The organism is Schaalia turicensis (assembly GCF_019380255.1).
Classification (GTDB): domain Bacteria; phylum Actinomycetota; class Actinomycetes; order Actinomycetales; family Actinomycetaceae; genus Pauljensenia; species Pauljensenia turicensis_A.
On the sequence record NZ_CP048928.1, the window covers coordinates 346030 to 461372 of the forward strand.

86 protein-coding genes, 1 tRNA gene, 1 other RNA gene, 1 pseudogene and 1 CRISPR repeat array (2 of these 90 only partly in view) are annotated in these 115343 nt (G+C 57.8%); of the genes and pseudogenes, 48 read left to right on the forward strand and 41 right to left on the reverse strand.

Translation table 11 applies throughout. The features are described from left to right. From G5S47_RS01540 to G5S47_RS01575, 8 genes and pseudogenes are all read right to left on the reverse strand, one after another. Positions 1-730 carry the 5' portion of a MalY/PatB family protein gene (locus G5S47_RS01540; protein ID WP_219585657.1) on the reverse strand. Its footprint begins 458 nt before the window's first position, so the window shows 730 of its 1188 coding nt (coding positions 1-730); its start codon is at positions 728-730; the stop codon falls past the left edge of the window. After that, positions 730-1398, reverse strand: a complete 669-nt coding sequence (locus G5S47_RS01545; RefSeq protein WP_219585658.1) for a helix-turn-helix transcriptional regulator — start codon at positions 1396-1398, stop codon at positions 730-732. The genes G5S47_RS01540 and G5S47_RS01545 overlap by 1 nt, the downstream gene beginning before the upstream one ends. 186 nt (positions 1399-1584) lie before the next feature. Then, positions 1585-1924, reverse strand: a pseudogene (locus G5S47_RS01550) (DEAD/DEAH box helicase); the annotation flags it as partial. A 149-nt stretch (positions 1925-2073) separates the two neighbouring features. After that, complete coding sequence (locus G5S47_RS01555) at positions 2074-3921, reverse strand: alpha/beta hydrolase (RefSeq protein WP_006680872.1); 1848 nt, start codon at positions 3919-3921, stop codon at positions 2074-2076. Positions 3922-3938: 17 nt separating this feature from the next. Continuing rightward, entirely contained in the window at positions 3939-4832 is an 894-nt protein-coding gene (locus G5S47_RS01560) for an SMP-30/gluconolactonase/LRE family protein (protein WP_219585659.1), read from the reverse strand. 41 nt (positions 4833-4873) lie between these two features. Beyond that, positions 4874-5758, reverse strand: coding sequence for an NAD(P)-dependent oxidoreductase (locus G5S47_RS01565; protein ID WP_219585660.1), 885 nt, complete (start codon positions 5756-5758; stop codon positions 4874-4876). A gap of 67 nt (positions 5759-5825) precedes the next feature. Then, complete coding sequence (locus G5S47_RS01570) at positions 5826-7265, reverse strand: four-carbon acid sugar kinase family protein (RefSeq protein ID WP_219585661.1); 1440 nt, start codon at positions 7263-7265, stop codon at positions 5826-5828. A gap of 128 nt (positions 7266-7393) precedes the next feature. Then, on the reverse strand, positions 7394-8089 hold the full coding sequence (locus G5S47_RS01575) for a FadR/GntR family transcriptional regulator (protein WP_219585662.1): 696 nt from the start codon (positions 8087-8089) through the stop codon (positions 7394-7396). Positions 8090-8326: 237 nt separating this feature from the next. Between G5S47_RS01575 and G5S47_RS01580 the strand changes: the two genes are divergently transcribed. Next, positions 8327-13096 (forward strand): InlB B-repeat-containing protein, encoded by a 4770-nt coding sequence (locus G5S47_RS01580; RefSeq protein ID WP_257878480.1) that lies wholly within the window; start codon positions 8327-8329, stop codon positions 13094-13096. Between the two features lie 269 nt (positions 13097-13365). On the opposite strand, the gene G5S47_RS01585 is transcribed toward G5S47_RS01580, so the two are convergent. From G5S47_RS01585 to G5S47_RS01610, 6 genes are read right to left on the reverse strand one after another with little or no spacing between them, the layout of a single operon-like run. Beyond that, positions 13366-16434 (reverse strand): choice-of-anchor M domain-containing protein, encoded by a 3069-nt coding sequence (locus tag G5S47_RS01585; protein WP_219585663.1) that lies wholly within the window; start codon positions 16432-16434, stop codon positions 13366-13368. Continuing rightward, positions 16431-17309 (reverse strand): anchored repeat-type ABC transporter permease subunit, encoded by an 879-nt coding sequence (locus G5S47_RS01590; RefSeq protein ID WP_103631551.1) that lies wholly within the window; start codon positions 17307-17309, stop codon positions 16431-16433. Before G5S47_RS01590 ends, G5S47_RS01585 begins: the two co-directional genes overlap by 4 nt. Then, entirely contained in the window at positions 17306-18028 is a 723-nt protein-coding gene (locus tag G5S47_RS01595) for a metal ABC transporter ATP-binding protein (RefSeq protein WP_103631552.1), read from the reverse strand. Before G5S47_RS01595 ends, G5S47_RS01590 begins: the two co-directional genes overlap by 4 nt. Next, positions 18025-19020 (reverse strand): choice-of-anchor M domain-containing protein, encoded by a 996-nt coding sequence (locus tag G5S47_RS01600; RefSeq protein ID WP_103631554.1) that lies wholly within the window; start codon positions 19018-19020, stop codon positions 18025-18027. The genes G5S47_RS01595 and G5S47_RS01600 overlap by 4 nt, the downstream gene beginning before the upstream one ends. After that, positions 19017-20666: an anchored repeat ABC transporter, substrate-binding protein gene (locus G5S47_RS01605; protein WP_103631556.1), complete on the reverse strand. Its 1650-nt coding sequence runs from the start codon at positions 20664-20666 to the stop codon at positions 19017-19019. The genes G5S47_RS01600 and G5S47_RS01605 overlap by 4 nt, the downstream gene beginning before the upstream one ends. After that, complete coding sequence (locus tag G5S47_RS01610) at positions 20663-22303, reverse strand: choice-of-anchor M domain-containing protein (RefSeq protein ID WP_219585664.1); 1641 nt, start codon at positions 22301-22303, stop codon at positions 20663-20665. The genes G5S47_RS01605 and G5S47_RS01610 overlap by 4 nt, the downstream gene beginning before the upstream one ends. Positions 22304-22742: 439 nt before the next feature. Between G5S47_RS01610 and G5S47_RS01615 the strand changes: the two genes are divergently transcribed. The 11 genes from G5S47_RS01615 to G5S47_RS01665 all read left to right on the forward strand — a co-directional run bounded on the left by G5S47_RS01615 (position 22743) and on the right by G5S47_RS01665 (position 40661). Continuing rightward, the gene (locus G5S47_RS01615) at positions 22743-24074 is read left to right on the forward strand and encodes a galactose-binding domain-containing protein (protein WP_219585665.1); all 1332 of its coding nucleotides are present in this window, start codon (positions 22743-22745) and stop codon (positions 24072-24074) included. Between the two features lie 453 nt (positions 24075-24527). Further along, a complete protein-coding gene (locus G5S47_RS01620) occupies positions 24528-28187 on the forward strand; it encodes an efflux RND transporter permease subunit (RefSeq protein WP_219585666.1) in 3660 nt (1219 codons plus the stop codon). A 152-nt stretch (positions 28188-28339) separates the two neighbouring features. Next, positions 28340-30181 carry a cation:proton antiporter gene (locus tag G5S47_RS01625; RefSeq protein ID WP_179370220.1) on the forward strand — a complete coding sequence of 614 codons (1842 nt, stop codon included), beginning with the start codon at positions 28340-28342 and terminating at the stop codon, positions 30179-30181. A gap of 250 nt (positions 30182-30431) precedes the next feature. After that, the gene (locus G5S47_RS01630; RefSeq protein WP_219585667.1) at positions 30432-31094 is read left to right on the forward strand and encodes a DJ-1/PfpI family protein; all 663 of its coding nucleotides are present in this window, start codon (positions 30432-30434) and stop codon (positions 31092-31094) included. Position 31095: 1 nt separating this feature from the next. Next, on the forward strand, positions 31096-32535 hold the full coding sequence (locus tag G5S47_RS01635) for an alpha-amylase (protein ID WP_219585668.1): 1440 nt from the start codon (positions 31096-31098) through the stop codon (positions 32533-32535). Position 32536: 1 nt separating this feature from the next. Next, a complete protein-coding gene (locus tag G5S47_RS01640; protein ID WP_103632350.1) occupies positions 32537-33445 on the forward strand; it encodes a TatD family hydrolase in 909 nt (302 codons plus the stop codon). A gap of 217 nt (positions 33446-33662) precedes the next feature. Continuing rightward, positions 33663-34787 (forward strand): resuscitation-promoting factor, encoded by a 1125-nt coding sequence (locus G5S47_RS01645; protein ID WP_219585669.1) that lies wholly within the window; start codon positions 33663-33665, stop codon positions 34785-34787. 245 nt (positions 34788-35032) lie between these two features. After that, the gene (locus G5S47_RS01650; protein WP_219585670.1) at positions 35033-36448 is read left to right on the forward strand and encodes an aggregation-promoting factor C-terminal-like domain-containing protein; all 1416 of its coding nucleotides are present in this window, start codon (positions 35033-35035) and stop codon (positions 36446-36448) included. A 105-nt stretch (positions 36449-36553) separates the two neighbouring features. After that, a complete protein-coding gene (gene rsmA / locus G5S47_RS01655; protein ID WP_219585671.1) occupies positions 36554-37645 on the forward strand; it encodes a 16S rRNA (adenine(1518)-N(6)/adenine(1519)-N(6))-dimethyltransferase RsmA in 1092 nt (363 codons plus the stop codon). Then, the gene (locus G5S47_RS01660; protein WP_006680893.1) at positions 37638-38618 is read left to right on the forward strand and encodes a 4-(cytidine 5'-diphospho)-2-C-methyl-D-erythritol kinase; all 981 of its coding nucleotides are present in this window, start codon (positions 37638-37640) and stop codon (positions 38616-38618) included. Before rsmA ends, G5S47_RS01660 begins: the two co-directional genes overlap by 8 nt. Continuing rightward, on the forward strand, positions 38619-40661 hold the full coding sequence (locus G5S47_RS01665; RefSeq protein ID WP_219585672.1) for an ABC-F family ATP-binding cassette domain-containing protein: 2043 nt from the start codon (positions 38619-38621) through the stop codon (positions 40659-40661). Here the strand turns inward: G5S47_RS01665 and G5S47_RS01670 are convergent. Genes G5S47_RS01670 through G5S47_RS01680 form a run of 3 tightly spaced genes read right to left on the reverse strand, consistent with a single transcriptional unit; the run spans position 40636 to position 42118 of the window. Further along, the gene (locus G5S47_RS01670) at positions 40636-40956 is read right to left on the reverse strand and encodes a DUF4298 domain-containing protein (protein ID WP_219585673.1); all 321 of its coding nucleotides are present in this window, start codon (positions 40954-40956) and stop codon (positions 40636-40638) included. The two genes, G5S47_RS01665 and G5S47_RS01670, sit on opposite strands and share 26 nt — an antisense overlap. Further along, the gene (locus G5S47_RS01675; RefSeq protein ID WP_219585674.1) at positions 40953-41486 is read right to left on the reverse strand and encodes a MarR family winged helix-turn-helix transcriptional regulator; all 534 of its coding nucleotides are present in this window, start codon (positions 41484-41486) and stop codon (positions 40953-40955) included. Before G5S47_RS01675 ends, G5S47_RS01670 begins: the two co-directional genes overlap by 4 nt. Then, complete coding sequence (locus G5S47_RS01680) at positions 41483-42118, reverse strand: TetR/AcrR family transcriptional regulator (protein ID WP_040318374.1); 636 nt, start codon at positions 42116-42118, stop codon at positions 41483-41485. The genes G5S47_RS01675 and G5S47_RS01680 overlap by 4 nt, the downstream gene beginning before the upstream one ends. A 122-nt stretch (positions 42119-42240) precedes the next feature. Between G5S47_RS01680 and G5S47_RS01685 the strand changes: the two genes are divergently transcribed. The 4 genes from G5S47_RS01685 (at position 42241) to G5S47_RS01700 (ending at position 45155) form a co-directional block, all read left to right on the forward strand. Then, a tRNA-Gln gene (locus G5S47_RS01685) sits at positions 42241-42311 on the forward strand. Between the two features lie 39 nt (positions 42312-42350). Further along, a complete protein-coding gene (locus G5S47_RS01690; RefSeq protein WP_006680898.1) occupies positions 42351-43391 on the forward strand; it encodes a bifunctional UDP-N-acetylglucosamine diphosphorylase/glucosamine-1-phosphate N-acetyltransferase GlmU in 1041 nt (346 codons plus the stop codon). A gap of 37 nt (positions 43392-43428) precedes the next feature. Then, positions 43429-44400: a ribose-phosphate diphosphokinase gene (locus G5S47_RS01695; protein ID WP_006680899.1), complete on the forward strand. Its 972-nt coding sequence runs from the start codon at positions 43429-43431 to the stop codon at positions 44398-44400. 164 nt (positions 44401-44564) lie between these two features. Beyond that, positions 44565-45155 (forward strand): 50S ribosomal protein L25/general stress protein Ctc, encoded by a 591-nt coding sequence (locus tag G5S47_RS01700; RefSeq protein WP_103632358.1) that lies wholly within the window; start codon positions 44565-44567, stop codon positions 45153-45155. Between the two features lie 450 nt (positions 45156-45605). Here the strand turns inward: G5S47_RS01700 and G5S47_RS01705 are convergent, their stop codons facing one another. Continuing rightward, positions 45606-47708, reverse strand: coding sequence for an LPXTG cell wall anchor domain-containing protein (locus tag G5S47_RS01705; RefSeq protein ID WP_219585675.1), 2103 nt, complete (start codon positions 47706-47708; stop codon positions 45606-45608). A 180-nt stretch (positions 47709-47888) separates the two neighbouring features. Between G5S47_RS01705 and G5S47_RS01710 the strand changes: the two genes are divergently transcribed. From G5S47_RS01710 to G5S47_RS01725, 4 genes are all read left to right on the forward strand, one after another. After that, a complete protein-coding gene (locus G5S47_RS01710) occupies positions 47889-48473 on the forward strand; it encodes a hypothetical protein (RefSeq protein ID WP_141089620.1) in 585 nt (194 codons plus the stop codon). A 317-nt stretch (positions 48474-48790) separates the two neighbouring features. Further along, positions 48791-49921, forward strand: a complete 1131-nt coding sequence (dapE, locus tag G5S47_RS01715) for a succinyl-diaminopimelate desuccinylase (RefSeq protein WP_103632362.1) — start codon at positions 48791-48793, stop codon at positions 49919-49921. Between the two features lie 46 nt (positions 49922-49967). After that, positions 49968-50696, forward strand: coding sequence for an LOG family protein (locus G5S47_RS01720; RefSeq protein ID WP_103632363.1), 729 nt, complete (start codon positions 49968-49970; stop codon positions 50694-50696). A gap of 99 nt (positions 50697-50795) precedes the next feature. After that, the gene (locus tag G5S47_RS01725; protein ID WP_006680905.1) at positions 50796-50960 is read left to right on the forward strand and encodes a DUF3117 domain-containing protein; all 165 of its coding nucleotides are present in this window, start codon (positions 50796-50798) and stop codon (positions 50958-50960) included. Positions 50961-51025: 65 nt separating this feature from the next. Here the strand turns inward: G5S47_RS01725 and G5S47_RS01730 are convergent, their stop codons facing one another. From G5S47_RS01730 to G5S47_RS01745, 4 genes are all read right to left on the reverse strand, one after another. Continuing rightward, complete coding sequence (locus G5S47_RS01730; RefSeq protein ID WP_103632364.1) at positions 51026-51655, reverse strand: O-methyltransferase; 630 nt, start codon at positions 51653-51655, stop codon at positions 51026-51028. A gap of 189 nt (positions 51656-51844) precedes the next feature. Beyond that, positions 51845-52975 carry an Mrp/NBP35 family ATP-binding protein gene (locus G5S47_RS01735; protein WP_103632365.1) on the reverse strand — a complete coding sequence of 377 codons (1131 nt, stop codon included), beginning with the start codon at positions 52973-52975 and terminating at the stop codon, positions 51845-51847. A gap of 233 nt (positions 52976-53208) precedes the next feature. After that, entirely contained in the window at positions 53209-53787 is a 579-nt protein-coding gene (locus G5S47_RS01740) for a DUF1003 domain-containing protein (RefSeq protein WP_103632366.1), read from the reverse strand. Then, complete coding sequence (locus G5S47_RS01745) at positions 53780-55069, reverse strand: magnesium transporter MgtE N-terminal domain-containing protein (protein WP_040318376.1); 1290 nt, start codon at positions 55067-55069, stop codon at positions 53780-53782. The genes G5S47_RS01740 and G5S47_RS01745 overlap by 8 nt, the downstream gene beginning before the upstream one ends. Positions 55070-55164: 95 nt before the next feature. Here G5S47_RS01745 and G5S47_RS01750 point away from each other — a divergent pair, with 95 nt between their 5' ends. Further along, positions 55165-55944 (forward strand): YflT domain-containing protein, encoded by a 780-nt coding sequence (locus tag G5S47_RS01750; protein ID WP_006680910.1) that lies wholly within the window; start codon positions 55165-55167, stop codon positions 55942-55944. An 86-nt stretch (positions 55945-56030) separates the two neighbouring features. On the opposite strand, the gene G5S47_RS01755 is transcribed toward G5S47_RS01750, so the two are convergent. After that, positions 56031-57839, reverse strand: a complete 1809-nt coding sequence (locus G5S47_RS01755; RefSeq protein WP_219585676.1) for a hypothetical protein — start codon at positions 57837-57839, stop codon at positions 56031-56033. A gap of 193 nt (positions 57840-58032) precedes the next feature. Then, positions 58033-59580, reverse strand: a complete 1548-nt coding sequence (locus G5S47_RS01760) for an aminopeptidase P family protein (protein WP_373273795.1) — start codon at positions 59578-59580, stop codon at positions 58033-58035. 47 nt (positions 59581-59627) lie between these two features. On the opposite strand from G5S47_RS01760, the gene G5S47_RS01765 reads away from it, so the two are divergent. The 6 genes from G5S47_RS01765 (at position 59628) to G5S47_RS01790 (ending at position 66060) form a co-directional block, all read left to right on the forward strand. Beyond that, positions 59628-60473 (forward strand): PHP domain-containing protein, encoded by an 846-nt coding sequence (locus tag G5S47_RS01765; protein WP_219585678.1) that lies wholly within the window; start codon positions 59628-59630, stop codon positions 60471-60473. Continuing rightward, complete coding sequence (locus tag G5S47_RS01770; protein ID WP_219585679.1) at positions 60470-61105, forward strand: MarC family protein; 636 nt, start codon at positions 60470-60472, stop codon at positions 61103-61105. The genes G5S47_RS01765 and G5S47_RS01770 overlap by 4 nt, the downstream gene beginning before the upstream one ends. A 258-nt stretch (positions 61106-61363) precedes the next feature. After that, positions 61364-63730 carry a glycogen/starch/alpha-glucan phosphorylase gene (locus tag G5S47_RS01775; RefSeq protein ID WP_219585680.1) on the forward strand — a complete coding sequence of 789 codons (2367 nt, stop codon included), beginning with the start codon at positions 61364-61366 and terminating at the stop codon, positions 63728-63730. Positions 63731-64154: 424 nt separating this feature from the next. Further along, positions 64155-64544 (forward strand): GntR family transcriptional regulator, encoded by a 390-nt coding sequence (locus G5S47_RS01780; protein WP_103632370.1) that lies wholly within the window; start codon positions 64155-64157, stop codon positions 64542-64544. Then, entirely contained in the window at positions 64541-65248 is a 708-nt protein-coding gene (locus tag G5S47_RS01785) for an ABC transporter ATP-binding protein (protein ID WP_006680917.1), read from the forward strand. Before G5S47_RS01780 ends, G5S47_RS01785 begins: the two co-directional genes overlap by 4 nt. Beyond that, positions 65248-66060 carry a hypothetical protein gene (locus tag G5S47_RS01790; protein ID WP_219585681.1) on the forward strand — a complete coding sequence of 271 codons (813 nt, stop codon included), beginning with the start codon at positions 65248-65250 and terminating at the stop codon, positions 66058-66060. Before G5S47_RS01785 ends, G5S47_RS01790 begins: the two co-directional genes overlap by 1 nt. Positions 66061-66210: 150 nt before the next feature. Beyond that, positions 66211-67848: a CRISPR direct-repeat array (repeat unit 36 nt; unit sequence GCTGGGAATCAGTTACCAGAACTCTTGATATTCTTT). Positions 67849-67897: 49 nt separating this feature from the next. Here the strand turns inward: G5S47_RS01790 and cas2 are convergent. The 4 genes from cas2 to G5S47_RS01810 all read right to left on the reverse strand — a co-directional run bounded on the left by cas2 (position 67898) and on the right by G5S47_RS01810 (position 74544). Continuing rightward, positions 67898-68218 carry a CRISPR-associated endonuclease Cas2 gene (gene cas2 / locus G5S47_RS01795; protein ID WP_103632373.1) on the reverse strand — a complete coding sequence of 107 codons (321 nt, stop codon included), beginning with the start codon at positions 68216-68218 and terminating at the stop codon, positions 67898-67900. Continuing rightward, complete coding sequence (gene cas1, locus G5S47_RS01800; protein WP_103632374.1) at positions 68211-69134, reverse strand: type II CRISPR-associated endonuclease Cas1; 924 nt, start codon at positions 69132-69134, stop codon at positions 68211-68213. The genes cas2 and cas1 overlap by 8 nt, the downstream gene beginning before the upstream one ends. A gap of 2 nt (positions 69135-69136) precedes the next feature. Beyond that, entirely contained in the window at positions 69137-72439 is a 3303-nt protein-coding gene (gene cas9 / locus G5S47_RS01805) for a type II CRISPR RNA-guided endonuclease Cas9 (RefSeq protein ID WP_103632375.1), read from the reverse strand. A 260-nt stretch (positions 72440-72699) separates the two neighbouring features. After that, positions 72700-74544 (reverse strand): DEAD/DEAH box helicase, encoded by a 1845-nt coding sequence (locus G5S47_RS01810; protein ID WP_219585682.1) that lies wholly within the window; start codon positions 74542-74544, stop codon positions 72700-72702. 251 nt (positions 74545-74795) lie between these two features. Between G5S47_RS01810 and G5S47_RS01815 the strand changes: the two genes are divergently transcribed. Continuing rightward, positions 74796-75425, forward strand: coding sequence for a ferritin-like fold-containing protein (locus tag G5S47_RS01815; RefSeq protein ID WP_006680923.1), 630 nt, complete (start codon positions 74796-74798; stop codon positions 75423-75425). 80 nt (positions 75426-75505) lie between these two features. Here G5S47_RS01815 and G5S47_RS01820 read toward each other — a convergent pair whose 3' ends face one another. Then, positions 75506-75727, reverse strand: a complete 222-nt coding sequence (locus G5S47_RS01820; protein WP_006680924.1) for a DUF3107 domain-containing protein — start codon at positions 75725-75727, stop codon at positions 75506-75508. Positions 75728-75821: 94 nt separating this feature from the next. On the opposite strand from G5S47_RS01820, the gene G5S47_RS01825 reads away from it, so the two are divergent. Both G5S47_RS01825 and G5S47_RS01830 read left to right on the forward strand, forming a co-directional pair. Continuing rightward, a complete protein-coding gene (locus G5S47_RS01825) occupies positions 75822-78971 on the forward strand; it encodes a PD-(D/E)XK nuclease family protein (RefSeq protein ID WP_219585683.1) in 3150 nt (1049 codons plus the stop codon). 3 nt (positions 78972-78974) lie between these two features. Beyond that, positions 78975-82442: an ATP-dependent helicase gene (locus G5S47_RS01830; RefSeq protein WP_219585684.1), complete on the forward strand. Its 3468-nt coding sequence runs from the start codon at positions 78975-78977 to the stop codon at positions 82440-82442. A 110-nt stretch (positions 82443-82552) separates the two neighbouring features. Here G5S47_RS01830 and G5S47_RS01835 read toward each other — a convergent pair whose 3' ends face one another. Further along, the gene (locus G5S47_RS01835; protein ID WP_257878504.1) at positions 82553-84142 is read right to left on the reverse strand and encodes a phosphotransferase; all 1590 of its coding nucleotides are present in this window, start codon (positions 84140-84142) and stop codon (positions 82553-82555) included. Between the two features lie 220 nt (positions 84143-84362). Here G5S47_RS01835 and gdhA point away from each other — a divergent pair, with 220 nt between their 5' ends. From gdhA to G5S47_RS01875, 8 genes are all read left to right on the forward strand, one after another. After that, positions 84363-85724 (forward strand): NADP-specific glutamate dehydrogenase, encoded by a 1362-nt coding sequence (gene gdhA, locus G5S47_RS01840; protein WP_219585686.1) that lies wholly within the window; start codon positions 84363-84365, stop codon positions 85722-85724. A 125-nt stretch (positions 85725-85849) separates the two neighbouring features. After that, a complete protein-coding gene (prfB, locus tag G5S47_RS01845) occupies positions 85850-86974 on the forward strand; it encodes a peptide chain release factor 2 (RefSeq protein WP_103632381.1) in 1125 nt (374 codons plus the stop codon). A 274-nt stretch (positions 86975-87248) separates the two neighbouring features. After that, positions 87249-87938 (forward strand): cell division ATP-binding protein FtsE, encoded by a 690-nt coding sequence (gene ftsE, locus G5S47_RS01850; RefSeq protein WP_006680930.1) that lies wholly within the window; start codon positions 87249-87251, stop codon positions 87936-87938. 2 nt (positions 87939-87940) lie between these two features. Next, the gene (gene ftsX / locus G5S47_RS01855; protein WP_219585687.1) at positions 87941-88855 is read left to right on the forward strand and encodes a permease-like cell division protein FtsX; all 915 of its coding nucleotides are present in this window, start codon (positions 87941-87943) and stop codon (positions 88853-88855) included. Positions 88856-88857: 2 nt separating this feature from the next. Further along, positions 88858-90126, forward strand: a complete 1269-nt coding sequence (locus G5S47_RS01860; protein ID WP_219585688.1) for a peptidoglycan DD-metalloendopeptidase family protein — start codon at positions 88858-88860, stop codon at positions 90124-90126. 187 nt (positions 90127-90313) lie between these two features. Beyond that, positions 90314-90844 (forward strand): SsrA-binding protein SmpB, encoded by a 531-nt coding sequence (smpB, locus tag G5S47_RS01865; protein ID WP_006680933.1) that lies wholly within the window; start codon positions 90314-90316, stop codon positions 90842-90844. Between the two features lie 214 nt (positions 90845-91058). Then, positions 91059-91435, forward strand: a transfer-messenger RNA (tmRNA) gene (gene ssrA / locus G5S47_RS01870). Between the two features lie 122 nt (positions 91436-91557). Next, positions 91558-91971 (forward strand): hypothetical protein, encoded by a 414-nt coding sequence (locus G5S47_RS01875; RefSeq protein WP_219585689.1) that lies wholly within the window; start codon positions 91558-91560, stop codon positions 91969-91971. 262 nt (positions 91972-92233) lie between these two features. On the opposite strand, the gene G5S47_RS01880 is transcribed toward G5S47_RS01875, so the two are convergent. From G5S47_RS01880 to G5S47_RS01905, 6 genes are all read right to left on the reverse strand, one after another. After that, positions 92234-92536, reverse strand: coding sequence for a hypothetical protein (locus G5S47_RS01880; protein ID WP_219585690.1), 303 nt, complete (start codon positions 92534-92536; stop codon positions 92234-92236). 912 nt (positions 92537-93448) lie between these two features. Next, on the reverse strand, positions 93449-94264 hold the full coding sequence (locus G5S47_RS01885; protein ID WP_219585691.1) for a bifunctional DNA primase/polymerase: 816 nt from the start codon (positions 94262-94264) through the stop codon (positions 93449-93451). Then, complete coding sequence (locus G5S47_RS01890; RefSeq protein WP_219585692.1) at positions 94261-94536, reverse strand: hypothetical protein; 276 nt, start codon at positions 94534-94536, stop codon at positions 94261-94263. Before G5S47_RS01890 ends, G5S47_RS01885 begins: the two co-directional genes overlap by 4 nt. Positions 94537-94538: 2 nt before the next feature. After that, on the reverse strand, positions 94539-94769 hold the full coding sequence (locus tag G5S47_RS01895) for a helix-turn-helix domain-containing protein (RefSeq protein WP_103632388.1): 231 nt from the start codon (positions 94767-94769) through the stop codon (positions 94539-94541). 167 nt (positions 94770-94936) lie between these two features. Beyond that, positions 94937-95854, reverse strand: coding sequence for a hypothetical protein (locus G5S47_RS01900; protein WP_219585693.1), 918 nt, complete (start codon positions 95852-95854; stop codon positions 94937-94939). After that, entirely contained in the window at positions 95851-97101 is a 1251-nt protein-coding gene (locus G5S47_RS01905; protein ID WP_219585694.1) for a tyrosine-type recombinase/integrase, read from the reverse strand. Before G5S47_RS01905 ends, G5S47_RS01900 begins: the two co-directional genes overlap by 4 nt. 934 nt (positions 97102-98035) lie before the next feature. Here G5S47_RS01905 and G5S47_RS01910 point away from each other — a divergent pair. Further along, positions 98036-101602 (forward strand): InlB B-repeat-containing protein, encoded by a 3567-nt coding sequence (locus tag G5S47_RS01910; protein ID WP_219585695.1) that lies wholly within the window; start codon positions 98036-98038, stop codon positions 101600-101602. A gap of 542 nt (positions 101603-102144) precedes the next feature. Here the strand turns inward: G5S47_RS01910 and G5S47_RS01915 are convergent. Then, positions 102145-102969, reverse strand: coding sequence for a YwiC-like family protein (locus G5S47_RS01915; RefSeq protein ID WP_219585696.1), 825 nt, complete (start codon positions 102967-102969; stop codon positions 102145-102147). 192 nt (positions 102970-103161) lie between these two features. On the opposite strand from G5S47_RS01915, the gene G5S47_RS01920 reads away from it, so the two are divergent. After that, positions 103162-104142 (forward strand): bile acid:sodium symporter family protein, encoded by a 981-nt coding sequence (locus G5S47_RS01920; protein ID WP_219810904.1) that lies wholly within the window; start codon positions 103162-103164, stop codon positions 104140-104142. A gap of 333 nt (positions 104143-104475) precedes the next feature. Here the strand turns inward: G5S47_RS01920 and G5S47_RS01925 are convergent, their stop codons facing one another. Further along, on the reverse strand, positions 104476-106440 hold the full coding sequence (locus tag G5S47_RS01925) for a solute carrier family 23 protein (RefSeq protein WP_219585697.1): 1965 nt from the start codon (positions 106438-106440) through the stop codon (positions 104476-104478). 461 nt (positions 106441-106901) lie between these two features. Between G5S47_RS01925 and G5S47_RS01930 the strand changes: the two genes are divergently transcribed. The 3 genes from G5S47_RS01930 (at position 106902) to G5S47_RS01940 (ending at position 109522) form a co-directional block, all read left to right on the forward strand. Beyond that, on the forward strand, positions 106902-107183 hold the full coding sequence (locus tag G5S47_RS01930; RefSeq protein ID WP_006681852.1) for an HU family DNA-binding protein: 282 nt from the start codon (positions 106902-106904) through the stop codon (positions 107181-107183). Positions 107184-107378: 195 nt separating this feature from the next. Next, complete coding sequence (locus G5S47_RS01935; RefSeq protein ID WP_040318748.1) at positions 107379-107711, forward strand: DUF3039 domain-containing protein; 333 nt, start codon at positions 107379-107381, stop codon at positions 107709-107711. A gap of 59 nt (positions 107712-107770) precedes the next feature. After that, on the forward strand, positions 107771-109522 hold the full coding sequence (locus G5S47_RS01940) for a DEAD/DEAH box helicase (protein WP_257878505.1): 1752 nt from the start codon (positions 107771-107773) through the stop codon (positions 109520-109522). 90 nt (positions 109523-109612) lie between these two features. Here G5S47_RS01940 and G5S47_RS01945 read toward each other — a convergent pair whose 3' ends face one another. Next, the gene (locus tag G5S47_RS01945; protein ID WP_179370261.1) at positions 109613-110953 is read right to left on the reverse strand and encodes a nicotinate phosphoribosyltransferase; all 1341 of its coding nucleotides are present in this window, start codon (positions 110951-110953) and stop codon (positions 109613-109615) included. A gap of 81 nt (positions 110954-111034) precedes the next feature. On the opposite strand from G5S47_RS01945, the gene clpS reads away from it, so the two are divergent. Genes clpS through G5S47_RS01965 form a run of 4 tightly spaced genes read left to right on the forward strand, consistent with a single transcriptional unit; the run spans position 111035 to position 113543 of the window. Beyond that, the gene (clpS, locus tag G5S47_RS01950; protein WP_219585699.1) at positions 111035-111322 is read left to right on the forward strand and encodes an ATP-dependent Clp protease adapter ClpS; all 288 of its coding nucleotides are present in this window, start codon (positions 111035-111037) and stop codon (positions 111320-111322) included. Beyond that, a complete protein-coding gene (locus tag G5S47_RS01955; protein ID WP_006681847.1) occupies positions 111319-111894 on the forward strand; it encodes a DUF2017 family protein in 576 nt (191 codons plus the stop codon). Before clpS ends, G5S47_RS01955 begins: the two co-directional genes overlap by 4 nt. 9 nt (positions 111895-111903) lie before the next feature. After that, complete coding sequence (murI, locus tag G5S47_RS01960; protein ID WP_006681846.1) at positions 111904-112740, forward strand: glutamate racemase; 837 nt, start codon at positions 111904-111906, stop codon at positions 112738-112740. Then, positions 112737-113543, forward strand: a complete 807-nt coding sequence (locus G5S47_RS01965; protein WP_219585700.1) for an MBL fold metallo-hydrolase — start codon at positions 112737-112739, stop codon at positions 113541-113543. Before murI ends, G5S47_RS01965 begins: the two co-directional genes overlap by 4 nt. 18 nt (positions 113544-113561) lie before the next feature. Here the strand turns inward: G5S47_RS01965 and G5S47_RS01970 are convergent, their stop codons facing one another. Further along, positions 113562-114494, reverse strand: a complete 933-nt coding sequence (locus G5S47_RS01970) for a LysR family transcriptional regulator (protein ID WP_219585701.1) — start codon at positions 114492-114494, stop codon at positions 113562-113564. Between the two features lie 140 nt (positions 114495-114634). On the opposite strand from G5S47_RS01970, the gene G5S47_RS01975 reads away from it, so the two are divergent. Beyond that, a complete protein-coding gene (locus G5S47_RS01975) occupies positions 114635-114763 on the forward strand; it encodes a hypothetical protein (protein ID WP_006681843.1) in 129 nt (42 codons plus the stop codon). Between the two features lie 123 nt (positions 114764-114886). On the opposite strand, the gene rdgB is transcribed toward G5S47_RS01975, so the two are convergent. Continuing rightward, positions 114887-115343, reverse strand: the 3' portion of a protein-coding gene (gene rdgB / locus G5S47_RS01980; RefSeq protein WP_219585702.1) for an RdgB/HAM1 family non-canonical purine NTP pyrophosphatase. Its footprint extends 167 nt past the window's final position; the window shows 457 of its 624 coding nt (coding positions 168-624); its start codon lies beyond the right edge, outside the window; its stop codon occupies positions 114887-114889.

The following is a 115343-nucleotide window of genomic DNA, read 5'->3' on the forward strand; positions in this document are numbered from 1 at the left end:
AGGTCTTGCCGGGAGAGGCGCAGTGGACGATCCGTCCGCTCATCCACAGGTCCTTCGCGACGCTGGCGAGGGCCGAATAGCGCTGCCCGCCGGGGCGCTCGAAGTCGCAGTGAATGTCGTCGGAGAGGACGAGGGCGCGGCATTCGCGCAGCAGCTCGGCGAGTCGGCACTGCTCATCGACGCTCCAGATCCTGCCCGTCGGATTGTGGGGGTTCGTCCACAGCAACAGGTCCGCGTCGGCGAGCGCCTCCTCGAGGGCCTCCCAGTCGATCGAGGCGGAGGCCGCGGTGTCGCGCATGGGCACGCGGACGAGATCGGTGCCTGCGCGTTCGCACACCTCGAGGAGGGGCGAGTAGGCCGGATCGAGCGTGACGACGCGGACCGGTCGATCGTCTCGCGGCAGGACGTGATCGACGAGGGCCGCGACGCACTGGACGACTCGGGGGAAGAAGTGGACGTCCTCGACCTCGCAGGACCATCCGTGGCGGCGGGTCATCCACGCGGTCGCGGCCTCGGCGAAGTCGTCGAAGACCTCGGTGTAGCCGTAGGCGCCGAGGGCGGCGGCGTCGGCGATCGCCTCTCGGACCTCGGGGCAGGAGACGAACTCCATGTCCGCGACGGACAGGGCGATCGCGTTCTCGCCGAGGTCCTTGGCGAGCAGATCCCATTTCGCCGAATGCGTGCCCCAGCGCGACAGGTGCCGGCTGAAGTCCTCGTCAGTAGCGGTCATCATTCCCCCTCGGTCTCGTTAAGGTAGTTGTAAATGGAGAATCGCGTGCAGTGGAGGGCTTCGGCGGCCATTTCCGCTGCATCCCGCAGGAGGAAGAAGCCCCTCGCTTTGAGGAGTCGGACGACCTCGACCTTGTGTTCCTTTCTCATCTCGTCGACGGGAACCCCCGACTCTGCAACGGCTCGTGAGAGGAGGAGCGTCGCGAGTTCGTCGACGTCTCTAACGAAGACTTCGGTCGTCGCCTGCTCCTCTTCGGCGGAAGTTGGGAGCGAGAGGCCCGCGAGCGCGCCCGTGAGGGAATGAAGGATCTCCCAGCTGGAGATGTCGCGGTTGATGCACAGGGCGGCGACGGGCTGGTTGGTCGAGTCGCGGATGATGGCGGTTGTTGAGAGAAGCTCCTTACCGCTCGGAGACGTTGTCCGGTATCCGATGCTGGTGCGCAGATTTCCGGAGGCGACGGCGTCAAGGAGCTTGTCGGTCGCCGGATCGCCGATCGATCGACCGGTGACATCGCCGCCAATCGCGACGATTGAATTCGGGAGCCGAGTGAGATCGTGAACGATGATCTCGGCGGGTCCGACAAGTGTTGCTTTCATTGGTTCAACCAGCTGTTGAAGGGTGGAGATAATCTGATCGTGCTCGTTTAGCTTCGACGGTGAAGCAGTCATGCAGAACCTCCGGCTTTGACGCTTTAATCGTTTATCTTAGTGACTCAATAGGTTCGCGTCAACAAACTGTTGAAAAAATTGTGTCTGCGCTTCGTCGCCCAGCCCTCTTATTGCCTTGTCACCTCCCCGGTTTTATGCGGTGTGCAGACAGGAAGGGGTGTAATTCTGCGCAAAAACTTGACAGCGGGGCAGGGTGAGCGCCTGGATCGGGAAAGGATGGATGATCCCCTTGTCCTCGAGGGCGTCGACGATCGGGTCGGTGACGCCGAAGTCGGTGAAGGTCTTGTGCTCGAGGTCCTCGTCGCCCGAATCGGTGATGTCCGGAGCGGCCTCCGGCTCGACGGCGACGGGGATGATGTCGCCGAGTCGGACGACTCTGGCGGAGTACTCGACGGGCACCGCTGTGGGGGTCGTCTCGATGGCCTGGTCCTTCTCGGGCGCGGCCGCGTTCTCGTGAGTCGTGTCGGTCACGATCCGCCTTGTTTCCCGGGACTCCCGGTCTCTGCCGGGATGGGTGGCAGCCGATCGCGCATGTCGAGGCGCGGAGCGCGCGCGGATAGTGTTCGAGCGACCGATCAGCCGTGGTCGCCTCCGATTGTACGGGGGGGCGACCACGGCTGACCGTGAAGGTATGGTCAATCACTCATCAGGTGAGCGACGACCCCTGACGCGGGGTCAGAAGACGCCGACCTGGCCGCCGACCATCATCCATGTGAACAGGGCGGCGCCGACGGTGCTGGCGACCCAGATCGAGCGCGTTCGCACCTGCAACCAGACGTTGAGGGCGACGAGCGCCGTGAACTGGGGGATGATGACGTCGAGCATCATCATCCATCGTCCGCCGAACGTCGGCAGGCCGATGACGTCCATTCCCGGACCGATCCCGAGGTAGCCGGGCACGAAGTGGAACAGCCAGAGCAGGCACAGGCCGAGAATCGCGCTCACCCACGCGAAACCGAATCGCTTCGCCCAGAGGAGGCTGAGCCGTTCGCCCTCGCGCGCCGGAATTCGGGACACGGTGTTGAGGGAGAGGCCGTTGACCACGAAGAAGAACGACCAGATGATGAAGAAGTAGGGGAGGAGGACCAGAGCGCGTTCAGGGGTGAGCGGCTTGAGCATCGGCCACAGCACTCGGAACTCCGGTCCCCTGAAGAAGGCGCTCATCGCGACGACGACGGCCGGCCATGCGACGAGGACGAGGGAGAGGAGAAGGGCCGTGCCGATTCCGCGCGCGCGATCGGTCTTGGGGACGACTCCGAGCTCGGACCATGTCGTCGTCCTGCCCACGCCTAGGCGCTTCCAGACGAGCACGACGACGAGCGTGAGGACGGTGGTGACGACGAGCCACGTCGCGATGCCGTTGCCCATCTGAAGCGGGAGGAAGGGGATCGCTGCGGAAACGGGGTCCTTCCCTCCGCCCTTCTGCGTGCACAGGGGATAGAGGATGATCGTGGTGACGATTCCGAGTACGGCGGAGACGACGAGACCCCGGCGGCCGCTTCCGGCGTAGGAACCCTCGGAGGCGCGGAGCCCGGCGAAGGCCGGAAGGCGCAGGAGCAGGCCGAGGAGGGGGATGAGTGAGGCGACGAGGGAGAAGAGGGCGATTGCCCCGCCGATCTCCTTCCACTGGTAGACATGAGAATCCGAGGGGATCCAATGCTCGTCCTGCGCGCCGTCGCGCAGAGCCGTGTTGAACCAATCGACGACCGCGGTGTTCGACGCCCCCGAGGTCATGACGCCCAAGTGGGTTCCCGAGACGAGTTCGGCGCGTCGCGCGCTGCCGTCGGAGAAGTCCCCGTACGTGTGGTTCCACTCGAGGACGTCGGAGTCGCCCAGCCCGAAGGCTTCGAGTCGTGCGGGGTGGGTGGTGAGGGAGGAAACGGGGAAGGTCTTCTCCCGGTAGGGGCCGATCTCCTCGTTGTCCCCCTGAACGAGCAGGTAGTTGCGGACCTCGTGAATATCGGGGTCGCCACCGTTGCCGGACAGTGCGACGACTGCGCGCACGTCCTCGTCGGACTTGGCGAGTTTGACCGCGTAGATCGATCCGGTGGAGTGACCGTAGGTTCCGATCATGGTCGGATCGACGAAGGGGAGGGATTTGAGGTGGGTGAGGCCGTAGGCCGCTCCGGACATGATCTCCGGGTCGACGCCGTGCTGGGTGGAGTACCCATGGCCGAACTGGTCGATGCTGAGGACGACGAAACCACGCCGCGCCAATTCGATGGTCCCGAAGGTGGTCGTCGCCTCCTTGTCCGATTGGTAGCCGTGAAGGGCGAGGAGTCCGGGTGCCGGGTTCTCCTTGGTCACCCAGGTCGGTCGGTAGATCTTCGCGGTCATGGGAACGTTCGATTCGGTCATGAATTCGACGGTCCGAACGTCGACGCGCCCGAATCCCCGGTCGGCTTCGACGCAGAGGAATGCTCCTGAGATCGAGAGGACGAGGAGGAGGGCCAGGGCGGTCCAGAGGCTTCTCGGCGAGGCGCCTCGAATGGTCGCGGTATCGGGTGAGGTCGTGGTGGGCATGGTCGTCTCCTTCCGTCTCATGCTCTGCTCGAAGGGCGTCGGCAGTCGCGGGTCGATGTGGGGATCCGGTAGATGGAAGTGGAGGCCGCGATGTAGAGGTCGGTGCCGCTCTCGCCGCCGAAGCAGAGATTCCCGACCTTCTCGGGAACCGGGATTCTGCCGATCTCGCGACCGTCCGGGGCGAAGACGACGACCCCGTCGAGACAGGAGGACCAGACGTTGCCGTGTTCGTCGACCTTGATCCCGTCGGGGACTCCGGGGTTGACCTCGACGAAATCCTCGCCCGCCTTCACCCGCCAGTCGTCGATGAGGTATCGGCGGATGTGATGGCGGCCCATCGCCCCTTCGCGATTGAGTGCGGCGGAGTCGGCGACGTAGAGGATCGTCTCGTCGGGGGAGAACGCGAGCCCGTTGGGCTCGACGAGGTCGGTGATGGCGACTGTGAGTCGTCCCTCGGGCGTGATGCGGAAGACCCAATGATCGCAGTACTCGCGGCTACCGGGGTGGCCCTCCTCGGGGTAGATGATCCCGTAGGCGGGGTCGGTGAACCAGATGGAGCCGTCGGAGGAGACGACGACGTCGTTCGGGGCGTTGAATCTCGCGTCGTGCCAGTGGTCGACGATGGTGCTGATCTCCCCGTTCCGATCGCGTTCGAGACGCCGTCCTCCGTGGGAGCACTGGATGACCGAGCCGTCGAGATCGATGGTCCGCCCGTTGACGTGGTCGGGGCGCTCGAGGTGGATGGTTGCTTCGCCGCTCGCGGGATCGAAGTCCCACACGCGGTCGCCGATGACGTCGGAGAAGCGGAGTCTATCCGCTCCGGGGACCCAGCAGGGGCCTTCGAGCCAGCGCCCCCCAGTGAAGACGCGATCGAGTCCCGTAGGATCCGGGATGAGTTCGTGGAATTGCATGCTGTTCTCCTTGTGCTCGCCACATCGTCGTGGTGAGCGGTTCATGAATGCGGGGCGATGATTCGGATGAGCGTGGAATCATCCTCGGCGCCACGCCCCTGCGCATTGCCGAGGATGTAGAGCTGTTCGGCGGCGGCGGCCACGGGAACGGCGATGCCCGCGCGCTTCGCGGCGGAGGTGACGATGCCCATGTCCTTGACGAAGATATCGAGTCGCGAGCACACCTCGGGATCGGCGCCCTCCCAGGCTTCGATCGCGCGGGGCCCACGGTTGCCGAGCATGAAGGACTGGGCGGCGCCGGCCATGAGCGCGTCGAGGACCATCCTCTGATCGAGCCCGAGCTTCCCCGCGAGGGCGAGCGCCTCTCCGGCGGCGGCGATGTGGACGCCGCACAGGAGCTGGTTGACGGTCTTCATCGACTGCCCCTTGCCCGGGGCGTCGCCGACGAGGACGAGGGTTCCGGCCATCTCGTCGAGGACGGGTCTCGCGACTTCCCAGACCTCGGGGGTCGCGCCGCAGGTGACGAGGAGGTCGCCCTCCCCGGCGCGGACGGGGCCACCGGAGACGGGTGCGTCGACGAGGCCGATGCCCGTTTCGGCGAGGCGCGCGGCCTCGGCCTCGACGGCCTCGGCGCCGACGGTGGAGGTGAGGATGATCGCGGCTCCGGGTTCGAGGACCGGGACGACGCCGGAGGGCCCGTGGAGGACCTCCTCGAGCTGGGCGGCGTTGCGCACGGCGATGAGGACGAAGTCCGCGCCGGAGGCGGCCACGGGGGCGGAGTCGGCGACGGCGACGCCGTGCTCGGTGGCGAGGGTGCGGCGCTCCTCGAAGGGGTCGAATCCGGTGACCTCGAAGGTCTTGGCGAGATGGGAGGCCATGGGCAGTCCCATCGCTCCGAGACCGAGGACGGCGATTCGCTTCGACATGGGTGTTCTCTCCTTGAAGGTGGAGGCCGCGGACCTCGTCGTCCACGGCCGGACGGGGATGAAGGTGCTACTTCTCGAGCTTCTCGACGACATCCGCGAGGGATTCGTCGGTGCCGACGTTGCCCGCGAAGACGATGTAGGGGACGCCCGCGGCGATCCCGTCGACGGAGGACCAGAGGGAGACGATGCCGGGGAGCATCGGTCCGATGACTCGGGCGCGCCGGATCTCGAGGCCCTTCGAGGCGACGTCGGAGGAGGTGATCCCGCCCTTCGCGACGACGAATCGGGGAGTGACCCGCTCGACGACGCCGTGGACGACGGCGACGATCGCCGCGGAGATCGAGCGCGCCTGGGCGAGGGCGGTGTTCGCATCGAATCCGGAGAGCATCGCGCGCGAGGTGCGCAGGATGATCGTGTTCGTCTCGAGAGCGTCGGTGGCCTTCTCCACGAGCTCGCGGATGTGCTCCTCCGCGCGGTCGCCGGTGATGATCCGCGCCGAATCGAGGACGAGCACCTCGGCCTTGGACCTCGCGGTGAGCCGGTCGAGCTGGCGGGCGGTGACGCCGACGTGCGAGCCGACGACGACGAGGCCACCGGCGCTCGGGATCCTACCGGAGCGCGACTGCGCGATCTCCTCGGAGGTGAGCGGCTCGTGGGCGATCTGCCCGATGCGCTCGCGGACGAAGGGCGGGCCGACGCGGTAGACGAAGCGCGAGCCGGCCTCCTCGGCGCGGATGAGGGCGAGGGCGAGGGCTCGCAGGTCCGAGGCCTCGACGACGTCGACCGCGATGGGCTGCGAATCCCGGGCGCTCCTCAGGATCTCGACCGTCCGATCGAGGTCGGTGCGCAGGGTCTCGATGTCGATGAGGAGGACCCGCCCGGCCGGGGTGCGGCCGCCTGTCTTCTCCTCCACCCAGTCCGCGATCATCGAATGGGCGTACCCGAAGGTGTTGTCCTTCGCGAACTCGGACTCGGCGGCGGGGACGTAGCCCGCTTCGGCGGATCCGGCGTAGTGGATCCCGCGCAGGGTGATCCTCCCGGCCTCGGGGAAGGCGGGGACGAGGACGACCCCGTCGACTCCGCGTTCGCCGTTCTCCTCGAGGGCGGCGGCGATCGTGTCGGGCTCGAGGGGGAAGTGGCCACGGAGCGTCGAGTCGGAGCGGGAGACGAAATCGACCTCGACGCCGAGGCGTTTCGCCGAGGCGAGGGCGGAGGCGACGACCTCGCGATTGACGCGCTCCGCGTCGGCGGGGGCGAGGGAGCGCGAGTTCGTCATCACGTAGACGGCGGGGGAGCCCGTCGCGAGGGCCCAGTCGAAGTCGGCCTCCTCCCATGCGGTGAGGACGGGCAGATCCGCGACGGACTGGGTGCCCGTCGGGTCGTCGTCGAGGACGACGAGGACGGGGCGCCGGGCGGCGGAGGCGCGGGCGGCGTCGACGTCGGCGGGGGAGACGGGGGCGTGCGGGGGGAGCCCTGCGACGAGTTCGTCGCGACTGATGAGCGGCATGACACTCCTTCGGGATTCGGGCCCTCTCATCCGAGCACCATTGCTCAGACCTCTGAGGACTGGTGTCACTATACGCTGCGCATCGGCGTGCGCGCAAGTAATCCTCTGAGGACTTGCGGATTCCGTTCCTACTCGGTCGTGTTCGCGAGAAGATCGAGCCGCGTCTGCGTCATGTGCGAGCGCATCGCGTCCTTCGCCGCCTCCTCGTCTTTCGAACGGATCGCGTCGAGGATCGCCCGGTGGTGGGCTTGGGCCCGCCTGCGCACTTCGGGCTGCGAGGCCGTGACGAAGCGGGACTCGTGAAGTGCCTGGGTGAGGGGGGCGAGCACGACCGGCATGAAGGGATTCGCGCTCGCCAGGAGGATGCGCCTGTGGAAATCGAGGTCCGCCTCGACGTTCGCCTCGACGTCCCCGGCCGCCGCGGCCTCGTCGATGCGCTCGAGCAGGGACTCGAGGGCCTCGAGGTCCTCGTCTGTGCGGTTGCGCGCGGCGAGACCTGCGGCCCCGACCTCGATCATCCGTCGCAGTTCGACGAGTCGGAGTCCGGCGTCGCGCGGCGAGGACTCGCGCATCGTCAGTGCGATGACCGTCGACAGATCGGTCCACCGGGTCCGCGGCGCGAGGAAAGTGCCGCGTCCCTGCTGCACCTCGAGGACCCCCCGATCCTTGAGGACCTTCACGGCCTCGCGGACGGTGAGGCGGGAGACGTCGAGCTCCTTCGCCAGGTCGACCTCGCCGGGCAGGGCGTCGCCCTCGCGGTACGCGCCCTCGACGATCCTGTCGATCACGGTGTCGACGACCTGTTCGACCAAGTCCTTGCGCATGCCCCCTCCTTCGCTCATTAGGATTCTCCCATAGATGAGGAGGGGCCTCTAGATGAGGAGCGGCCTCTGAGCCTTCTGGGGCGAACGTCCGCCCCGCCCTCGCCGATCGCCCGACGAATTGAGGTGTCAGGGCGAGCTGGCACTCTTACCCGCCTTGAAAGGTTGTAAGACAGTGTTTTAATGGTGTTAAAATAATTAATAGTCAGAAATACCAATATTTGCCTTTAAAAATAAATTATGGCATCAGAGACGGAAAGTCCCCCCATGAAAGTTTCGTTCAAGCAAACCCTGTCTCTACTACTGGCGGTGGCATTGATACTTCCGGCGGCAGTGATATTTTCCCGGCTGCTGACAGCTGACGCTGCGGAAACCAGCAAATACCAAAATTCCATGGAACTGGAACCGGTGAAGCTTCCTGCTGACACAACGACGGAAAAGTTCGTCAAGAATCCGGAGCAGCCAGATATCTACACCCTCCGTAGCGATTATCGGGTTGAGAGAGATGGAGACTATGCCATCAACTACCAGCCCTATGTGGCGACCGTAGGGGCAGGTGCTACTCAAGGCGAAAAAGACAAGGTAAATAAGACTATTAACCTCCCGGATTTCCTGGGTTACGATAAGCCTCAAGGTAATTTCCCTATCGGCTACGACACGGTGGTTAAAGAAGCTAAAACTGGCGAACAGAGTGGCGATGATGAATACGGAAAGACCTATCAGAAAACTCGATCCTTTGACTACCCGGCTGTAAAAAATAGCGTCAAGATCAAGCATGTTTTCCAAGACATCAATGATTTTGACAAATATGGTAAAAAACCCGGGGAAACAGAAATAACTGAAACTACTGAGGAAGGTAGCGTCGGTTCCGATCTAGAAGTTAAGCCTTTAGATGAAGCTCAAATAGCGGGTTTTATTCCAGAGGCTGATTCTATTACGGTGCAGGTTCCCCAAGACACTACGAATTTTTCAGTGGAATACCGTTACAACCGTAACCACTATGACGTCACTTTCGACACCGATGGGGGTGCGGAACTTCCTTCCCGCACTCTGTACTACGGGCAGGTCATCCCCACTCTCGAGAAAAAAGATATTCCCGAAAAAGTGGGAGCTACCTTCCAAGGTTGGAAGCCTTCGATTGACCTAAAAGATGAATCTGGCGAGAAGACGTTTAAGGCCGGCGAAGTTATTAAAGACAGCGGCGGTAATGCGATTAAAGATCTCAATGCTAATCTGATTATTCCGGCTGAAAACGTCAAGTTCACTGCAGTTTGGAAAGATAACGAGAAGGCAGACTATGTAATCCAATTTTGGACGGAAAAGGCCGACTACCCCGAGGGGGCTTCTCTTTTAGAAAAGTACGACTTCGTGGGTACCCATGTGTATAAGGATCAGGCCACCGGTACTCGTCCAGACCTTGAAAATGAGACGGTAAAAGGGGTGGAGTTTCCAGATCTAGATCAGACGCGGTTAGATAAAATATGGAACAACCAAAGATTTTACCGCAATGCCTTCCTTTACCTTAATAAATTTTATAAATACAATAAAGATTTAACCGATAAAGAAAACGCTGATCCAAATAGCCCAGACGTAGTAAAGGCGGTTTCTTCCACCGGCAAAACCATTTATAACATCTATTATGATCGCCAGGTGTATGACCTTTACTTTACGAAGTCGAATGCTAAGACGGGTGATGCAGCTGAGTCGACCTTCTATCCGGAAATTTGGAGACACGGCGAAAAGTTAGGCGAGCCAGGAAACCCCTACCACTTTAAGGCCCGGTTTAACCAGTTGATGACAGAGTGGCCAGATGACGCTCAGGAAACCAAGGGGTTTTCCGAGGGTAAGCAAAGTTTTGGCTGGGGACCAAACTACGTTATTCCAAATTGGCAATACCGCGATACTCCTCCCTACCGGCTCTCGGCTGAAGAGTTTCTCGATATGGCAGTCTACGAGAGACTGGGTGGTTACACTAACGAGATTGATGCCGGAAATGGCGTCACTCTGAAGGTCAACTGGCTTGCTAACCCGAAAACTTTCACTACTCTTTCCTTTGGTATCGAACAACGGGGTGGTTCCAAAGAATCAGGCCGGTCAATACCTCACCACATGGACTTTTGGATGGATGGGTTTGAGTCCGGAGAGACCATCGTTGACTACAATCTCTACCGAACCAAAGCGGATACCGACAGTTCAGCCTATCTTCACCCGTACCCAACGGTGCAGGGTTTTACCCCTTACGGCCTAAACGAACCCTCCCAGAAGCTTACCGAGGATGAGCTTGCCGCTATGAACGATGAGCGGGAAGACAAAACTCCCCTTCCTGACGAAACGGTAATAGACCCCTATGGCAACGAAAAAACCAAGGGCGACATGCAGTTTATGAAAACGTTCTTTAACCGTGCTGATGAATTCGGGGACGTTGCCGATGGCAGCGATGCATTTGATACAAATGGCTATATTCGCTTCCAGTACCACCGGAATAAGTACAAGTTGCGGTTCAACAATGACCCCGCAAACCCCAAGGACGACAGCGAGTACGACGAGACCAATCAGACAGACGTCTTCTACCAAAAACCCTTAAAGGATTTAGACCTAGATAACCCGCAGACCTTAATTGATCTAGAGCTGACGGATCTGGTGGAAAAAGATGACGAGGGAAATGATCGGATTAAGAGGCCTAAGGGCCTCGCACCCCAAATGGTATTTAAGGGTTGGGCGCTAGACCCGGCCGGGCAGAAACTGGTTTGGGAAAACAAGGAAACTATGCCTGTGCACAACCTGGTGCTCTACGCCAAATGGGGGGAACCAGACTATAAGTGGAAGGTAACCTTCGATCCCAATGGGGGCAAGCTAGATCCCATTGAGGAGAAGAATGTTACCACCGCCCCTAAGACCATTAAGGAAGGCGATGTCTCTGACCAAAAAGAAGTCACCTACGCGAAAAAGGGTGAAAACGAAGGGGATAAGCAAGTCTTTACTGTAGTGCAGCGGCAAAAACTGGTAGAACCGAATAAACCAACCCGAAAAGGCTATAGCTTCATGGGTTGGGAGGTGCTGCGCTATCAGAAGGATGCCAATACCGGCGAATACACCGACAAAGTGGATACTTCTTATCGGGACACCTATAAAGTTCCGGAACTTTACTCCTACGGTAACGACGTAGTCAATCCCATTTACCTGAAAGCCATTTGGGTAAAAAATGATATGCAGGATGTAAAGGTTTTCCACCACTTCTTGGATAGTGATCTCGCAATTGATAAGACCGTGACGGATAATCCGGCTACAGAAACTAAAGGAAACCAGCGTGCCGAAAAATACGTGGCCGCCATTGGTTCTAAGCAAGATGCCAAATGGATTTTGGCTTCCGATGAAGAATTGCGGAACACCGAAGACGAAGAAACTAAAAAACTCTATGAGGGTTATCAAAAGCTGGCTGGCGAGCATCGGGCAACGAAAGATAACACCTATTTCCAGACGCTTAGGGTAGAACCGAAACAGATTCTAGAAGACGGGAAATTAGTTGATAATCCGAAAGCCAAGGACAATGAGTTCCACTTCTTCTATCGCCCCTTCCACACCCGTGATTACAAGGTTAACTATGTGGACCAAAGAGCTAAGGCAGAGCTGGAGAAAGCCGCTACCGATGCGGAAAAGAAAAACATTATAGAGAAGTACCGTATTCTAGACCAGGAAACAGTGACTAGCCTCTGTCGACATTACGATGCCAGAAACTACAAGCCGATAAACGGCTGGAGGCTGACTTCAGATCCGCAGCAGCAGCTTTTCTACGATGTAGACGAAAAGACTAATGAATTCAAAGGAATCAACGGTACCGGTTCCGATGAGATTACCTTCTACTATCAGGATGTCAGGGTTATTGAGGTGCCCTCAAATAGTCCTACTCCTCCAGACGGGTACGTCCGAGTAACCTTTAAGGCCGGTGAGGGCGGCTCCTTCGGTGCCGACACAGATGGGAACCCCATCAAAGAAATTAATTACGATGTACTGAAGGGTCTTAAGTCTGATCTGCTTCCAGTTCCCCAAGAATTGGAGAACGAAAAAAAGCCGGACGAGAACAAGCACTATATCACGCCGGAAGAAGGCAAGAGCTTTAAAGAGTGGGATAAGGAACCACTTTTATCGCCGGGCACGGAGATAAACGAAAACCATACCTTTACCGCACAGTTTGATTGGTCAGATCTGATGACTAAAGGGGTGGCGACTACCGAGTCCTTTAAGGCATCCGATGACACCTGGATCAATAATTTTGTGCCCACTCTGGATGAGCTGAGGGCAGCTATTCAGCTGCAGAGTAAAGACAAAACCAAGATAACGAAACTGCCTGATGACGCGACGGTAGAGTTCGTAGATGAAAACGGTACCCCTGTAGCCACCCAGAATGATCTTTACACGCTGGTAAAAGAAGAACCGGATTCAAACGAACTTGTTCGTACCGTGAAACTCAAAGCGAAAGTTAAGTTTGCGGGTCGAGAAAAGATTGAAGAGATCGAGCTGCCGATAAGGGTTTATAAGAACCGGTACGATGCGCCCCCTACGGGACCCATGCCAGACTTCTTGAAGCAGGCAACCGATCCTCATGGAGATTTGGCGAAACTCTTGGATGGAAAAACCTATGTAAAGGTGACGGTGGAGCCCTCCAGTCGACTGGACAAGCTGCCTCCTCAGAGCTATTGGGTTAACCCCAAGGCTTGGGTAGAGATTCCCGAGATTGCAGTCAGCGATAAAGATAAGGCCGCAACCGGGTTGAAGCATTGGTCAGCTGATAAAGCTGCCCAAAATGAGGGGCAAGCTAAACTGGGAGTTTATGACTTCACGAAACGGCATAAGTTCAGTGAGGACACGGAGATCACCCCGGTATTTGCAGAAAAAGTGGTGCCCTCCGTACCAGTAACCGGAGCTAATGTGCTGGTTTATCTCTATGCGGCAGCCTTGTTTACTGTAGCTGGCATTGCGCTGGTGATCAGCAGGACCAGGAGGAAAGCGTAGCGGACATAACCCGCGGGGCTGCTGAAGCTTTGGTGGAGGCTTTGCCAGCGCCAAAGTCAGACTCAAAGTCGAAGTTAGCGCCAGCGTCAAGTTCGCCAGTGGCTCGTTCGGATGAAGAAGTAGGCGGAGGCGCAAGCGAAGAAGTAGACGACGAAGCGGCGGCTCGAACCGGGAAGGTCCGAGCCGCCGCTCGGCGCTCACATTTCACTCAGTCACGGGGCTGGGTAGCTGATCCGGTCACGGGCTGGGTAGCTGATCCGGGAGACGTGTCAGCGAACTCTACGTGCGCAACCGTTTACGCGCCTGCGCAGGAGAAGTGCCCAGGCGCCCGCCCCGACGAGTCCGCTACCAGCGATCCCTACGAGGATCCACTGCCACCAGTTCGAGCCGCTCCCGTACGAGGCGGAACCGCGCTCAGGATTGAGCAGGGCGCTCACTGGGGTGGTGGGCTTGGTGAGTGCCCGCGTCGTGGACGCTCCTGACTGTGAGGAGTCCGCGAAGTCCAGACCTGCGACGCCGCTCGACTGGGATTCGTCGGCGCTGGAAGCGTCCGATGCGTCGGAGTCGGAGCTCGTTGACTCCGCGCCAGTCGCTGAGTTCGACGACAGTAGTGAGCCGGACACGGTTGACCCACCGGTTACCGGGGTTCCGGTCTGCCCGGCACCCTCGGCGAGGCGCGCGGCGGCCGCGGTCGGGTTCTCGATCGGCGAGGCCGGGGCGCTCGCACTTGCTGAGGGGGAGCCCGTGGACGGTGATCCGGTTGACGGGGAGGTGCCCGGAGCGGGCGTGGGCTGGACGGGCCGTTGCGCACCGTTGTTCGGGTTCGTCCAGTTCCTGTGGGACTCGGCGTTGAGCTTCGCGACGAGTTCGTCGATGGGAAGGGCGTCGCCGGGCTCCGGGTTCGGTGCGGGCGAGGGATTCGGCTCAGGCGAGGGGTTCGGCTCAGCGCCCTTCTTGATGGCGTCGTCGCCGACGAGGAAGATCGCATGGAGCGTCTTCTCGATGGTGGAGCCGTCAGCGAGGTGCGCGGTGTAGACAAAGTCGGTCGAGTAGCGCCCGGGCTTCGTGAAGTAGAAGGCCTGGTGGTCGTGTGATCCAAAGAGGTAGTGGAGGACCATGTCGGGCTTCGTCGAGTCGAGTCGGGGCGTGAATCCCTCGAAGAGGGAGGAGACACCGGTGACGAGGCGACCTGGGCCGGTGAAGTTCCTCATCGCGACCTCGACGCCCTTGCTTGAGAGCTGCGAGTAGTCGACCCGCTGGGTTGAGAAGCCGACCCAGGGGATGCCCTCGAGCTGGGTCTCGGGCAGACTCCACACACCTTCGGGCGCCGCAGCGGCGAGTTCGCTGTAGCCCTTCGCGCCGGCGGGGATCTTCGCGTGCGTCGAGTCGGGGACGGCGTAGGCGAAGGTTCCGGAGGTGCGGTGGACGGGATGGCGCGGGTCGGCGGTGTCGTCGACGAAGACCTCCGCCTTCCCGTCCCTCAGGGACATCGCCTGATCCATGTGACCTTCGGTGATGATGTGGATCGCCGAATCGCCGGGATGGGAAGGGGTGGACGGGTTGGCAGGATCAGGTATCGAGGGATTGTCGGGCTGAACGCCACCGCTCGGTGGCGCATCGGCATCCGGATTCGCAGGGTTTGGAGAGGGTGAGGGCGCCTCGCCGTTGTTCTCCGCGGTGATCGCGCGCAGCGCCGAGATCGCGGCGTCGCCGACGACGAAGTGAGCGGAGCGGGACTTGTAGGAGAAGTTCCCGTCCTTGTCGCGCGTCTCGATGTTGAAACCGACGGTGTAGACGCCTGGCTTCGTGAAGACGTGGGCGAGGGGAACTGCGGCTGCATCGACGGTGAAGCCGCGGTTGGGGTCGCGCGTCGTATCGAGGGTGACGTTCATCGCCCCGTCGGTGACGGTCCCCGCGATGTAGCGGCCGCCCTTGGGGCCGTCGAAGGTGTCGACGGAGTAAACGGCTGGCCCGGAGCGCAGATCGGCGGGCATTTGGGTGAAGTCGAATCCGAGCGATCCGTGCTCACCGGAGGTAGGCAGGACCCAGCGGTCGCCGTCGGCGGTCGTCTGTTTGAGTGAGTCGGGGATTTCGAGGATCGGTTCCCCGGGGATCGACTTGTCGTTCGCGTTCACCTCGAGGGTCACCCGCTTGATCGGCACGCCAGCCCGCACATCATCTTTGAAGGTCCCCTTGTAGACGTAGTGGGAGGGGGAGGAGGGTGAGGATGGAGCCTTCGCAGTAGAGCCGAAGAGCGCTTCGATCTGCTTGCGGGCCTCGGCCTGGGTGAAGGGAGGCTCGGGCTCGGCGGGCGTCTCCTCGGTGGAGAGTTCGCCGGAAGCGATCATCTTCTCCTTCACCTGCTCGGTAGTCGTTCCGATCGGAGTGAGGGAGGTTGTGGTGCCTTCGGGCAGACCGACCTCGTCATCGGAGCCGACGAGCCACGTGATGGTCGAGGGCAAGGAATTAACGGCTCTCTGGGTCAAGGTGGACGTGTAGGAGGCAACCATGTCCAGCCGGTAGACGCCCGCTTTCGAGAAGGTCCAGTTCCAGTGGCCGTGGGAGCCAGCCTGGAGGGAGAGCGGCGCGAGCGAGGGGTCGGAAGAGAGCCCTCGACTCAGGGAGTTCGTGCCGACGGTGCGCCACACCTCGACGGCTCCGGGCCCGGAGGAATTCGCGATCGAGAGCTTCACCTCGTCAAGAAGGATCCCCTCGGGCTGGGCGACCTCGTGCGCCGTGTCGAAGGCGCCGATGCCAGCCCAGACGGGACGCCAGTTGTCGATCTGCTCCTGGGGGGCACGCCAGACAATGTCGCCGGGCTTGCCAATGAAGTTGAAGAGGCCACCCGAGGGGACGACCATGCGTGAGACTTCCTGGGAGTCGGAGGTACGCGCGTCGGGGGCGAGTCGGACGCAGACGGAGTTTGGGTCCTTGACGACTTTGCGCCCATCGACAACAGTAACGGTGAAGGTGTCGTCGACACGGGTGACGTAGGCGGCGTCAACATGCGCGTGGTGGAGGAGCTTGCGGCCAGCGCACACGTGGGGAACGCGGCCGTCGGGCCCAGGGGTCGCCTCCGGGTCGGCGCCGGGCGAGCCCGCAGGAACCGTGAGGTCGGCGGGCACGAGGTCCCCGTAGCCAGCCTCTCCGGGCAGGTGCTCGGGATCGTCGGGCGCTCCGGGGGACGAGGGTGCGGCCTCAGCGTTGGTCGAGCCGGAGGCGTACTCCGTGGGAGAGGTCGTTTCTGACGGGACTGCGTGCGCCACGGGTGCGGTGAGTATCGGCGCGGCGAGCAGGGCGGCCGCGGTGAGGAGGCCGGTGAACGGCAGGGGCCTCATGCGAGTGTCCTTTCTGTGGTCTGCGCCACCGGTCGGGCGCGAAGGAGGAGTCCGCGCCCGGGCGAGAGGAGCTGAGCGAGGACGAAGAAGAGGGTCGCGACGAGGACGATCGCCGCGCCCGAGGGGATGTTGAGCGACCAGGAGGCCCAGATGCCGAGGAAGGCAGAGACGGCACCGATGACCGGGCCGATGAGCATCATGGGGATGACGCGGTCGGTGAGGAGTCGCGCGGTCGCCGCGGGAGCGATGAGAAGCGAGAGGACGAGGACGTTCCCAATCGTCTGGATGGAGACGACGACGGCAGTAGCGATGGCGAGGTGGAGAAGCAAATCGATGCGCCCAACGTGCAGGCCCGCCGAGATCGCGAAATCGCGGTCGACACTTACGAGAACGATCCGGTCGTGGAAGAGCGCGAGGGCGATGCCGATTGCGGCGCACGCCCCGAGGGAGATGAGGACATCGGTGTTCGTCACGCCGGTGAGCGACCCGAAGAGGAGCGACTCAAGGGATCCCGTGTAGCCAGGCGTTCGTGCGACGACGACGAGGCCAAGGGCGAAAGCGGCGGCGAAGAAGACGCCGATGACGGAGTCTTCGCCGACCCGGCGGTTCTGGGAGAAGACGGAGATGAGGATCGCGACGAGGATCCCGGCTGCGGCTCCTCCCAGGAGGATCGACCCCTGGAGCGCGAAGGCGATCGCGATTCCGGGGAATACGGCGTGTGAGAGCGCATCGCCGACGAAGGAGAGTCCGCGCAGGACGACGTGCGCACCGACGAGGCCGCAGACGAGTGAGGAGAGGACAGCGATGAGGAGCGCCCTCGGGAGGAAAGCGAGCGAGGGGTTTGCGAGGTCGGAGAGGAAGTCGAGGAGGCTCATCGGCGCACCATCCCGAGGGAGCGGAGGAGTGCGGAGTCCTTAGAGACGTGGAAGGTCTCCATCCACGGCTCCGGCGAGCAGAGGGTGGAGGGCTCGCCCTCGGCCCTCACAGTCCCGTTGAGCATGACGAGTCGGTGGCAGATATCGACGGCCTGCCCGAGGTCGTGCGTTGACATGAGGATTCCGACTCCTGAACGGGCGAGGTCAACGAAGAGGCGAGATAGCGCGTCCTGATTCGGGTGATCAAGCCCGGTGAAGGGCTCATCGAGGAGGAGCAGACGCGGCGAGGTAACGAGCGCCCGGGCGACGAGGATCCTCTGCTTCTGACCGCCCGAGGTCTCGTTGATCGTCCGGTTGCGGAACGCGTACATGCCGACTGCGTCGAGAGCCCGGTAGACGGCCTCAAGGCGCGTCGCACCTCGAGGCGCGCGACGCTGACCGGTGAAGGCGGTCGCGACGAGCTGGGCGGCGCTCATCGGATAGTTCCAGTCGAGATCCTGGCGCTGCGGGACGTAGCCGATGACCGAGCCGCTCGCCTCGATGCTCCCGCGGTAGGGGATGAGTCCCATGATCGCGCGCATGAGCGTCGTCTTGCCAGCCCCGTTCGGCCCGATGAGGCCGACAAGCTCGCCCTCGTCGACTCGAAGGGACACATCCTCAAGGATCGTCCGCCCGCCAAGGTCGACGCGCAGGCTGGACACCTCCAGTGCGCGACTCATCGCTGAGACCCCCGGTCGTCGGCATCATCGGATGCTTCCGGCTTCGGCTCGACGGAGCCGGAAGTCCCATCCTCGACGATCCTCTCAGCGACCCGCTCGCGCTCGTGGCTGCGGCGACGGGCGACGAGGACGAGAGCGACAAGGACGAGGGTTGTGGCGCCGAGCCCCGCGGCGATCCACAGCGGGAGAACGGTCGAGCGGTCGACGGCCGACGGCGAGTCAACGGGAGCGGGCGACTCAGGGGCGTTCGAGACGCTCCACTGGGCTTCGAGTGCCTTCTGCGCGTCGGCGGCGTCCCCGACGGCAAAGCGGAGGACGCGAGTGTCCTCGACAGTGGTGCCGTCGGTGAGCTGGGCCTGGATGCTGAGGCGGATAAGGTGGATCCCCGGTTGCGTGAAAACCCAGTTCGCGTGGGTGTGCGTGTTTGCGTCAACGTGGATCGGCTGCGAGTTCGGCTTCGTCGAGTTCCACAGCTGCTGGGGGCCGGAGAAGTTTCCGGCCTGGACGAAGGCGTGGAAGTCCCCCTCGCCCTCGTGTCCCTCGAAGACGAGGGTCGCGCCCTGGGCGAGTCTGCCGACGACCTCGGGGTCCTGGGTGTTCCAGCCGAGCCACACGACGTTGGCGATCTCAGACTGGGGGACGGCCCAGACCGGGCCGTTCGCCGAGATAAAGGAGTACTGGTCGTCGGCGGGGAGTTCGAGTTTCGCGGCGTCGGAGACTCGTAGGACGACGTCGTCAAGGTGGCGCCAGGTCGGCGTCTGAGCGGAGTCGTCGCGGGCGAGGAAGGTCCACGTGCCGTCGAGGAACTTCGGTCCGAGGTCGACGTGCCCGGCGGAGATCTCGACAGGCGTGCCTTCGGGGGCGACGGTCTCGTTCGAGTCGACAACCTGGGTGAGGGCGGGGTCCTGCGTCGTCGTGTCTGTGGCGACTGAGGCGGGGGCCAGGGCGATGAGAGCCGCGGTGGCGAGCGCGAGTGCGTGCGTGAGTTTCACTGGTCTCCTCGGGTGGGATTCGGGATGGATGCCTCCGACTCGAAGGGCCAGGCGGGTAGCGAGGCGGGGTCGAGGCAGGACTTGATCGAGCGCGTGTTGAACACCATGAGGTCGAGGTAAGTGGGGACCTCGTCGGTGAGCGTGTCGGAGTGGAGCGAGCAGACGGACTTACCGGTCGTGTGCGCGAGTGCGACGAGCTCGCCGAGGTGGGAGCGGGAGATCGGTTCGAGGAAGACTCCGGCGGCTGGCGTCTGCTCGAGGACACGCGTGAGGTTAGCGAGTTGGAGGGCCGAGGGCTCGAGGGACGGGTTCGGCGCGACAAACCCGCCGATCCGCAGCCCGTAGGCCTTCGCGTAGTAGCCGAAGGAGTCGTGCGCGGTCACGAGGGTACGGCTCTTCTCAGGGATAGTGGCGACGACTTCGCGGATCCACCGGTTGAGGGCCTCAAGTTCGGCGTCGCGGGCGACAGCGTTCGCCCGATACTCGGCCGCGCGCGAGGGATCGAGGGCGGCGAGGCGGTCAGCGATGAGGTCAGTGTAGGCGATGGCGTTCTTCGCATCGTGCCACATGTGCGGGTCGATCTCACCGTGGACGTGGGTTCCGATAACGGCCTGGGCGAGGATGCGGGCGGAGGTGCCTGGTTCGGCGAGGAAGCGCCACCGATTGTCGGGGATCGTGGTCGTCGTCGTGTCCGGGACGGCGATGACGATCCGGTCGGGGTCGAGGTCGCCTGCGGGGGCGTCTGCGCGCAGGGTCATCGAGCCCTCAAGCTTCGCTGTGAGATCGGCGTGCCCGGAGTCGAGGACGCTCCGCCCGGTGGAGTGCGGGTCGACGCCGACGGCGAAGACGAGGGTCTTCTCACCGAGCGGAGTGTCGCCCGTCGGCGAGTGGAGCGTCGCCCGCAGAGAGAGCGAGTAGACGCCGGGCTCGGTGAAACCCCACGACATGTGGGTGTGAGCGTTGGTCGGGAGTTCGACGCGGTCGTTCGAGTTGATCCCATCCTTCGAGGCGATCCACGGGCGCGGTTCGCCGAAGGTGCCGGTCGTGAAGGCGGCGAGGTCGCCGGGGCCGGTCGCCGAGACTGCTTCGAAGGAGACGGTTGAGTCGGTTGAGGCGCGTCCGTCGACGCGCAGCCCGAGCCAGATCGTCGCGAGAGAGAGGTCCTCGACGAGGGGAATCGGACGTGCGCCGAAGGGGACGGACTCTTCGCCGAGGGCGACGTGCTGGGCGCCCTTTGGGAGGTTCGCGTCGATGGAGGAGGTGAGTGCGCTCTGCTCGAGGAGCAGTCCGTTGGAGAAAGCGATGTCGGCGTGCGCGATGTCGCGGAGGGCCGCCATCGAGGGCTCGAAGGAGTGCGGATCAACGCTTGCGGGGACGAGCGTCGCGATGCGCGCTCGCGGGGCGACCGCGCGCACGAGGTCGGCGATGATCGGCGTCGTCGCAACGATCCGAGGCTGCGACCCGTCATCGGCCACATCAGCACTGCCAGGTGCAGCGGACTCTGATCGTGCGCCGGGAGGCTCCTCGGCAGAGACTCCGTCGTCCGCGAGGACGGGGGCACATGCGCCGAGGAGCAGCGAAGGAGCGCCGATGAGGAGGGAGAGCACGAGGGCACCCCCAGCGCGACGCGCTCGGGTGCGCCTCACCTTCTTGCCCACCGTCGTGCGGCGAGCCCAGCGAGGGCGAGGAGCGAGGCGAGGACGACCGGGGTGGCGGAGCGTGCGCCGGTCGATGCGAGACCGCCGGGAAGGGCTGAGCCGTCGACGATCTTACCCTCGGCGCGCAGACGATCGATCGTCGCCTGGTCGAGTTCGCAGGGGTGCCCGTCGGCGGTGCGGCCGACGTAGACGGTCGTCGAGCCTGAGCTGCTGCCGCCGAACCAGCGGGCGCCGACGAGCGAACCGAAGTTGCCGGACTCGAAGACGGCGAGTGAACCGGGGCCGGAGACACCGTTGAGCGTCCAGGTGACATCGCCGGTCGTGCGGGCGAGGAGGCTGGGGTGCATCGTGTTTGCGCCGAGCCACGGGACGGAGGGGACCTGGCTTGAGGAGATCATCCAGATCCTCTGACCTTGCTTCGCGATGAACTCGATACCGGCGGGTGCAGTCGTCTCGGCTGCGGAGCCAAGCCCGAAAACGAGGGAGGAGGGAGCGACCCAGCGCGCGGGCTGCGAGCGGTCGTCTTTGACGAGCATGGAGATCGACGAGGGGCTGGCACTCGTCCCGATGTCGAAGTGGCCGGAGTCGGCGTTTCCGGCACCGCCGACGTTGAAGGAGAGGATGCCGGAGGTCGAGACGCGGGCACCGGACTTCAGGGTCGCGGTCTGGGTGATCGAGACTTTGTAGAGGCCGGGGGCGGTGAAAACCCAGTTCGGGTGGACGTGGGTGTTCGCTCGTATCGTGTGGGATCCGCCGACTGCGGTGCTGCTCCCGTTCGAGGTGACGGGGGTGGGGAGGCACTGCTCGGCGGCTGGCTGTACGGGCGCTTGGGGGGCGGTGGACTGAGGCGCTGGCGCTGGCGCTGGCGCGGGGGTCGGGGTCGATCCGGTGCCGGGCGTCGACGGCTCGACGGGAGCCGACGCTCCGGGGGTGGCCTGCGCGATCGCGGTGGCGCCCACGGCGAAGGTGTAGGAGGCTCGGTCAGAGACGAGGTGCCCGCTGGGGGTGTCGACCTCGCCGTGGAGAGTGAGGGAGTAGGTGCCCGCGTCTGTGAAGAGCCAGTTCGCGTGCTCGTGGGCGGGCGCGTTCTGGAGGATCGAGCGCCCGGGAGTGGCCTCGAGGGAGCCCTGCTCGAAGATCGGGGAGGTCGCGCCGAATGCGGCCGAGCGCCAGAGGAAGATGCGACCAGGCCCAGAGACCTCGTCGATGACGAGGCGGATCGCGGTTGGGCGCAGAGGGGCGATGGCGTTCGAGTCCCAACCGGGCCACAGGAGAGCGGGATCCTCGGACTGGGGGAGTGCATAGCCGGCGGTTCCAACGCCCTCGATCTTTTTGGTCGCGCTCGTTTTCGCGGCGTCGGTGACACCGAGGATGAGCTTTGCGGGGTTGTGGTAGGTCGGTGCGCCCGGAGTGGTGACGTCCTCCTTGGCGACGAGGGAGATCGTCGGCCCGTTGGGGACGAGGGCGAAGACGTCGGCGTGCCCGTGGGTGAGGAGCGCTTTCGTCGTTGATTCTCCGCCCTGCGGGTCGGGCGCGGCGATCGTCGGCGTAGCAAAGAACGCGAGGGTGAGGAGCGCGGTGAACAGGGCGAGGAGGGGATGAATCCCGCGGCGGGTGGCGCGCATGATGAACCTTCTAGCGATAATGAGAACGACTTGCATTATCGTACGGGGTTGTCTGCGAACCGCGCAACCTCGAGTGTGAGGCCCGGATCACGCTCGCTGCGTGTAAGGATGTGAGAAGAGTAATTGATGCCGCCGAGGGGATAGAGGTGGGCCTACACCCACCATTGCATCTGTGAACAACAACGACGCGATGCCTTAGTTGGCTGGATGTACTTTCGCAATCATCGCAGACTCCACTCAGGCCTGCGACAACAAACCGCCCATCACACAATGAATCAACCACCTCGAACAGTGCACCTAGGGGCAAGTTGTGAGTAACATGTGATTCTTCTTTCAAACAATGTAATAATCGATCGATAACCACTATCGTAGGAGCGCCTCAATAAGGATCGGCCGACGACAGAGTTCATTGGCGAGAAGCATTTCGAAAGGTAAGAAGGTGAACTTCACGAGAACTATTTTGGGTGGGGCGACGGTTGCAGCACTCGCGCTCGCGGGCGCAGTATCCCCGACCCTCGCGGCTCCAGAGAATCTTGCGCTCGGCAAGACAGCGACGCAGGTTTCGACCGGTTGGTACGCCCCCGCCTCGCGCGCCAATGACGGTATAACCGATGGAGTCTTCGACAATGGTTCCGTCTCGCACACTAACTATGCGACCAACCCGTGGTGGCAGGTTGACCTCGGCGAAGAGTTCGCGCTCTCGAACGTCAACGTCTGGAATCGCTCGGACCGCGACCCCTGCCAAAAGGGGGCCTGCTATGAGAGCCTGAAGGACTTCTGGGTCGTCGCCTCCCGCGAGGAGCTACCGTCCAACTTTGATCCGAACGGCCCGCTTGCCGATGGCGTGAAGGCACTCAAGGTCAACGGCGTTGGTGGCTTCCCGTCGAGCGTCGATTTCGGCGGCTTCCAGGCGCGTCATGTGCGCGTTATCCTGCCGGGTCCCTATACCCAGCTTGCGCTCGCAGAGGTCGAGGTCTTCGGTGAAAAGATCGTTAACGGAGAAGCACCGCACATCTCGCCAATTTCGATCGAGTCGGACGACATGGATAAGGTCGAGATAGCGGGAGACGATCAGTTCCGCACCATCACCGCACCCGAGGGGACGACCCTCAACCTTGCGGCCGATGTGACGGGCGATCCCGCCCCGGATCTGCAGTGGCAGATCAAGGAGAAGGGCTTGGACCAGTGGGTTAACCTCGATGGCGACACTGGCCGGGCCACGTCGATCAAGGTCACTCCCAGCACCGACGGTGCCCAGATCCGCCTGCTCGCGGAGAACTCCGCCGGAACCGTCGAGTCCGGGATCGTCGAGCTCAAGCTGAAGGCCGCAGAGCCCGCCCCGAACCCCGGGCCAAACCCGAACCCCGGGCCAACCATTACCCTCGAGAAGAGCACCGCGAAGATCGGCGAGAGCATCGAGATCGTAGGAACGGGCTTCACTGCCGGTCACGAGATCAGCGCGGTTCTCCACTCCGATCCGATCACGATTGGTACCGCACTCGCGGACGAGCGCGGAGTCGTGCGCTTCTCGTACACGATTCCCGCGACGACGCCGATCGGATCCCATGAGATCATTCTCACCGATGCGGCGACCGGGGTCAGCGTCAAGGTGCCTTTCCTCATCGAGGCCGCAACGACCAAGGAGGCCGCAACGGCCAAGAGCCGCGGGCTTGCCAAGACCGGCGCCGATGTGGCGGGTCTTATGGCTCTCGCCGCGCTCTTTGCCGCGACTGGAGCCGTTGTTTCGACGCGCGCCAAGCGCAGGAGCTGAGCGAGTAGTCGCAGAAAACGGCGTGAGCGGGTCGCCCCTCGGGGCGACCCGCTTCGTCATGCGCGGAGCATTGACAGATTTGTGAGTGTTTGGCGGTGCAGAACAGAGCATTGTGACCCGCCAAAGGTCGAGAAAGCCGCCACACGCGTGTTGGAGGCGGAGGCCGCCACTCACTGTACTGTTCGGGGAGGTTGGTTTGTGTGATGGGTGGGAGGTTCTCGCAGGTTGAGTGGGTGTGTGGTGATTGTGGAAGTGGATTCAGGTGGCCACAGCATCGCGCCGCGGTTGTCCTGAGGCGAGGTGTAGCATCGGGCGTAGGCTCAGCCCGTCAACCGAGCCCTCACCTGCACGGATTCGCTAGCGTGTCGCACACGCCACCAGGTACCGTGAAAAAATCCGCATGTAATGGAGCAAACGGAGTCGTCAGTGCTGACCGCAAGTGCCAATTTCTTGGTGAGGTTCCGCCATCTGATCTTTGTCATCATGGTGGTGGCGACCGGTGTGTGCGCTGTCTTGGCTCCCAGGGTTGGCGTTATCAATGACATGGTGGAGTTCCTGCCCGCGACCTCCCAGATGCGTGCAGGCACCGACATCATGGAGGTTGAGTTCCCCGGCTCCATGGACACGTCGTCGACGCGCGTCATGTTCACCGGCCTGACAGCTTCCGAAGAAGAGTCGACTTTGGCGAAGCTTCAGGCGATCCCGAATGTTGATTCGGTGGGGTACGAGGCTCGGACTGAGGATTCAGACGGGATTTATCACCAGGGTGATCACACTCTGTTCATTGTTGAGTCCAAGCATGCTTATGGGTCGGCAGAAGACGCGGCGATCCAGCAGGCACTCACCGATCAATTCGCGATCAAGGGTGCGTTGATTGAGTCGGATAACCCGTCACCGACCTCAGAGCTTCCATTGTGGATCGTGATGGTTGCTGTTGTTTTGCTTGCACTGATCCTGTTTGCGATGTGCGCGTCCTGGCTTGAGCCGATTCTGTTCTTGGTCACGATAGGTATGGCCGTTGTCCTGAATTTGGGGACGAACCTGATTCAGGGGTCGATCGCAGATGTGACTTTCACGATCGGAGCGATCCTTCAGCTGGTCTTGTCCATGGATTATTCGATCATCCTGATGAATCGCTACCGCCAGGAGAAGACGCCTGATGGGTCGCGCCCAGAGGCGATGGTGCGCGCAATTCGGGGGGCTTTTTCGTCGATCGTTTCTTCGTCGATGACCACGGTTGTTGGCCTGCTGATGCTCTGTTTCATGTCTTTGCTGATCGGCATGGATTTGGGTATTGCTTTGGCCAAGGGTGTGTTCTTGTCGATGGTGAGCGTGTTTACGATTCTGCCGACGCTGATCCTGTGGTGCGATAGGGCGATTGAGAAGACCGCGAAGCCTTATCTTCGGGCAAACTTTCATCCTCTTGCACGGTTCGAATATAAAGCTCGTATTCCGATCCTCGTCGCCTTCATTGCTTTATTCGCTGGCGGTGGCGTGATGGCTGGAGGCGCGCCGGTTGCGTACACGCTGGCGAAGGCGGATCCGATTGCGGATGTTTTCGAGAAGGAAAACTCGATTGTTCTTCTGTATCGCAATGGCGATGATGCGATTGCGGGCCAGCTAGCTGAGCGTATTTCCGATACTGATGGGGTTCGCTCTGTCATGTCTCAACCGACGACGATCGGACGCCAGCGTTTTGTCGACGATATGTCTGTTGCCCTGAGCGAAATGGGGAGTGAGGACCTGAGTTTCGACTCGGACATGCTGTCTCTGGTCTACTTCTTAGCGCATGACGGCCAGGCAACTGAGCGTATGAGTCTGCCGGCGTTCATTTCTTTCATTCGCAATAATCGGCTGATCGTGTCACGCACGGATGAAGACACGTTGAATTCGCTGGCGCAGCTGGAGCCCTATCTTGACCGTGATGCTCTGCTGGGGGTGCGAGGCCCCGCAGATTTGGCGAACTTCCTGGGGATGAGCGAATCCGAGGCGCGCGGAATCTACCTGTATCACGCGATCTCGAACCCAAATATTTCGGCCGATTCGATGACGCTTGGCCAGTTCGCTGACTTCATCGTCAACGACGTGCCGAACACTCAATACGCGCCCATGGTCAGTGGTGATGCGCGGGCTCAAGCGGAAAACCTGCAACGTTTCACCGATGCTCAGGCGATGACCACTCCGATTTCTTTCAAACAGATGGCGAATCTGCTGGGGGTTGATTCGTCGCAGGTGCGCCTGCTCTACGCGAAGAAGAAAGCTGAAACGGGGGAGTACGCGAACGATTCGCGAACACTGAGGGCTTATGTTGAAGCGCTCAACGCGGTTGCAACAAACGAACCGCAGGTCAGTGCCCAAATGGGGGAGAGGTCAGCGCAGCTGGCAAGCCTGATGGCATTGACTGATACCACAACGCTCGCTACACCGATGGATGCGCAGGGGCTGGCTCAGTTCCTGTCAATGGAGCCCGAACAAGTGGGGCAGATCCTTGCGATGCGCGCCACGCTTTCGGGGCACGACCCTGCAACCGCGACTACGGCCAGCCCGTGGGAGATGATCGATTTCCTGAACACGCAGGTCCAGGCGGGAGAAGCATCTCCGCTGGCGGGCTCTCTGACCGACGACCAAAAAGCGGGCATCGAGCAGATGTATCAGATCGCTTCCCTTGCCGTGTCCGGTCAGCAGATCCCACTGTCAACGTTCGCGTCCATCGTGTCGATGAACTCGGCTCAGCTTCAGGTGATCATTGCGATTGCGGACTCGCCCGCCCATGCGACCGACTGGCTCTACACTCCGCAGACGATTGCCTCTGACTTGGCGAATGACTCGTCTCTGTCAGAACAACAGCAAGCCGAGGTCTCCACCTTGCATTCGATCATCGATGCTTCGGTTGCGGGCACCTACTTTACGCCCAGGCAATTGGCGAGTTTCCTTGGCATGGACGCCAACCAAGTTCGTCAGCTTTCCCTGCTCCGCACCTCGATGTACGGCGATACGAGTTCGTGGAATATGAGCGCCTATGACGCCGTGAGCTTCATCCTCGACACGATGGCGTACGACCCTCAAACGTCCGGGAATTTCAGTGAAAGCCAGGTGAGCCAGCTGAGTGCCCTGCGTCAGGTCATGCGCGCTGTCGTTGATGACAGTCAGCTGAACCCAACTGAGATGACAAGCCTGCTGGGACAGCTTTCGGCGCTGACCGCTTCAAGTCGCTCGCTCGATACGAATCACGTCGCGCTTGCCTACCTGATTCACGGCGCGCAAACGGCAACAGATCGGGGTGAAACCGCTGGTCAGACACTATCGATCGCGCAATTGGTGGACACGCTGAATACGCAGATTTTGGATGATGCGCGCTTTTCTTCGTTCATCGACGACAAGATGCGCACGGCAATCACCGACGCATCACACCAGATCCGACAGGCCAGAATTCAACTGGTCGGGGACACCTGGTCACGGATGGTCATCACTACGACCCTGCCTGAAGAATCCGATGCGACCGAAGCGTTGATCGGCCAACTGGAATCGGCGTGCGCGGAGGATCTGGGCGGGAACTGCTACCTGGTCGGCAACTCGGTGTTGGTGCACGAGCTCAAGTCGTCTTTCGATTCGGAAATGAGTCTGATCCAGTGGCTAACTGCTGGCTCAATCTTCCTTGTCGTCGCGCTGACCTTCCTGTCGCTGTCGGTTCCGTTGCTACTGGTTCTGCTGGTTCAGTGCGGCGTTTTCCTGACGATCGCCACGATCGGACTGCAGGGATACGACAATTACTATTTGGCCCAGCTGATGGTGCAGTGCATTTTGATGGGTGCGACGATCGACTACGGCATCCTGCTGACAAGCCAGTATCGCGAGGGTCGGAAAGAACTTGATATCCGGCATGCACTGGCTCGCGCATACGACAATTCGATGCACACGATCGCAACGTCCGGGTCAATCATGATCCTCGTGACCGGCATTCTTGGCTTCCTATTTGAGAACCCGACGATCGCGCAGATCTGTCGCACCATTTCGATCGGCGCATTGTGTGCGTCCGCGCTGATTATCTTTGTCCTGCCGGCGTTACTTGCTTTGGGGGATAGGTTCTTCGCAGGTCGTGAGCGTCTGCGCTGATAAATATCGCGCTGATGCCCGTGTGCGCTGATAATCCTCGTACTAACGATCATCTGCACTCGCAGTCATATGCTCTGAAAAGTGCCTGCGCTCAGAACCACCGGCGCTGAGACTGGCGAGAAAACCCGCGACCCCTTCAATAAAATGCGGGTATGAACACCCTGCTGATTGCCGTTGTCGCGTTGATCGCTATCGCTTTTGCTGCGCAGGTGTCGCAGAAAATCGGCGTGGCCTCACCGCTGATTCTGCTTGCACTGGGCATCGCAATCGGCTTTCTACCATGGGTTGATCCGATCGAGTTGGAACCCGATCTGATCCTCGAAGTCATCTTGCCCCCGCTCCTGTTCGCGGCCGGAGTGTCGATGCCAATCATGGATTTTCGGCGCGAACTGAGAATGGTCGCAGCCCTTGCGATCGGCTTGGTGATCATCAGCGCTCTGGTCGTCGGTTGTGTCTTGAACTGGCTGGTCCCAGCTATTTCGCTCCCGTGGGCAATCACGCTGGGCGCGGTGCTCTCGCCGACTGACGCGGTTGCCGTGTCGATTGTGAAGAAACAGGGTGTCGCTCCACGCATCATCACCATCTTGGAGGGCGAGGGCCTGTTTAATGACGCGACGGCCCTTGTCCTGGTGTCGTCGGCAACGTCGGCTGCACTTCTGGGTGACGCCGATGCCCTCAATCCCGCGCACCTGCTGAGCGATTTTGTTATCGCGCTACTGACCGCCGTTGCTGTTGGCTGGGTGGTAGGCGAAGTTGGTAGCCGCATGCGTTCAAAGATTAAACAGCCCGCAGCAGACACCGTTTTTTCGTTTGCGATGCCGTTCATTGCCTCGATCCCCGCTGAACACTTGGGTGGTTCAGGCTTGGTCGCGGCCGTCGTTGCAGGTTTGATCGTTTCCTACAATCGCAACGTGCGCATGCCTGCTCTGAACAGGCGGTTTTCCCAGCAGAACTGGCACACGGTGGAATTGGTCTTGGAAGGCTTCGTCTTCCTGATTATGGGGATCCAAGCTTTCGGCATCTTCGAGAAAGTTGAGGAAGGCCAGATCGGCGTTGGATATGCCCTGCTCCTCGCCCTGCTTCTTGGCCTCATCGCGGTTGGTGTTCGCGTCCTCTTCCTCGCGCCCCTCTTGGCGTTCTTGAACCACAGTCAATCGCATGCTCGCGCGCGAATGGAACGTGACGAAGAACGTCTGCGTCTGCATGAAGAGCGCCTGGCGCACGCGAGTGATGTCGATCCTGAGCTTCTTGAAGCCCGAAACATGAGCCCCGAGCAATGGAATGCGGCTGTTGAACGGTGGCACCGCAGGGTTGAACGTGGCTGGCGCCAGCAGAGGCGTCGCGGAAACGACTTGGAATACTTCAACGCCCAGCCCTTGGGCGTGCGCGAAGGGTCGATTCTGGTGTGGGCAGGCATGCGAGGTGCCGTCACGCTTGCGGCCGCCCAGACCCTGCCTTTCGCGACCCCGATGCGTAACGTCCTCCTGCTGATCGCACTGGTCGTAGCCGGCGGTTCGCTGGCATTGCAGGGCTTGACTCTGTCGTGGGTGATCCGTTTGGTGAAGCCTCAGATGGCTACAGATACAGTGAATGAAGAAGAACGCGAGCACCTTCTTCACCTCATGCATTCCTCGCTTAAAGAGACTGCTCTGGCCGAGGCCCTGCATCCTTCCGCTCTTAAGACACCCATGCCTTTCGGTGGGGTGATCGGAGCAACCAGCGTCCAAGCGAGCGTCGCAAAGGGGACATCAGAAACTGCCTCCACTAGTGAAAGTGATGGGCGTGACCCGGTGCCCGTAAACCCCATTCCGGACAAGACGCCCGAGCAAGGTGCCCTCACCATCGAACAAATGCGAGTCCTTGCCCTCGAAGCGATCCGCGAACAGCGTCAGGCTCTGCTCGAAGCACGTAATGAAGGCGTGTTCTCATCCGCCGCCCTCGAAACGGCAATGGAGCGCCTGGACCAAGAAGAAATCATGCTCAACATCGGTTGATCCTGTCGATCATGCGCAACTTCCCGTGAGTGCGGCGATGATCCTGATCACTATCTCCGTCGGCCCGACGGTGGTCGTCGGCATCGTCCCATCGCGTAAACCATGCGTGAAGATCCCGTCGAGGCTCTGCGAAGCAAGTCATGTGGCGCGTAGACGCGGGGCAGTAGGTAGGTAGTTTCACGCTTGCTGTCAGTGAATTCGTCCATGGTCAGCGCGATACTTGAAGGCAGAAAGCTATTAGGAGGTCCTCATGCCAACCCCGACCACTGTCACAACCGACGCGTCCGTCGGCGTCCTCATCGCGCCCGGACTAGAGGAAGTGGAAGCGCTCGCGGTCGTCGACTGCCTGTATCGGGCGGGCGTGCGCGCTGACCTGATTGCCGTTCCGGCATCAGACAGTCAGGCCGTAGAAGAACCTCGTTCCAATCCTTTTGCTAGCGCGCCGTCGTTGCTGTTGCCTACCCGTTCCCTGTCCGTCACGTCGTCGCACGGCATCACATTGGTGTGTGACCTGCATCTTGATGACGCGGACCTGTCTGAATACACCGTGCTGTTCCTGCCCGGAGGCATGCCGGGCACCGTGAACCTTGAAGAAAACATGAAGATTCAGGCAGAGATTGCTCGTCGCATCGCCTTCGGCAAGCCTGTCGCTGCGATCTGCGCGGCTCCTTCGATCTTGGCTCACGCTGGATTCCTCGGCGGGCGAAACGCGACGGCGAACCCGGGCTTTATGAAGGATCTCGAAGTGGGCGGGGCGCACGCTCTGACCGATTCGGTTGTCGTGGACGACAACGTGTTCACGTCGCGCGGAATGGGGACGGCTATCCAGCTTGGTCTGAGCCTCGTGAACCATCTGCTGGGCGAAGAGGCTGCCAAGGCGGTTGAAATCGCGATCGTGAAACAGGACGACTGACATGAACGGCACTTTGTTGCAGGGTTTTTCGTGGTACGTGCCCAATGACGGCTCGCTTTGGCGTTCGATTGCTGATCAGGCGCAGCACCTGTCTGACCTGGGAGTCAGCGCCGTGTGGTTGCCTCCAGCATATAAGGGGCAGGCGGGCATTGATGACGTCGGATACGGCGTGTATGACCTGTGGGATCTGGGGGAGTTTGACCAGAAGGGCGCTGTTCGCACGAAGTATGGGACGCGCGAAGAATATGTGGGGACTATCCAGGCCTTGCATGATTACGGGATCCACGTGCTTGCAGACACGGTTCTCAACCACAAGATGGGTGCAGACGCGTCAGAAACGGTGACCGCAACCCCGATTGATCAGCAGAATCGCACCATTGAAGTCGGCAACCCTGAACAGATCCAGGTCTGGACGCGATTCACGTTCCCAGGTCGTGCTGGCACGTACTCGGATTTTGAATGGGACTGGACGTGTTTTCACGGGACTGACTGGGATGAAGCGACTGGGCGCAAGGGGCTCTGGCTGTTCGAGGGTAAAAAGTGGAACGAAAACGTCGATGACGAGTTCGGTAACTTTGACTACCTGATGGGCGCTGACGTCCACTTGACCGATCCCAAAGTCATGGATCACCTGGTCGAATGGGGAGCCTGGTATCTCGAAACAACGGGGGTTGACGGCCTGCGCATGGATGCGTTGAAACACATGGGACGCGACTTTACGATGGCATGGCTCGACCGCATGCGTGATGTTTCTGGCAAGGAACTCTTCACGGTCGGCGAATACTGGAGCGCTGACCTTGGTGAACTGCGGTCATTCATCGGTGATGATCGCCGACTGAGCCTGTTTGATGTCCCGCTTCACTTCAACTTCCACCACGCGTCGCGCGCCAACGGTACCTTCGACATGAGCGGAATCTTCAACGGCACGCTGGTGGACGCGGACCCCACGATGGCAGTCACATTTGTGGAGAATCACGATACTCAGGATGGTCAATCGCTGGCGTCGCCGGTCGATAGTTGGTTCAAGCCCGCAGCCTATGCGCTGATTCTTCTTCGCGAGGCCGGCTACCCCTGTGTATTCCACGCCGACCTATTCGGGGCTGAAGGTGAGCATCCTATTGCTCCGGTTGAAGGACTAGAAACCCTGATGAAGATGCGTAAGACGCGCGCGTACGGTGTCCAGTGGGATGCGTTCGACGATTCTCACGTGGTCGGTTGGGCGAGGCAAGGGCAGATGGATGACGCTAGTGACGGTGTTGCTGTTGTTATTTCCGATTCTGGTGAAAGCGCAAAGACTCTGAATGTGGGTGCTCATCATGCCGGTCAGATCTGGGAGTGCGTGATCGGCGGATGTGAACCCATCCAGATCGGTGACGATGGTTCTGCTTTGTTCCCGGTTCCAGATTCCGGATTGTCCGTCTATTCTCCGAAGGGGGTTTGACGTGGGTAAACGACGTCCTCGCACATGGCCAGAGGTCCCGGCTCCGCTGGCGGAGCCGGTCATGGATAATCACACGCACCTTCCCGTCCATGAGGGCGAAATTCCGAAAGCTGACGGTGTGAAGCTGTCCCTTGAAGAACAGATTGAGCGTGCTCGATCGGTGAATATCACCCGCCAGGTCTCCTCTGCCTGCGAGCTCCCTGACTTCGATCCGATGATTCAGATCGCTCGATCCTTCCAAGGTGTCCAGGTTTCGCTGGCGATCCACCCCAACGAAGCCGCTCTTCACGCTGGAGTCCAGGTCCCGTCACCCGACGGCTTAATCCCGACTCAACGCGATCATCACATTCCCCTTGACGAAGCGCTGTCAGAAGTTGAACGACGTTTAAGTGATCCGACGGTCGTCGCCGTCGGAGAGAGCGGGTTGGACTACTTCCGTACCGCAGACGAAGGTAAGCAAGCGCAAAAAGAATCGTTTGCCGCCCACATTCAGATGGCTGAGCGAGCCGGCCTGCCCCTGCAGATTCACGATCGTGACGCTCACGATGACACGGTTTCCGTCCTTGATGACGTGGCGCGCGCAGATCAGCTGATTGTCTTTCACTGCTTCTCCGGAGATGGGCAACTGGCAGACATCCTGGCAAAGAATGGCTGGTATGCATCGTTCGCGGGCCCCATTTCGTATCCCGCCAATGATCACCTTCGCCAGGGACTTCTCCGGATGCCCCGCGAACTTGTTCTTGTCGAAACGGACGCTCCCTACCTGACACCCGTCCCACATCGTGGTTCGCCAAACTCTTCGTACGTGATGGCTCACACCGTCCGATTTATCGCGGATCTTTGGGAAGCCAGTGAAGAAGAGGCCTGCCGTCGATTGATGGAAAACTCGCTCAGAGTCTACGGAAAGTAGGGGGTGGGTACGCCTTTTTGGCGGTTGAGAACGCGCTAGCTTCGTCCCATGAGGCATCAAGATCGGTGATGAACCTCGTTAATTTGTTTCGTGAAGATAGACACGAACTGACGCACGCAGATAACAAAACGGTTACGGTAAGTGTGTTAGTCCGTTATCGGCTCACACGATGCACGCATCGAGTCACCCGAGCGGAACCTTCAAAGTCTGGAGCCGCGTGAACATTTCACACCCGAGTAAACGAACCGTCATCACTGGCGCGTCCGCGCTTGCCCTTGCAATGGTGGGAATCGCCGCGGGCGGAGTTGCCTCTGCTCATCATCAGGTCACCCTCGAACTCGACGGTGTCTCACTGCCGGTCGAAGGTTTCTACACCACTGTTGACGATGTTCTTGAATCCGCAGGTGTGAATATTGGCGAGCACGACCTTGTTGCTCCCGCAACCTCAACTCGCGTCCACGACGGCGACATGATCGTAGTCCGCATGGCCTCCGCATACGCGGTGAACATTGACGGTGAAGACCTGACTGCATGGTCAACCGCCGACAGCATCGACGGCGTCTTGGACTCCATCAACAGCGAGTCCACGATTACGTTGGCTGCGGATCGTTCCAAACTGCGTTCTGAAATGCCCGTTGTTACCGACGGTACGCCGATCATCCTTGACGTTGATGGCACACAAACCGAAATCACCGCGTCCGGTAAGGGAGCTGACAAGGTTCTCGCAGATGCTGGTGTCAGGCTCGGTGAATTTGATCGTTTCTCTTACATCTTCAGCGAAGGTAAGACCACGTTGAAGGTCACCCGAGTGAGCCGAGAAACCGTCACCGAAACCGAGGCGGTTGCTTACTCGACCCAAGAGCGTGAAGACGACACCCTCTACCAGGGCGAAACCTCGGTCGTTCAGGCCGGTGTGAACGGCTCTATCACCCGCAAGCTGTTCCGCGAAACAGTCGACGGGCAGGTCACCGTGAACCGTGTGATCTCTGAAACCAAGACCGAGGCAACCAGCGAGATCGTTGCCAAGGGAACCAAGGAGCGCACCGCTTCAACCGCTGCCGCTTCTGCCGGCGCTGGAAGCGCATACTCACTGTCTGCTGATTCTTCTGGTGTTTGGGCAGCCCTTGCGCAGTGTGAGTCGGGCGGTAACCCGGCAACGAACACGGGCAACGGATACTACGGTCTCTACCAGTTCACCTTGTCGACCTGGCGGTCAGTTGGTGGTACGGGGCTTCCGTCCAACGCGTCCGCTGAAGAACAAACTGCCCGAGCTCAAGTGCTGCAGGCGCGTGCAGGCTGGGGTCAGTGGCCGTCGTGCACTCGAGCAATGGGGCTGTACTGACAGGTAACGGGCCTGTACTGACCGGTAATTGGGTCTGAACTGACAGATTCTGCCTGAGTGACAACAGAATCCACGTTGCTGGGTGACGTTGATTCTCAACACGCCGCGGGTGAGCGTTGACTTTCTTAAAATAAGTGGGGTGTAAAGGATCACCTTGCACCTGTTCACCTGTGCAGTGCCCCTGGAATCACGTACCGTGGACACCGGTGAACTACTCACATTCCACTCAAGGAGCTACCGACCCTGTGATTTCACGTTCGATGCTTTCTGAAACCGTCCTGCACCCCACCCGTGCTTTCCTGGGCGGATTAAACCCAACGCGCAAAACAGTCGTTGCCACCGCATGGTTGGCGTCTGCGACGATGGCGGTTGTTGCTGGAGGCGGAATGATGTCGTCTCGCGCCGAGCTGACGCTCGAAGTCGATGGGGTTTCTCAGCCGATTACGACGTGGGGTGGAAGCGTCTCGTCGGTTCTGGCGCGCGCGGGTGTCGCGGTTGGCGAACACGATCTGATCCAGCCGTCGTTGAACACGGTTGCTCCCGATGGGGGAACGATCATCGTGCGTACCGCGAAGGAATACAAGCTGACCGTTGATGGGACGCCGACGACGATTTGGTCGACCGCTTCCTCCGCTCAGGCTCTTCTTGTCAGTTCATCATCCCTTGGTAGCGATGTTGCCGTTGCGGTGGATCGTAGGTCTGTCAGGAAAGACGTGACGAAGATTGTTGAGCGTTCGCAGAACATCACGGTTCAGGCTGACGGTCAGCAGACTACGGTTCAGGTCTCTCCTGAACAGCGTCCCGATGACATCGTCGCGCAGGCTGGAGTCCAGTTGACTCCCAATGACCGCCTGAACGTGAGTGTCCGGCCTGATCGCTCGATGAAAATTAACGTGGACCGCGTGACTCGCGGATACGTTGATGTGGATATCCCCGTTGAATTCAGCGAAACCACCCAAGAGTCTGCGGACCTGTTCAAGGGTGAATCGAAGATTACCCAAGCGGGTGTTCAAGGCGTTGCTGCTCAGAAGCAATGGCAGGAAAGAGTAAACGGCAGGCCCGTTTTTTTCGCCGTGATCAGTGAATCGGTGACAACCGCTCCCACCGCGCAGGTCAGGTCGAATGGTACAAAGGAAGCGACTCCTCAGGCGCTTGCTATCGCCGGAATCGACCCGAAGGCCACGTTGGAGACAACCGTGGACAGTGCGGGCAACTCGGTCACCGCATACACGGCAAAGCTTGGAACGATCTCTACCGAAGACGAAGTGAACGCTGTTATTGCATCGATTGAAAGCGCGACGGATCGTGCGAAGGCTCGCGCTGCGTCCGTGTACGGTGCCAGCGTCGCTTCCTATGCTGCTGGCGATCCGCGTGGCATTGCCCAGGAACTGGTGGTCAGTTTTGGCTGGGACATCAGTGAATTCCAGTGCCTTGACAAGTTGTGGACTCGCGAATCTCATTGGAACCCCAGAGCAGAGAACGTGAGCTCAGGTGCCTACGGTATCCCGCAGTCGCTTCCCGGCTCGAAGATGGCGTCCGAGGGTGACGACTGGCGAACCAACCCAGAAACCCAGATCAAGTGGGGTCTGAAGTATATCAAGGGTCGCTACCAGAGCCCGTGTGGTGCATGGGCTCATTCTGAGTCTGTCGGCTGGTACTAATCCTCCGCGTGAATTGTGCGGGCACCGTTCATTGGCATGGCGAGCGCAACCTAGCGCACACTTTCCGCACCGCGGTCCAGCCTGCCTGACCAGTAGAATGACAGGGTGACTCGATCTCGTACCCGCACCCCGAATACTCGCTTGGATCCGACTCTTCCAGAGGGCGTCCAGCCGTCTGAAACCGGCTTGCTTGGCCCGCTTGAAGTGAAAGCGATTGCCGATGCGCTCGGTATTCGCCCGACGAAAGTTTTGGGGCAGAACTTTGTACACGATGCTGGGACGGTTCGTCGCATCGTTCGCGCCGGTGGTGTGGAAGCGGGGGACGAGGTCATTGAGGTTGGCCCCGGCCTTGGTTCGCTGACGCTGGCGATTTTGGAGACCGGTGCGCGCGTGCGGGCGGTCGAGATTGATCCGCCACTGGCTCGAGCTCTTCCGCAGACTGTTGTTGCTCGTATGCCTGAAGCCGCTGATCGTTTCCACGTGGTGAACGCGGATGCGACGAAGATCAACGGTGTTGCTGACTTTGGTGTGGATTGGCCACCTCCGACGAAGCTGGTCGCGAACCTGCCGTATAACGTTGCTGTTCCGGTGCTTCTGGCGATGCTAGAGAGAATCCCGACGCTGACGGATGTTCTTGTCATGGTCCAGTCTGAGGTCGCTGATCGCTTGGCTGCAGGCCCCGGGTCGCGAACCTATGGCGTGCCGTCGGTGAAGGTCGCCTGGTACGGTCAGGCTGAGCGTGCGGGCACGATCGGTCGCAGTGTTTTCTGGCCGGTTCCGAACGTGGACTCTGCGTTGGTTCGTTTGCGCCGCGATGGCGAGCCTCGTGGTGATGAAGACCTGCGTCAAGCAACCTTCGAGGTTTGTGATGTGGCGTTCGGTCAGCGCCGTAAGACTCTCCGCGCTGCGTTGAAGACGTGGGCGGGTTCGCCAGCTGCCGCCGAAGCGCTGTTGGACGTTGCCGGAGTGGAATCGACCGCCCGCGGTGAAGCACTCGGTATTGAAGAATTCGTGCGCCTTGGTCGCGCGGTCCTCGAACTGCGTGCGTGTGGGGTGCTGGCTGCTCGCGTCGATCCTCGTACAGGCAAGTCCGTGGGGTCTTCCCCAATAGACCAGGCTGCCTCCACTGCAGCCCTTGGCGCTGACAATGGGGCGGAGTCGGCGCTCGCTCAACAGCAGGATTCTGCTGATGCGTGAAGTGAGGGCGAGCGCTCCGGGCAAAGTGAATCTGACTCTTCGCGTGGGACACCCGACCGAGGACGGATATCACCCGCTGGTCACGGTCTTTGAAGCGCTCAATATGCGCGAGACAGTCACTGTTCGCACATCGCGCCGTCTTGGTATTCACGTGACAACAACGGCGTACCTGCCTAACGGTCGGGTTGATGAAGCGACGACTGCTGCAATGGCGGAGTTGGATCCCGAAAACCACTTGTGCGTCAAAGCTGCACGTAGCCTGCAGAAACTTGCTGCGATGGGGCCGTGGGGACACACGGCTGCCGGCATTGAGATCCACGTGGAAAAGCATGTGCCGATGGCTGGCGGTATGGCCGGTGGCTCCGCGGATGCTGCCGCGACGCTTGTTGCCTGCAATGCACTCTGGGAGCTGGGCCTCAACAGCGATCAGCTTGAAATGATGGGACGAACGCTGGGTGCTGACGTTCCCGCATGCCTGACCGGTGGCATCGCGCTGGGAACCGGTCGAGGCGACCATACGAGTCTGCTTGCCGACGGTTCAGACGAACCGCGTCACCACTGGGCGATCGCCTTGGCGCACGGGGGTTTATCAACACCTGCTGTTTTCCATCAGCTTGACCAGATGGGCGGGCCTGGAGGCACGTGGGAGCTTCTTGAAGATCTCAGTGATGAAGCGGGCGCTCTACTGACAGGTTCTGCCGAGCAAGCCGCGCCCTGCCTCGTCAATGACCTGACCGAAGCGGCACTTGAATTGCGCCCCGAACTGGCTAAGACGATTGCTGGCGCGCGTCATGCTGGCGCCCTGGCCGTGATTCTTTCCGGATCCGGCCCGACAATCGCGGCCCTTGCCACCAGCGCGGAAGACGCCCACTGCATCGCCGACGAACTCGCTCAGCTCCCCACCGTCTCCGCAGTGTTGACGACGTGGGGTGCCGCGCGTGGCGCAATGATTGAGCACGAGGACAACGCATAAATGGCTCACCTTCTAGGAACGCAATCCCTGGCCACAATGGCGGGATCGCGCAAACTGCTCGATGACGTCACCGTCAGCCTGTTTGATGGGTCGCGCGTCGGTATTCTTGGCCCGAACGGCGCTGGAAAGTCGACCTTGCTACGCCTGGTGGCCGGGATTCAGGAACCGGACTTAGGCCTCATCACCATGCGCGACGGTGTCCGCATCGTTGTGTTGGATCAGGTGGATTCGCTCGACCCGCAGATGAGTGTTGTCGACGCTGTCCACCCCGGGCTTGAAGAATACGAGTGGGCCTCGAACGCAACGATCCGCGACATCCACGCGGGTCTGCTGTCCGACATCGACACGCGCGCACTGATTGGGACCCTGTCGGGTGGGCAGAGGCGTCGCGTTGCACTTGCCCGAGTACTCGCCACCGAATCTGACATCGTCTGCTTGGATGAGCCGACGAACCACCTCGATGTTGAAGGCGTCGCGTGGCTGGCCCGTCACCTGAACGCGCGCTTCGCGAAGCCCGGCGCGAATGGCGCTCTGCTGGTTGTCACGCACGACCGATGGTTTCTCGACACCGTGTGCGAGCACATCTGGGAAGTCGTCGCCGGAGTCGACCCGGGTGGCGACCGTCCACAGATCGCTGGCCACGTCGAAATCTACGACGGCTCGTACGCTGCCTATACGCTGGCCCGCGCCGAACGTGTCCGCCAAGCCGATGTGGCTGCCCAAAAGCGCGCGAATCTGCTGACCAAAGAGCTCGCGTGGTTGCGTCGAGGCGCGCCCGCGCGCACATCAAAGCCAAAGTTTCACATTGCTGCCGCAGAAGCCTTGATCGCTGACGTGCCACCACCGCGCGACACCGTTGAACTGGTGAAAATGGCGACCGCGCGCCTGGGCAAAGACGTCCTGGACCTTGAGGATGTTTCGATCGCATTCACGCGCCCGAACGGCGAGGCGAACATCATCTTTGACGGTGTCACCTGGCGCCTCGCACCCGGCGAACGAGTCGGCATCGTCGGTGTCAACGGCGCAGGAAAGACAACTCTGCTGAACCTGCTGCGCGGAGACATCCAGCCTGACTCCGGTCGCGTCAAGCGCGGTAAAACCGTCGAAGTGGCCACGCTGTCCCAGGACACGCATGAACTGGATGCGCTCGCGGATATGCGAGTCGTCGAAGCCGTCGCCGAGGTCGCGCAGACCTCGATCGTCGACGGGCGCGAGGTCAGTGCCGCACAGATGACGGAACGCATGGGCTTTACCCGTCAGCGTGCCTACACGCGAATTAGCGAGATTTCGGGTGGTGAACGCCGTCGCCTGCAGCTGATGCGCCTGCTGATGGCTGAACCGAACGTGCTCCTGCTTGACGAACCGACGAACGATCTTGATACCGATACTCTGGCGTCGATGGAAGACCTGCTGGATTCCTTCCCGGGCACGCTCGTCGTCGTTTCGCATGACCGCTACCTGCTGGAGCGCGTCACCGACCATCAGGTCGCACTGCTCGGCGATGGAAAGTTGCGCGCCCTGCCCGGCGGTGTCGAACAGTATCTCGCCATGCGCGAAGAGGGGCTGGGGCTTACGACTTCCGGCAGTAATGCAGGCTCAATGTCGGCGAATGTATCCGGGAATTCGACAGGTAAGTCCGCGGGCAATTCTGCTTCGAATTCCGCGGGGAACGAGGCCGCCTCGACCATCTCTAACGCCGCCGCTCGTAGGGCGGCGAAGAAAGACGCCGATCGTATCGAACGTAAACTCGAAAAACTGCGCGCCTCGGAAATAAAACTGTCTGATCGCCTCGCCGATCTGGGTGCCCGCGTTGCCACGGATGCCTCGTTGGTCGATGAACTGACACAGGTGGCAGCCGAACATCGCCAGATTCTAGACGAGATCGATGAACTTGAAATGGCGTGGCTGGAAGCGGCGGAACTGTTGGACGAGTTGGGAGCTGGCGGCCAGGACTCAGCGACCGTCAGGACTCAGCCCAGGCACCGCCAGGACTCAGCCGCCGATGAGGACGAAGAGCTCAGTCGTCCAGCAGATCGTCGGTGAAGAAGCGGCTGGAATCCGCCAGAAGTTTGGCCATGAGGGTGCGCTGGCGACTATAGAGGTTCCACACTTCGTCTTCGCCGATTACGCCAAGGCGTTCACCTGCTTCGATTGCGACCTTGCGGTCGTTCATCCACGACGACGAATACTGATCCATCAGCGGAATCATTGTCTGATCCAGTGTCTCAATACTGGCCAGCGCATCTTCTGCCTGATCCATCAGCGCGCACGCTTCGGTGTAGCGCTCTTCCATGTGGTGCAGGCGCTCCAACGCTTCAGATTCGCGGGTCACAGTCATTCTTTAGTTTCAAAGGGGGCCAGTAGAACTGTCAGAAGATCAGCGAGTTTCTCGCGCTCGCCAGATGACAGAGGAGCCAGGATTCCACGTTCAGAATTGAGTAGGGACGCAAGCGCGGTATCAACCTTCGTCTTGCCTTCCTCGGTCAGTTTCACCTGAACGACGCGACGATCTTCACGCGCGGAAGAACGCGTGACCAGGCCTTTCTCCTGCAGGCGGTCAATACGGTTCGTCATCGTGCCACTTGTCACCAAGTGCTCGGCGATCAAATCACCCGGACTCAGCACATAGGGTTCCCCTGCGCGACGCAGGGACGAAAGAACGTCAAATTCCCACGTTTCCAAGCCGTGGTCGGAGAATGCGGCTCGGCGGGCGCGGTCGAGGTGCTTGGCCAGACGAGTCACTCGCGACAGAACGAGCATCGGCGTGGGATCCAGATCTGGGCGCTCGTTTGTCCACGCTTCGACAATGCGAGCGACCTCATCGTGCGCCTCGTGCGTCGGGCAGGAAGCGCGATCAGCTGAAGTCATTGCACACAATCCTCCGATCGGACGACCAGCGAGGGGCTGGGACGCATATTGCGAATGCCGTTCCAGACTAGGTTTACAACGTGTGCGGCGACTTCGTCCTTCTTCATTCGCCGATCGTCCAGCCACCACTGTCCAACCTGCGCAATGAGTCCGACCAGCATCTGCGCGTACAGGGGAGCGAGGTTCGCGTTGATGTCCGTGTGCGAGAACTGTTCGGCCAACAGGTATTCGACGCGCGACGCGACATCGCCGAGCACGGAAGAGAATGAGCCCTGCGTGCGATCGGTGGGGGCGTCGCGAACCAGTACGCGGAAGCCGTCCGTGTGCGATTCGATGTAGTCCAACAGGGCAAGTGTTGCGTTTTCTAGAAGGATACGAGGCCTGGCGCTGGACTCCAACGACGTGTGAAGCTTCGTCACAAGCGCCTGAACTTCACGGTCCACGATGACCGCATACAGGCCTTCCTTGCCGCCGAAGTGCTCATAGACGATCGGCTTCGACACTTTTGCCTTCGATGCGATCTCTTCAACGCTCGTCGCATCAAAGCCTTTTTGAGCGAAAAGTGAGCGTCCAATCTCAACTAGCTGTTCGCGCCGTTCGAACCCGCTCATTCGCGTGCGTTTTTCACTCATACGGTCAGTATGTCATCTGAATCGGGTCACGCGGTAGGTGTGAGGTGTGGCGCGAACGAGCCTTTTGTACCCGGCCGACGTGGCACAGCAAGGGGTACATATGGCAGAATCAAAAGGCGTTTTCCGCCCTGGTGTAACGGCAGCACATGGGTTTTTGGTGCCTTTGGTCCGGGTTCGAGTCCTGGGGGCGGAGCTACAAGTGGGTCACCGCCACGATTTTGGAAGGTAAATCATGACCGTTCCTGCAGCTGTCATTGTCCTCGCCGCAGGTCAAGGCACTCGTATGAAGTCCTCTCTTCCCAAGGTTGTGCACCCCGTTGCCGGCCGGTCCATGATTGGACATGCCCTGAAAGCAGGCGAAGGCCTGAACCCCACGCACCTGGTTGCTGTTGTGCGCCACCAGCGTGACCTTGTCGAAGCTGAAATTAAGCGCGTCAGCCCCACCGCTATCGTCGCCGATCAGGATGAAATCCCCGGCACAGGACGAGCCGTTCAATGTGGCCTGGAAGAGCTGGAACGCCAGGTTGGCCAGATTCACGGCATTGTTGTCGTCACCTACGGCGACGTCCCCATGCTGAGCACCGAGACCCTGAAAGACCTCGTCGATGCCCATATCGAACAGGCGAATGTCGTCACCGTCCTGACCTCGCGCGTCGATGATCCCACGGGATACGGTCGTATTATTCGCGATGCCGGTGGTCGTGTGACCGCCATCGTCGAGCAGCGTGACACCACCGAAGAACAGGCTCTCATCAACGAAATCAACGCCGGTATCTACGCATTCGACGCCGATTACCTGCGCGAATCCCTCGTCAACGTGGGAACCAACAACGATCAGGGTGAGGTCTACCTGACCGACGTCCTCGCGGCAGCCGCCCCCGCTGGAAAGCGTGCGGGCGCTATGGAACTTCTCGATGAATGGCAAGCACAGGGGTGCAATGACCGCGTGCAGCTTGCAGAACTCGGCGCCGAGTTCAACCGACGCATCTGCGAAAAGCACATGCGCGAAGGCGTTTCCATCATCGCCCCCGATTCCACGTGGATCGGCGTTGATGTTGAGATCGGAAACGACACAATAATCTGGCCAGGAACCGTGTTGCGTGGTGCGACGGTGATCGGATCCGAGTGTGAGATCGGTCCCTCAGCGACCCTTGATACCGCGATTGTCGGGAATCGTGCGGTTATCCACAACGCGTGCGTGTCCAACGTATCGGTTGCACCCGATACGATGGTTACACCATTCAGCGTCATCGGACAGTCCAGTCGGGACTGACCGATCCGGGTTCTTTAAGCAAGGGGAGGAACGCCGCATGAGCGGATTGGTCACCAGTGGAGAGAAGAGCCTCGTCCTCGTTTCGGGTCGAGCGCACTTGGAACTTGCCGAAGAGGTTGGCAAAGAAATCGGGTGCGGGCTTTCGCAAGTGACCGCCTACGATTTTGCGAGTGGCGAAATCTACGTCCGCTTCAATGAATCCGTTCGTGGCGCAGACGTCTTTGTCCTCCAGTCACACACGGGCGACATCAACAAGTGGCTGATGGAACAGCTCATCATGATTGACGCTGCCAAGCGTGCCTCAGCAAAACGCATTACCGCTGTCTCGCCGTTCTACCCCTACTCGCGTCAGGACAAGAAGCACCAGGGTCGTGAACCGATTTCGGCTCGCCTGGTCTCTGATCTGTACAAGACCGCCGGCGCTGACCGCGTCATGAGCGTCGACCTGCACGCCTCGCAGGAACAGGGCTTCTTCGACGGCCCGGTCGACCACCTCTTCGCAATGCCGGTTCTGGTTGACTACGTCCGTTCGCGCCTCGACCTTTCCAACACCGTCATGGTGTCCCCAGACGCTGGCCGTATTCGCGTCGCCGAAAAGTGGTCTTCGAAGCTCGGCGGTTGCCCGCTGGCATTCGTCCACAAGACCCGCGATACCACCCGCCCGAACGTTGCTGTCGCCAACCGCGTCGTCGGTGAAGTTGCAGGCAAGGAATGTGTCTTGGTTGACGATATGATCGACACCGCTGGCACGATCACCGAGGCCGTCAAGGTCCTCAACAACGCCGGCGCCAAGAAGGTCATCATCGCCGCAACGCACGGCATCCTCTCTGATCCGGCAACGCGCCGCCTCTCCGAATGTGGAGCAACCGAGGTCGTCGTCACCGACACCCTGCCGATTCCGCCCGAGAAGCGCTTCCCAACTCTGACCATCCTGTCGATCGCACCGCTGTTGGCACGCGCCATCCGCGAGGTCTTTGACGACGGATCGGTCACATCACTGTTCGACTGACTCGCTTTTCACCGCCCTCGTCGGGTACTCTGATTGAGTTGCTCCGGCGAGGGCGGTTTTCTATATTCCGCCGTTATCGACAGGGCCTTTCGGATCTTTGCCGGTCCTGCCTGGGTTCTTCGACGCTTGAGCGTGAAACCTACATACTCAGGAGGACATTTCTTATGAGCGATAACCCGATCCTTGTCGCCACCACTCGCACCGAGTTCGGTAAGGGCGCCGCACGTCGCGCTCGCCGTGCGCAGATGGTTCCGGGCGTTGTTTACGGCCACGGTGAAACCACCCACCTTGACATTCCGGAACACGACCTGTTCCTGATCGTTCGTGGCAACAAGAACGCTCTTGTTGAGCTCAAGATCGACGGCACGTCGCAACTCGCACTTGTCAAAGACGTTCAGCGTCACCCGGTCAAGCGCAACCTGCTCCACGTTGACTTCCTAGCCGTCAAGGCTGGCGAAAAGGTTGACGTCGAGGTCGCAATCGTCGTCGTCGGCGAAGCAGCCCCCGGCACCACCCACAACGTCGAAGAGCACACCGTGGCCGTCAAGGCCCCGGCAACCGACATCCCCGAGGCTATCGAGGTTGACGTGACCGGCCTCGAAGCTGGCACCGTTGTCCGCGTCTCCGACCTGGTTTTGCCGGCCAACGTTGAGTGTGAACTCGACGCTGAGCAGGATGTCGTCATTATCTCCGAGCTCGCTGCAGAACCTGAAGAAGAAGAAGCTCCGGCAGAAGCCGAAGGCGACGCTGAGTGAACTAGCGCGTAGCGTTTTCTTTCAAGGCGGGCGGGTCGTATGTGCGGCTCGCCCGCCTTGCTGTGTCCAGGGGAGCGTGGAGCGGATCTTTGCCGAGGTAAGGTGCGGCCCCAGGTGGCGGGTGTCTAGTTTTGGGGCTAATGCCAATTGTGTGTTTTTTCCGGGCGTGTTGGAGTGGTTTAGTGTCCTGCCCAGCCTTTGCGGATGTGTAGGGATCCGAAGGTCTAATGCCCGAATAATACGGACTTGCCATAAATAAGAGGGGGCGGCTCATACTGTGTAGTACGAGCCGCCCTCTCTTGGATGTATCCGTTGCGGATTGCGTTCTGTGTATGCCCCTGTACTATCGCCAGACCTAACAGTTGTATTGGATCTGGCGGTTATTGTCCATCAGTGATGGTCAATACAGATTGATGCATCACAGATCAGATTGACTTAACCTGCCCTTTCCTATTCAGCTCGGCGTTTTCTAGCTCCAACGAGGCCAATGCCTAGCAAAGCGATACCTGCTCCCACGGGTAATAGAGTGATGTCTGCGCCGGTATTCGCAAGCTGTTTTGCCTTTGGCTGTTGACTATCGCGCTTGTTATTCGAATTATTCTTCTGCGCACCAGACGGGTCTGTAGCCTCAGAAAGCATTTTCATAGCCTGCAGCTGAGCGCGTAGTTCAGCTAACTTGCGCTCTAGGTCTTCGCTAGATTGTTTAGCTTTGTTAAATTCTGATGTAGCAGAATCAAGAGCAGCTTTAGCAATTGCTTCAGCATTTCTCAGCTCAGATAGGTTCTGCTGCGCTTGTTTTAACGCCTCGTTCTTAGCTTCCCAAGTTTCCCGGGCTTCGGCCAAGGTCAGCTTCGCTGCCTGAAGCGCTTCGTTGGCGGAGGCAACAGATGCATCCTTGTCCATGGCATTCTTCAAATCAGAATTCGCTTGGGAAAGCTTATCTGTTGCAGCTCGCTTTTTCTCCCTGGCTTTTTCCTCAGCTTCCTGATCTTGTTGAAGCTGCTTATCTTTCAAATCAGCGTTTTTCTGGGCCTGTTCCTTGTTGCTCGTCGCCAAATTCAGATTATTTTGGGCTTCAGCTAGTAGCCCTTCGAATTTCTGCTTTTCCTGCGTAGCTTCTTTTTCGTCTTGCTTGGCTTTTTCTAGCTTGTTTGCAACTGCCTCTAGCTCATCCGCAGTACGTTTTTTGTTCTCGTACTCTTTTGTGGCAACATCAGCTTGCTTTTTAGCTTCTTTTTGGACGTTTTCGGCTTCGTCTGCTTTTTGGAAGAGATTCTCGGCAGTGTGCGTTTTCGTCTGAAGGTCTTGATCAAGTTGTTTGATGTCAGCTTCTAGAGTTCCTCTTTCAACTTCCTTTTTCAGAAGTTCATTCCTTAAGGTAGGAATTCTTTCTTCCAAAGCATTAACCTCAGCTTTTAGGGCATCAGCTTCCTTTTCGGCTGACTCCTTCTGCTTTTCTGCTCGCTGTTTTTTCTCTTCAGCATTCTTAATTTTATTCTGTGTCTCGGCGGTAGAATGCTTCTTGTCTTCGGCTAGCGCTTCTTCATACTCTGATTGTGCCCGCTTGACATCCTCGTCAAAAGACGCAACTTCTTGTTGTTTCTGCTTTAGATTAGCCTGGAATGTATTTTTCGTATTTTCAAGCCTGTTAATTTCCTGAAGGCTCTGTTTGTTCTCTTCCTTAAGCTTCTCATGGGCAGCCCGTTTTTCTTCCAACTCCTTCTCCAGGGTTTGGACTGCGGACCTAGCGGATACTGCCTCTTCTACGAGCTTGTTATACTCGTTGGTCTTTTCAGTAAGGAATGCTTCCTTTTCTTTTTTGGTTTTCTCAGCTTCGTCTAGTTGACTTTTTGCTTTTTGCAAGTCACTATCAATATTCGGGTGATTTTTCTGTAACTGCTCAATGGTTTTCTTGAGCGTTTTTTGTTCCTGTTCAAGCTGGCTCAACCGGGTTTTAGCGTCATCAATTTTTTTGGTAGCTGAGACAACTTCTTTTTCAAGCTCAGCAACTTTTTCGTCGGCTTGATTCTTCTCTTGCTGAGCTTTTTTTAGCTTCTGTTGTGCCGAACGCTCGGCTGCAGCCGCTTCCTCAGCCTCTTTTGCAGCTACTTTTTGAGCCTCTTCTAGCTTCTTAAGCTCGTCAGCGGCACCAGAGTCCTTGATAGCTTTGTCCAACTTATCTTTTGCAACTTGAACGGCTTTTTCAGCTTCTTCTTTTTTCTGCAATAAAGCTGCAGTTTGCGTTTCCAAACCTTTAACTTCGGCCTGTTTGGCTTCTAGTTCCGAAACGGCCTTGTCATATGTTTTCTTTGCCTCATTCAATAAGGCAGTCTTTTCATCAAGATTTTTCTTAGCCTGAGCAGCTTCGTTTGTAGCGTTTTCAATAGCGGCTTGTAGCTGCTCACGGGTTAAGGAAGTCTTCGTATCGGTCGAAGAAACTGGGGTGGAGTCCGATGCTGGTTTAATGGCTCCGAAAGCACTCGGAGCGGCAACCGTGAAACCGATACCCAGTGATAGTGCTGCAGCTAAGCATTTGGTTGTTTTAGTATTCAACGCGGTGTTCTCTCTTTCTTTGCGGGAAGATCGCGGTGGAAATATCTTACAAAAATTGTACTTACCTCGCCGTGTCAGTCAATATTTCCCGATTTCCAGTGATATATCTTGCAGATACTTCCGGGCTAATGCCCGAAAGAATCGTGAAACAAAATCCTGCGAGTCGAAGCGAGAACACGAGTGAGTGAAACATCCGGGCCATGTCCGCTGGTGGGTGGTGTGAAGATCCCGGCCTCGTACCCCAAGCAGGCTGATCCAACGACGTGTGGGATTGCGACGCTTGCTGTGCTTGCTGCCCGTGCGAACGCGGATCCCGTGTACTTGTCTTTGCCGCCTGATAAGCGTGAGCGCGCGCAAATTCATCTGCATCGTGTTGCGTCGCGCGTGGGTGTGCCGTGGCCTCAGGCGCTGGGTACGTCGCCGTGGGCGCTGGCGAAGTTGGCTTCGAAAGCGACAGGGGAGCGCCACCGTATAGTTATGCGCGGGAAGCGCTTTCGTGTGGCTGTCGATTCCGCTCTTTGCCGAGGCCGGGATGTCTTGGTTTTCACCGGGGGCTGGGATATGCCCGGGTCGGCGTGGATCCCACGGCATGTGGTGCTTGTGCTTGCGGATGGCACGGATACGAGAATATACGCGGTGTTTGAGCCTTCAAGTGGCAAGGTGTTCCGCGTGAATGCGGATGATTTTTACGCCGGAGCGCCAAGCGCCCGCGCCTCGATGGGACACTGGAAGAACGTACTGTGCGCGGTTGTGCCGACTGAGTAAGTGGCAAGACCCAAGCGCTACGTGCAAATACCTCGATGTCGCTTATGGGTTTAAGGCTAATATCTGGGCAGGTCACAGGGGTATTTTGTGAAGAATTGGTCGACGCCACACAATGAAACGTCTAGGGGTTTTCTTCGCGTCGGGAAAGAAGGGGGAAGACCGGCGTTAGCCGTTCTAAGAAAACAACGAATGTGCGGGTACGTGAGGCTGAAGTGGGGACAAACACGTATCCTCAAAGCAGGTGCCGTCTTCGCCGTTGTGAAATGTGCGATGTCGGTGGTGAAGAACACGTTGTGGGGCACTGAGAGGCGACAATCGTGACGCATTTGCGAACAGATGACGTGGTGGACCTGACCTGCGACCTCATCGATATTCCGTCGGTCAGTGGCGACGAAAAGACGATCGCGGATGCGATTGAAGAGGCCCTACGTGGCGCCTCGCATCTGGAAGTCCTGCGTGATGGAGATGCGATTGTGGCGCGGACGAACCGGGGGCGTTCTCAGCGCGTGATCATCGCCGGACACATCGACACGGTGCCGATTTCCGGGAACGTGCCACACGTTCGCGAAGAAACAGAGGGGGTCGAGAAGGTTCGAGGCCGGGGTTCTGTTGACATGCTCGGCGGTGTGGCCGGAGCCCTGTATGCTGCGCTGAAGCTGAATGAACCGAAACATGACGTGACGTGGGTTTTCTACGATCATGAGGAAGTTGTGGCTCCCTTGAATGGGCTGGGGCGCGTCTATCGCAATCATCCCGATTGGATTGATGGTCAGTTCGCGATCCTCGGCGAACCCACGAATACTCAGATTGAGGGTGGATGCAATGGGACGGTTCGTGTGATTGCGACGGTTCCGGGTGTTGCTGCGCACTCGGCTAGGGCGTGGCGAGGCGATAATGCCATCCACAAGGTAGCGCCAATCATCGAAAAGATCGCCATGTTCGGCAATCCGGTGGTGAACGTTGACGGGTTGGACTTTAGAGAATCCCTGTCCATCACCCGAATTGACGGTGGTATCGCAAACAACGTCATTCCCGATTCGGTGCGTTTGACCGTGAATTATCGTTTTGCTCCATCGATGTCGCCGGCGGACGCGATCGCTCACATCGAGTCCTACTTTGATGGGGTCGATGCACTCTTCGAAATTGACGACGAATCAGAAGGTGCTCGCCCCGGTGCGGACTTTGTTTTGGTGCAGGAATTCATCGAAACAGCACGTCGAGTCATGGCAGAAGAAGGCAAAGACCTCAGCGTGAGCGCGAAGGTCGGGTGGACCGATGTTGCTCGCTTTTCTGCTCTTGGGATCCCTGCGATCAATTGCGGTCCGGGTGATCCGCTTCAAGCTCATACTCAAGATGAAGCAGTTCCGGTCTCCCAGCTCCGCCACTACGCGAAGATACTGATTGATTATGTGGGGGCGGCCTCGTTGATCAGCGAAGAACGAAACTAGAATCGAAGGACGCGGTCGCCTACCGCCACTATTTCAAGGAGAAAATATGAGCGAAGCTGTACGTCACTCATACCAGCGTGGCCCGGTTGTCCTGCGCGGTAAAGCAATCCCGAAAGAAACATCGGACGCGAGGCTCTTGCAGGCGCAGGAGACCTCGGATTGGCTTCACGCAGACCCCTGGAGGGTATTGCGGATCCAAGCGGAGTTCGTTGAAGGCTTCGGTGCCCTCTCTGAAGTTGGGCCCGCTATCTCGGTCTTCGGTTCGGCTCGCACTCCGGGGAACGACCCTCACTGGACGGCCGCCTACGAAATCGGGCGTATGCTTGCCGAGCGCGGAATAGGTGTCATCACCGGTGGGGGTCCGGGTGCGATGGAGGCAGCGAATAAAGGCGCGTGGGATGCCGGTGGAACGTCTATTGGTCTTGGCATTGAACTGCCACACGAGCAGGCGCTCAATCCGTGGATCACAGTGGGTATTAACTTCCGCTACTTCTTTGCACGTAAGACGATGTTTGTGAAGTATTCGCAGGGCTTCATCGTCATGCCTGGCGGTTTTGGCACCATGGACGAATTATTCGAAGCAATGACCCTAGTCCAAACTCGCAAGGTTGGTTCCTTCCCGATTGTCCTGGTCGGTACCGAATACTGGTCAGGGCTGATCGCCTGGATCCGCGAAAAGATGATTGGAGAGGGAACCATTTCCCCCGAAGATATTGATCTTGTGAAGATTGTTGACGATCCTGCCGAAGCAGTTCGTATCGCCTGCGGAGGATGATGAGTCTTTTTCCTCGCGAACTTGTGGTGATTACAGGTAAAATAGGGACGTTACCGTAACGCGACCGCGTTCGCGGACAGTAGGAGCAAGGAGCGGCACATGGCAGCCATGAAGCCAAGGACCGGCGACGGACCGTTGGAAGCCACCAAAGAGGGACGCGGAATCATCATGCGAATCCCCAGCGAAGGTGGTGGCCGTCTCGTCATCGAACTGACCCCGGACGAAGCTTCGGCTCTCGCGGAAGCGCTCGCTCAGGCGGTTTGAGCAGATTCTTATACAGCGCGGGCGTGACTAGCATAAATGCTAGTCACGCCCGTTTTGTTTGTCGCTCAGCGCTTCACCGCAACCGCCAGTCCATCGCCGACGGGCAACAGACAGGGCACGAAGTCTGGGGATTCGCGCAGGAAGCGGATCAGTTCGCGACACATGACGGTTTCAGCGTCGCGACGAGCCGGATCGCACACTTGGTCGTTCCACATGGCGTGCACGAGCGCGACGGTGCCACCGGGGCGCAGGATGCGCACGGCGTGATCCAAGTATTCGGGGGTTTGGGAGATATCCGCATCCAGAACAACCAGGTCGTAGCCTCCGTCGGTCATGCGGGGCAGAACGTCGAGCGCACGACCAGAAATGGTGCGGATACGTTCGGAGCCGATTCCGGTGCGGTTGAACATGGCTCGGGCCTGCTTGTGGAACTCGACTTCGGAGTCGATGGTGGTGAGGACACCGTTGGGGCTCATCCCGTCGAGGAGCCACAGGCTGGACACGCCAGCGCCGGTTCCGACCTCAAGAACCGCGCGTGCGCCGGTCAGGGCTGCGAGCATACGCAGGGCCACGCCGGTGCCGGGCGAAACGGGGTTGGCGCCGAGTTCGTTTGCTGCGTCGCGGGCTTCAAGAAGAATCTCGTTTTCGGCGATGTAATCCTCGGCGTACACCCAGGATTGAGCCTTATCTGCCATCGAAGGGCCCTTCCATATAAAAGAATCAGTTGAAAGTGATGTCTAGGCATAGCCTAACGCCCTCACGCAAAGCGTGAGGGCGCCTAGTGGGGACAAAGTTACTTATTAAAGGATCCGCCGGGCGTTGGATGCCCAAGGAATCGACGTTGAGTAACGATGTCGAAGTGATTGCCCACGCAGGGCAATCGTTCAGTTCTTGATGGGGGAGACCCCAAGCGGGCGACCCGCTAGGCCTCGTTCCGTTTTGCCCAGTGCTGTTGCCAGCGCGACGAGTTCACTCGCAGCCGGACCATCATCAAGGGAAACGGGGCGTCCGGCATCTCCGCCTTCGCGCAACGCGATGTCCAGTGGGACCTGCGCCAACAGCGGAACCTCGTAACCGAGCTGAGCCGTCAGGCGAGCGGAAACCGATGCGCCACCACCGGCACCGAAGAGCTCCAACTGAGAGCCGTCGGGCTGAGGCAGGTAGGACATGTTTTCGACAACACCGATGACCTTTTGCTGGGTCTGCGATGCGATGGAACCTGCGCGTTCTGCGACCTCGGCGGCAGCAACCTGCGGGGTCGTGACGACCAGGACCTCGGAATTCGGCAGTAGCTGCGCGATTGAGATGGCAACGTCGCCGGTGCCCGGAGGCATGTCAATGAGCAAGACATCGAGATCCCCCCAGAAGACGTCAGCCAAGAACTGTTGGAGTGCGCGGTGCAACATGGGACCGCGCCAGATGACGGGCTGACCGTCGGGCACGAACATGCCGATGGACATGACCTTGATACCGGAAGCGCCGACGGGCGGAATAATCATGCCGTCGATGACCTGCGGGTCGTGGTCGACGCCCAACATACGCGGAATCGAGAAGCCGTAGATATCGGCATCCATGACGCCGACCTTCAGGCCTGCCTGCGTCATCGCGGCAGCAAGGTTCGCGGTCACGGAGGACTTGCCGACGCCACCCTTACCGGAAGTAACAGCGATAACACGGGTCAGCGAATTGGGCTGAGCAAACGGGATTTCGCGCTCGGGGCGACCACCGTTCAGCTTCTCGCGCAGAGCCTTCTTCTGTTCGTCGGACATGACACCCATATCAACCTTGACGTTCTCAACGCCCTCAATGGCGCCAACAGCTTTGATGACGTCAGCGTTGATCGTGGTGCGTAGCGGGCAACCGGCGGTGGTCAGAAGAACCTCGACGGTGACGGTGGAGCCGTCAATGGTGACCTGCTCGGCGCTGGTCATGTTGAGATCGACGATGGGACGGTGAATTTCGGGATCGATGACCGTTTCGAGCGCGGCCATCACCTGATCGATTGAGACAGACATGCTCTTATCCTACGTTGGCGTGCGCGCGGGGTCGTTTCCTAAACCAGCCGGTGCACGAAAGTGAGTGTCAAAGCGTGGGTAACCGCCATTTTCCCGCCCCCCAAAGTCAGAAGCTCGTGGCGTGCGGATATGAGTAACGCGGGCGGTGGGTTATTCGAATTCCGCCCAACGTACAAGGCCACTTTCGCCCAATGTACAGGGCCACGCTTACCCCAGCGGGCGGCCTCGTCCCCTCAAACCTGCGCGGAATCGAACGAGGTGGATTCTTCGGCGGACTCATCGTCGCCCGAAGCGGATTTCTGGGAGGCAAGCAGTTCGGCGTGCAATTCTTCGCGAATCTCCTCACGCAAGGATTCGACCAGATCACGCAACTCGGAACGCACGAAGTCACGGGTAGCAACTTCCTGGGCAGACAGGCGCAGGCTCGCAATTTCGCGGGTCAGATACTCGGTGTCAGCCAGATTGCGCTCGGCGCGCTGACGATCCTGCTGGGCCTGGACACGGTCGCGGTCATCCTGACGGTTCTGCGCAAGAAGAATCAGAGGAGCGGAATACGACGCCTGGGTTGAGAAAGCAAGGTTGAGCAGGATAAACGGATAGGGATCCCACGCATACTTCTGCGACACCTGGTACAGCACGATATTCGCCGTGATCCACGCGACCACGAAGATCGTCATGTACAAGATGAACTTCGGCGAGCCCATGAAACGGGCGGTCGCTTCGGCGAACTTGCCGAAACTATCACCCGATGACTTGCGACGCTTGAAGAAACGGAATCCAGCTTCGCGGGGAGTATCTAGACGTTCAGCCATCAATGCTCCTTGCCATCATGCGGTCAGTGACCTCGTCATCGTAATCACGCCAGTCTTCTGGCAACAGTTCGTCCAACACGTCGTCAACGGAGACCGCGCCCAGAAGGTGCGCGTCTTCATCCACGACGGGAAGGATTGTCAGATTGTACGTTGCCAACAGTCGCGTGACAGTTGCGACGTGAGCCTGCGGGGAAACAGCCTCAATATCAGAGTCGAGGATCGTGCCCAGCAGAGTCTGCGGAGGCTCGCGCAGGGCACGCTGAATGTGGACCATACCCAAGTACGGGCCGGTCGGAGTCTCTTCCGGCGGGCGAGTAATGAACGCGACGGTCGCAAGGGACGTGGGAATATCTTCACGGCGCACAGAAGCAAGCATCTGCGCCACAGTTGCATCCGGGCCCAACACAATCGGCTCGGTCGTCATCAGCGAACCGGCCGTCGACTCGGCGTAGGTGAGCAGTCGGCGAACGTCCTTAGCTTCCTCTGGCTCCATCAGGTTCAGCAGGTGCTGAGCTTGGGCTTCGGGAAGCTCGGAAACGAGGTCTGCGGCGTCGTCAGGCTGCATGACATCCAGAACGTCTGCTGCTCGGGCTGCTTCAAGGCCGGACAGAATGGCAACTCGGTCGTCGTCGCCGAGCTCTTCGAGGACGTCGGCTAGACGCGCGTCAGGCAGTTCCTTCGCAACAGCCATCTGGCGTTCGGCAGGCAGATCATGCAGGAAGTCCGCTAGGTCGGCAGCGCGCATATCCTCGGTCTGCTGAATAAGAGTCGCCGCAGACTGTTCCACGTCGCGACTACGCAGGCCGGTCACCTCAGAAACCGAGACGTTCAGCGTCTCGCCGGAACGAATGAACCCCAGTGCCGTCGTGCGCTGGCGCTGCACGTGAAGCTTCGAAATCACCCAATCCTTCGGGCGACGTCGCTCCATCGCAACGTCAAGGATCTTCACATCGCCCGAACCATCGTTCAAGGCAACAACTCGGTCGAACAGCTGACCAAGCACCAGTGTCTCCATGGGACGCAGTGTGAATGAACGCATATTGAGCAGGCCCGTCGTAATAATCGACCCGGACTCAATGGACGTCACGCGTGTCATTGGCAGGAAAACACGCTTACGCGGACCGACCTCGACGACGAATCCGATGACGTTCGCGGCTGATCCATAGCGGAAAATCACGACGACATCGTGGATCTTTCCAACCTGATCCCCGATGGGGTCAAAGACGGAAGTACCTGCGAGCTTGCCAATGTATACGCGTCGCCCGGCTGTTCTGAGTTCCATAGGTGCGCTGTTCACAGGGACAGCCTATGCCCTCGGGTGGAATGATAGTGGCTAGCACGTAGTGAAAACTGTTCAGTTTGTGAGGAATAAAACCCATGGCGCAACGCTCGAATGACCTGAACTTTGGCATGCCGGTAATGCCGACAGGGACCGAGGTGGCCTCATACCAGACCTACGCGGAAGCTCAGGGAGCGGTCGACTACCTGTCCGACCAGGAATTCGACGTCAAGTCGATTACGATCGTCGGCACCGACTTGCACCTTGTTGAGCGCGTGACCGGTCGGATGACGATGGGACGCGCGGCCCTGTCAGGCGCCTCTAGTGGCGCCTTGTGGGGTGCCTTCATGGGCTTGATGCTGTCCTTCGCGGCACCGAACGGATCGGCGTTCGTGTGGGTTGGCATTGGCATTCTGGGTGGCGCGCTCGCGGGCATCATCATGTCGGGTCTGCTGTATGCGATGACGAGTGGGCGTAGGGATTTCACGTCACAGTCACAGACTGTGGCGTCGCGATACGCGCTACTTGCGTCAGCGGATATCGATCGCGCGTTCCAGATGTTGCAGAAGACGCCGGGTAATCAGATGCGTCCGAAGCTGCGTCGAGTCCGCCCAGAATCCACCGGCCCGACCGAATACGGGTCGCGCCCGGACGAAAAGCCTCGTTTCGGTGTCCGCTTGAGTCATGCCTCTGCGTCTTCCGCATCTTCCGCTTCGGGGAACGAGGCCGATCCTGCTTCCTCAGACTCTCTTTCTTCCGAAGGATCGGAGCCTACTCGCGGTGGAGCCCACCCTGGCCAGCCCGCAGATGAAAAGGCTGATTCCAACGACGCAGACGATTCCAAGCCAGTGTATGGACGCCATCGGGCAGACGACTGAACAGCAAGGTGGGGAGCAGGCAATGCCTGCTCCCCACCAGTGCGTCTGATCCGGTTAGTTGCACTATCGATCAGTCAAGTAATGACTCAGTTGCGCTGTTTACGCGAAGCGAATGAGTTCACTCCCATCAGTGATGCTCCTGCAAGGAAGGTTGCAAGGGTTGTCACCAAGGCGGTGTACGTGTCTGCGCCGGTACGTGCGAGCTTTCCGCTCTTGGATGCTTGAGCGGACGTAGCGTTTGCCTGCTGAGCGTTAGCTACTCCAGATGGTTCTGTCACGGTGGTGCCCGTGGCTGGCTTCTCGCCCTTTTCGTAGAAGACAACAAGGGTTGTGCCGGTTTGAAGGTTTGCTGCAGTTGCAGTGAACACGACGCGTTGCTTCCCAGAAGAATCGCGCAGGACCTTTGCGAGCTGCAGGGAACCGTCGTCAGAGCCGTAGAGGAAATTCGTTGGCAGGTAGCCGGGGAAGTCCTTCACCAGCGGATCGGACAGTGGAATATTCATGTACTGACCGTCAACCACGGGAAGTATTTCCGTGATCGGGTTCTGTGCTTCATCGGTGAAGTATTCCTTGAGAAGAGGCGAGACACCACCGTCAGTGGGGTGTGCGTACATGACCTTGACTTTAAAGGCGCGCTTCGGGTCGAGTTTGACCTCATTCAGTCCTTTGAGTGCGGATTGCAGGGCATCAGTCAACTGTTGCACCTTCTGCTCGTCCATGTACTGCGGAGCCGTGAAAATTTCAGCTGCGGTTGCTTCGATAGCTGCGTGAAGGGCCTCGATCCCGTCCTTGCTGAACGTGTATCCGTCCTTCGGAGTCTTCGCCACTGCCTGGTCGTAGAGAGCCTTCAAAGCATCAAGATTCACTTGGGTGAACGGTTCGGTTTGAAGACCATCGATCGCGGCTCGCAATGCCTTTTCGCTCTCGTCGAATGCGCGGTGCGTGACAAGCGGTGAACCGTCGGCAGGAACCTTAATGGTGGTCAGATCTTTCAAGCTGACAAGCTGTTCTGCCTTTGCCAGAGCAGAGTTCAGTGCGTCGAAGGAATCCTTGGTGTAGCGAGTGGCGTTGGCTCCGTTTTGGTCAATCTTTTTCTGTGCTTCAGTGATTAAGGATTTCAGCCCGTCGCGCTCGTAGGGGAGTGGGAGAAGTTCGGCGTACGTTTCGTTGAGCTTTGTACGCATTGCTTCGATCTCTTCGATCGACGGCGGGTTCTCCGCCTTCTTGGCGTTCTCTACGAAAGCGCGTGCTTCGTCGTTGATGCGCAGATATGCATCAGCCGTTGTAGGGTCGAGCTTGATGCCGTCGTTCAGTGCTGCCTGGTATTCGTTCCAGTGCTCTGCAATTGCTCCTTCAAGGTAGCTGGTGTCGACTTCAGCGGTTTTTGCGGGCAGCGGGATGTCGAAGCTCTTATCTTTCAAGACAAGCTTCACCTTGTCGCCTTTGACCTGGATTGACTGATCAAGCTGGAAGATCGTTTTGTCGTACTTACCGGGCTTAGTGTCTTCCGGAGACACGAGCAGAGGGATGGTCACGTACTCGTTGTACTTGACCTTGTTGCTGTCCGAACGCAGGTACGTCTTGTTGTCAACATCTTCAAGACCAAGATCTTGGACGGTCAGTGGCATCTGTAGCTCCCCGTACAGAATGACTTCCTTCGCCTTGTTCAACGGGTCAACAGAAAGCGTCGCAACGTAGACATCAACGTTGCCGTCGTCCAACTTGACTACGGTCTTTTTGCCGTGGGTCTTGATCCACTCGAAATTGTGCTGGCCAGTGTCAGCAATGGCGGAACTGATTCCTGCCACGCTGCAGAGGATGGAAACACACAACGTCGTAACAATCGTGCGAAGAGAAATGCGTCGTTTTTGCACTCCTCGAGACGAATGCGTCATTAGGTTCTCCTTTTATGTAATAGGTAAGGCGCACCTAAATTAGCATAAGGATTGTGTTGCACTAAAATATTTTCCCCGTTCGCGCTGGAAGAACGAGTTGATATGACGCTGATATGAAAAGGCTGGTGGGGAGCAGGCGCTGCCTGCTCCCCACCAGCGGGAGTTGAAAACGGTCAGTCGAAACTGATGATGCTCAGCTTTGCTGCGCCGCCGCGATCCATGCCTCGACGTCTTCAATAGTGCGCGGGATATTCTCGGAGATTCGCGTGACCGAACCGTCTTCGTTCACGATCACATCATCTTCGATGCGCACGCCGATGCCACGGAATTCTTCCGGAATCAGTTCGTCATCGGCACGGAAGTATAGGCCGGGTTCAATGGTGAAAGCCATGCCCGGTTCGAGCAGTGCCTCCTGGTACATCTCGCGACGCGCCTGAGCGCAGTCGTGAACGTCCAGACCCAGGTGATGGCTGGTGCCGTGAGGCATCCAACGACGATGTTGCTGACCTTCGGCGGACAGGGATTCTTCAACGGTGACCGGAAGTAGACCCCACTCGCGCAGGCGAGTGGCAATGACCTGCATTGCCGCGTCATGAACGTCCTTGAAGCGGGTGCCAGGTTCGTTTGCTCGCGCAAGCGCAGCCTCGCACGCATCCAAAACAGCCTGGTAGACACGTGCCTGGACCTCGGTGAACTTTCCGTTGACCGGCAGTGTGCGGGTGATGTCGGCGGTGTAAAGGGAATCGACCTCAACACCAGCGTCAACCAGAACCAGATCGCCCTCGTTCACCGGACCATCGTTGTCGATCCAGTGCAGGGTGTTCGCGTGATTGCCCGATGCTGCGATCGTGTCGTAGCCAAGGCCGTTGCCCTCTTCGCGAGCAACCGCGCCAAAAGCACCCTCGATGACGCGCTCGCCACGGTGGTGACCGACGGCGCGGGGGAGAGCCTTCAAGATATCGGTGAAGCCCTGATAGGTGACATCGACCGCGCGCTGAAGTTCAGCGATTTCGAAGGGGTCCTTGCGCAAGCGGATTTCCGACAGGCGCTCTTCAAGCTTCTCGTCTGCTTCGCGGGCGTCGTCTCCGGCCTTCAATCCAGCCTGAGTACGAACCTCGTTCACCATTGCTTCAACGTTCGCGTCCACACCGCGCACGATGCACAAGTTGATCAGCCCAGCGTCCTTCGACAGAGCGTCGCGGAGCGTATCGATGTGCTCGCAGCGGAGTCCGGTCTCGGCGCTAACCTCTTCCAAAGAGGGGCGGGCGCCCACCCAGAACTCGCCGTAGGTTGCGTCGGAGTAGAACTCCTGGGAAGAACGTGAAGCGCGCGGGCGGAAGTACAGAACCGGCTCGTGTGGGCCGTCTTCGCGCGGTTCAAGAACGAGGACAGAATCAGGTTCGCGCTCGCCACCGAGGCCCGAAAGGTGTGCGAAAGCGGAGTATGCGCGGAAGCGGTAATCGCAGTCGTTACTGCGTACCTTGTATGTGCCCGCGGGGATTACCAAGCGCTCGCCCTTGAAAGGCTCGCCGGCTGCTTCGGCGCGCTCGGGCAGATAGTCGGCTGCTCCACTGCGCTTCATTTCCGTCTGGATACGAGGCCCCCAACCGGAGCCCATGAACGCGCGGAATGCGTCCGACGAGGGGCGACGGCTTCGTCCTTCCCCTCGCTGAGCCATCGATGCGGGCGCTTCTTCCGCCTTGTTTTCTTGCGCTGACTGAGTATTCGTCGTGTCGTTCATAGTCTCCATGATGGCACTTTCGGGCGAAGGTCGATACTCTCAGTTTTATGCTCCGAATTGATTCCCACACTCACACCGCGTATTCAGATGGCACCGATACGCCAACTGAACTGCTTTTCAAGGCTCGCGATGCTGGTCTTGACATGATCGGATTGACCGACCATGACACGTTTGCCGGGTGGGATGAAGGTGAGGCGAGCGTCAAAGAATCGCACGTCGCGTTAATCCGAGGCGTTGAAATGTCATGCGCGGCCTCGGGAATTACGGTGCACCTGCTGGCATATCTGCCGGACCCCACGAACACCGGACTGCTTGATTGCTTCGAGAAAGCCCGAAATTCTCGCAAAACTCGCGCCCAGCGGATGGTTGAAAACCTTGCGGAAGACTACCCGATTACGTGGGATACGGTCCTCGAATTTGCGCCCGATGGTGGGCCAATCGGTCGCCCTCACATCGCCGACGCTCTGGTCGCAGTCGGCGTTTTTGAAAACAGGTCGCAGGCTTTTGAAAAGATCCTGCATCCGTCCGGTCCTTACTTCGTTCACCACTGGGCACCGGATCCTGTCGAAGCGACAGAGCTTGTTTTGAAGGCTGGGGGAGTGCCTGTTCTGGCGCACCCGAAAGCGCGTGCGCGCCAGCGTTTGTTCTCCGACGAAGTCATCTACGACATGAAGGATGCCGGGCTCTTCGGAATCGAACGCGATCACCGCGACCATCAGGCTGAAGACCGCGAGGCCGTCCAACGGTTGGCCGACGATCTGGGGCTTGCGATCTTCGGCTCATCTGACTACCACGGTTTGGGAAAACCGAACCAATTGGGTGAGAATCTAACGGATCCTGAAGTAATTTCTCAGGTTGAAGACGCAGGAACAATGGAGGTAATTCGCCCGTGAACGCATCGTCGTTTTTTGATGTCACACTTTTTGCGACGACGTTTACGACCCTGATCGTCATCCTCGATCCCTTCGGCGCGATCCCCATCTTCCTCGGTTTAACCGGTCGCCTGAAGCCACAGGCGCAAAAGAAAGCCGCCAGCCAGGCAACGATTATTTCCTTCTGCATCATCTTGGCGTTCGCCGTTCTTGGCCAGCAGGTTCTTCGTCTCCTACAAATTTCGATGGAGGCACTGAAGCTTTCCGGCGGTGTCTTGCTGTTCCTTGTCGCAATGGAACTGCTGATGGGCAAAGACAGCGATGAGCCCGATACTGGCGACCCGAACGTCAACGTCGCCCTGGTTCCGCTGGGCACGCCACTTCTGGCAGGCCCCGGCGCGATTGTTGCCGTCATGGTGTCCGTCGCGCAGGCTCACGCTTCTCTTGCGGGATGGATCGCCGTCGTGTCGGCGGTCGTTGTCGCTCACCTGATTATGTGGTTCGCCATGTACTTCTCGCTGATCCTGTCGCGTTTGCTTGGCACCGGTGGCATCATGCTCCTGACGAAGATCATGGGCCTTCTCTTGGCCGCTATCGCGACTCAGCTGGTCATGGGTGGCATCTTCGATTTCATTGCTGAAGCGACAGTTTAAGGGTCTTTTTCCTCGAATAAGGGGTGTGTTCCTTTGGGATCTGTTCGGGTGAAACTCGGTTGATTCCCGCCGGTAACGGAAACGTTTCCGTAAAACGCGCTACACTAGTCCCCGTGGGGCGAAAACTCCCACTGTGGCTCACCTTTCAAACGACCACTTTTGGCGAAATTGCCCAGAAATAGTCGGTAATCTCGTAGCCAGGGTGTCTTTGCCAAAGCAGCAAACGAGCCACGACAACATTGAACACTGGGAGTACCTATGACTCAGAACCTCAGCCAGACGCTGGCAACGCAGGTCCGCGCGGTCTCTGGCCGTCCGATCGCAAAAGCCACGAAGATGGAGCTCTGGCAGGGCCTGTCAGCCGCAGTCGTTGATCAGATTGCCGACTCGTGGGATACAACGACCGAAACCTACGCCAAGGGTCGTCAAGAGCATTACTTCTCCGCAGAGTTCCTCATGGGGCGCGCTCTGCTGAACAACCTGTCCAACCTGGGCCTTGTTGACGAAGCGCGCGCCGCACTCGCCGAACACGGCGACGATCTCTCTGTTGTTCTCGAAGAAGAACCGGACGCGGCCCTCGGTAACGGTGGCCTCGGCCGTCTGGCGGCCTGCTTCCTCGATTCCTGCGCCACGCTCGATCTGCCGGTCGCCGGCTACGGCATCCTCTACCGCTACGGCCTGTTCAAGCAGTTGTTCGACAACGGATTCCAGACCGAACATCCGGACCCCTGGATGGAAGAGGGCTACCCCTTCGTTATCCGTCGTGAAGAAGCCCAGCGCATCGTTTCCTACGCTGACCTGACCGTCCGCGCAGTACCCTACGACATGCCGATCACCGGCTACGGCACAAAGAATGTCAACACTCTGCGCCTCTGGCGTGCAGAGCCTGTCGAGGAATTCGACTACGACGCCTTCAACTCGCAGCGCTTCACCGACGCTATCGTCGACCGTGAACGCACCAACGACATCTCGCGCGTCCTCTACCCAAACGACACCACGTTTGAAGGCAAGGTCCTGCGCGTTCGCCAGCAGTACTTCTTCTGCTCCGCATCCCTGCAGGCCATCGTCGACAACTACGTCGAACATCACGGCAAGGATTTGACCGACTTCGCGAAGTACAATGCGATCCAGTTGAACGACACCCACCCGGTTCTGGCTATTCCGGAACTCATGCGCTTGCTCATGGATGAGCACGGTCTCGGCTGGGAAGACGCCTGGGCACTCGTCGCCAAGACCTTCGCGTACACGAACCATACGGTTCTGGCCGAAGCCCTCGAAACCTGGGAAATGACGATCTTCGACCGTCTGTTCCCGCGCATCGCCGAAATCGTCCGCGAAATCGACCGTCGCTTCCGCATCGAGATGGCAGAACGTGGTCTGGAACAGTCGACCATCGACTACATGGCACCGGTTTCCGGCAACACGGTCCGCATGGCATGGATCGCCTGCTACGCCGCCTACTCGATCAACGGTGTTGCGGCCCTGCACACCGAGATCATCAAGCGCGAAACCCTCAAGGAATGGCACGACATCTGGCCCGAGCGCTTCAACAACAAGACGAACGGTGTCACTCCGCGTCGTTGGCTGAAGCAGTGCAACCCTCGCCTCGCATCTCTTCTCGATCGCGTCACCGGCTCTGACGAATGGGTCACGGACCTCTCCGTCCTGTCTCGCTACGTTGACTCCGCTTCCGAGGATGTTCTGGACGAACTCACCTCGATCAAACACGCCAACAAGGTTGACTTCGCGGCGTGGGTCAAGGAACGTGAAGGCGTTGACATTGATCCCGACGCCATCTTCGATGTTCAGATCAAGCGCCTGCACGAATACAAGCGCCAGCTGTTGAATGCTCTGTACATCCTTGACCTGTACTTCCGCATCAAGGATGATCCGACGCTGGACGTCCCGAAGCGCGTCTTTGTCTTCGGCGCAAAAGCAGCCCCCGGCTACATCCGCGCAAAGGGTGTTATCAAGCTGATCAACACGATCGCTGACCTGGTCAACAACGACGAAGACATCAACGGTCGCATCAAGGTCGTCTTCATCCATAACTACAATGTGTCTCCTGCTGAGCACATTATCCCGGCAGCCGACATCTCCGAGCAGATCTCCACTGCGGGTAAGGAAGCGTCGGGCACGTCGAACATGAAGTTCATGATGAACGGCGCCCTGACCCTCGGCACTCTCGATGGTGCAAACGTTGAGATTCTTGACGCCGTCGGTGATGAGAACGCCTACATCTTCGGCGCCACCGAAGACGAACTTCCCGAGCTACGTCAGAACTACGATCCGCGCTGGCACTACGAGAACGTCCCCGGCCTCAAGCGAGTCCTCGACGCTCTGACCGACGGTACCTTGGATGACCGCGGTTCCGGTTGGTTCCACGATCTGCGCTGGTCGCTTCTCGAAGCCGGCTACGAGCCCGCTGACGTCTACTACGTCCTCGGCGACTTCGCGGCCTACCGAGACGCGAAGGATCGCATGGCCACCGACTACCGCGATGCGCGCGCTTGGGCGCGCAAGGTGTGGGTCAACATCGCTCAGTCCGGTCGCTTCTCGTCTGACCGTACGATCACCGACTATGCGAACGAGGTCTGGAAGCTCGACGCAACGCCGATCGACTGATCTGGTGACGCGCTAGTTTCTGCTAGCTTCTCGCTGGCTTTGGTTGCGGGGGCAGGTCCGAGAGGGCTTGCCCCCGCAGTTTTCTGTGTGCGGTCAGGTTGGGGGCGGGATGCCTGCTGGGGTGTGTGCCTCTGCGTGGGGTGTTTGGGGGCAGGTTTGACCGTGTGAAGCGATATTTTCACGCTGTTTGCAGTGGTTCCCGGTTTCGTTGCCTCGTATGACGTTGTCGGTCGCGTATGTGGCTCCTGCGGTCGGGTTTGGTCGTGTGAGGCGCTGTTATCCTGCTGAGAGCCTGATTTCGTTGCCTCGTATACCGAATGAGTAGAGCACCCACCCTCCGCGTCTGTATTAAGCGCTTGACACAGCGTCTCGCGGACTGTCATAGTATTACTGTATTAATGCAGTGATACAGGAAGGAGGGGGTGTGAGTATCGACGATTCTCGACCAATTTGGGTCCAGCTAGTTGAAACGTTTCGGATCAATATCGTGTCCGGAACCTGGCCACCGTCCTCGAAGATTCCTAGTGTCCGCGAACTCGCACTACAAGCGGGAGTTAACCCGAACACGATCCAGCGTGCCCTCGGCGAATTAGATCGTCAGGGACTGACCGAAGCTGAACGTGCGCAGGGGCGTTTCGTCACCGCGGACCAACACGTGATCGATGTGACCAGGGCAGAGCTCGCCCTCGATGCAACTCGCGATCACATCACTACTGTCACGCAACTCGGGCTGAGTCTCGATCGGGCGCAGGAGTTGCTTGCTGAACAGTGGACCGACATCGAACGCACAGCACGCGAAGGTGATGCGCAATGACATCAACACATGCAGTTGTTCAGGTGGAAAACCTGACGAAAACCTATGCGGGTGGCGCGACTGCCCTGCAAGGTGTGAATTTTGAGCTCAAGCCGGGCACAATCACCGGCTTGGTCGGCGAAAACGGTTGTGGTAAAACGACGCTACTGAAGATCATGGCGGGCGTTCTTTCCGATTGGGACGGGACTGTCCTGATCGAAGGTGAGAAGCCAGGAGCCACCACGAAGGCACATGTCGCATTCCTTCCCGCTTCGGATTTCTTGGATCCGATGTGGGATGCGAATAAAGCGATTGACGTGTACTCGCGTTTCTATTCGGATTTCTCGGCTGAGAAGGCGCGTGAAGGAATCGACTACTTCGGATTGCAAGCGGATCAGCAGCTGAAGTCCATGTCGAAGGGCATGGGGGAGAAACTACAGATTGCTCTGCTGATGGCACGCAGTGCTGAGCTGTACCTGTTGGACGAGCCTCTGTCGGGTGTGGATCCAGCGGTGCGTGACACGATCATGCAGGGGATTCTGCGCGATTTTAACCCAGATTCGGCGATGGTGATTTCCACTCATTTGATTGCTGACGTGGAGCAGATTCTGGATGACGTCATCATGATGCGAGCGGGTACGGTGCTTGTTCACGCGAATGTGGACGATCTGCGAGCCGACCATGGCATGTCGCTGGAGGGTATTTTTAAGAAGGAGTACCGCTGATGTTTGGTACGTTGTTTGGGTATGAACTGCGTGAGAACGCAAAGTGGGTTGCACAAACGTTAGGCATCCTGCAGGTCATGTGCCTTGTTGCCTTCGTGGCAGTCGCTGTTGATTTCCCCGTGTTTTCAGGCTTTTCTAGTAGCTTTGCTCTGCTTGTGGCTCCGATGATGCCGGTTGCTGTTCTACTTGTTCTGGCTCAGGCGTATTGGAAGAGTATGCATGGTCAGATGGCGTACTTTACGCATTTGCTGCCGGTTCGTGGCCGTGATCTTTTCTGGTCGAAAGTGCTGGTTGCCTTGGTGTATGCGTTAGTGGCGATCGTGCTAACCCTGGTGAACTGGGGTGTGCTGGCTCTACTGAAGGCTCACAAGGCGGAGCTGAGCGTGCAGGAGTTCTGGCATCGCACCGCTGTTATTTGGGATCTTCCGAGCTGGATTGTCTGGTTCGCTGTGGTGGCTGTTGTGGTGCAGTTGGTGACGATTGTTCTTGAGGTTGCTGCTGGAATGAGCTTGAGTGCTCGCGAGCGTTGGCAGAAGCATGGCTTTGGAGCTGCGATAGTGGGTTTCGTGATCCTCTATCTGGCGAATCAGGTGGTGACCTTTGTTGCGATGGCATTCTTCCCGCTGATGATGGATGTCAACACGGGCGAGTTACGTTTCGGCTTTTGGGTCACGGACCTGGTGAACGCGCTGTTGACTGATACGGATCCGCAGTTTGTCGGCATTGGTGCGCCCGTAGGGGCGGTGTTGCTGGCAATCGGTGTCGCATGGTGGGGTGTGCGTTCGATTGAGTGCCACACGTCGGTGCGTTAGTTCCGGTTTTCGACTGTCGGGCTTCGTCATAATCGACGAGGTCCCGCACAGACCTTGGGGGTAGGGCGCAAATGCGACCTGCCCCCAAGGCGTATTGCGTTTAAGTGTGCTTCCAGCTCTGATGGTGTTTTTCTGAACTGAAATTATTATTTGGGGAATCAGTTACCAGAACTCTTGATATTCTTTTCCGCCTTGGACGCGCTCTCAGAGATGTGCTGGGAATCAGTTACCAGAACTCTTGATATTCTTTAAGTTCTCGATCATCTCGTAAGAGGTGAGCTGGGAATCAGTTACCAGAACTCTTGATATTCTTTGTCCCGCCGAACATGGCGGCCAAGTCCGGCTGGGAATCAGTTACCAGAACTCTTGATATTCTTTTGGTCGAGACCGTTCCACGCGTTGCGGGGCTGGGAATCAGTTACCAGAACTCTTGATATTCTTTTTTCTCGGTGGCTTCGGGGGTGAGGTAGGCTGGGAATCAGTTACCAGAACTCTTGATATTCTTTGAGTTCACCGAGTGGATGCGCTCAACCGGCTGGGAATCAGTTACCAGAACTCTTGATATTCTTTTCCATCGCAACACTTTCCAACTCTTCCGAGCTGGGAATCAGTTACCAGAACTCTTGATATTCTTTCCCGTAGTAAACGCATTTTTGCACGAAAGCTGGGAATCAGTTACCAGAACTCTTGATATTCTTTCCTTGCAGACGAGATCTATCGCGCGTGTGCTGGGAATCAGTTACCAGAACTCTTGATATTCTTTCGTTTCGAGGGTTCGAATCCCTCTCTCAGCTGGGAATCAGTTATCAGAACTCTTGATATTCTTTTCAACGGTGGAGTCCTTATATCACTTCCGCTGGGAATCAGTTACCAGAACTCTTGATATTCTTTATGGTGCGCGGGTTAGACCGGATCGCCGGCTGGGAATCAGTTACCAGAACTCTTGATATTCTTTCCGTCCCCGAAAGCAAACTCTCACAACAGCTGGGAATCAGTTACCAGAACTCTTGATATTCTTTTCTAGCGGGTCGCCTATGCGGTGGACTTGCTGGGAATCAGTTACCAGAACTCTTGATATTCTTTCCAACCGCCGAAGCGCCGGTGTGAACACGCTGGGAATCAGTTACCAGAACTCTTGATATTCTTTTGTCCGACCAGAGGGTGTACGTCGCGTCGCTGGGAATCAGTTACCAGAACTCTTGATATTCTTTCAGACCACATACAAGCCACCGCAACAGGGCTGGGAATCAGTTACCAGAACTCTTGATATTCTTTGCCCGAATGTTCGGAATCCCCTCGCACCGCTGGGAATCAGTTACCAGAACTCTTGATATTCTTTGCGCGAAGCGTGGGGAGTTCCGCGTCCAGCTGGGAATCAGTTACCAGAACTCTTGATATTCTTTATAAGCTTTCTATCTTGGCTATCTCCATGCTGGGAATCAGTTACCAGAACTCTTGATATTCTTTCGGTTGGCGTACCATGCTCCGCCGGTTGGCTGGGAATCAGTTACCAGAACTCTTGATATTCTTTACGACGCGGGTAACGGGGTCGATAATTGAGCTGGGAATCAGTTACCAGAACTCTTGATATTCTTTGACGCGCTCATGCGCTCACTATGGCGAAGCTGGGAATCAGTTACCAGAACTCTTGATATTCTTTGCCGACGACTTGCCCGGCGTCATCGCGAGCTGGGAATCAGTTACCAGAACTCTTGATATTCTTTTGGCTCCCAACCGCACCACAAGGCCACCGCTGGGAATCAGTTACCAGAACTCTTGATATTCTTTAGAGCCTGTGGTTTTCCGCAGAATAGCGCGGGAAAGTGCCTTTGAGGCGTCAGAAAATCATCAATTGTTCTGGCGCCTCATCTGCTACTTGCTCACGTGCGTTCTCAAAACAGTAAGCAGACGACCACTGGCGATCAGTCACGGCAAGCACCCGAACCTTCCCTCCCGTTGGCAAGGATCCCTTAATCGCTTTGATCGTCGTCATATCGATTCCGCCAGTCGGCCAATACTTTACGTACACACTGAACTGAACCATCAAAAAACCGCGATCAAGCAAGAATTTTCGAAAACGTGTTGCCTCACGACGCTGCGGAGCCGTTAAAACAGGCAAATCAAACATCGCAACACACCACATCGGAGAATCAGGCATTCTTGAGATCCGTATTCAACGCTGATGGCCCCTGCCACGAAGGAACCGGGAGTTTTTCAATATCTCCTTCGACATAACGCCCATACTGTTGGGCGAGATCTAATAAGACACGTGGAACACTTCCGGCATCATTGAACGTCTGCATTGCAGCTGCAACCAAGCGTTTCTTCACACTTCGATCCGAAGGAGTAGCATCTGCCGGAAGGAACATCGCAATCTCATCAATACATGGTCGAAATGGTTCAATCAGATCATCAACAAGGTTGAACATATTTGAACGCCCTCGATGGAAAACCCCATTCGCAGGTCCAAGACCAGCGGCAAGAACAGCTCGGATTCCATGGCCACGTAGGATCGCATATCCATAATCGAGGCAGGAATTGGGGCCAAATAATGCGCCGATTCCTGGTGTTCGTTTTCCGAGAGTGTCTGAAAACTTACTCCAATAGATGCGCGCTGCTTGCCCTTCAAGATTGCTAGGGTCACCCGAACGAACTTGGCCAGCGATGTGTTCTAATTCTTGCGCTCCAGGCCTATTGAGATTTCGCAGAACTGCTGCCTGCCCTTGAATCTTTGAGCGAACAATACGTCCCCAAGCATTTTTCCTGCGAGGCAGACTCAACTCGAGCTGTGCTTTGTGGCGTGCTCCAACACGAGTGTGCTCTGACCACGAAAAGGCTCCCGATTCTGGAACTCCGCGCCAGTCGCAGAACAATACAGCGATATCTTTGTCCGTTAATCGATGGATTACACCTGCAGAAAACGAGACCTTCATTCCGATCAGAACAACGGCAACATCAGCAACGGATACTCGTTGGCTCACGCCATCAGAATTAACGACAACAATGGCACCGTCGTCCGAGTGGATCTTCCCTTCAAAAGAGGTGAAGTCCAGTATCCGCCACTGGCTACTCATCCCTATTGCAACTTACTCGAAAGGGGAAGGGAACGGTGTGAAACTACTCGTGGTTTTCCGTGCGTATCACGTCGATACAGAAAAACATTCCCAATTTTCAGAAGTTTATCAATAGCAGGCCGCCAGCCTTTCGTTTCTACGATTTTAACGATGTCGTCTGGGGCGTCGTCAGCTAAGCCTTCGCTTGCGATGAGCAGTGGTTTCAAACCGAGTTTAGCTTTATCTGGGAACCCAGTAACCTCCCACCTCGTTGCCTGCGGGTAGGTTTCATTGAAGGTTCCGATCTGTCCTGTCGTGAATCCAGACGGATCAATCTTCAACTCGTCCCCGACAACTAGCCAGCCAATTTGCTCAGCTGTTCCATTAGCGAGGGCCTCCCTCAACTTCGGAACTGCCGTGCGCACGCTGATCGTGTTTGCTGGAAGTTCAACAGTCAATAGATCCTCCTTCTGGAAGCGCACCAGATCGCACTGATAGACACGCAACATCGCATACGTTGTATTCTTACCCGAGATACGGAAGATGCGAGCGTGATGGATCCCAGCTCCGATCTCGCAGTAGCCTCCACGAATAGCCAAATAAGCGGCTGCAGTCGGGAAAAAATCCACGGTTTCGTTCGGGCCCAAACGCTTGTCGTGAAGACGAATAGTGCGCGAAGGATTCGCTGGCAAACCTTCCTTTGGATCGAAATCCGGATCTCGTGTCAGTGCTGTCCACAAAGCAGGAGTCGAGGCGCGGTCAATCAGCTCCACTGGCATCGCATCGCTGACAATGCGCTTATCGGATGCTTTAAAAGGCTTCACAGTGTCCTCGTGCACCGAACTAGAGCCAAGTCGAAGACGTTTGTTCTGGCAGATCGGGATGCGATCTTCTGCTAAGAAAACATTGAACAACTCAGAGGCACGAACCATTTCCTCGCACCAGTGTTCCCAACGCTTCCGTGCGGTATCACTTCCGCCGGTAAAGGACTTCCAGGTTTCCTGTTCACCTAGTACTCGCTGGGACTGGCGCATATTCATGCGTAGTGCAATAGTCTGAGCAATCCCGGGCTCCATCAAAGCAATCGTTAATGCATCCATCGCATGATGGCGCCGATCCAAACGCGTTTTACCCTTTCCGCCGATCAGATTAACTCGGCTCTCAAACCCAGATGCGCGACGTCCCTCTGCAGTTACAGCACCACGGAACACCCGAACCGTCACATCGTTTTCTGCTGAACGGTAGAAGCCCTCAATGCGATGACGTAGTTCGTTCGCCATCCACGCAACAGATTCCAGCGATCGACCATCGATCTCCGCATCAGCATGCTTCGTTTTCAGACGCAGACGAATCGCCTTCCTGAAGTCGTTCATTTCACGACCATTCATGCCGGGTTCAATCCTCATATCACTGACGCGCTTGTACGCTTCCTTCAGGCTGACTCCTGGTCGTTTAGTCTGTTCAGCCCAGACAGCGAAGGGAAGATTCGACTTCTGGTGATTGCACGCTCGGCAAACAGCAGCAAGGTTTTCACGAGTGTTTGTTGATGCAGCACCTTTTCGAGGAACAATGTGATCCATCTCAGCATCGGTATAGGTAATCGGCATGCCACAGTACAGGCATTGGCAATTCTGTCGTTGTAGAGCCAAATAACGCGTCAGCTCTGACCCACGAGGCTTTCCACCAATATCGAGACGCTCACGCATTTCAGCGAAGATTTTCTCGTTGCGATTACGGCGCGTTTGCAAAGAACGTTGATATTCGCGTGAAGCTTTTTCGCTACCGAGAGCGTCTCGGACATGCTCAATGTTGACCGATTCTGGAGTTCCCCACTGGTTTGTTGCAGCACTAATCCAACGCGCAACCTGCTTCAAAACACGATCAACGGCTGGGTTTCCAACAGGCTGTCCAATCGGCTCGGCTGGGGGAGTCCACGAATCATCCACCCCGAAGGCGATCTTACGAGCAGAGTGCAGATCGCACCCTTCGGACAGCATCGTATTGGTCAGTTTTTCCAACGAATCAACAGAGTAGGCTGCGCGACCACCAGGCAATTCAACTTTATCTAGAGCCTCTAGCTCTTCATCAGTGAAATCAGACAGGAACTCGCGCACGTCGTCATCAGCAAGCGACCCCTCGTCATCAGAGCCCACGTTGGACAGAGCGTTCACCATGGCACAGCGGTGATCGTAATCAGCATCTTTCCACCATGCGGAGAGCTTCTTCAGCTTTCCATTGAGAATCTTCTGCGATGTGACATCAAAAGGTGGTCGTGTACTGGGAGCAATCCCATCGAACCCCTCGGTGGCTGTTCCTTTCAGATGTGAACGCGGAATCTCAAGATTATCGGCGACCTCTTCCCATGTCGGAGCCTCAGTGAGACCAGCTTGATTCAGGAAATCAACAACAATCTCCGTCTCTTCTGGGGTTAGTGCACGAAGCTCTGTCCCTTCTTTGATACGTAGATTCTGGACGATGCTGACGATACGGAACTGCTGGAACGCAGGATGAGCTTTCTCTGCACGAAGCCCGTGTGCTCCCGGTAAAACATCTTTACCGACCCGCTTAGCGGCGCTTCCCTTCGGCGATTCGGCAGCAAAAACAAAGCCAATGATCTTCTTCAGGAGATCATTATCAAGCCCCTGAACGGTAGCAATACGCCGAAGCTCATTCGCGTTATCAGACTGCATGAGCTTGCCACCCAAGATTCCCTTTGGGCCACGCAACTTGCCTGTTTCAAACACATCAAGATAGACAGAGATGAGCTGCGCAGGAGTCTGATCGGCTGTTAAGGAAATACCTGTCTTTTCAGAAACCCGTTCAGCAAGAGCCTTCAACTGCTCGGAAGGATCCGCCTGAATGTGAAGAGACGAAATACGAGCATAGGGGCTACGCCACCCACGATGACGTGCCATATGGCGGAGCGCAATCGACAGTAGCTTGTCTTGTTCTGCTTTATCGTCAATGTGTTCCGTTGCAAGACGTGCACGAATTCGCCACGGAGAACGTGCGTCAGTAATAGTTGCGAGATCAACCAGTGGCCAGCCACATTCTTCAATGAAGGCGTCAAGCTCGTGTAGGCGCTTCTTGCGACGGCGGATGAGTCGACGCGTTCGTCTTGCTACCCCAGCTTCTGCCAAGCGAGTCGTCGCAGTCTTATTTCCACCAGGATCAATGCCTGAATCGTGCATATGCACCATTGAGTTCAAAAGCTGAATCGGCATACCCGATTCATCGACCTCAACCGCACAAAAACCAATGGAGTGTGTGCCTACGTCAATGCCAACACGGTAACGAAGCTGCTGAGAAGCGTCCTTGCAAAACATGTTTTTATAGTGACATAGACCATGTAGAAATGAAATTGCATTCGCGTCTTATTCAGGTATCAGCCCTCTCATCAGAGAAAACAGAGGGAACAAAAAGACCGGGCCACTCGAAAGAGTGACCCGGTGGAGCATTCAACGCCGCTAACGAGTCGGCGCTTACTGGGAATCAGTTAAGTGTCACTATACACGCGCGAGCTTCTCAATGGGAGCGTTTGGCACAACCCAATGCTCAAGAAAGATGAGAGGCACGAATGAGTGCCCTACTCGGCGCTGCCACCCTTGTCCTTACGACGGCGCACACGCTGACGCCGAGCCTTCGGCGCTGAGCCCTCAGTGCGCGGAACCTGCGTGTGGTTGCCACGACCACGCCCCTTCGTTCCACGGTCAGAACGACCCTGCTGGCCCGCATGGAACTCGCGATCCCCGTCCTTTGAACGACGATTACGTTCCGGTGAGTGCGAGCGACCCCTCGAACCGGATCCACCCTTGCTACCTCCGCGCCCCGAACCGGAGCGAGCACCCGAACGGCCAGAGCGGCCTCGTGAACCGTGAGCGCCACGCGGTGAAGAACCACCCAAGTCCTCTAGGACCTCGGCATTCAAGCCCGCAAGCTTACGCTGTGCGCGTGGCAGGCGACCCGTGGTGTCCGGCGCAATATCAAGGTCGGTGAACAGGTGGTCAGAGGTGTGGTAGGTCTCCAGCGGTTCTGGAACCCCCAAGCCCAACGCCTTCGAAATCAATGACCAACGCGGTGTATCATCCCAGTCCACGAACGTGACCGCGACGCCCGAATGTCCCGCGCGACCGGTACGGCCAATACGGTGGATATAAATCTTCTCGTCTTCGGGGCACTGGTAGTTAATGACGTGGGTGACGTCGTCAACGTCGATGCCTCGTGCGGCAACGTCGGTAGCAACGAGCACGTCCACCTTGCCATTACGGAAAGCACGCAGAGCCTGCTCACGAGCACCCTGACCCAAGTCACCGTGCAACGAACCAACTGCGAAACCACGCTCCGTCAGATCCTCGCCAAGGCGGGCAGCAGTGCGCTTCGTGCGACAGAAAATGATCGAACGGCCACGGCCCTCAGACTGGAGGATTCGCGCGACAACCTCGACCTTATCCATTGCGTGAACACGGTAAATCACCTGCTTGACGGAGTTCACGGTCTGGTTCTGATCCTCGGGATCTTGAGCGCGAATGTGCGTCGGCTGTTCCATGAACTTACGAGCCAAAGCCACAACCGGGCCGGGCATGGTTGCCGAGAACAGCATCGTGTGGCGGTTCGCGGGAGTGCGTGCAAGCAACGTCTCAACGTCGGGCAGGAAGCCCAGGTCGAGCATCTCGTCGGCCTCATCCAAAACGACCGTCTCGGCACCGTTCAGATGCAGAACACCCTTTCGGAGCAGGTCAATCAGACGACCGGGCGTGCCCACAACAATGTCCGCGCCCTTTTTCAACGCCTCGATCTGAGGTTCGAACGCGACACCACCGTAAATTTCCACGATGCGTGTCGACAGGTAGGCGGCAGCCTCGCGCAGGTCAGTGGCAACCTGCTTCGTCAGCTCGCGTGTCGGCAGGATGATCAGAGCCTGAGGCATGTTCGGGTTCAGCAATTCGTCATAGCCCTCTTCATCAGGAGCAATAACGTCTTCCAGAACCGGAATACCGAAACCGAGCGTCTTGCCCGTACCCGTCTTCGCCTGACCAATAATGTCGTGGCGATCAAGAGCCGGCGGAAGCGTCAGCGCCTGAATTGGGAACGGGTGCGTGATTCCCTTATCTTCCAGCGCGTCAACGATCGGGTCGGTCACGCCAAAATCAGCGAAGGACTTGTGCTCAAGATCCTCGTCGCCCGTGTCCACAACGTCCGGCGTTGCTTCGGGTTCAACAGCGACCGGAACAATAGTGCCTAGGCGGACAACGCCTGCGGAGTATTCAACGGTTTTCGGCTTGCTTGCCTCCTGCACGTCAGCTACTTGAGTGAATGCGGTGGCCTCGTCATTTTTTTCAACGGGCACATTGGTGCCCTGGGTATTCGTGGAAGTCACGATCTGCCTTCTCTCCCGGAAACGCCGGGGTGGGGGTAGCAGCCGATCGCGCATTATCGAGGCGCCAAGCGCGCGCAAAAACGTGGTATTCAAAGCGACCGGTCAGCTATGGTCACTCCCATTGTACGTTGGCATCTCAGTTTTCAGCCCGAGGATATGGTCACACTACATTCACGAGGCCACCCCGACCGCCCGGGTGCGCACGTTCAGTATGCGCACGGGGTGGGGAAAGTGCGCAGGTTGCGTGGACATCCGTCTTCGCGATTGAGATATCGGGGGAGTGCAGACGAGGCTAGGCTGAGAACATGGCTACTGAAAACGGTGCGGTTGAAGCCGCAGATATTGAAGTAATCGGTCTGCTCGCGTTCACGGCACTCGCCGCAATGACGCGACTGTCAAAGGACGGCGATCAAGCGCCGACCATCGAAGCCCATATCGAGCATGCGCGTATGTCCGCACGGGCTTTTGAACTCTTCACCCAGCTTGAAGCCTGGTGTACGAACCGTGACATCGACCTGCCTGCAGCAGCTGGGCAGTACAACGGTCTCTACGACGATCTGGATGCTCGCACACGCCCGACAACATGGTTCGAACGCTCAGTGAAAACCTACGTGACCATGGGAATTATCTCTGACCTGCTCGGCGAAATCGCTAGCCGGCACGAACTCTTCATCGAAGAAGCCGGAAACTGGGATGTCACGCAGGGGGAGTGGGTTCGTGACAATATCGCTCCGCTGATCTCCGCAGACGAGCAACTCGGCGCCCGCCTGTCCTTGTGGGCGCGACGCGTCGCAGGTGAAGCATTCGCTCTAGTGCGCGCAACACTGTTTACGCACCCCGCCCTTGGCCAAGACCCCGACACTGTTGATGCGATCGTCGCATTCGTCACCAAGCGTCACGGTGAACGTATGGAGCAGATTCATCTGAAGGCCTAACAGCGTCAACTCTCAGCCTGACACACCTGAACGCTCTTCTGCGAGCTGCGGAAGAGCGTTCAGTGTATGAAGACCGGGCTTCAGATCATGAAGCCAACGCGCCGCTTGGGCTCGTCGGCAATCTGCACGAAAGTCAGCGCGTGTCCGGGCACAAGATAACGAGCGCCCTCGGCGTCCGTCAGATCCAGAAGAGAGTCGCCTGTGAGCGCTTGAGCGACCTTTGCAGTCAGCTCATCAGCGGTCAGATCCAACTCAAGATGCAGTTCACGAGTGCTTTCGCGAACGCCGACGATGATATTCATACCCACTCCTTCACTCACTGAGCGATCTGTTTTTCGAACCTGACTTTAATGCTATGCACATTGGTTTCTACATGCCTCCTGAGATGATTACCCTATGAGCGAAATAAACGTACAGATTGCTACGCGCCCGCATGGATGGGCGGATATTCCGCCGCTGAATCATGCTCAGAAACAGGCATGCGATTCAGCGGAAATGCATTCTCTTATCGTTCGTGGTGCGCCAGGTTCGGGGCGGTCGACATGTGCGTTAGAAGTCTTCCGCCGTGCAATTGAAAAAGGCGAAGATGCCGTCATCATTGTTCCTGACCGCGTTCGTGCGCAGATCATGACCCCTCGGGCTCAGTTTTTTGCTCCCCGTACTCTTCGACCTGTTCGTACCCTGTCAGCTTTCGCGTATCGGATTGTGAATCAGTGGCGCGTTGAACGTCAAGAACCCCTGGGTGGCATTGAGCTTGTCACCGGCGCAATGCAGGATCAGCTGATCCAAGATCTACTGGAATCAGCTGATATTGAATGGCCGGACTCAATCTCGCAGGAAATGCGCGGAATGTCTGCTTTCCGCGATGAACTCAGGGATCTGTTTTCGCGCGCGGGTGAAGCCGGAATGGACGGTATCGCGCTCAGTCGCGCCGGTCATGACTTTGATAAACCCCAGTGGGTCGCAGCCGGTGAACTGCTCCGACGCTACCTTGAACAACCTCAATTCGCTCTTGAGTATCAGGGCACACTGGCGGTTGACATTTCTCGTATCCAAGCCCTGGCAGCAGATGTTCTTGGACAGTGGCAGGACAAAGCTGCTTCTCTGGGTATCACGGGCGAACGGCCACTTCCTGACCTCGTCATCGTCGACGACCTGCAGGACTGTACGGCATCCACTATCACTCTGCTCGCCCAACTGCATCAGCTGGGTAGTCGTATTGTCGCTTTTGCTGACTCAGATGTTGCCGTCGCTACGTACCGTGGTGGTGAGCCCCATTTGGATGGTCGCCTTGAAAAGACGCTCCATCTGAATTCTCATGAGCTGGGTGACGTGTACACAACCGCGCCCGTTCTGCGTGAACGCTACAAGGTGATCGCCCAGGGCATTGCGCATTCGGACAACAATCCTCGGCGTCAATGCGGGGTTGCTCCGCAGGCTCAGAAGCTCGACGGCAAGGTAATCACCCACGTTGGTGGCTCATACGCGCAGCTTGGTGCACACGTATCGCATGCCCTGCGTGCCCACTTCTTGCACGACAAGATTGCTTGGAAAGATCAGGTCGTCATCGTCAGATCAGAGGCCCTCGCTGAAGAAACTCGTCGCTATTTACGTCGCGGTGGAATCCCGGTTACCTCGCACTCTACTGCCTTCGATTTCCGGAGTATTGCAACAACTCGCATTCTTCTTGAGCTGATGAATTCTCACCCGCAGGCGCGTGGCGATGAATGTGCAGAGGCTCTTATTCATTCGCCACTGATCCAATGCGATGGGATGAAACTCTATTCGCTTCTTCAACGGGTCAGCGCATGGATGGGTGCAAGCATCCAGGATGCTCCGCTGGTTACGGCTTCCACGTTGATGAGCCAGCCGGATCTTTTGACGAACCAGGAAATCGGTTTTGTACCGCCGGAATTGCAACGCGCGGCGCAGATGTGGGGCATTTCAACGGATCAAGAACAGCGTCCACGCCAACTTCTATGGATGCTGTGGGATGCGGCAAATGTTGGTGACGACTGGAAAGAGCGCGCTCTAGCCAATGATCAGGACTCATCGTGGTACGACGACCAGCTGGACGCTGTTCTCTCCCTGATGCGCGTGGCAGACGTCTGGGAGCAACGTAACCCTGATGGGAACGCCCGCGATTTCGCAAAAGAACTGCTTGATCACACTGTCCCCGTCGATACGATCAGTCGCGTTGCAGTACGGCCTGACGGTGTCCGTGTGATTACTCCGGCACAAGCGATGGGTCGCCATTGGAGCGTAGTCGTCCTCATAGGGTTGCAAGACGGTGTGTGGCCAAATACGCGCCTGCGCACACGCGCGATGCGTGGTGACCTGCTGGCGGATGTTGCTTTAGGTAGGACAGGTGACGGCGCGAATGGGCGTGTTCTTCTCGATGAACCTCAGGTGGCGCGCAGAGCTGTCCTTGATGACGAACGTCGTCTGCTGGCAGCCGCAGTTTCTCGATGTTCAACATATCTGCATCTTGGTGTTGTCGTCGCTGAAGACTATGCGCCTTCACGCTTTTACGCGATTCTTGTGAATCCTGAAGGCCAAGAGGGCGGTGACATAGCAGTTCCGACTCCGGCACCTGCTCCTTTGAACCTCGAAGGTCAGATCGCTGAACTCCGTCGTGCTGCATCTGCGCCCGATGAAAGCGAAGACGAAGCGACGGCAGCATCTCTTCTTGCTCTTTTGGCTCGAGAAGGCATTTCCTCGGCGGACCCCGATGAATGGACTGGTGAAGGTCCGCTGACTTCCCAGCAACGCATTGCCTCTCAACGCGTTGTTCTTTCTCCGTCGCGTATCGAAGCGATGATGGATTGTCCTCTTCGCTGGTTCTTCTCGTCTATCGGTGCACAGCCTCGTGCCACGAATGCTCAATCAGTTGGGCAAATAATCCACGAGCTTGCTGAAGTCTTCCCTCGCGGGAGCACAGAAGAACTCCAATCCCACCTGCTCCAGGAGCTAGAAAGAATCGATATCGATATGCAGACCTGGGGCGGAATTGAGTTTAAAGATGCCGCCCTCGACAAGGTTGAGCATCTTGCTGAATACCTCGCGCAATGTCCGCACGACATTGAGATTGCTACCGAACGGGCGATCGAAGTCGACATGGATGGCGTCACGATCCGTGGACGCCTGGATCGCCTTGAGGTTGACCCCGATGGTCGCGTTCACATTGTTGACTTTAAAACAGGAAAAGTTGCGACCAAACAAGAAGCAAAAGATCACGCTCAGCTGGCGATCTATCAGATTGCTCTCGCTCAGATGATCGCAAACGGTGCAGACCTAGGGCTTGACCGTCAGGCCAGTGAAGTCAACGGTGCCAAGCTGGTCTTTCTGGCAAAGAAACTGCAAGAGCGCACGCAAAGCGTTCTTGACGAAGACGAAAAATGCGCCTGGCATGCCGTTATTCAAAGCGCAGGAGAAATCGCGCGTGGCATTCGCTTGCAGGCGAAACCAGATAATACGAAGTGCTCACGGTGCGTGTTTGCGCGCTCATGTCCTGCACAAGACAGCGGTCGAAGGACGGTGGACTGAACAATGACACAGCATGTCTATAGCGCTGAAGAGATCCAGCGACTGATTAACCCCAAAATCCATCCGACCCCAGAGCAAATTAAAGTCATCGAATCACCTCTACACCCGCTGCTGGTCGTTGCTGGCGCGGGTTCGGGCAAAACGGAAACGATGGCAATGCGCGTTCTCTGGGCGGTTGCCAACGAACCGGACATCACAGCGTCGCGTGTTCTGGGCCTGACTTTCACAAAGAAAGCCGCAGGTGAACTGAAAGATCGTCTACGTTCACGATTGAAGAAACTCAGCATTGGCATCGGAGCTTCCGAAAAGGAAAAGATCAGCAACGATGATGATTCTTCTGCGAAAACAAAGATGATCGACCCGCATGAAGAACCGACATCAATGACCTACAACGCCTTCGCGGGGCAGATTGTCAGCGAACACGGTTTACGGATCGGCTTGAATCCTGACGTCACAATGCTCAGCCAAGCTGGTTCGGTTCAGCTGATGACAGACATCATGACGAATTGGCCGAAACGCCTCGATGAGAACATCACGATTTCGTCTGCGGTCACGACGGCGTTGAGCCTCAACGGACAGTTGGGGGAGCATGGACTCAGCATCGAACAAGCTCGCGAACAGTTGGGACAATTCGGAGCGGAACTCACCGAAGTCGGCGATTCTAACGAAGATGCGCGTAAGGTGCAGGCGCGTAACCAGCTTCGTATCGCCCTCCTTGATCCCATTGCCCAGTTCCAACGCCGTAAGCGTGAACTCGGAGTCATGGATTTTTCAGACCAGCTGATCCTGGCCACTCGAATCGTGAATACCGTGCCCGATGTTGTTCAACAGATTCGTAAAGAATATGGGCTTGTTCTGCTCGATGAATTCCAGGACACCTCTGTCATCCAGATGGAACTCCTGTCAACGCTCTTCAAAGACCAGGCGGTGACTGCCGTCGGCGACCCGAACCAAGCAATCTACGGCTGGAGAGGTGCTTCGGCATCCTCGCTAGAATCATTCATGGAACGTTTCTGTTCTGAAGAACCCAAGCCGGAACAGACTCTGACGCTATCAACCGCGTGGCGTAACGATCGTCAGATCCTTGTATGCGCCAACGAAGTGGCAAAACCGCTTCGCTCACATTCGCATGCTGCAACGTCTCCGGTCCTCGTCGAATCTACATTGGCAACTGAAGGCGATGTTGAAATTGCCTATGAAGCTGATCGCGATGCTCAGATCGCGCACGTTGTTGACTACGTGCAACGCCTTCGCAATACCCATCGGAGTGAGTGGAAGATCGGCATTCTCTGTCGCAAGAAGAGCCACTTTCTTCCCATTGACCGCGCACTTCGCGAGCATGGCATTCCCACCCAAGTTCTCGGGCTCGGCGGACTGCTGGAACAACCGGTTGTTGCTGACCTGCGTGCAGCCCTCGAGATTACGAACTCAGTAGATGCATCTCCTGCCCTGTTGAGACTCCTTGTTCGTGAAGATATCGGAGCGTCCGACCTGCGTTTGCTGGGGCAGTGGGCAAGCCGTCTGAACCGTAAGAGCAGAGGAACTCCGTATGAGGGCGTGCTTCTGTCAGCCGTTGATTCTCCTCCGGAAGTGGGATGGACGTCTACGAATCGTCAAGCGGGATCGTCACAATCCGATTCCGTTGCAGAGAGTGCCAACGATGCTCCTCAAGAATCGGATGCGCAGACGGAGGCGCTTGATGGTCCATCGTTCTCTGAAGGTGGATATCGTCGCGTTCTTCGCCTCGGAGAGCGCCTGCGAAAACTACGCTCGTTGCGTGGGCATGGGCTGGTTGAACTCGCAGAACGAGCAAGCCAGATCATGGGGATCCTCGATGATGCGATCGCCGACCCGCTGGGTTCAGGTGCTAGGGAATCGCTCGATGCCTTTATCGACCAGATTGCAGAATACGAATCAAGCGTTGATAACCCCACTCTTGCTGGTCTTGTCGAATGGCTGAACGTTGCAGAAAGCGATCCGGCAGGGCTCAAAGGCGTTGACGTTCAACCGGACCCGTCCGCAGTGCAGATCCTGACAGTGCACGGATCCAAAGGCCTGGAATGGGATAGCGTCATTGTCTTTGGAATGTCCGATACAATTTTCCCCTCGCACCGTAGCAAGAGCGTGTATTGGCGGGACGAGCCTCCAGCCCAAACCGGCTGGGTCATGGCTCCTGAAGAACTCCCGCATCCGTTGCGAGGTGACTATGGCGACCTCCCACCTTTCACCATTGATGTTTCTAACGGACGCACCCCATCCGCAGGATTCTCAAAGTGGTTAAAGACCGTGTATGGGCCGGAACTTGGTGCACACGTAGAAAGGGAAGAACGTCGTCTGGCATACGTGGCAATGACACGAGCACGCCACACGCAACTCCTCATCGGCTCGTGGCTGGATGAGAGCAAAACCCTACGAAACCCTTCCCGCTACCTCATGGCATCACGGCATGCGATGATCGAAGACTTCGAACAGACCTTGGCGACAGGGCAAGTCGTGTGGGCAAACGGAAACGTGGATGTCAAAGACGGCAACGAGTTGCAGGAACTTCAAAAACGAATCGACGGCTTAAACGACGTCATTCCCGAAGCTCCAACATCGGAGTCGTTTGCGCAAGACAGTGAGGAAGACACCATCTACTTCCCCTTCGAAATTGGTCCATCACGTCAAGCGGTCGCCAAAGGAGCCCAGCGCGTGCGACAAGCTCAAGCAGAGCTGAAAACGGACGCCGACGTCTTCGAACTGCTCGACGCCTTGGGTGAATCTCAGCGCGTTAAAGACGTGACAGCGCTCATTGAGGAACATCGACTTGCATCAAGCAAAGAAACCATGGTGATCCACCAGGATCATATTCCGGCAACCTCGGTTTCAAAGATGCTCGAAGACATCGACGCGTTTGCTCTGGATATGCGCAGACCCATGCCCGCTCAACCCAGCGACAGCGCAACGCTTGGAACGATTTTCCACGCGTGGGTTGAACGACAACTGCATCTTGCCAGCGCAGAAGAACGCGATGAGCCCGTTGCTGGGATCGAGACCCTTGATGATCACGAACGCGCCCGATTGCGACACATGCAGGACAACTTCGTCGAGCTTCCCATCGTCAAAACGGGCACACCGATCGCTATCGAAGAAGCATTCAGCGTCAAGGTCGCTGATATTTCAGTCAATGGCAGGATCGACGCTGTCTTCGAAGACAAACACGGTAAAACAATCATCGTCGACTGGAAGACGGGGCGGGCTCCACACAGGAACACGAAGAAGGAAACACTGCGTTACTACGCGACTCAGCTCCGCCTCTACCGGCTGGCCTGGTCGCAACTCACCGGGCTCGCGGAAGAATCAATCACTCCGATGCTTGCCTTCGTGGATGCCAACACAACTGTTTCCCTTGATGATCTGGTGAAACTAGGTGGTGCAGGCCTCGAAGAAAGCCTAGAAGACGAAGTGAAAAGGACCTTGAAGCGGGCCTAGGCGCAATACAGTTCGGGCCCACACGACAGTTCGTGCCCACACGGACACCGCGTGGGCACGAACAAATGCGCCAAATATGCTTCGCCGGAACTTGCTTCAGTCTCTGGCCATTACTCCTGATCCAAGAAGTGCAGGCGCTCAGTCGGAGCCTCGTTCACATCGGTAGAAGCGCGTAAAACGGACGAAGGCGAGGGAGCCGAAGACGTGGAAGCCGAATCGGATTCTGACTGAGAACCGGACTGTTGCGGATCGTCATCATCTGCGCGGTTATCATCCACGCGCTTATTGGCATCGTCGTAGTCCGCAAGCAACGTTTCAACGTCGTGCCCGTGACGCCCATGACGCCCAAACCTGGTGAAAAGTGATGCTGGCAAACCAAATCGTGTTGCAAGACTCGCCTTTTCTTCGGGCGCGTCCTGATCACAATCAGCATCGACTTCAGAGTAAGAGTCATCGTCGGCACAACGATCCGGGGCTGCGTAGTCGCCGGAGTCCGAGTAATCGTCAGAATCTGAAAGATTGGCGGCGCCGAGGCGGCCTGCTACGACGTTGAAATCAATGACCTCAGTCTTCTGGTTCGCAAGCTCTGCGCCAGCAAAGGAGGACGTGGAGAAAGCTGGTGCCCGGCGCGAAGAAGAAGCAGAATCGGAGGCAGAGGAGACGGAAGGCGACGGCACGGAAGCAGAAGATGCAGGCGATGGGGCGGAAGGTGCGGTAGTGCCAGAATCAGAAGCCTGAGAATCCTGTGTCTGAGCAACATGCGCATGCGGGCGTTCAACGATTTGCGCGTCCCCCAGATCTGTTGAAAGCTCACTGAGCATGTGGCGCGCGTCAGAAATGATGCTTCGGTCTTCCGCGTGCAAGCCGTGAACCAGCCAGCGCACAATAGCAAGCTCAGACAACAGTTGCGCACGAGTAAATAACTGCAGATCAGCAACCGTTCGTTCCTGAGAATATGCGGCGCGAAAACGCTCCAAGAAAGCATCCGATGCAGACGCAAGAACCCACGCGATGTCCTGAGCGGGATCGCCGACGTGCGCAGAAGTGAAGCCAGTCATCGCGCGAACAATGCCCGCTTCGACGATGACGGAATTGCCTTGAATATCGCCGTGGATCGGGGCTGCGGGGAAGCGCCACAATGACAGATCCTCAAGGGCTGCTTCCCAACGGTTCCAGAGGTTCGCGGGAATCAGGACCTGAGACGCCACCTCGTCAAGCATCGCCAGATGGCGTTCGCGACATTCAGAGACGGAGTATGCGGGCAGGTTAATGCCGGTGTAAATGACCGGAGGAAGGTTGTGAAGTGCTGCAAGGGCTTTACCGAGCGAATCGGGAAGAAGGTTCGGATTGTCGAAGTCGTCGTCGCTCATCGGGTGCCCGCCAAGGTCTTGGTGGACGATGACACGATCACCTTCAGGGGTCAGGGTTGTGCCGTGGATTCGCGGGACGTCGAAGGGGATTTTCTTCGCGTCTTTCGCTTTCGCCAGCCGGGTGAGGACGCCTGACTGAGCGTCCAAATCGAGTCCGCCGACGCTGGAGTGCGGGCAGGTGACGGTCCATTTATTGCCGGCTGAATCGATGATGCCGGTGACGGAAAGAACCTCGTCGGCAAATTGTGGTTCGCGCAGACCCGCAACGGAAAGTCCGGGGACAGCGGCGGTCGCTAGGGCAGCAAGTTCAAGCGGAGTTTTCGGGCGCATCACAGTTTAACGGTACATGGGTGTGTGCCTGAAGCGATGGTGCGGCTTGCGCTTCGTCAGGTTTTTGTGGTCGACGAGGCCGGCCTCGCCGATGATTTGGCTGAATGCCGTAGTGAGTGGCCGGTTCGGGAAGAGGTTCAAAGTATGTGATCTTTCTTGAAAGGGTCAATATGTGGAAAGGGATGGTCAAGTATGTGTAATACATGCCCATAATTAGGGCATGAGCACACTTGATATGAATCGTTTGTCCGACACTCTTCGACCTGTTTACGAGGCCGTTGTTGCCCGCGACCCGGGGCAGCCCGAATTCCACCAGGCCGTCTACGAGGTCCTGCTGACGATTGCTCCGCTTGCCGAGCGCAAGCCTGAATACGCTGACCTTGAGATCTTTAAGCGCGTTGTCGAACCGGAACGCCAGATCATGTTCCGTGTCCCTTGGATGGACGACAACGGCAAGATCCAGGTGAACCGTGGCTACCGCGTTGAGTTCAATTCCGCGATCGGCCCGTACAAGGGCGGTCTGCGCTTCCACCCGTCCGTCAACCTGTCGATCATTAAGTTCCTTGGCTTCGAACAGATCTTCAAGAACTCCCTGACCGGCCTGCCGATTGGTGGTGGCAAAGGTGGCTCCGACTTCGACCCGAAGGGCAAGTCCGATGCTGAGGTCATGCGTTTCTGCCAGTCCTTCATGACTGAGCTCTACCGCCACATCGGTCCCGACACCGACGTTCCCGCAGGTGACATCGGTGTTGGTGGTCGCGAGATCGGCTACCTCTTCGGCCAGTACAAGCGCATCACCAACCGTTACGATGCGGGTGTCCTGACGGGCAAGGGTCTGAACTGGGGCGGTTCCTTCGCGCGTACCGAAGCAACCGGCTACGGCTTGGTCTACTTTGCCGAGGAAATGCTGAAGTCGAAGGGCACCTCGTTCGACGGCAAGAAGGTCGTCGTTTCCGGCTCCGGGAACGTTGCCATCTACGCGACTGAAAAGGCTCAGCAGCTGGGCGCGACTGTCATCGCCGTCTCGGACTCCTCCGGTTACGTGGTGGATGAGGCTGGCATTGATGTTGCACTTTTGAAGGACATCAAGGAAGTTCGACGAGGCCGCGTTTCCGACTACGCCAGCGAGCGTTCGTCGGCGCGATTTGTTTCGGGCGGCTCCATCTGGGATCTGCCGTGTGACGTCGCTCTGCCGTGTGCAACTCAGAACGAACTCCCCGTTGAGGCCGCGAACACCCTGATTAAGAACGGCGTCCAGCTGGTCGCTGAGGGCGCAAACATGCCGACCACCCCGGAAGCGATTGAAGCCCTGCAGTCCGCGGGTGTTGCCTACGCTCCCGGCAAGGCGTCGAACGCGGGTGGTGTTGCCACCTCCGCTCTGGAAATGCAGCAGAACTCGGGTCGTACGCAGTGGGCGTTCGAGGAGACCGACGCGAAGCTTCACCAGATCATGGTGAACATCCACGCGAACTCGGTTGCAACTGCCGAAGAATATGGTGTGGCCGGAGACTATGTTGCTGGCGCAAACCTTGCGGGCTTCCTGAAGGTTGCTGACTCGATGGTTGATTTTGGTCTGATCTGATCAGCCGTATTGTGAGCATCTGAACGCTTCAAACCCTGCCCGGTGGCGGTGTGTAGGTTGAACCTCATACCGCTACTGGGCAGTGATGTATCTACCAGATGCTCTGAATCGACTAGTGTAGTGGCGTGGCTACAGAATTTTCAGAAGAGATCCAGAACCTGCGTACGACTATGGAGAACGTCCTCGCGGTCGTCCAACCCGATAAGCTCCGTAGCCAAATTGAAGACCTCGAGAAGCAGGCAACGGCCCCCGATTTGTGGGATGACCCGTCACACGCCCAGGAAGTGACCTCGGCCCTCAGCCATCGTCAAAGCGAACTCGATCGCGTGACCAAGATGGTGGATCGCATCGATGATCTTGAAGCCATGGTTGAAATGGCAGGTGAAGATCCTGAAGAATCCGCAGAGATCCTGGAAGAAGCCGACGGAGATCTTGCCACGTTGAAGGCCGATATCTCCGACCTTGAAATTCGTACCCTGCTTGATGGTGAGTACGACGAGCGCAATGCTGTCATCACGATCCGCTCCGGCGCAGGTGGTGTTGACGCCGCTGACTTCGCAGAGATTCTGCTTCGTATGTACCTGCGTTGGGCAGAACGCCACGGCTACCCGACCAAGGTGATGGATACGTCTTACGCCGAAGAAGCTGGCTTGAAGTCGGCAACCTTCGAAGTCCAGGCTCCCTACGCCTACGGCACCCTCTCGGTTGAAGCAGGCACTCACCGTCTGGTCCGAATCAGCCCCTTCGACAATCAGGGACGTCGCCAGACCTCCTTCGCGGCAGTCGAAGTTATCCCGCTGATCGAATCCACCGACCATATCGAAATTCCGGAAAACGAACTGAAGATCGACGTCTTCCGCTCGTCCGGTCCCGGTGGTCAGTCCGTGAACACGACCGACTCCGCTGTTCGTATGACGCACATTCCAACCGGCATTGTCGTGTCGATGCAGGACGAAAAGTCGCAGATTCAGAACCGAGCGGCCGCTCTTCGAGTCCTCCAATCCCGACTTCTTGTCCTTCGCCATGAAGAAGAACAGGCGAAGAAGAAGGAACTCGCCGGTGATGTGAAGGCATCGTGGGGTGACCAGATGCGTTCCTACGTTCTCCAGCCCTACACGATGGTGAAAGACCTTCGTACCCAGTTCGAATCCGGTAGCCCGCAGAACGTTTTCGATGGTGACATTGACGGCTTCATTAACGCAGGCATCCGCTGGCGCAAGAACCAAGCGAACGAACAGGCAGAGGCCTGACCTGATCCGATCCCGAGTCAGGGAAAAGAAGCGAACGCTGGTCGGCCTCGTCGATCATGGTCGACATACTGCACTGAAGCGTAAGCTCGCGCCACGGCGAAGCAGTTGGCTAGAAAACGCTGAAAGTATCGCCCTCGTCACCTTTTTAACAGGTGGCGGGGACGGATTTAACAGGTGGCGGGGGCGGAACTGAATCCGGCGCGTGTCGCTTCAGCCCGCGTTAGAAAACCTTGCCTAGTCTGATTGAGACCATAACCTTCAATTGGACGGCCTAATGATTCGATTTGATGACGTAACCATGGTGTACACCGCAGGTGCGAAGCCTGCGCTCGACCATGTGTCTTTGGAAGTTGAACGGGGAGAATTCGTATTCCTTGTCGGTAAGTCCGGCTCGGGCAAATCCACCTTCCTTCAGCTTGTGATGCGCGAAATTAAAGCAACCTCCGGTCACGTGTGGGTCCTCGGCAAAGAGGTCTCCAAGCTCCGTAACTGGGCGGTGCCAGGACTTCGCCGTCAAGTCGGAACCGTCTTCCAGGACTTCCGCTTGCTCCCATCAAAGACCGTGTACGAAAACGTCGCGCTCGCAATGCAGGTGATTGGTAAGCCGAAGCACGCTATTAAGACCGCCGTCCCAGAAGCACTGGCGTTGGTTGATCTGGCAGGTAAGGAAAACCGCCTGCCCCACGAACTCTCCGGTGGTGAAGAACAGCGCGTCGCAATCGCACGCGCAATGGTGAACCGTCCCGAACTGCTACTGGCGGATGAGCCCACCGGTAACCTCGACCCCGATACCTCGCTTGGCATCATGCGTCTTCTGGACCGTATTAACCGCCAGGGGACCACGGTTGTCATGGCAACCCACGACGCCGACATCGTGAACCAGATGCGCAAGCGCGTCATCGAGCTACAGGGCGGTCACGTCATCCGAGACCAGTCGCGTGGCGTCTACGGGGCGGTGAACTAACCATGAAGCTTCGTTTTATTCTCTCTGAAGTCGGCAAGGGACTGGCGCGCAACCGTGCAATGTCCGTCGCCGTCATCATCGTCACCTACGTTTCCCTCCTATTCGTCGGTGTTGCTGGCCTATCGCAGATGCAGGTCATGCAGATGAAATCGCAGTGGTACGACAAGATTGAGGTCTCGATCTACATGTGCGCCACCGACGATGCAACGCCGTCCTGTAACGCAACGGAAGCGACCGAGGCTCAGATCAGCGCCGTTCGTGACAAGCTCAATTCCGCGGACATGTCGCAGTACGTGAAGAACGTATACGAAGAATCCAAGGAAGAAGCGTACGAAAACTACTTGAAGCTCTACGGGGATTCCACGATCAGCGAATGGACAACGGTAGACATGATGCCCGTTTCCTTCCGCGTGAAGCTCGTTGACCCCGAGCAGTACTCAATCATCAAGGAAGAATTCTCCGGTGCTGCCGGTGTTTCCCAGGTGAAAGACCAGCGCGAAATTATCGAGCCGCTGTTCAACGTCATTGACGCTGCGCGCCTGATGGCCCTCGGCCTGGGTGGTGTCATGATTATCGCCGCCATCCTGCTGATTTCGACCACGATCCGCCTGTCGGCAATGAGTCGCGAGACGGAAACACAAATTATGCGTTACGTCGGTGCCTCGAACCTGTTCATCCAAGCACCCTTCATGATCGAAGGTGCGCTTGCCGCAATCGCCGGCGCAATCCTGGCAGTGGGAACACTGTTCGCCGGCGTTCACTTCCTTGTCCAAGGCTGGTTGGCTCCGTCATTCAGCTGGACCAGCTTTATCGGCGCCACCCAAGTGTGGATTATGACGCCGATCCTTATCCTCGCAGCGGTTGCGTTGGCACTGATCGCGTCCGCAGTTTCCTTGGCTAAATACACGAAGGTCTGATCATGAAGAAGTCGATTCGTCTTCACGTTCCTGTTGCAGTTGCATGGAGCGCATCGATTGGTGCGCTGTGCATGTACAGCTTCATTCCCGCGAATGCTGACGAGCGAGATGATGCTGTGAGCAAACAGGATGCCGCGGCTCAGCAAGTTTCTAATCTCAAGACTGAGATTGAGGGTATTGATGCGACACTCTCGCAGCTCTTCTACGACCTTGAAGCAGCAAACGCGCAGATTCCTGCTGCTCAGAAAGCACTGGAGGCCACTCAGGCGAAGCGCGATGCTGCGAATCGTGAACACGAAGTCGCAATGGGACAACTTCAGGTCGCTCAAGCGAAGAAAGCTGAGATTGATGAAGAGGTCCACGCTTCCTCGTCACGCCAAGAGGAAGCCAACAAGGCGATCGGTAACTTGGCTCGCTCCATGTACCAGGACGGCACTAGTTCTGCAGTCCTGCTTGCCCTGACGAAGAGTGGAACCGAGTCAATTGACGATCGAGCATCAGCGGCTGACGCCATGGCCCGTTCTCAAGCCCAAGCGCTCAACGCTGCGATGGAAATGAAAGCGACCCAACGTAGCCAAGCAAGTCGCCAGCAAGCAATCTCTGACCGCGTGGCAGCACTTGAAGCTCAAGCTCAGAAGGCCCTTGATGACGCTGCGGCGGCAGAAGCTGAAGCCCAAGCGGGTGTTGACGCCCTAGAAAAAGCCAAAGCTGACGCCCAAGTGAAGCAAGCGGAGTGGGACTCCAAGAAGTCCGAAGTGAACCAACAGCTGGCTCAGGCGCAGGCTGACTATGATGCTCAGACCGCGAAGATTCAAGAGATCGATGCGGCTAACAGGGCTGCGAACAGGATCTACTCGTCGGCGAATGCGAGCGGTTTCCATAACCCGGTTCAAGACAGCTCGATGATTATTACGTCGCCCTTCGGCTGGCGTATGCACCCTGTGCTCGGCTATCAGAAGTACCACTCGGGCGTTGACCTCGCTGCGCAGTGTGGTGAGCCCGTCTACGCGATGACATCCGGCGTTGTTCTGGATGTTTCAAGCAGTATCTCTGCCGGCAACTACGTGGACGTGAACCACGGAATGCTCGGCGGTAACTCCGTGATCACCGAATACCTGCACATGCAACGCATCTATGTTTCGCCCGGACAGTCGGTGAGTGCCGGAACAGTGCTTGGCGAGGTCGGCATGACCGGCTATGCCACCGGTTGCCACCTGCACTTCGGTGTTCTGCAGAACGGCGTGAACGTTGACCCGATGGGGTACTTGTAAGCCAATGTGGCTCGCTGATCTGATGATTGGCTGAGTCGGAAGGCGGGGACAAGCTCAGCTTGTCCCCGCCTTCCGTTGATACTGGCATTTTACGAGGCTTGAGCAAGCCCCCTGCCCGCGGAGGCGTTAGAATTAACGCCTTGAGTGGCGGGGCGCGGCCTCGTCAATCAAAGAAAGGAGGTGCACGATGCCGAAAGACTGGAAGAAGCCGAAGCTGACCGAAGGCGAGAAGCGCAAAGCTGCATCGGACGCGAAGAAGACGATCGCGCGGAACAAGAAGGCGCGCCACGACTATCTGATCGAAGATACGTGGGAAGCCGGTCTTGTCCTGTCGGGTACCGAAGTGAAAGCTCTGCGGATGGGGCGCGCGTCGCTGATCGACTCGTGGGTTGAGGTCAAAGACGGCGAAGCATGGCTGTACGGCGCGAATATTCCGATGTACGCGCAGGGCTCCTGGAACAATCACGCGCCAACGCGGAAGCGAAAGCTGCTACTGCACGCCTCAGAAATTGAGCGGATCGGCCAGAAGGTGCAGGCCAAGGGCTACACGGTCGTCCCACTGGAGCTCTACTTCATCGGCGGTCGCGCCAAAGTTGAGATCGCGCTGGCCAAAGGCAAGCAGGAATGGGACAAGCGCCAGTCGTTGCGCGAGGCGCAGGATAAGCGTGAAGCTGAACGCGCGATGCGCGCCTACACGAAGCGACCGAACTACAAGTAGCGTATACAGGTAGCGGGTGCCAGCTTCGTGCGTGGTGCGTTTTCTGCTGAAACCTTGCGTTTGCTGGCATTGCGCTAGCTGTTGAAACTTCGCGTAAGCGGGGTTATTCTTAAACGTCCAGCCGAACGGTTGGAAACGGTTCTTCGATGAGTCTTAGAACTTCGTTGAAGAGCCAACCCGGCAGTCTGTTTGCCGGTGAGTGAAGAACTCAATAGGGGATGATCGGTTTCGACGGCGGTCGTCGATCGAGGGGAAGCGGACCGAGAATGTGCGCTCAACTCGTTAACGCTGCGTGCAAACCAATAGGTGCCGAACAGAACCGCACCGACTACGTTCTCGCCGCCTGATATCGCCGCGTGAACCTTTAGTCCGTCAGCCCAGGTGGTGCCCTCAGCCTGGTGTCTGGCGTCATTCAGGGGGCCACTGGGTGCGCGCCATGTCGGTGGGCGCGCTCCGACACTTCATCGACTGAGCTTCGCTGACAGCAGGCCTGCATGACGTCACAAGCTAAGAAATCAATAGCAGGATGCGCCCGGAGAAGACCTCGGGGCCGGCCGTCGGACGGGGGTTCGATTCCCCCCATCTCCACCAATCCGCATGATTCCAACGAAAAACCCCCATTGAGGGGGGGTATGTGCTACCTACGTGCTACATCGGCAAGGAATCAGCTCTTCAAACTGCATGGTTGCGCCCCTTCCAGGAAGGACACCCCCATGCTTCTCGAACTTGATCCGCTCACGCTCTCTCGCCACGGTCACCATTACAAGGACCCCGCCCGACGCTCTTTCCTCGAGGTCGTCGGAGTGAGCGACCGTGAGGGCGGGACTGTTGAAGTTCGCCTCTCCCTCCTTCAATCGGGGATCTCCAAGAATGGGCGGCGTGAGCCCGTCCCGTCTTCGGAGCGGATGCGGGTCGTCCTGACGCTCACTCCCGGCGAGGCCCGCGAACTTTCTGAGCGGCTTCGCGAGTCGGCGCTCGGCGTCGGCTATGCGGACTGTGCGGCCGTTGCGCCCGTCCTGCCGTACATGGTGGACTTGTGGCCTGAGCACAGGGGAGTACGTTACGAGTGGGCGCAGGGGTGTTCTCCTGCATGCCTGATGGGTCACGCCGCCCCCGCCCCGGCTTAGGCGCGCCCACAGGATGGTCGAAAACAGCGCGCAGGAGCACCGTAGATGGCCTTTCACAGCTTGCGTGGGAGGATTGGCCGGGCAACATGCTTTCTGTCGTCTCTGACGCGCGTCTATGAGCCTTCCTGCTTCCACGCTCTCAAAGCCGGAAACGAGTAGAGTCCCGCATCTTCGGGCGGCTCATTTCCCCTCCCTGCTTCCCCCCTACAAGCCGGAAACGACCTGCCGCCTTGATCCGCTGACACGACGAACAACCCAACGGTTAGCGGGTTGCCCACTCGGTACGGGCGGCCTTGTACGCCTTGAGGATGTGCTCGAGGCGGGCCACGTCGTCGAGGTCGCGAATCGTCGTCTCTGGCACGCTGAGGACGGGCCCCGTCGTGTCGGCGGGTGCGTCGAACGGGTTGGGCACGTCGCCGGGGTCGAGGCCGTCGGACGGGTCGCCGGGGCGGGTGATGGTGAACGCGGCCCCGTTGATCACTCCGGCGGGCGGCGTCGCGAACGGGTCGGGGAGCGGAGCTCGGCGGATGGGTTTCCTCTGGGGTCGGTGTACGACAGTCATCATGTGTCCTTCCTGCATGTGGTGGTGTCGGTAGAGGGCGGGAAAGGGCTGTCCGGCCCCGGGTACGGGGTCCCCGCCCCCACTGTGTTGGGGTGCTCTTGTGTTGGGGGAACAGTCGAGCATCTCGGTTAGGTGGCGTCCTCCTTCACGCCGCTCCTCTGCCAGTAGCCGAGGCCCCCTCGCACCTCGGCGGCTCGAGCACCGGCGCGCCGTCATTCTCCCACCGAAGCCGCGCCACGCGACCATACGGGCGCGGAACACCATCGGAACCGACGCGAACACTCCCGTAATCCGGGTGCCGCCACTTGGTCGGGATCGCGTGCGCGTTGGTGGCTTCGGCACTGTGTGACGAAGCGCGGGAATGAATAGAGGACACATCGGACATAGGGACACAATGGGGTGGTTGTGGTGCCACCCAATGGGGTGGCTCCTCCGCCACCCAATGGGGTGGTTGTGGTGCCACCCTTTCGCCTCTTTCGCCCGAATCGCCGTCGGCTTGGTCGGCTCCTTCCGTCGGTGGTTGTGGTGCCACCTTTGACCGCTTGGGGTGAAGCGCTTCCCACAGGGGGCGAGCGGCGTCCAATTCGTCGGCGGTCGGGCACCTGTACACGGTCGCGCGCCCGTGAACGGCCGTCACTACCCGGCCCGTCTTCGTCGTGAATCCCTTGCGCAGTGGCAAGCCGACCGCCTCGAGCTCACGGCACGCACGCGCGATACTTCTCGAGTCCGTGCAGCCCGTCGCCCGCATCATGTCCGCCCGCGGAATGAATGTTTCCCTGCCCTCGAGTCGCTGCCCCTTCATCACGCGAGGCTGCGCATCCTTGTGGAGGTGCGACGCAATCGTGTAGAGGATGAGGCGGTGCAGGTATGGCAGATAGTCCGCCCGGTCTTGAACGTCGCGAAAGCTCTCATACCTCACGAGGCCACCCCCACGTGTTCGCGGGCGCTGTCGATCGTTCGAGCGATTTCCCCGGCGTCGAGGCCGACCTCGAGCCCGGCGGCCCGCAGTGCCTCGAATACGTCCCCGCCCTGCCCCTCGGTCCAGAACTTGCACGCGAGGGAGAACAAGGCGCAGTTTCGGTTTCCTTCCCGCGTGTTCGCCTCGTAGCGGGCGATGAGGGCAAACGCCCCGTTCCTCTCCCGCGCCGTGGCCTTCTGAGACATTTTCGCGCTCGCGGACGATACTCGGCCACTCCTCGGTGTGATCGCCGCTTCTAGCGCTTGGGGAAGTGCCGCTATGGCCTCTCCATGCCATTCGTAGGCCTTCCCGGTCTCGGGGTGCAGGGACGGGGGCGCGATGAGGTAGCCGGTTCCGCCGTGCTTGACGTCGATGCCCGCGAGGGCCGTCCCGTTTTGGCCTCGAAGGTGGCCAGTCATTCGGTCGAGTCCGGTCCGGTAGTACAGGTGTAGCCCTCCCGATCCCGTACGCACATACGCCGTTTCGGGCAGAGGCCTGCCGTTGAGGTCTTCGAGGGCCTGCAGGGTGCCGCCGTTGCGTGGATCGATGTCGAGGGCGACGAGGCCGCGTGGGGGCACTACTGCGACCATGGCATTAGGCCACCTGCCCCACCATTGCTGGATCGTCTCGGGGTTCGTGCTCGCGTCGAGGTAGCCGCGCCCGATGAGAGGCCGCTTCGCCTTCGGTCCCCACCACAGGCACGGAAGGATGGGCCACCCTGCTTCTGCGTAGTTGAGAGCGCCCGTGAGCGCTCTCGCTCGATATTCATTCACCGGTGCTCGCCCGCCTTCCGCTCTTCGAGGGCCGAATACGCATCGGCGGTGACTGCCTCAAGCAACCTGAGCCGCTCGAGCGCTTCACCGTTGAGACTCGCAAGTGATGCCAGCCTGACCATTCCCGGACAGATTGCGCGCACGTAGTCGGCGTGCATCTTCACGAAATCGAGTGCGAGCGTGGACTCGGTACGCTCGCGGCCCGTATGCTTGTCAGTGGTGACGGTCGTCCCAGCCTTCGGGTTGGGGCGGCCCTTCTTGTTGGGATCCATCGTCAGGCCGCCTCTCCGCTGTTGTCGGTGAGGAACGCGGGAATGCCGTAGCCGAGTCGCTCGAACTCGCTGACGGGGATCCGGACGGCGCGGGCGAATCGGATCACGTGCAGGTCGCCGCGGTTGATTGCGTTGCGGACGGTCGAGGGCGAGACGCACAGGGCGCGGGCGAAATCGTTAACGGTCACGAAAACAGTTCGCGGGCCGGGCTGAATCTTCTTCGGTGTTGGCATAAGAAATGCCCCTTTCAGGGTGCAGTGAGCCAACGCCACGAGGGGCGTTCGTGTGGCTGCACTGCCCCACCTGTTAGGGGCGTGCAGGGAACGTAGTTAGAGCCGGTTCCCTTACGGCTTGATGACAATACTACCCCGTAATGCCCTCCCATGCCCCGCTTACACGCTTAGACGAGGGGAAGAGCCTTTATGAACGTGTCAACGGTGACCGCATGGCAACGCTGTCGGGCTAATTCCTCCATGACTCGATGCACTTTCGCCCGTTTCATCGTCGGGAACTCCCGACCGCACGGGCACGGATGGAACACGTAGGTTGACTCCCACTCCTCTACGCCCCATATTGGCCAAAAAGCCTCTTGAGTCAACATGGCGTAGGGGTATCGGTCTTCGTCATCGTCCCAGTCGTTTTCGTCATCGTCCCAGTCGTTTTCTTCCCCCATGAATCCGGCAATGACGCGGGCTCCGTGCTTGCGATGCCACTCCGCGCGGTTTGCGCCGCCGTCGCACACAACTTGAAGCCAACGGCCCTCGCGGTCTTCTGTGGCGAAACACTCTGAGTCGTCGGGGGGCTCGATCTGAACATGGCTCTTCGTTGAAGTTAACCGCGCGAAAGTCTCCCAATCTGCCGAAGGCTTCGGGGCGTAATGAGCGAGAAAGGACCCCTTCGGTGCGCGCTTGTTGAGGTCGTCGATGCTGACTCTTGAAGTGCCCAGCGCGGCCGCCTGGTCGAGCAATTCGGCAATGTCTTCTACGTCTGGGAATGCGAACGTTGGCCAACCGCACTCGCATGGGAATATCCAAACAGTTGGAATTAGGCCGTTGACGAGTTCGCCCGTCTCTTCGTCAAAGCCAACCACCCCCGGGTCTTTGGATGCCTTTGCCCGGTTGGCTTTGGATCTGGCAATCTGTCCCGGTGTGCCGCTGTTCTCTTTCTTCGGGATGAGTCGCCAACCTGGCACGTCTGCCTTCTTCGGGTCCTCCTCGTGAGTGAACCGCGCGAGCCGAGAAACCTTTTTCCCGTGCCCGGGCCTATGTTCATGCCAGATGCCGTGATCGCACACGATGTCAACATGATCGACTGTCATGCTCGCTTCCTCCGTGCTTCGTCGAGGTCGGCAACAGTGCCGTTCGCGCTCGCGGTCTCGCGCGCTTCCATGATGTCCGTAATCTCGCGCTGATAGTCGGCGTCTTGACGCTGGTAGCGCATCGCCATTTCCGGCTTCGTCCATCCGTAACGGTCGAGCAGTGCCGCCGTCGTCGCGCCCGCCTGGCCGAAGCGCGTAGCCGAGTAGTGGCGGAATGCATGCCACCCGCCCGTCCTGTCCTCGGGAATCTTCACCCCGGCTGCCTTCATTCCTGCCGATAGCCATTTGGTTGCCACGTTGTCGCGCATGAAGGAATCCGGGCGCGTCGATGTCGTAAATACCGGGGAATCGGGGTCTGTTCCGGTGAACTTGTCCAGGTGTTCCGCGAGCGCGCCCACCGTTCTTGACATGATTTCTACGTGGCGTGTCCTGCGCGTCTTCGTGTTCCCAGGGGCGACGGTGCTGCCCTCACGGTGCAGGGAGTGCATGACGTGCACGACGCCCGTGCCGCTTTCGCGGTCCAATTCCACGTCGCGGCGCGTCAGTGCCAAGGCTTCGTTGATCCTCAAACCGGCATCGGCTTCGAGGAGGACGAGGGCGTGCCCGCGTTCGTAGATCGCATCTGCAATCGCGAGGACTTCGGGCCTGGTGAACAGGTACTTCGGCGGTTCTACCGGGATCGGCTTCCCACCCTTGGGCACGTTGCAGGGGTTCGCAGTGAGCGGGCACTTCTTGGACTTCACGCCAAGGTTCATCATGCCGTTGATCGTCTGGTAGCACTTCGCCTTCAGTCCGTCGGGGAGTTGGCGGTACCAATCGGTGATGTCTTCGTCGGTGATGTCGATGAGTCGCCGATTCCTGAACGTGGGGAAGATGTGGTTCTTGAAGAGCCCCTTGCGGTCTGTGATGGTCTTTGCTGCCCAGTCGAGTATTTCGCGCCCGTGGCGTTGGTATTCCTCGGCCCACTGCTCGAACGTCATGTTCTCGAACTCTGCGACTCGCTGTGCCTCTTCCTGCTCGGCGCGGATCTCCTCGGGGTGCTTCCATGTTCCGGCTGTGACCTCTGCGCCTACCTTGATAAGCCATGCCTCGGCCTCGGATTGCAGTCGGAAGGTGTGGGGTGCGTTGATCCTTGGCGGTCGTCCCTGACCGGTCCAAGACGGATCGCCGTATGACGCTTGCCAACGTCCCGATGTGAGCTGCTTTCGACTACCGAAGCCCGTCCATCGTTTCGGCTTACGTCCCATCGCCGCCACTCCTTGCAGTTTCAACTTTCGTGCTACTAGCGTGCTACATCTCCATGAGAAATCATAACACTCGGTGCCACTCAGTGGGGTATGCTTAGCCTCAGGAGTCACGCATGATTCCAACGAAAAACACCCATAAATTGGCGCAACTAGGCCACAAATGAAGATTGGCGGAATGGTGCAATTTGGAGAGTCCCCCCATCTCCACCCATAGCCCCGCCATTCCTCGGAATGGTGGGGTTTTTGTTGGAATTACGCCGATTTTAGGAAAAGTGCCCTAGATAGGAAGGGACATAAATGGCCATAATTAGGCCATAAAAACTAGAACAAAACTAGAACAAAACTAGAACCGAAACCGACGTTCTAGTTTTCCTGAGCCAGGAGGAGCAGTGAGTAGGCGACCTGAAAACCTACCGCGCGGGATCACCATCTGTCGGGGGTAGCTTTATGGGTTTCGGAAGTCTTCCTGGTTAGGTATTTGACTTATCGCTGGCTCGGCACAGTTTGTCAGATTGCCGGGAGGCTGGAAGGCTCCGAGAAGTAAGTTACAAGAAATATGTCCATCCGCCAAAAGTGTGCGAGTCGCTAAAACTTTGCGGTTTCACGGGATAGATCTATAACCTAGAGCGATCGTGGAGTAACTGTCCGAAGCCAGACCTTCTAAATTAAGCAGTAAAAGTGTGTCACGTTTTTTCGTAGACGTTCATTTCAAATCACCGTTAATGAATGATTTGATTACCAAAAACAATTACTTACGTATAGCGATTGCTATAGCTATCAATATGTGTAATGGAATTCTAGCTAATTTACTATATTTTTGCCTATATTCCTGTGGGTGTAACCGCCTATCTGAGCTCAACGGGCTGGTCGTGTGGATAAAGTAGTGGTACGTTAGGGAGTAGATTCAACTAGCGACACTGGACAGGAAGTTCTAATGCTTAACCTCAAGGGCGTGCCCGGTTCTTTTATAGCGCTTGCCGGCAGAGCGTTGCTTAAACCAGCTCACGTTTTTAGAAAATTTCTGATCGTAACCTTGGCCTGCGCTTTGGGTTTCACGCTATCGACCCCGTCCTTGGCTCAAGCCGAGGATCTGCAGATGAGCTCCCAAGCTGACGAACAAAGCGTCAGCCCGGCACCAGTAAGCACTCCAGAAGTTGAAACTGATACCCAGGCAGGCGATGGCCTGGAGATCGGGCCGGAAATTATTGGGCAACCCGTTGGTGCAGCTGTAAAAACACCGACCGTTGACCCTGTATTTTATGATGCCACGACGATTTCTGGAGGCAATTTAGCAAAAGATAGAGTTAATAAAAAGCTTGTAATAGCAACAGTTCATGTAACATTAAAAGGTGAAGATGGCACTGAAAAAGCCAATCTTTCTGTTACACCTACAAGTGGAACAACCTGGAAGGTGGATCTACCTGGGGGCGTTAAAGTTGCAAAAGGCGATACGGTTACTGTCTACCAACAAATAGGTGAAGACAAATCACCGGAAGTAACTAAAAATGCGCAACCATCTAAGGCATCTACAGTTACTCTTAAAATGCCCACCGGCGAAATCTGGATAGAACACCCTGACGCCAATCTTGTAAATAAAGATGAGCAAGCAGAAGCTCTTGAAATGCTGAAGGGTGCCAATCCGGACATTAAGCAAGACTTTAAGAGTGTTAAATTCTCTATCGATTACACGGATCATGCCTACTATGAAGTGACCTATACCGATGGATCAACCTCCGGAAAAATTGAAGCTACGGGCCTAAAAATCAAACAGGTAACGGAAACATCTGCCGCTCCGACAATACAAAAAGTCCAGGTAACAGACGGACAGATTATCGTTACACTTGATAAAGAAGTTGTCGCAGGTACGAAATTTTATTTTGTCAACAACTTTACCGATGGGGAGGACAAGAATTTTGACGGAAATGGAACCTGTAAAATTGACAAATCTAACTCACAAGAGATGTCTCAAGCAGTATCCATTGACGGCAAAAAAGTTACTTTCCCAATCAAGGATAACGATTTAAAACTTGAAAAAGAGTTCGGTATCCTTGTCAAAGAGCCACATAAATTCCGTTCTTGCGCGAAGTCTGAGCCGGTAATAACAACCCCCGACAAAGTTGCTGTGAGAGATCCTCGCAAATTAACAGATGACGATAAAAAAGCCATTGATAAAGCTATTCGAGATGCCAATACGGTAAATGGCGTATCTAAGCTCCCCAATGGAATTGGGGACTGGGATGGGGTTCCGGCAGTTATACAATTTGATGACAACGGAAACGTTAAGATATTTAGCGGTAATGATGCGGAAGTTACTTATGATAGTAATTGGAATCCGGTACCTGTAAAAAATGCAGATGGTTCAGTCAAGGTAAAAGACGGAGCTGAACCAAAAGGAACAATCCCAGCCAAGGATCTGCTGAAAAATATCGCACCTAAATCTCCTGCGATTACGGTAGATACGGATAAGGGTGGAGTAACCATTACCCCGCCTGCCTATGAAAAGCTGGGTGAAGATACTGACTTGCTGTCCTACACCGTCACCTATAAGGATGCTTCCGGAGCAGAGAAAACCGTCACCGCAACGCGAACTGTAGACGAAACTTCCGGTAAGACGACTTGGACAGCCGATAATAATGCCACGGTTGATGCGAACACCGGTGTGATTACTCTGAAAGTTGAAGACATCGAAGTTGGTGGAACTGTCACGGCAACCGCAAAAGATAAAGGCGGTCTCGAGGGTGACACCAATAAGCTCGATTCAGATCCGGCAACCAAGGAGCTCGAAACTGCCACTGTTAGCTACAACGGTAACGACGGCACCGGTAAAATGGATGGCAAGAAGCTCAACAAGGGCTCAAAGTACAAGATTTTGGATAATAAATTCAAAGCCCCTGAGAACCAAGAGTTCAATTACTGGGAAATTGACGGCAAAGAGGTAGCTGTGGCTACCGAGATTACGGTCACTAAAGACACCGTAGTGAAAGCTGTCTGGAAGAAGAGCCAGGTGAAGGTCAGTTATGACGCTAATGGTGGTAGCGGAACCATGACTGGTAAAACCGTGGATAAGGGTAGTGAGTACACGGTGTTGCCTAACGCTTTCACTGCTCCGGATGACACTCAAGAGTTTGATACTTGGGAAGTTAATGGTGAGAGGGTTGCCCCTGGAACCAAGATCAAGGCTGACAAGGATACCGTTATCAAAGCTGTCTGGAAGAAGATCCCGGTGAAGGTTTCTTATGACGCTAATGGTGGTAGCGGAACCATGACTGGTAAAACCGTTGATAAGGGTAGTGAGTACACGGTGTTGCCTAACGCTTTCACTGCTCCGGATGACACTCAAGAGTTTGATACTTGGGAAGTTAATGGTGAGAGGGTTGCCCCTGGAACCAAGATCAAGGCTGACAAGGATACCGTTATCAAAGCTGTCTGGAAGAAGATCCCGGTGAAGGTCAGTTATGACGCTAACGGTGGTAGCGGAACCATGACTGGTAAAACCGTGGATAAGGGTAGTGAGTACACGGTGTTGCCTAACGCTTTCACTGCTCCGGATGACACTCAAGAGTTTGATACTTGGGAAGTTGATGGTGAGAGGGTTGCCCCTGGAACCAAGATCAAGGCTGACAAGGATACCGTTATCAAAGCTGTCTGGAAGAAGATCCCGGTGAAGGTCAGTTATGACGCTAACGGTGGTAGCGGAACCATGACTGGTAAAACCGTGGATAAGGGTAGTAAATATACCCTGCTTGATAACGCTTTCACTGCTCCGGATGACACTCAAGAGTTTGATACTTGGGAAGTTGATGGTCAGAAGGTTGCGCCGAACGCCGAGATTACGGTCACTAAAGACACCGAAGTGAAAGCTATCTGGAAGAAGATCCCGGTGAAGGTCAGTTACGACGCTAATGGTGGTAGCGGCGAAATGAAACCTGCAACCGTGGATAAGGGTAGTGAGTACACGGTGTTGCCCAACTCTTTCAAAGCCCCGGATGACACTCAAGAGTTTGATACTTGGGAAGTTAATGGTGAGAGGGTTGCGCCTGGAGCCACGATCAAGGCTGACAAGGATACCGTTATCAAAGCTGTCTGGAAGAAGATTCCGGTGAAGGTTTCTTATGACGCTAACGGTGGTAAGGGCAGCATGGATGGCGCGACCGTGGATAAGGGTAGTGAGTACACGGTGTTGCCTAACGGTTTCACTGCTCCGGATGACACCCAGGAATTTAAGGCTTGGGAAGTAAACGGCCAAGAGGTTGCGCCTGGAACCAAGATCAAGGCTGACAAGGATACCGTTATCAAAGCCGTCTGGAAGAAGATCCCGGTTGACAACCCGAATGGTGGAAGCAACAACAATGGCGATGGCGCCACTAAAGCGTCTAAATCCCCTAATTCCGGGAAGCTCTCGAAAACTGGATATGCTGGGATGCCGTATCACGTTGCAGCGATGATTCTTGTGGCTGGCGGATTACTTATCGCTGGTAGTAAGAAAACCAGAAAGCACTAAAATACGAAGATAAAGTAGCCGAAACTGCCTATATGAGTCGACGACGGCGCAGATTATCAACGAGCTGGGGATCAGCGAAGCAACGTTGAATCTGTGGTAGTCAACGTATGGGTCGATGAGCACGAGTGAAGCCAAAGGGCTCCAGCGTCTTCGTGAGGAGAACGCTTGCCACAAACGGCTCCTCGGCCAGGCGGAGCTGGAAAAGGCAACGTGGAAGGAATTATCGGAAGGAAACTTCTAAGCCCCGCTCGCCATCATGATGCCGTGTGGCGTCTGGTCGAGCGGGGCTACTCCCGAAGATATGCTCGCCAGATCGTTAGGCTCTCTCGTAGTGCCTATCGGCGTGCCAGAGCGCGCCGGGTCGACACGCCTCTCCGGATGTCCTTCGAGCAGACCCTCGATCAAAGCGGTAATTCGTGCATCGGTCGTCATAGTCCAAGCCTTGCAGGATTGAAGCGAGCTGGGCGCAGTTCCAGTTGTTCAATTGACGAGGTCACACTGCTATGCGGTTCCTCGGCGTTGCTTTGGGTAGATAAATCGGACTAGATGAGTGGGGTGGTCAAGCTGGCAACCACAAGCAGTGACCACACAATCTCACTGCGCCCAAGAACGATCACAGGAATCGGCTTTGCGCGTCGTGCCTGCCAGAGCGGAACAATCAGGGATCGGGCCAGCAGAGCAACCCACAAGACGATGGAACTCCAGCCGAGCAGATTCGCCCATACTGCACAGCAGACTCCGGCCAGCGCAAGCAGATGAAGAACCCCGCCGGCAATAATCCACGGGCGCGGGTTTTTGCGTCCGCGAATCAGTGAACGCACATACGGAACGCAGGCGATGAAATAGGCGCTGAGCACGCCAAAGGAAACCCAAGCAAAACCAAGCTCAGTGTTCGTTGGATACACGTCAAGCGACAAACTGGCGGCAACAGGTGTCATCAACGTTGACGCAAGAACCGACGAGAACCTGGTCGCAATCGCACGATCATGCCCGCGCGACACCCCCCACAAGGTCAGCGCAACCAGCGGAGCAAAGAACGGAGCCCACGCCAGCAGTCGAGGCGCCACAACCAGAAGCGGAATTCCGAGTAGAGCAGTCAGCCCAGTCCACGTGATAAACGCAGGTTGAAGGGAAGAACGACGAGAAGACGGCGCCTTCATCCACTTCTCAAACACTTGGAAGAATGCGAACGCGCTAAACCATGCGGGGATAAGCAACGCAAAAAGCGGATGCCAGCCGGCAAGCCAACACCCCAAGAGGAGCGGGAGCAACGCAATTCCCCACGACCCCTTCTGACCGGGAACCCATCCCTTCGCGCCGAGCGAGCGTTTAACGCCACTCTTTGGTGTCATCTTCTTCGGTTCCATGACACAAACTCTAGGCAAAATGCCGGGCAATGGAGATGACAAAGCGTCGTCAAGAGACACGTTAAACCGGTGCCCGGGACCCCTTCCCGAAAGGAGTCCATAATGCCAGCCCGACCTCGTCAACCGCGAGACGTCGCTTACCAAAGCAGACGAAAACAGGAGTTTTTCGCCAAATCTGGGCACAATAGAGGCATGAGCACCCCAACGATGACAGCTCCCGCGCCCCAAACTCCTGCGCCTAGCGCACAAGAAGACCGATCCGCAAAGGTCGCGGTGACCGTATTCCCCCTGATCATCCTTGGCGCACTTGTTGGTGGACTGATCTTCCCCGACGCTGCTGCGCCACTGGTTTCCGGCGTGAACTACGCGCTGATGGTCATTATGTTCGGCATGGGTCTGACACTGACATTTCCCGACTTTGCGGTTGTTGCCCGTCGCCCCTGGCCCATCATCATGGGTGTCCTGCTCCAGTTCATCGTCATGCCTCTGTCCGCACTCTTCGTCACCTGGGCATTCCACCTCGATCCGGCGCTCGCAGTTGGCGTCATCCTTGTCGGTTGTGCGCCCGGTGGAACCGCATCGAACGTCGTCGCCTACCTTGCGAAGGGTGACGTTGCCCTGTCGGTTGCGATGACCTCCGTTTCCACGCTGCTTTCTCCGCTGGTCACGCCGATTTTGACCAAGTATTTGGCCGGCCAGTACATGCCCGTCGACGCGCCCGCGATGGCAAAGTCGATCATGATGATCGTCTTCATCCCCGTGGTCCTTGGCCTGATTGTTCATCGCCTGATGCCACGCTTCGTTGCCACGGTTCTTCCCGCCCTGCCCTGGATGAGTGTCCTTGGCATCTCCTATGCGGTCCTCGGGTTGGTTGGCGCCTCGTCTGAGCGCATACTGTCGGGTGGCCTGCTGGTTCTTGCCGTCGTCATCGTGCACAATGCGCTTGGCTTGGGCCTCGGCTACGGTTTTGCCCGGCTGACCGGTGTCGGTGAGCGTGCAGCTCGCACGACTGCCATCGAAGTTGGTATGCAGAACTCCGGTCTAGCAGCGGGTCTCGGTGCCCAGTACTTTACCCCCGAAGCAGCCGTCCCCGGCGCAATCTTCTCTGTCTGGCACAACGTGTCCGGCTCCGCGCTGGCGGCGTTCTTCCAGCGTCGCCCACTGGACAAGTAATCCACAGTTTCGCCAGAGTTGCTCCTTCTGTTTCTCGTTGGGGGACGAGGCACCCGCAGAACTTCTACCTTTCTTCACTTCAGCGCCTTGCGCGCATAACGAATGGGCCCACGATCCGGTGTGAAAACCAGACCGTGGGCCCATCGTGTGTGAAAGCCCCCGAGGAAGTCACCACTGTCGTTGATGCCGATAACGTCGCACCAGAAGATAGAGTTCAGGCCGTGGTGCAGGTAGGCCGGGATGAGTAGGCGCTGACAATTCGGGGGAGAAAAGCGCTGGGGGGGGCTGGCGTGTGCCAGCCCCCCCAACGGAGTTTCAACGAATCAGGATCGGTCAGTCGACCTGGTCAAAGTTGCGACCCCACGCGGTGCGGATCGGGTTCGCATCAGCAACCAGAATGTTGAAACGCTCGTCGGCAATGTCGATGACCTCACCGAGTGCGAAGCGTGCTTCACGCGTCTGCGAAGACTCGACGCGCTTCCATGCCGAAGCAATCAGCTGTTCGCGATCGGCAAGATTGGTCACGCAGACAACCAGCGGGCGATTAAACTTCTCGCGGTAGGCAGCCGATGCTGCCTGCAGCTCCTTGAGTTCAGCATCGTTGAATTCGCCAAGAGCGAGGGCTGCGGTGTCAGCATGCGCCTGCTCGTTGGCATCCTGGTTGGAGGCCAAGTCGGCGATGTCAACGTAGGCGCTGATCAAAGCTTCCTGTTCATCAGCAGATGCACCGAGGACCTCGTCCTCGAATGCCTTACGGAGCTCGGTTGCATCGGTGAACGGACGCTGCTCCCATGCGCGTTCGACGGGCCAGACGTCACCGTCGTACATGCTCTTGAAGGCTTCAACGAAGGTCTCGCGATCCATCGCATTGACCTGATCGAGGTCCACGGGACGACCGTCAACGATTGCAACATCCGGGCCATCCTGCTTGCCAACGTGGAAGAAGAGCAGGTTCAGAATGAAGGCTATCAGCGCACCGATGGTCACGCCGGAACCGAAGATGATCTGCAACCATGACGGCATCAGGGATGCAAGATCGGGCTTCAGGGTGACCAGCATGGCCAGACCAATGGAGGTCGAAACGATGACGGCATTGCGGTGATCGCGCATGTCAACCTTGGACAAGGTCTGGATACCGACAACGGCAACGTTCGCGAACATGGCCAGAGATGCGCCACCGATGACCGGCCCGGGAATCGAGGCAACCACTGCGCCAGCCTTCGGCAGGATGCCGAGGATGATCATAATGATGCCGGCTGCAGTGACAACCCAGCGGGACTTCACGCGGGTCAGTCGAACCAGACCGACGTTCTGGGCGAAGCAGGTGTAGGGGAACGAGTTGAAGACGCCACCGAGGAGGGTGGATAGACCATCTGCGCGAAGAGCGTTTGCAACGTGCTTCGGCGTGATGCGCTTGCCGACGACCTCGCCGGTTGCGAAAACGTCGCCGGTGGTTTCAACCATGGTTACTGCCATGACGATGAGCATTGAAATGATTGCGGCGATGTTGAACTTCGGAATGCCGAAGAAGAACGGGGTGGTCACGCCAACCCATGCCGACTGACCGATATTAGAGAAGTTGGCATCGCCAAGGGCGAATGCGATAGCGGTCATGACAACCAGGCCGACGAGGACCGAGATGGTCGACATAAAGCCTTTAAAGATGCGCTGGATGGCAACGATGATTACCAGGGTGCCGAATGCGTAGGCGAGGCCGCGCAGAGTGAGTGTGCCAGCGTCCTGCCCCTCTGCCGCGTAGGTGCCCCACGACACGATGTCGCCAGCGGAGACGGAGATGAGCGTGATACCCATGACGGTCAGAAGTGTGCCGGTCACGACGGGTGGGAAGAAGCGAAGGAGTTTCGCGAAGAAAGGTGCCACGAAGAAAGTGACGAGGCCGGCCGCAATGATGGAGCCATACATGGTGGCAAGGCCGATCTTCGGATCGGCACCGGCTGGAGTGGCGGCGATACCGATTGCGATAAGGGGCGAAACTGCAGTGAAGGTGACGCCCTGGATAAGGGGCAGCCTCACTCCGATCTTCGGGCCGAGGCCGGCCGACTGAATGATCGAGGCGATACCGCAGGTGAACAGGTCGGCGTTGATCAGGTGGATCAGGGTTTCGTTATCGAGGCCGAGACCGGATGCGATAACAAGAGGAACAACGACGGCGCCAGCGTAGAAAGCCAACACGTGCTGAATGCCAAGAACTGAAAGTTTGCCAAAGGATGGGACTTGGTCAACGGGATGAACGGTCTTGCCGGTTTCGGTAGGCGTTTCATTTCGTCCGAGAGCCATGGATTCTCCTGGAACTCTAAGAGGTTGTTGGGCTCTTCCAATCTTCCTCTCGCGCGCGGGTGTTTCCTGCATCGCGTGGCCTATCTCGCACCCGGTTTGGACGAGTGTTCGAGGAGGGGAAACAAGGGAGTAAGCTATCCCCTTGGTGCGCTGGACACGTGGTTGTGTGTGCGTGATGATGTGGTCTTTCGTTCATGGCTTTGAAAGACCTGTTGAGTTATTCGAACCTCGTTTGATTACTTTGTTCTGTCAGCAAAGGTAACCAAAGAAATGTGACCCAAGTCAATAAAAATGGCTTTTTAGGTGGTCGCTCATGCTCTATGGGGATCCAAAATGCGAGAAATAAGCCATAAATTGCGAAAAATGCCGTAACGAACTGACAAATGGCTCAGTTTTTTCGTACTGTTTCCCCAGTGGCTGTCGCCGTGACAGCTGATAGTAACAATAGGAATGAGGTTCTCATGCCCATCAATCGCACCGAGCTCGTTGCGCAGATCGCAGAGCGCGCAAACCTGACCAAGGTCGAAGCAGATGCAGCTCTTGGCGCTTTCCAGGACGTCCTGGTTGAGTCCCTTGGTAAGGGTGAAGCCGTGAAGATCACCGGCCTGTTCTCCGTAGAGCGCGTCGAGCGTGCAGCGCGCACCGGTCGCAACCCGCGCACGGGCGAAGAGATTCAGATCCCGGCTGGCTTCGGCGTGAAGCTCTCCGCTGGCTCCACCCTGAAGAAGGCTGTTGCCAAGTGATCATCTGATCAAACTCTTCGAGTGCGGGGCGGAAACCACTGGTTTCCGCCCCGCACTCGTGTGTGAAACTTCTCTGCCTTTTCCTCTTCCTTTGCCCCTAGCGCCTGTTTTGTTGCTGAATGAAGCGGTTTTCTTTCGCGTTCAGCTCACTTTCTCACCAAGAGAGACCGCGCTAGCGGTCCTACAATGGGAGGCATGCGTAACTCCCTCAATGAACCCCAAGGGCCCTCGTCGCCCTCTGCTCCCTCGACTCAATCGTCGACCGGCTTGCTTGAACGAACTGAGGTTGAACGCGAAAAGGCTCCCGGCGATGGCGATCGATTCGCGCACTTCGTGCGTAGGGATAAAGCTGATTCATCAATGATGACGGGACAGCCTGTCGTTGCCTTATGCGGCAAAGTCTGGATTCCGACGCGTGATGCTTCACGCTACCCGGTGTGTCCGACATGCAAGGAACTTCGTGACTCGATGGGGAAGAACGGACGGAACTGGCCGTTCTCAGACGGGAATGGTGGCTCGGATAAGTGAGCTCCTCCAAGGATCGTCATCTCTATCCATCCCGCATCTCACCTGCCGCCGCTCGCTCGCTGTCTCCCTCGTTTCCTGCGCGTGCCAGAAGAGGAACAGCGAGTTCACTTCGCGCATGGCAGGCAGCTGCTCTTGAGCAATACATGGCTGAGGCACCGCGTGACTTCCTTGCGGTTGCAACTCCCGGTGCGGGTAAAACGACCTTTGCTCTCCGTATTGCTGTGGAGCTGATGGGGCAGGGCATCGTCGATAAGGTCACCGTCGTCTGCCCGACTGAACATTTGAAAGGCCAGTGGGCCGATGCTGCTGCGCGAGTCGGTATTCATATTGACCCGTCGTTTACGAATGCTCAGGGCCGTGCGGGCTCGCATTTTGATGGTGTTGCCGTTACGTATGCGCAGGTCGGCGCTAATCCTGCGGTCCATGAAATGCGTACACGCGACTATCGGACCCTCGTCATCTTGGACGAGATCCACCACGCTGGTGACTCGCTGTCGTGGGGTGACGGTGTGCGCCAAGCGTTCGGCGATGCAACGCGCCGTCTTGCTCTGACAGGCACTCCTTTCCGCTCTGATACGTCGCCGATCCCGTTTGTTCGCTACGTGGAAGATGCCGATGGTATTCGTCGCTCTCAAGCCGACTACAGCTACGGCTACGGCGATGCTCTGCGAGACATGGTTGTTCGCCCGGTCCTGTTCATGTCCTATTCGGGTCAGATGTCATGGCGTACCTCGACCGGCGATGAAATGAGCGCTCGCCTGGGTGAACCTCTGACGAAAGACCTGATGAAGCAGGCCTGGCGCACGGCTCTTGATCCGAAGGGTGAGTGGATTCCTTCCGTTCTTCGTGCCGCCGATCTGCGTCTTGAAGAAGTTCGTCGTCAGATCCCTGATGCCGGTGGTCTGGTGATCGCCTCTAATCAGACGCAGGCGCGCGCCTATGCGCGTCATCTGTACGAGATCACGGGTAAGAAGGCGACGATCGTCCTGTCCGACGATGCTGACGCCTCGGATCGCATTGATGCGTTCCGCGAATCGGATGACCGTTGGATGGTTGCCGTCCGAATGGTGTCGGAAGGCGTGGATGTGCCTCGTCTATCGGTGGGCGTCTACGCGACAAACACATCCACCCCGCTGTTCTTTGCCCAGGCCGTTGGACGTTTTGTCCGTGCCCGCAAACGCGGTGAGACAGCGACAGTCTTCGTTCCTTCGGTTGTCCCACTGCTGGAGCTTGCTTCACAGATGGAAGCTGAACGCGACCACGCGCTTGACCGTCCGAAGTCAGCTGATGACGAAGACGCCATGTGGAATCCTGAAGACGCCATGGTCGCCCAGGCAAATGTGAGTGAGTCAGCATCGTCGGATTTGCTCAATCAGTACGAGGCCTTGGGTGCAGACGCAGAGTTTGACGGCGTGCTCTTCGACGGTGCTGCCTGGGGGCAAGGCGCTCAGGTTGGTTCAGTCGAAGAACAGGAATACTTGGGGATTCCCGGCCTGCTTGATGCAGATCAAGTGACTACTCTTTTGAGGGCGCGCCAAGCTGAACAGGTTGCAGCTCAAAAGAAGTCGAAGATCGCAGCGAAGATGCGTGAGGCGAACGCTGGAGTCTCAGACCACCGTCTCCGCGCCGCAAAGCGTAAGGAACTCTCACACCTGGTCTCGTCCTGGTCGCGTCGTAGTGGTGAACCGCACGCGATGGTTCACGCTCAGCTGCGTCAACGCTGTGGCGGCCCGGAGATCGCCCGTGCAACCACGGAACAGATTGAAGCGCGCATTGCTTTGCTTCGCCAGTGGTTCGTTGGAAAACACTAGGCCTGACGCAGCTGAATGTGAATGATGAGCTGATACAACGTGGCGCTCGCGCACCCAAGGTGCGCGAGCGCCGTCGCGTCTATCAGCGATTCAGAGCTTCACATAGCGTGTCGGGATCGCGACCTCGCCCTCGGACAGGCGCCAGGCCTGATAGGGAAGTTCGTTACGCGAGCGCACGTGCGTTGCTTGTGCTTTCTCTAATGCGTCGTCTCCCCAGAGGGAAGAATCGATTGTGCCGTCAGTGATCAGCGGAATTTGAAGTTCGCGTGCGCCCCGCTTGGCAAGTTCAGCCTTCGCATCGGCTTCAGAATCGGTGACAACCAGGATCTCTTCGGCTGCGTATCCGTCTTCGTCGATAACACGACCAGCGAACTTCTTGCCACCGACCGTCGACTTGGATTCCGATTTCTTCGCGACAGGCTTCGGATTGCCGTTCTCGTCTTCGCGGGACACGAGTTTGTACACGAGGGCCGCTGTGGGCACGCCCGAACCGGTGACCAGCTTCGTTCCAACCCCATAGGAGTCGATCGGCGCGGCGCCTAGGGCCGCGATAGCGTACTCATCCAGATCGTTGGTGACCGTGATCTTCGTGGTCGTTGCACCAAGAGCATCAAGCTGACCGCGAACCTTGAAGGCGGTGGCAACAAGGTCGCCAGAGTCCAAACGAACGGCGCCTAGTTCACCGCCGGCAGCGCGTGCGGCCTCAACAGCGTTGATGACGCCCTGTTCGACATCGTAGGTGTCAACGAGCAGCGTCGTCGATGGGCCAAGCAGTGCAATCTGAGCGTCGAATGCTTCGCGTTCCGAATCGTGCAGGAGTGTGAAAGAGTGGGCTGCGGTGCCAATCGCGCGGATTCCGTAGCGCTTGGCTGCTTCCAGATCGCTGGTTCCAGCAAATCCGCCGATGATTGCTGCGCGCGCTGCGGAAACAGCGGCTCGTTCGTGGCCTCGTCGAGCTCCCATATCCATGCACGGGCGACCGTGGGCGGCGATTGTCATACGTGACGCGGCCGACGCGATCGCGCAGTCATGGTTCAGGATCGACAGAAGAAGCGTCTCGAGCATCGTGCACTCGGCGAAGGTTCCCTCGACGGTCAGCAGAGGAGAGCCTGGGAAATAGCATTCGCCTTCGGCGTAGCCGCGAATCGAACCGGTGAAGTGGAAATTCTTCAGATAATCGAGTGCGTCATCGGAGACGATTTTCTCGGCGTGAAGCCAATCGATCTGAGCGGGCTCGAATTCGAAGCGTTCGAGCGCTTCGAGAATGCGACCAGTACCTGCGACAACACCGAAGCGTCGGGTTGCGGGAAGACGACGCCCGAAAACCTCGAAAGTGGATGTGCGCCATGCGGTGCCGGCTTTCAAAGCAGCATCAAACATGGTCAGTTCATACATGTCCGTCAGCAGTGACGTTGAAATTGATGAGGGCATATAGCAAACCTAGCGCGATATACCACAAGTTCGCGTGTTGAAACCGCACCATGGTACGAAATCGTTGCTTAGGCTTGAAACATGCCAACGACTTCATCGACGCCACTTGAACGCCCGGCCCCCACCTTAGCTGGGCTCGCGCAGTGGCGTACTGTCGTTTGGGACGACCCGGTCAATCTGATGTCGTATGTGACCAACGTGTTTGTCCGTCACTTCGGCTATTCGCACGATCGCGCTGATTCCCTGATGCGTGAGGTCCACTTGCTCGGCAAAGCAACCGTATCTACGGGACTTCGCGAACGCATGGAAGCCGATGTCGTGGCGATGCACGGGTACGGTTTGCGCGCGACGCTGGAACTCGACTCGTGATTGGTCCTTTTGTATACGAGGCCGGCGCTTTCAGCGCCGAATTGCACCCCCCGTATTCGACGTTGATTGCGCAGCTGATGCGTGAGATTCTTGTTGTCCTTGATGATCCAGGGGATATGCCAGCGTTCGTTGCGGCGGCAACCTCGTTGGAGAATCATCGCGAGGCTCCAGAAGAACACTCCCTGGACTATTTACTTCCAGCGATGAGCTCTGACCCTCAGGACGCAACGGGTTTGCGTGCGTTGACGGAAGATTTTTTGCGGGCAGAAAAGTCTGCTCGACTGCGTAAAGTGTGCGCGCATATTGAGCGCGCCGAAGCCCTCGGTATTCAAGAAGTCAGTTTCGATGCTGACGAGGTCTGGGATTGGCTTGGTGCGCTTAATGATGTTCGTCTCGGACTTGCCGGTGAACTTCAGATCGCTTCCGATGATGACGTGGAGCAAATCGCGAAGATTGCAAGCGAAAAACCGAATGGGACCCGTCAGCAGTCGGCAAGCGCTATCTACATGCTCCTTACCTGGTGGCAAGACTCACTGGTGTTAGCCCTGAATTCCCAAGGCGGTAGCAACTAGGGTCAAAGCATGGATAACGCGCCTATCGGTATTTTTGATTCTGGCCTCGGTGGCCTGACCGTCGCGCGTGCCGTCATTGATAAATTGCCGGACGAGGAAATCCTCTACCTCGGCGACACCGCCCACACCCCCTACGGGCCTCGTGCAATTGCAGAAGCGCGTCGCTTCACACTGGAATGCTTGGATGAACTCGCTTTCCGTGGTGTGAAAGCGCTGGTGATCGCCTGTAATACGGCAACGGCTGCAGCCCTTTCAGATGCGCGCGAACGCTACTGGATTGACGCGCATATCCCCGTCATTGAGGTCATCACTCCGGCCGCCAAGCAGGCTGTCGCGACCACGAGGAATCGTCGTATTGGCGTGATTGGTACGCAGGCAACCATCCAGTCGGAAGCATATCGAAACGCGCTTGCGGCCGTTCCAGGTCTCCATGTCTCACAGCAGGCGTGCCCTGATTTTGTTCCCTTTGTTGAGCGTGGTGTGACAACCGGAGTTGAACTGGAAGCTGTCGCGCGCGAGTATCTTCAGCCACTCAAGGACGATGGCGTCGACACTCTTATCCTGGGATGCACGCACTACCCGTTGTTGACCGGCGTTATCGGCCGTGTCATGGGCGAAGGAGTGTCCCTTGTGACCTCGTCAGAAGCGACTGCCAACGTGACGTACAACGAACTGACCGACCGCGATCTCTTACATGAACCATGGGCGGAAGGTGACGGTCCCCATCACCAGTTCATGACAACCGACTCCGGCGATACGTTCCCACGTCTGGCCCGACGTTTTCTTGGCCCCGAAGTTGGCAACGTGCAAGAAATCTCGATTGCGTCAGGAGCCAGTGCCCAATGAAACTGACAACGATCGGGTGCACCGGTTCCATGTCCGGTCCGAAGTCTCCGGCCTCGTGCTACTTGGTTCAAGCGAACGGCGTTGATCCGAGCACCGGTGAGGATCGCGTGTGGAACGTGGTTCTCGAGATGGGCCCCGGTTCTTTCGGTGCTCTCTGGCGTTGGATTAGCCCCCGCGATATTGATGCGGTGGTCCTTTCGCACTGCCACGCTGACCATATGGCTGACATCATCTCGCTACAGGTGTACCGCAAGTGGGGCCCCGGCTCTGATTTGCCTCCGCTGATGGTTGTCGGTCCCGAAGGTCTGTTGGAACGTATCCGCCAGATCGACGGCGTCGTCGAAGAAGAGCTGTACGCGAACGAATTCGATATTCGAACCGTTGAAGATGGCCACTCCTATCAGATTGGTCCGATGACTCTGACATCGTTCAAGGGTATCCACACAATTCCCTCGTTCGGAACGCGCATTGAGGGGCCGAGTCAGTCAAATCCGTCGACCGCGGTGTCGATGTTCTTTACCGGCGATACGGATGAAAGCCCTCGTATCGATGCTGGAGCTATGAATGTGGATCTTCTTCTGAGTGAAGTTGGTTTCACTCGTGAAGATTCAGTTCGTGGAATCCACATGGATGGGGTGCGCGCAGGTAGCTTTGCGACGCGAGCACATGTTGGTCGACTGGTTGCGACGCACATTCAACCGTGGACAGAAACTGAACAGGTGCTTGCTGAACTGCGTCAGACCTGGTCTGGTCCCGTTGATTTCGCCTGCCTTGGATCTTCGTTCGTGGTGGGTGACACGTAGCGCTCATCGCTGGGACTGCTACTGAGTGGTCTCGTATGTGTTGCCACGCCAGTCATTGTGGTGGGTTGCAACCCACTGGAAGAGGGCAGCAAGGACCTGGCCGGTTGCAGTGTTCGGTGAATCTTCTCCGTTGCGGTGACGCACCAAAATGCGCCTGAAGCCCAGTGCTGGCAGAGTTGTGACACGCATACCTCCCAGTGCAATTCCTTGGATAGCCATGTAGGGCATGATCGTTGAGCCTTTACCGGCGCGAACAAGGGCGTGCGCCGCCTCGTAGTTGATGTACGAGTAGGGCACCCAGTGGATGTGTGACGTTGCAGCTGCCACACGTTGCATGGGGAGTGCGCCGATCGTGTCCGGTGCGACCTGGAGCCATTGGACGTCGGCAAGGTCGCGTTCGGATCCCACTAGCGGGGCGTTGGAGGGGCTGACCAGTACCCAGGGTTCGTCGATAAATTGGACATCGGTGAAGCCGCGTGGCGCGTTGCCGGGGGCGGTGTCACGTTCCAGCATGAGCAGGTCGAACTTGCCTGAACGCATCTTCGTCATGCCCGGGCCTTCGCCGGATTCATCGATGTGGATTTCGACGCCGGGAAGCTCTTGTTCCAGCTGGGAGGTGAGGGGGAGGAGGACGTTACGAATAACCGTGTGAAAAGCGCCGATGTGTACGACACCGGTCAGGTGTCCGGCGATGGGGCGAAGATTTCGGGCAATGTCGTTAAGGTCATTCTCGATGCGTTCGGCGCCGTTGACAAGAATGCGCCCTGCGGGGGTAAGAAGAGCGCCGGCTGGGTTGCGATCGACGAGGTCCAGACCGACTTCTTCCTCGAGTTTTTTGATTTGTTGTGACACCGCTGATGCAGAGACCCCCAGGTAGTCTGACGCGGCGACGATTCCACCTTCTCGGTGAACTTCAAGAAGAACTTGGAGTCGTTTTGGATCGAGATGCATCGGAGCTCCTATTGCTTAAGTAAAACTTAAATTACAAAAAAGAATAGTTCAATTGAACTGTATGTGAGTGGCGTGCATACTTATATGTATCGAGTCGTGAACAGTGAGGCATACGACACAGAGTTGAATGGAGAAACGTCATGATGTCATTGGTCCGTCGTCAGCTAGACCGCTTCCGTTCCTATGTCACTCGCTATCGCAGACAGCAGCGTGATGAACTGCAGTTCTGCATGGATCGCCCGATTTACGGTAATCTGGTCGCCCGCTGAATCCGACTTGGTGATAAACACCGCTCTCGCTAGCGTGACAACTTAATAGACAAGAGAGGCGATGCCACCGGTGGCATCGCCTCTCTTGTCATGCCTGCTTACTGAAACAAGGATGAATTGAGATCACTGGCTCTGTTGGAGCGCATCGACAACCGCGCCAGTGAGGGCGCGGAATGCAATGCCTCGATGGCTGATCGCATTCTTCTGCTGGGGCGTCATTTCCGCTGTCGTCACGTTAAAGCCATCGGCAACGAAGATCGGGTCGTAGCCAAATCCGCCACTACCACGGCGCTCGCGAAGCAAAGTACCACGAACCTCTCCGCGCTGAACGAACTCGCGCCCGTCAGGCAGAACCAATACAGCAGCAGAGACGAATGCGGCACCTCGTAGTGCATCAGGCACATCGGCCAACTGAGCAAGGAGCAAATCGAGGTTTGCTGCATCGTCACCGTGGTGGCCACACCAGCGAGCAGAGAAAATGCCGGGCGCTCCACCCAGAATGTCAACGCACAAACCGGAATCGTCCGCGATCGCCGGCAATCCGGTCAGCTTCACCAAAGAACGAGCTTTGATCAGAGAG

What these genes read in the sequence shown, in the direction of transcription:
- G5S47_RS01545 (WP_219585658.1), bottom strand. Translation starts at nt 1,398, where the DNA reads ATGACTGCTTCACCGTCGAAGCTAAACGAGCACGATCAGATTATCTCC.
- G5S47_RS01555 (WP_006680872.1), bottom strand. Translation starts at nt 3,921, where the DNA reads ATGCCCACCACGACCTCACCCGATACCGCGACCATTCGAGGCGCCTCG.
- G5S47_RS01560 (WP_219585659.1), bottom strand. Translation starts at nt 4,832, where the DNA reads ATGCAATTCCACGAACTCATCCCGGATCCTACGGGACTCGATCGCGTC.
- G5S47_RS01565 (WP_219585660.1), bottom strand. Translation starts at nt 5,758, where the DNA reads ATGTCGAAGCGAATCGCCGTCCTCGGTCTCGGAGCGATGGGACTGCCC.
- G5S47_RS01570 (WP_219585661.1), bottom strand. Translation starts at nt 7,265, where the DNA reads ATGCCGCTCATCAGTCGCGACGAACTCGTCGCAGGGCTCCCCCCGCAC.
- G5S47_RS01575 (WP_219585662.1), bottom strand. Translation starts at nt 8,089, where the DNA reads ATGCGCAAGGACTTGGTCGAACAGGTCGTCGACACCGTGATCGACAGG.
- G5S47_RS01580 (WP_257878480.1), top strand. Translation starts at nt 8,327, where the DNA reads ATGGCATCAGAGACGGAAAGTCCCCCCATGAAAGTTTCGTTCAAGCAA.
- G5S47_RS01585 (WP_219585663.1), bottom strand. Translation starts at nt 16,434, where the DNA reads ATGAGGCCCCTGCCGTTCACCGGCCTCCTCACCGCGGCCGCCCTGCTC.
- G5S47_RS01590 (WP_103631551.1), bottom strand. Translation starts at nt 17,309, where the DNA reads ATGAGCCTCCTCGACTTCCTCTCCGACCTCGCAAACCCCTCGCTCGCT.
- G5S47_RS01595 (WP_103631552.1), bottom strand. Translation starts at nt 18,028, where the DNA reads ATGAGTCGCGCACTGGAGGTGTCCAGCCTGCGCGTCGACCTTGGCGGG.
- G5S47_RS01610 (WP_219585664.1), bottom strand. Translation starts at nt 22,303, where the DNA reads ATGCGCGCCACCCGCCGCGGGATTCATCCCCTCCTCGCCCTGTTCACC.
- G5S47_RS01625 (WP_179370220.1), top strand. Translation starts at nt 28,340, where the DNA reads ATGAACACCCTGCTGATTGCCGTTGTCGCGTTGATCGCTATCGCTTTT.
- G5S47_RS01630 (WP_219585667.1), top strand. Translation starts at nt 30,432, where the DNA reads ATGCCAACCCCGACCACTGTCACAACCGACGCGTCCGTCGGCGTCCTC.
- G5S47_RS01635 (WP_219585668.1), top strand. Translation starts at nt 31,096, where the DNA reads ATGAACGGCACTTTGTTGCAGGGTTTTTCGTGGTACGTGCCCAATGAC.
- G5S47_RS01660 (WP_006680893.1), top strand. Translation starts at nt 37,638, where the DNA reads ATGCGTGAAGTGAGGGCGAGCGCTCCGGGCAAAGTGAATCTGACTCTT.
- G5S47_RS01665 (WP_219585672.1), top strand. Translation starts at nt 38,619, where the DNA reads ATGGCTCACCTTCTAGGAACGCAATCCCTGGCCACAATGGCGGGATCG.
- G5S47_RS01670 (WP_219585673.1), bottom strand. Translation starts at nt 40,956, where the DNA reads ATGACTGTGACCCGCGAATCTGAAGCGTTGGAGCGCCTGCACCACATG.
- G5S47_RS01675 (WP_219585674.1), bottom strand. Translation starts at nt 41,486, where the DNA reads ATGACTTCAGCTGATCGCGCTTCCTGCCCGACGCACGAGGCGCACGAT.
- G5S47_RS01680 (WP_040318374.1), bottom strand. Translation starts at nt 42,118, where the DNA reads ATGAGTGAAAAACGCACGCGAATGAGCGGGTTCGAACGGCGCGAACAG.
- G5S47_RS01690 (WP_006680898.1), top strand. Translation starts at nt 42,351, where the DNA reads ATGACCGTTCCTGCAGCTGTCATTGTCCTCGCCGCAGGTCAAGGCACT.
- G5S47_RS01695 (WP_006680899.1), top strand. Translation starts at nt 43,429, where the DNA reads ATGAGCGGATTGGTCACCAGTGGAGAGAAGAGCCTCGTCCTCGTTTCG.
- G5S47_RS01700 (WP_103632358.1), top strand. Translation starts at nt 44,565, where the DNA reads ATGAGCGATAACCCGATCCTTGTCGCCACCACTCGCACCGAGTTCGGT.
- G5S47_RS01720 (WP_103632363.1), top strand. Translation starts at nt 49,968, where the DNA reads ATGAGCGAAGCTGTACGTCACTCATACCAGCGTGGCCCGGTTGTCCTG.
- G5S47_RS01725 (WP_006680905.1), top strand. Translation starts at nt 50,796, where the DNA reads ATGGCAGCCATGAAGCCAAGGACCGGCGACGGACCGTTGGAAGCCACC.
- G5S47_RS01730 (WP_103632364.1), bottom strand. Translation starts at nt 51,655, where the DNA reads ATGGCAGATAAGGCTCAATCCTGGGTGTACGCCGAGGATTACATCGCC.
- G5S47_RS01735 (WP_103632365.1), bottom strand. Translation starts at nt 52,975, where the DNA reads ATGTCTGTCTCAATCGATCAGGTGATGGCCGCGCTCGAAACGGTCATC.
- G5S47_RS01740 (WP_103632366.1), bottom strand. Translation starts at nt 53,787, where the DNA reads ATGGCTGAACGTCTAGATACTCCCCGCGAAGCTGGATTCCGTTTCTTC.
- G5S47_RS01745 (WP_040318376.1), bottom strand. Translation starts at nt 55,069, where the DNA reads ATGGAACTCAGAACAGCCGGGCGACGCGTATACATTGGCAAGCTCGCA.
- G5S47_RS01750 (WP_006680910.1), top strand. Translation starts at nt 55,165, where the DNA reads ATGGCGCAACGCTCGAATGACCTGAACTTTGGCATGCCGGTAATGCCG.
- G5S47_RS01755 (WP_219585676.1), bottom strand. Translation starts at nt 57,839, where the DNA reads ATGACGCATTCGTCTCGAGGAGTGCAAAAACGACGCATTTCTCTTCGC.
- G5S47_RS01760 (WP_373273795.1), bottom strand. Translation starts at nt 59,580, where the DNA reads ATGAACGACACGACGAATACTCAGTCAGCGCAAGAAAACAAGGCGGAA.
- G5S47_RS01765 (WP_219585678.1), top strand. Translation starts at nt 59,628, where the DNA reads ATGCTCCGAATTGATTCCCACACTCACACCGCGTATTCAGATGGCACC.
- G5S47_RS01775 (WP_219585680.1), top strand. Translation starts at nt 61,364, where the DNA reads ATGACTCAGAACCTCAGCCAGACGCTGGCAACGCAGGTCCGCGCGGTC.
- G5S47_RS01785 (WP_006680917.1), top strand. Translation starts at nt 64,541, where the DNA reads ATGACATCAACACATGCAGTTGTTCAGGTGGAAAACCTGACGAAAACC.
- G5S47_RS01790 (WP_219585681.1), top strand. Translation starts at nt 65,248, where the DNA reads ATGTTTGGTACGTTGTTTGGGTATGAACTGCGTGAGAACGCAAAGTGG.
- cas2 (WP_103632373.1), bottom strand. Translation starts at nt 68,218, where the DNA reads ATGCCTGATTCTCCGATGTGGTGTGTTGCGATGTTTGATTTGCCTGTT.
- cas1 (WP_103632374.1), bottom strand. Translation starts at nt 69,134, where the DNA reads ATGAGTAGCCAGTGGCGGATACTGGACTTCACCTCTTTTGAAGGGAAG.
- cas9 (WP_103632375.1), bottom strand. Translation starts at nt 72,439, where the DNA reads ATGTTTTGCAAGGACGCTTCTCAGCAGCTTCGTTACCGTGTTGGCATT.
- G5S47_RS01810 (WP_219585682.1), bottom strand. Translation starts at nt 74,544, where the DNA reads ATGCGCGATCGGCTGCTACCCCCACCCCGGCGTTTCCGGGAGAGAAGG.
- G5S47_RS01815 (WP_006680923.1), top strand. Translation starts at nt 74,796, where the DNA reads ATGGCTACTGAAAACGGTGCGGTTGAAGCCGCAGATATTGAAGTAATC.
- G5S47_RS01820 (WP_006680924.1), bottom strand. Translation starts at nt 75,727, where the DNA reads ATGAATATCATCGTCGGCGTTCGCGAAAGCACTCGTGAACTGCATCTT.
- G5S47_RS01825 (WP_219585683.1), top strand. Translation starts at nt 75,822, where the DNA reads ATGAGCGAAATAAACGTACAGATTGCTACGCGCCCGCATGGATGGGCG.
- G5S47_RS01830 (WP_219585684.1), top strand. Translation starts at nt 78,975, where the DNA reads ATGACACAGCATGTCTATAGCGCTGAAGAGATCCAGCGACTGATTAAC.
- G5S47_RS01835 (WP_257878504.1), bottom strand. Translation starts at nt 84,142, where the DNA reads ATGCGCCCGAAAACTCCGCTTGAACTTGCTGCCCTAGCGACCGCCGCT.
- gdhA (WP_219585686.1), top strand. Translation starts at nt 84,363, where the DNA reads ATGAGCACACTTGATATGAATCGTTTGTCCGACACTCTTCGACCTGTT.
- ftsE (WP_006680930.1), top strand. Translation starts at nt 87,249, where the DNA reads ATGATTCGATTTGATGACGTAACCATGGTGTACACCGCAGGTGCGAAG.
- ftsX (WP_219585687.1), top strand. Translation starts at nt 87,941, where the DNA reads ATGAAGCTTCGTTTTATTCTCTCTGAAGTCGGCAAGGGACTGGCGCGC.
- G5S47_RS01860 (WP_219585688.1), top strand. Translation starts at nt 88,858, where the DNA reads ATGAAGAAGTCGATTCGTCTTCACGTTCCTGTTGCAGTTGCATGGAGC.
- smpB (WP_006680933.1), top strand. Translation starts at nt 90,314, where the DNA reads ATGCCGAAAGACTGGAAGAAGCCGAAGCTGACCGAAGGCGAGAAGCGC.
- G5S47_RS01875 (WP_219585689.1), top strand. Translation starts at nt 91,558, where the DNA reads ATGCTTCTCGAACTTGATCCGCTCACGCTCTCTCGCCACGGTCACCAT.
- G5S47_RS01880 (WP_219585690.1), bottom strand. Translation starts at nt 92,536, where the DNA reads ATGATGACTGTCGTACACCGACCCCAGAGGAAACCCATCCGCCGAGCT.
- G5S47_RS01890 (WP_219585692.1), bottom strand. Translation starts at nt 94,536, where the DNA reads ATGGATCCCAACAAGAAGGGCCGCCCCAACCCGAAGGCTGGGACGACC.
- G5S47_RS01895 (WP_103632388.1), bottom strand. Translation starts at nt 94,769, where the DNA reads ATGCCAACACCGAAGAAGATTCAGCCCGGCCCGCGAACTGTTTTCGTG.
- G5S47_RS01900 (WP_219585693.1), bottom strand. Translation starts at nt 95,854, where the DNA reads ATGACAGTCGATCATGTTGACATCGTGTGCGATCACGGCATCTGGCAT.
- G5S47_RS01905 (WP_219585694.1), bottom strand. Translation starts at nt 97,101, where the DNA reads ATGGGACGTAAGCCGAAACGATGGACGGGCTTCGGTAGTCGAAAGCAG.
- G5S47_RS01910 (WP_219585695.1), top strand. Translation starts at nt 98,036, where the DNA reads ATGCTTAACCTCAAGGGCGTGCCCGGTTCTTTTATAGCGCTTGCCGGC.
- G5S47_RS01915 (WP_219585696.1), bottom strand. Translation starts at nt 102,969, where the DNA reads ATGGAACCGAAGAAGATGACACCAAAGAGTGGCGTTAAACGCTCGCTC.
- G5S47_RS01920 (WP_219810904.1), top strand. Translation starts at nt 103,162, where the DNA reads ATGAGCACCCCAACGATGACAGCTCCCGCGCCCCAAACTCCTGCGCCT.
- G5S47_RS01925 (WP_219585697.1), bottom strand. Translation starts at nt 106,440, where the DNA reads ATGGCTCTCGGACGAAATGAAACGCCTACCGAAACCGGCAAGACCGTT.
- G5S47_RS01930 (WP_006681852.1), top strand. Translation starts at nt 106,902, where the DNA reads ATGCCCATCAATCGCACCGAGCTCGTTGCGCAGATCGCAGAGCGCGCA.
- G5S47_RS01935 (WP_040318748.1), top strand. Translation starts at nt 107,379, where the DNA reads ATGCGTAACTCCCTCAATGAACCCCAAGGGCCCTCGTCGCCCTCTGCT.
- G5S47_RS01945 (WP_179370261.1), bottom strand. Translation starts at nt 110,953, where the DNA reads ATGCCCTCATCAATTTCAACGTCACTGCTGACGGACATGTATGAACTG.
- clpS (WP_219585699.1), top strand. Translation starts at nt 111,035, where the DNA reads ATGCCAACGACTTCATCGACGCCACTTGAACGCCCGGCCCCCACCTTA.
- murI (WP_006681846.1), top strand. Translation starts at nt 111,904, where the DNA reads ATGGATAACGCGCCTATCGGTATTTTTGATTCTGGCCTCGGTGGCCTG.
- G5S47_RS01965 (WP_219585700.1), top strand. Translation starts at nt 112,737, where the DNA reads ATGAAACTGACAACGATCGGGTGCACCGGTTCCATGTCCGGTCCGAAG.
- G5S47_RS01970 (WP_219585701.1), bottom strand. Translation starts at nt 114,494, where the DNA reads ATGCATCTCGATCCAAAACGACTCCAAGTTCTTCTTGAAGTTCACCGA.
- G5S47_RS01975 (WP_006681843.1), top strand. Translation starts at nt 114,635, where the DNA reads ATGATGTCATTGGTCCGTCGTCAGCTAGACCGCTTCCGTTCCTATGTC.